General features: G+C 71.5%; 90 protein-coding genes and 2 tRNA genes. 55 read left to right on the forward strand and 37 right to left on the reverse strand.

Annotated elements, in window-relative coordinates; translation table 11 throughout:
* Positions 1-56: 56 nt before the first annotated feature.
* Entirely contained in the window at positions 57-716 is a 660-nt protein-coding gene (locus tag Raf01_RS09870; protein WP_203917473.1) for a potassium channel family protein, read from the reverse strand.
* A gap of 116 nt (positions 717-832) precedes the next feature.
* Here Raf01_RS09870 and Raf01_RS09875 point away from each other — a divergent pair, with 116 nt between their 5' ends.
* The 9 genes from Raf01_RS09875 (at position 833) to Raf01_RS09915 (ending at position 12,449) form a co-directional block, all read left to right on the forward strand.
* A complete protein-coding gene (locus Raf01_RS09875; protein ID WP_239133496.1) occupies positions 833-2,872 on the forward strand; it encodes an APC family permease in 2,040 nt (679 codons plus the stop codon).
* Complete coding sequence (locus tag Raf01_RS09880) at positions 2,869-4,143, forward strand: class I SAM-dependent RNA methyltransferase (protein ID WP_203917475.1); 1,275 nt, start codon at positions 2,869-2,871, stop codon at positions 4,141-4,143. Before Raf01_RS09875 ends, Raf01_RS09880 begins: the two co-directional genes overlap by 4 nt.
* Positions 4,144-4,380: 237 nt before the next feature.
* Positions 4,381-6,330 carry a 1-deoxy-D-xylulose-5-phosphate synthase gene (gene dxs, locus Raf01_RS09885; RefSeq protein ID WP_203917476.1) on the forward strand — a complete coding sequence of 650 codons (1,950 nt, stop codon included), beginning with the start codon at positions 4,381-4,383 and terminating at the stop codon, positions 6,328-6,330.
* Positions 6,331-6,472: 142 nt separating this feature from the next.
* Positions 6,473-7,801, forward strand: a complete 1,329-nt coding sequence (locus tag Raf01_RS09890; RefSeq protein ID WP_203917477.1) for an outer membrane protein assembly factor BamB family protein — start codon at positions 6,473-6,475, stop codon at positions 7,799-7,801.
* Complete coding sequence (locus Raf01_RS09895) at positions 7,798-9,300, forward strand: outer membrane protein assembly factor BamB family protein (RefSeq protein ID WP_203917478.1); 1,503 nt, start codon at positions 7,798-7,800, stop codon at positions 9,298-9,300. The genes Raf01_RS09890 and Raf01_RS09895 overlap by 4 nt, the downstream gene beginning before the upstream one ends.
* A gap of 154 nt (positions 9,301-9,454) precedes the next feature.
* Positions 9,455-10,132 carry a response regulator transcription factor gene (locus tag Raf01_RS09900; protein ID WP_203917479.1) on the forward strand — a complete coding sequence of 226 codons (678 nt, stop codon included), beginning with the start codon at positions 9,455-9,457 and terminating at the stop codon, positions 10,130-10,132.
* Positions 10,129-11,334 carry a sensor histidine kinase gene (locus Raf01_RS09905; protein ID WP_203917480.1) on the forward strand — a complete coding sequence of 402 codons (1,206 nt, stop codon included), beginning with the start codon at positions 10,129-10,131 and terminating at the stop codon, positions 11,332-11,334. Before Raf01_RS09900 ends, Raf01_RS09905 begins: the two co-directional genes overlap by 4 nt.
* Positions 11,335-11,361: 27 nt before the next feature.
* Positions 11,362-11,877: a gluconokinase gene (locus Raf01_RS09910; protein WP_239133497.1), complete on the forward strand. Its 516-nt coding sequence runs from the start codon at positions 11,362-11,364 to the stop codon at positions 11,875-11,877.
* A 98-nt stretch (positions 11,878-11,975) separates the two neighbouring features.
* Positions 11,976-12,449: a VOC family protein gene (locus Raf01_RS09915; RefSeq protein WP_203917481.1), complete on the forward strand. Its 474-nt coding sequence runs from the start codon at positions 11,976-11,978 to the stop codon at positions 12,447-12,449.
* An 89-nt stretch (positions 12,450-12,538) separates the two neighbouring features.
* Here the strand turns inward: Raf01_RS09915 and Raf01_RS09920 are convergent, their stop codons facing one another.
* The 3 genes from Raf01_RS09920 to Raf01_RS09930 all read right to left on the reverse strand — a co-directional run bounded on the left by Raf01_RS09920 (position 12,539) and on the right by Raf01_RS09930 (position 17,430).
* On the reverse strand, positions 12,539-14,602 hold the full coding sequence (locus tag Raf01_RS09920; RefSeq protein ID WP_203917482.1) for a 3-hydroxyacyl-CoA dehydrogenase NAD-binding domain-containing protein: 2,064 nt from the start codon (positions 14,600-14,602) through the stop codon (positions 12,539-12,541).
* Positions 14,599-15,846, reverse strand: coding sequence for a thiolase family protein (locus tag Raf01_RS09925; RefSeq protein ID WP_203917483.1), 1,248 nt, complete (start codon positions 15,844-15,846; stop codon positions 14,599-14,601). The genes Raf01_RS09920 and Raf01_RS09925 overlap by 4 nt, the downstream gene beginning before the upstream one ends.
* Positions 15,847-16,044: 198 nt before the next feature.
* A complete protein-coding gene (locus tag Raf01_RS09930; protein ID WP_239133498.1) occupies positions 16,045-17,430 on the reverse strand; it encodes an HRDC domain-containing protein in 1,386 nt (461 codons plus the stop codon).
* Between the two features lie 363 nt (positions 17,431-17,793).
* Here Raf01_RS09930 and Raf01_RS09935 point away from each other — a divergent pair, with 363 nt between their 5' ends.
* Together Raf01_RS09935 and Raf01_RS09940 are read left to right on the forward strand one after the other, a co-directional pair.
* The gene (locus Raf01_RS09935; RefSeq protein ID WP_203917484.1) at positions 17,794-18,966 is read left to right on the forward strand and encodes a S1C family serine protease; all 1,173 of its coding nucleotides are present in this window, start codon (positions 17,794-17,796) and stop codon (positions 18,964-18,966) included.
* A gap of 55 nt (positions 18,967-19,021) precedes the next feature.
* Positions 19,022-19,906, forward strand: a complete 885-nt coding sequence (locus tag Raf01_RS09940; protein WP_203917485.1) for a PilN family protein — start codon at positions 19,022-19,024, stop codon at positions 19,904-19,906.
* Positions 19,907-19,936: 30 nt separating this feature from the next.
* Here the strand turns inward: Raf01_RS09940 and Raf01_RS09945 are convergent, their stop codons facing one another.
* Positions 19,937-20,506, reverse strand: a complete 570-nt coding sequence (locus tag Raf01_RS09945; protein ID WP_203917486.1) for a DUF3000 domain-containing protein — start codon at positions 20,504-20,506, stop codon at positions 19,937-19,939.
* A gap of 84 nt (positions 20,507-20,590) precedes the next feature.
* Between Raf01_RS09945 and hemE the strand changes: the two genes are divergently transcribed.
* Entirely contained in the window at positions 20,591-21,631 is a 1,041-nt protein-coding gene (hemE, locus tag Raf01_RS09950; protein WP_203917487.1) for a uroporphyrinogen decarboxylase, read from the forward strand.
* Positions 21,632-21,800: 169 nt separating this feature from the next.
* Positions 21,801-24,011: a hypothetical protein gene (locus Raf01_RS09955; RefSeq protein ID WP_203917488.1), complete on the forward strand. Its 2,211-nt coding sequence runs from the start codon at positions 21,801-21,803 to the stop codon at positions 24,009-24,011.
* A gap of 85 nt (positions 24,012-24,096) precedes the next feature.
* Here Raf01_RS09955 and Raf01_RS09960 read toward each other — a convergent pair whose 3' ends face one another.
* Together Raf01_RS09960 and Raf01_RS09965 are read right to left on the reverse strand one after the other, a co-directional pair.
* Complete coding sequence (locus Raf01_RS09960) at positions 24,097-24,636, reverse strand: hypothetical protein (RefSeq protein ID WP_203917489.1); 540 nt, start codon at positions 24,634-24,636, stop codon at positions 24,097-24,099.
* A complete protein-coding gene (locus Raf01_RS09965; protein WP_203917490.1) occupies positions 24,633-25,667 on the reverse strand; it encodes a hypothetical protein in 1,035 nt (344 codons plus the stop codon). Before Raf01_RS09965 ends, Raf01_RS09960 begins: the two co-directional genes overlap by 4 nt.
* A gap of 1,371 nt (positions 25,668-27,038) precedes the next feature.
* Here Raf01_RS09965 and Raf01_RS09970 point away from each other — a divergent pair.
* The gene (locus tag Raf01_RS09970) at positions 27,039-27,218 is read left to right on the forward strand and encodes a hypothetical protein (RefSeq protein WP_203917491.1); all 180 of its coding nucleotides are present in this window, start codon (positions 27,039-27,041) and stop codon (positions 27,216-27,218) included.
* A 155-nt stretch (positions 27,219-27,373) separates the two neighbouring features.
* Here Raf01_RS09970 and Raf01_RS09975 read toward each other — a convergent pair whose 3' ends face one another.
* Positions 27,374-27,979: a hypothetical protein gene (locus Raf01_RS09975; protein WP_203917492.1), complete on the reverse strand. Its 606-nt coding sequence runs from the start codon at positions 27,977-27,979 to the stop codon at positions 27,374-27,376.
* 200 nt (positions 27,980-28,179) lie between these two features.
* Here Raf01_RS09975 and Raf01_RS09980 point away from each other — a divergent pair, with 200 nt between their 5' ends.
* Positions 28,180-28,518, forward strand: a complete 339-nt coding sequence (locus Raf01_RS09980) for a DUF3140 domain-containing protein (RefSeq protein WP_203917493.1) — start codon at positions 28,180-28,182, stop codon at positions 28,516-28,518.
* 30 nt (positions 28,519-28,548) lie between these two features.
* Here the strand turns inward: Raf01_RS09980 and Raf01_RS09985 are convergent, their stop codons facing one another.
* Positions 28,549-29,304: an SDR family NAD(P)-dependent oxidoreductase gene (locus Raf01_RS09985; protein ID WP_203917494.1), complete on the reverse strand. Its 756-nt coding sequence runs from the start codon at positions 29,302-29,304 to the stop codon at positions 28,549-28,551.
* On the opposite strand from Raf01_RS09985, the gene hemG reads away from it, so the two are divergent.
* Together hemG and hemQ are read left to right on the forward strand one after the other, a co-directional pair.
* A complete protein-coding gene (gene hemG, locus Raf01_RS09990; protein ID WP_203917495.1) occupies positions 29,303-30,949 on the forward strand; it encodes a protoporphyrinogen oxidase in 1,647 nt (548 codons plus the stop codon). The two genes, Raf01_RS09985 and hemG, sit on opposite strands and share 2 nt — an antisense overlap.
* Positions 30,946-31,647 carry a hydrogen peroxide-dependent heme synthase gene (hemQ, locus tag Raf01_RS09995; RefSeq protein ID WP_203917496.1) on the forward strand — a complete coding sequence of 234 codons (702 nt, stop codon included), beginning with the start codon at positions 30,946-30,948 and terminating at the stop codon, positions 31,645-31,647. The genes hemG and hemQ overlap by 4 nt, the downstream gene beginning before the upstream one ends.
* Positions 31,648-31,771: 124 nt before the next feature.
* Here the strand turns inward: hemQ and Raf01_RS10000 are convergent, their stop codons facing one another.
* The 3 genes from Raf01_RS10000 to Raf01_RS10010 are packed head-to-tail and all read right to left on the reverse strand — an operon-like array spanning position 31,772 to position 34,006.
* The gene (locus Raf01_RS10000; protein WP_373319515.1) at positions 31,772-32,272 is read right to left on the reverse strand and encodes a GNAT family N-acetyltransferase; all 501 of its coding nucleotides are present in this window, start codon (positions 32,270-32,272) and stop codon (positions 31,772-31,774) included.
* The gene (gene msrB / locus Raf01_RS10005; RefSeq protein WP_203917497.1) at positions 32,262-32,678 is read right to left on the reverse strand and encodes a peptide-methionine (R)-S-oxide reductase MsrB; all 417 of its coding nucleotides are present in this window, start codon (positions 32,676-32,678) and stop codon (positions 32,262-32,264) included. Before msrB ends, Raf01_RS10000 begins: the two co-directional genes overlap by 11 nt.
* A 32-nt stretch (positions 32,679-32,710) precedes the next feature.
* Positions 32,711-34,006, reverse strand: a complete 1,296-nt coding sequence (locus Raf01_RS10010) for an acyltransferase family protein (RefSeq protein ID WP_203917498.1) — start codon at positions 34,004-34,006, stop codon at positions 32,711-32,713.
* A gap of 237 nt (positions 34,007-34,243) precedes the next feature.
* On the opposite strand from Raf01_RS10010, the gene ligD reads away from it, so the two are divergent.
* Complete coding sequence (ligD, locus tag Raf01_RS10015; RefSeq protein ID WP_203917499.1) at positions 34,244-35,260, forward strand: non-homologous end-joining DNA ligase; 1,017 nt, start codon at positions 34,244-34,246, stop codon at positions 35,258-35,260.
* 404 nt (positions 35,261-35,664) lie between these two features.
* Here ligD and Raf01_RS10020 read toward each other — a convergent pair whose 3' ends face one another.
* The 3 genes from Raf01_RS10020 to Raf01_RS10030 form a co-directional block, all read right to left on the reverse strand.
* Positions 35,665-36,081, reverse strand: coding sequence for a DUF5655 domain-containing protein (locus Raf01_RS10020; protein WP_203917500.1), 417 nt, complete (start codon positions 36,079-36,081; stop codon positions 35,665-35,667).
* A 44-nt stretch (positions 36,082-36,125) separates the two neighbouring features.
* Positions 36,126-37,724, reverse strand: a complete 1,599-nt coding sequence (locus Raf01_RS10025; RefSeq protein WP_203917501.1) for an alpha/beta hydrolase — start codon at positions 37,722-37,724, stop codon at positions 36,126-36,128.
* Positions 37,725-38,026: 302 nt separating this feature from the next.
* Positions 38,027-39,034, reverse strand: a complete 1,008-nt coding sequence (locus Raf01_RS10030; protein ID WP_239133500.1) for a LacI family DNA-binding transcriptional regulator — start codon at positions 39,032-39,034, stop codon at positions 38,027-38,029.
* Positions 39,035-39,393: 359 nt separating this feature from the next.
* On the opposite strand from Raf01_RS10030, the gene Raf01_RS10035 reads away from it, so the two are divergent.
* The 5 genes from Raf01_RS10035 (at position 39,394) to Raf01_RS10055 (ending at position 44,309) form a co-directional block, all read left to right on the forward strand.
* Positions 39,394-40,152 carry an ATP-binding cassette domain-containing protein gene (locus tag Raf01_RS10035; RefSeq protein WP_203917502.1) on the forward strand — a complete coding sequence of 253 codons (759 nt, stop codon included), beginning with the start codon at positions 39,394-39,396 and terminating at the stop codon, positions 40,150-40,152.
* Positions 40,149-41,192, forward strand: coding sequence for an ABC transporter permease (locus Raf01_RS10040; protein WP_203917503.1), 1,044 nt, complete (start codon positions 40,149-40,151; stop codon positions 41,190-41,192). Before Raf01_RS10035 ends, Raf01_RS10040 begins: the two co-directional genes overlap by 4 nt.
* Positions 41,193-41,215: 23 nt before the next feature.
* Positions 41,216-42,214: an ABC transporter substrate-binding protein gene (locus tag Raf01_RS10045; protein WP_203917504.1), complete on the forward strand. Its 999-nt coding sequence runs from the start codon at positions 41,216-41,218 to the stop codon at positions 42,212-42,214.
* Between the two features lie 346 nt (positions 42,215-42,560).
* Entirely contained in the window at positions 42,561-43,538 is a 978-nt protein-coding gene (locus tag Raf01_RS10050; protein WP_203917505.1) for an ROK family protein, read from the forward strand.
* A 135-nt stretch (positions 43,539-43,673) separates the two neighbouring features.
* A complete protein-coding gene (locus Raf01_RS10055) occupies positions 43,674-44,309 on the forward strand; it encodes a hypothetical protein (RefSeq protein ID WP_203917506.1) in 636 nt (211 codons plus the stop codon).
* On the opposite strand, the gene Raf01_RS10060 is transcribed toward Raf01_RS10055, so the two are convergent.
* The 6 genes from Raf01_RS10060 to Raf01_RS10085 all read right to left on the reverse strand — a co-directional run bounded on the left by Raf01_RS10060 (position 44,206) and on the right by Raf01_RS10085 (position 52,399).
* On the reverse strand, positions 44,206-45,141 hold the full coding sequence (locus tag Raf01_RS10060) for a DNA-3-methyladenine glycosylase family protein (RefSeq protein ID WP_203917507.1): 936 nt from the start codon (positions 45,139-45,141) through the stop codon (positions 44,206-44,208). The two genes, Raf01_RS10055 and Raf01_RS10060, sit on opposite strands and share 104 nt — an antisense overlap.
* Positions 45,138-46,073, reverse strand: a complete 936-nt coding sequence (locus Raf01_RS10065) for a hypothetical protein (RefSeq protein WP_203917508.1) — start codon at positions 46,071-46,073, stop codon at positions 45,138-45,140. The genes Raf01_RS10060 and Raf01_RS10065 overlap by 4 nt, the downstream gene beginning before the upstream one ends.
* Complete coding sequence (locus Raf01_RS10070; protein ID WP_203917509.1) at positions 46,070-48,673, reverse strand: AAA family ATPase; 2,604 nt, start codon at positions 48,671-48,673, stop codon at positions 46,070-46,072. Before Raf01_RS10070 ends, Raf01_RS10065 begins: the two co-directional genes overlap by 4 nt.
* Positions 48,670-49,824: an exonuclease SbcCD subunit D gene (locus Raf01_RS10075; RefSeq protein WP_203917510.1), complete on the reverse strand. Its 1,155-nt coding sequence runs from the start codon at positions 49,822-49,824 to the stop codon at positions 48,670-48,672. The genes Raf01_RS10070 and Raf01_RS10075 overlap by 4 nt, the downstream gene beginning before the upstream one ends.
* A gap of 16 nt (positions 49,825-49,840) precedes the next feature.
* A complete protein-coding gene (locus tag Raf01_RS10080) occupies positions 49,841-51,592 on the reverse strand; it encodes an ATP-binding protein (RefSeq protein WP_373319516.1) in 1,752 nt (583 codons plus the stop codon).
* A gap of 75 nt (positions 51,593-51,667) precedes the next feature.
* Positions 51,668-52,399: a pyrimidine reductase family protein gene (locus Raf01_RS10085; RefSeq protein WP_203917512.1), complete on the reverse strand. Its 732-nt coding sequence runs from the start codon at positions 52,397-52,399 to the stop codon at positions 51,668-51,670.
* Between the two features lie 285 nt (positions 52,400-52,684).
* Here Raf01_RS10085 and Raf01_RS10090 point away from each other — a divergent pair, with 285 nt between their 5' ends.
* Positions 52,685-53,230, forward strand: a complete 546-nt coding sequence (locus Raf01_RS10090; RefSeq protein WP_203917513.1) for a plasmid pRiA4b ORF-3 family protein — start codon at positions 52,685-52,687, stop codon at positions 53,228-53,230.
* 59 nt (positions 53,231-53,289) lie between these two features.
* Complete coding sequence (locus Raf01_RS10095; RefSeq protein ID WP_203917514.1) at positions 53,290-54,495, forward strand: hypothetical protein; 1,206 nt, start codon at positions 53,290-53,292, stop codon at positions 54,493-54,495.
* 64 nt (positions 54,496-54,559) lie between these two features.
* On the opposite strand, the gene Raf01_RS10100 is transcribed toward Raf01_RS10095, so the two are convergent.
* Positions 54,560-55,240, reverse strand: coding sequence for a class I SAM-dependent methyltransferase (locus Raf01_RS10100; protein WP_203917515.1), 681 nt, complete (start codon positions 55,238-55,240; stop codon positions 54,560-54,562).
* A gap of 171 nt (positions 55,241-55,411) precedes the next feature.
* Entirely contained in the window at positions 55,412-56,062 is a 651-nt protein-coding gene (locus Raf01_RS10105; RefSeq protein ID WP_203917516.1) for a PadR family transcriptional regulator, read from the reverse strand.
* A 183-nt stretch (positions 56,063-56,245) separates the two neighbouring features.
* Here Raf01_RS10105 and Raf01_RS10110 point away from each other — a divergent pair, with 183 nt between their 5' ends.
* From Raf01_RS10110 to Raf01_RS10145, 8 genes are all read left to right on the forward strand, one after another.
* On the forward strand, positions 56,246-57,865 hold the full coding sequence (locus Raf01_RS10110; RefSeq protein ID WP_203917517.1) for an AMP-binding protein: 1,620 nt from the start codon (positions 56,246-56,248) through the stop codon (positions 57,863-57,865).
* A 372-nt stretch (positions 57,866-58,237) separates the two neighbouring features.
* Positions 58,238-59,554, forward strand: a complete 1,317-nt coding sequence (locus Raf01_RS10115; RefSeq protein WP_203917518.1) for an extracellular solute-binding protein — start codon at positions 58,238-58,240, stop codon at positions 59,552-59,554.
* A 199-nt stretch (positions 59,555-59,753) separates the two neighbouring features.
* Positions 59,754-60,743 (forward strand): carbohydrate ABC transporter permease, encoded by a 990-nt coding sequence (locus Raf01_RS10120; protein ID WP_203917519.1) that lies wholly within the window; start codon positions 59,754-59,756, stop codon positions 60,741-60,743.
* 10 nt (positions 60,744-60,753) lie between these two features.
* Positions 60,754-61,671: a carbohydrate ABC transporter permease gene (locus Raf01_RS10125; protein ID WP_203917520.1), complete on the forward strand. Its 918-nt coding sequence runs from the start codon at positions 60,754-60,756 to the stop codon at positions 61,669-61,671.
* Positions 61,668-63,098 (forward strand): GH1 family beta-glucosidase, encoded by a 1,431-nt coding sequence (locus Raf01_RS10130; RefSeq protein WP_203917521.1) that lies wholly within the window; start codon positions 61,668-61,670, stop codon positions 63,096-63,098. The genes Raf01_RS10125 and Raf01_RS10130 overlap by 4 nt, the downstream gene beginning before the upstream one ends.
* A 37-nt stretch (positions 63,099-63,135) precedes the next feature.
* The gene (locus Raf01_RS10135) at positions 63,136-64,182 is read left to right on the forward strand and encodes a LacI family DNA-binding transcriptional regulator (protein WP_203917522.1); all 1,047 of its coding nucleotides are present in this window, start codon (positions 63,136-63,138) and stop codon (positions 64,180-64,182) included.
* Positions 64,183-64,349: 167 nt separating this feature from the next.
* Positions 64,350-65,138, forward strand: coding sequence for an ACT domain-containing protein (locus Raf01_RS10140; RefSeq protein WP_239133501.1), 789 nt, complete (start codon positions 64,350-64,352; stop codon positions 65,136-65,138).
* Between the two features lie 23 nt (positions 65,139-65,161).
* On the forward strand, positions 65,162-66,277 hold the full coding sequence (locus Raf01_RS10145) for a GNAT family N-acetyltransferase (RefSeq protein ID WP_203917523.1): 1,116 nt from the start codon (positions 65,162-65,164) through the stop codon (positions 66,275-66,277).
* Here the strand turns inward: Raf01_RS10145 and Raf01_RS10150 are convergent.
* The 3 genes from Raf01_RS10150 to Raf01_RS10160 are packed head-to-tail and all read right to left on the reverse strand — an operon-like array spanning position 66,259 to position 70,395.
* On the reverse strand, positions 66,259-66,933 hold the full coding sequence (locus Raf01_RS10150) for a response regulator (RefSeq protein ID WP_203917524.1): 675 nt from the start codon (positions 66,931-66,933) through the stop codon (positions 66,259-66,261). The genes Raf01_RS10145 and Raf01_RS10150 overlap by 19 nt on opposite strands.
* Positions 66,930-68,354 carry an ATP-binding protein gene (locus tag Raf01_RS10155; protein WP_203917525.1) on the reverse strand — a complete coding sequence of 475 codons (1,425 nt, stop codon included), beginning with the start codon at positions 68,352-68,354 and terminating at the stop codon, positions 66,930-66,932. The genes Raf01_RS10150 and Raf01_RS10155 overlap by 4 nt, the downstream gene beginning before the upstream one ends.
* A 7-nt stretch (positions 68,355-68,361) precedes the next feature.
* Positions 68,362-70,395, reverse strand: a complete 2,034-nt coding sequence (locus tag Raf01_RS10160) for an APC family permease (protein ID WP_203917526.1) — start codon at positions 70,393-70,395, stop codon at positions 68,362-68,364.
* A 322-nt stretch (positions 70,396-70,717) separates the two neighbouring features.
* On the opposite strand from Raf01_RS10160, the gene cydD reads away from it, so the two are divergent.
* From cydD to Raf01_RS10175, 3 genes are read left to right on the forward strand one after another with little or no spacing between them, the layout of a single operon-like run.
* The gene (cydD, locus tag Raf01_RS10165; RefSeq protein ID WP_203917527.1) at positions 70,718-72,421 is read left to right on the forward strand and encodes a thiol reductant ABC exporter subunit CydD; all 1,704 of its coding nucleotides are present in this window, start codon (positions 70,718-70,720) and stop codon (positions 72,419-72,421) included.
* Positions 72,418-74,352 (forward strand): amino acid ABC transporter ATP-binding/permease protein, encoded by a 1,935-nt coding sequence (locus Raf01_RS49435; RefSeq protein WP_239133502.1) that lies wholly within the window; start codon positions 72,418-72,420, stop codon positions 74,350-74,352. The genes cydD and Raf01_RS49435 overlap by 4 nt, the downstream gene beginning before the upstream one ends.
* A 4-nt stretch (positions 74,353-74,356) precedes the next feature.
* Complete coding sequence (locus Raf01_RS10175; RefSeq protein WP_203917528.1) at positions 74,357-75,061, forward strand: permease prefix domain 1-containing protein; 705 nt, start codon at positions 74,357-74,359, stop codon at positions 75,059-75,061.
* Here the strand turns inward: Raf01_RS10175 and Raf01_RS10180 are convergent.
* Complete coding sequence (locus Raf01_RS10180; protein WP_203917529.1) at positions 75,036-75,368, reverse strand: PadR family transcriptional regulator; 333 nt, start codon at positions 75,366-75,368, stop codon at positions 75,036-75,038. The two genes, Raf01_RS10175 and Raf01_RS10180, sit on opposite strands and share 26 nt — an antisense overlap.
* Before the next feature lie 225 nt (positions 75,369-75,593).
* Between Raf01_RS10180 and Raf01_RS10185 the strand changes: the two genes are divergently transcribed.
* The 4 genes from Raf01_RS10185 to Raf01_RS10200 all read left to right on the forward strand — a co-directional run bounded on the left by Raf01_RS10185 (position 75,594) and on the right by Raf01_RS10200 (position 81,064).
* The gene (locus Raf01_RS10185; RefSeq protein ID WP_203917530.1) at positions 75,594-77,030 is read left to right on the forward strand and encodes a nitric oxide synthase oxygenase; all 1,437 of its coding nucleotides are present in this window, start codon (positions 75,594-75,596) and stop codon (positions 77,028-77,030) included.
* A 769-nt stretch (positions 77,031-77,799) separates the two neighbouring features.
* Positions 77,800-78,645: a glycosyltransferase family 2 protein gene (locus Raf01_RS10190; RefSeq protein WP_239133503.1), complete on the forward strand. Its 846-nt coding sequence runs from the start codon at positions 77,800-77,802 to the stop codon at positions 78,643-78,645.
* Between the two features lie 2 nt (positions 78,646-78,647).
* On the forward strand, positions 78,648-79,724 hold the full coding sequence (locus Raf01_RS10195; protein WP_203917532.1) for a glycosyltransferase: 1,077 nt from the start codon (positions 78,648-78,650) through the stop codon (positions 79,722-79,724).
* Positions 79,721-81,064: a glycosyltransferase family 2 protein gene (locus Raf01_RS10200; RefSeq protein ID WP_203917533.1), complete on the forward strand. Its 1,344-nt coding sequence runs from the start codon at positions 79,721-79,723 to the stop codon at positions 81,062-81,064. Before Raf01_RS10195 ends, Raf01_RS10200 begins: the two co-directional genes overlap by 4 nt.
* Before the next feature lie 373 nt (positions 81,065-81,437).
* Here the strand turns inward: Raf01_RS10200 and Raf01_RS10205 are convergent, their stop codons facing one another.
* Positions 81,438-82,238, reverse strand: coding sequence for a hypothetical protein (locus Raf01_RS10205; protein ID WP_203917534.1), 801 nt, complete (start codon positions 82,236-82,238; stop codon positions 81,438-81,440).
* Between Raf01_RS10205 and Raf01_RS10210 the strand changes: the two genes are divergently transcribed.
* The 5 genes from Raf01_RS10210 to Raf01_RS10230 all read left to right on the forward strand — a co-directional run bounded on the left by Raf01_RS10210 (position 82,222) and on the right by Raf01_RS10230 (position 89,645).
* Positions 82,222-84,276 (forward strand): putative glycosyltransferase family protein, encoded by a 2,055-nt coding sequence (locus Raf01_RS10210; RefSeq protein WP_203917535.1) that lies wholly within the window; start codon positions 82,222-82,224, stop codon positions 84,274-84,276. The genes Raf01_RS10205 and Raf01_RS10210 overlap by 17 nt on opposite strands.
* On the forward strand, positions 84,273-85,157 hold the full coding sequence (locus Raf01_RS10215; protein ID WP_203917536.1) for a DUF8471 domain-containing protein: 885 nt from the start codon (positions 84,273-84,275) through the stop codon (positions 85,155-85,157). The genes Raf01_RS10210 and Raf01_RS10215 overlap by 4 nt, the downstream gene beginning before the upstream one ends.
* Positions 85,154-87,184 carry a lipopolysaccharide biosynthesis protein gene (locus tag Raf01_RS10220; protein ID WP_203917537.1) on the forward strand — a complete coding sequence of 677 codons (2,031 nt, stop codon included), beginning with the start codon at positions 85,154-85,156 and terminating at the stop codon, positions 87,182-87,184. The genes Raf01_RS10215 and Raf01_RS10220 overlap by 4 nt, the downstream gene beginning before the upstream one ends.
* A gap of 42 nt (positions 87,185-87,226) precedes the next feature.
* On the forward strand, positions 87,227-88,177 hold the full coding sequence (locus tag Raf01_RS10225; protein WP_203917538.1) for a glycosyltransferase: 951 nt from the start codon (positions 87,227-87,229) through the stop codon (positions 88,175-88,177).
* Positions 88,178-88,295: 118 nt separating this feature from the next.
* The gene (locus Raf01_RS10230) at positions 88,296-89,645 is read left to right on the forward strand and encodes a hypothetical protein (RefSeq protein WP_203917539.1); all 1,350 of its coding nucleotides are present in this window, start codon (positions 88,296-88,298) and stop codon (positions 89,643-89,645) included.
* Here Raf01_RS10230 and Raf01_RS10235 read toward each other — a convergent pair.
* The 3 genes from Raf01_RS10235 to Raf01_RS10245 are packed head-to-tail and all read right to left on the reverse strand — an operon-like array spanning position 89,630 to position 92,425.
* Complete coding sequence (locus Raf01_RS10235; protein WP_203917540.1) at positions 89,630-90,562, reverse strand: glycosyltransferase family 2 protein; 933 nt, start codon at positions 90,560-90,562, stop codon at positions 89,630-89,632. The two genes, Raf01_RS10230 and Raf01_RS10235, sit on opposite strands and share 16 nt — an antisense overlap.
* Positions 90,563-90,577: 15 nt before the next feature.
* Positions 90,578-91,621 (reverse strand): glycoside hydrolase family 26 protein, encoded by a 1,044-nt coding sequence (locus Raf01_RS10240; protein ID WP_203917541.1) that lies wholly within the window; start codon positions 91,619-91,621, stop codon positions 90,578-90,580.
* A 42-nt stretch (positions 91,622-91,663) separates the two neighbouring features.
* Positions 91,664-92,425 carry a polysaccharide deacetylase family protein gene (locus tag Raf01_RS10245; RefSeq protein ID WP_203917542.1) on the reverse strand — a complete coding sequence of 254 codons (762 nt, stop codon included), beginning with the start codon at positions 92,423-92,425 and terminating at the stop codon, positions 91,664-91,666.
* A gap of 394 nt (positions 92,426-92,819) precedes the next feature.
* Here Raf01_RS10245 and dpgA point away from each other — a divergent pair, with 394 nt between their 5' ends.
* Both dpgA and dpgB read left to right on the forward strand, forming a co-directional pair.
* Positions 92,820-93,884 carry a 3,5-dihydroxyphenylacetyl-CoA synthase DpgA gene (gene dpgA, locus Raf01_RS10250; RefSeq protein WP_203917543.1) on the forward strand — a complete coding sequence of 355 codons (1,065 nt, stop codon included), beginning with the start codon at positions 92,820-92,822 and terminating at the stop codon, positions 93,882-93,884.
* Entirely contained in the window at positions 93,878-94,666 is a 789-nt protein-coding gene (gene dpgB / locus Raf01_RS10255; protein ID WP_203917544.1) for an enoyl-CoA-hydratase DpgB, read from the forward strand. Before dpgA ends, dpgB begins: the two co-directional genes overlap by 7 nt.
* A 17-nt stretch (positions 94,667-94,683) precedes the next feature.
* Here the strand turns inward: dpgB and Raf01_RS10260 are convergent, their stop codons facing one another.
* From Raf01_RS10260 to bioB, 6 genes are all read right to left on the reverse strand, one after another.
* On the reverse strand, positions 94,684-96,174 hold the full coding sequence (locus tag Raf01_RS10260) for a cellulase family glycosylhydrolase (protein ID WP_203917545.1): 1,491 nt from the start codon (positions 96,172-96,174) through the stop codon (positions 94,684-94,686).
* Positions 96,175-96,256: 82 nt separating this feature from the next.
* Positions 96,257-97,045 carry a hypothetical protein gene (locus tag Raf01_RS10265; RefSeq protein ID WP_203917546.1) on the reverse strand — a complete coding sequence of 263 codons (789 nt, stop codon included), beginning with the start codon at positions 97,043-97,045 and terminating at the stop codon, positions 96,257-96,259.
* 428 nt (positions 97,046-97,473) lie between these two features.
* The gene (locus Raf01_RS10270; protein ID WP_203917547.1) at positions 97,474-99,066 is read right to left on the reverse strand and encodes an aldehyde dehydrogenase family protein; all 1,593 of its coding nucleotides are present in this window, start codon (positions 99,064-99,066) and stop codon (positions 97,474-97,476) included.
* Positions 99,067-99,323: 257 nt separating this feature from the next.
* On the reverse strand, positions 99,324-99,887 hold the full coding sequence (locus Raf01_RS10275) for a DJ-1/PfpI family protein (RefSeq protein ID WP_203917548.1): 564 nt from the start codon (positions 99,885-99,887) through the stop codon (positions 99,324-99,326).
* Between the two features lie 84 nt (positions 99,888-99,971).
* The gene (gene bsaP, locus Raf01_RS10280; protein WP_308442645.1) at positions 99,972-100,208 is read right to left on the reverse strand and encodes a biotin synthase auxiliary protein BsaP; all 237 of its coding nucleotides are present in this window, start codon (positions 100,206-100,208) and stop codon (positions 99,972-99,974) included.
* A 23-nt stretch (positions 100,209-100,231) separates the two neighbouring features.
* Complete coding sequence (bioB, locus tag Raf01_RS10285) at positions 100,232-101,269, reverse strand: biotin synthase BioB (RefSeq protein WP_203917549.1); 1,038 nt, start codon at positions 101,267-101,269, stop codon at positions 100,232-100,234.
* Between the two features lie 88 nt (positions 101,270-101,357).
* On the opposite strand from bioB, the gene Raf01_RS10290 reads away from it, so the two are divergent.
* The 8 genes from Raf01_RS10290 to Raf01_RS10325 all read left to right on the forward strand — a co-directional run bounded on the left by Raf01_RS10290 (position 101,358) and on the right by Raf01_RS10325 (position 111,805).
* A complete protein-coding gene (locus tag Raf01_RS10290) occupies positions 101,358-102,614 on the forward strand; it encodes an 8-amino-7-oxononanoate synthase (RefSeq protein ID WP_203917550.1) in 1,257 nt (418 codons plus the stop codon).
* Entirely contained in the window at positions 102,602-103,363 is a 762-nt protein-coding gene (gene bioD, locus Raf01_RS10295; RefSeq protein ID WP_203917551.1) for a dethiobiotin synthase, read from the forward strand. The genes Raf01_RS10290 and bioD overlap by 13 nt, the downstream gene beginning before the upstream one ends.
* Before the next feature lie 473 nt (positions 103,364-103,836).
* Positions 103,837-106,464 (forward strand): sensor histidine kinase, encoded by a 2,628-nt coding sequence (locus Raf01_RS10300; protein WP_203917552.1) that lies wholly within the window; start codon positions 103,837-103,839, stop codon positions 106,462-106,464.
* A 128-nt stretch (positions 106,465-106,592) separates the two neighbouring features.
* The gene (locus tag Raf01_RS10305) at positions 106,593-107,018 is read left to right on the forward strand and encodes a roadblock/LC7 domain-containing protein (protein ID WP_203917553.1); all 426 of its coding nucleotides are present in this window, start codon (positions 106,593-106,595) and stop codon (positions 107,016-107,018) included.
* Positions 107,015-108,013: a TAXI family TRAP transporter solute-binding subunit gene (locus tag Raf01_RS10310; protein ID WP_203917554.1), complete on the forward strand. Its 999-nt coding sequence runs from the start codon at positions 107,015-107,017 to the stop codon at positions 108,011-108,013. The genes Raf01_RS10305 and Raf01_RS10310 overlap by 4 nt, the downstream gene beginning before the upstream one ends.
* A gap of 254 nt (positions 108,014-108,267) precedes the next feature.
* Positions 108,268-111,387, forward strand: coding sequence for an ExeM/NucH family extracellular endonuclease (locus Raf01_RS10315; protein ID WP_239133504.1), 3,120 nt, complete (start codon positions 108,268-108,270; stop codon positions 111,385-111,387).
* Positions 111,388-111,637: 250 nt separating this feature from the next.
* Positions 111,638-111,710, forward strand: a tRNA-Gly gene (locus Raf01_RS10320).
* Between the two features lie 24 nt (positions 111,711-111,734).
* A tRNA-Cys gene (locus Raf01_RS10325) sits at positions 111,735-111,805 on the forward strand.
* The last annotated feature ends 43 nt before the right edge of the window (positions 111,806-111,848 follow it).

Consider the following 111,848-nt stretch of genomic DNA (forward strand, 5'->3'; position numbering starts at 1 on the left):
GGCCCACAAACCGGGCCGGCCTGACGGCTCGACTCGAACAATCCGCTGCCCGCCGGTCAGGCCGCGGGCGCCGCGCCGGCGATCTTCGAAACCGGCTCGGTCAGATCGTCTGTGAGCAGCATGAACACCTGGTCGCCGTCCTGCAGGACGGTGGAGGCGGTCGGTAGGGCGCCGACACCGAAGCGCATGATGTAGGCCACCCGGGCGCCGGTCGCGTCCTCCAGGGCGCGGACCGGCCGGCTGATCCAGCCGGTGTGCACCGGTACCTCGACGATGGCCACGGTACTGGTCGGATCCCGCCAGACCTCGGTGTTGCCCCCGGGCAACACGTGGCGCAGCATCCGGTCCGCGGTCCACCGGACCGTGGCCACGGTCGGGATGCCGAGTCGCTCGTACACCTCGGCACGCTTCTGGTCGTAGATCCGGGCCACCACGCGCTGCACCCCGAACGTCTCCCGGGCCAGCCGCGCCGAGATGATGTTGGAGTTGTCCCCGCTCGACACGGCGGCAAACGCGTCCGCCCGCTCGATGCCGGCGGCGATCAGCACTTCCCGGTCAAAGCCGATGCCGGTGACGGTCAGCCCGGTGAAGTCCGGCCCGAGCCGGCGGAACGCGTCGGCATGGACGTCGATCACGGCAACCGAGTGGCCCTTGGCCTCGACGCTGTGTGCCAAGGTCGACCCGACCCGGCCACAGCCCATGATCACGATGTGCACTGGAAATGCCCTCCCGGCATCGGGGTGTTACGAAGCGGCACGGTACACGGTCGATGCACCCCCGCGTCGATCACCCACCCGACACGGCGAGCGCAACGGCCGTACCCTTGTCACTCGTGGCCACCCCCACTTCGCTGCTGAAGCGCCTGCTGATCGGACGGCCGTTCCGATCCGACCGGATGCAGCACACGCTGCTCCCGAAGCGCATCGCGCTGCCCGTTTTCGCCTCAGATGCCCTGTCGTCCGTGGCCTACGCGCCGGACGAGATCCTGCTGACGCTCTCGGTCGGCGGCGCCGCCTTCTACGCGTACTCGCCGTGGATCGCGCTGGGCGTGGTGGCGGTGATGTTGACCGTGGTGGCCAGTTACCGCCAGAACGTGCACGCGTACCCGTCGGGCGGCGGCGACTACGAGGTCGCCACGGTCAACCTGGGGCCCAAGTTCGGCCTGGTGGTGGCGAGCGCGCTCATGGTCGACTACGTGCTCACGGTGGCCGTGTCGGTCTCCTCCGGCGTGGAGAACCTGGGATCGGCCTGGCCGTTCGCCGCCGAGCACAAGGTCGAGTTCGCGGTCGGCGTGATCATCGTCCTGACCGCCATGAACCTGCGCGGTATCCGGGAGGCCGGTACCACTTTCGCCATCCCGACCTACGCCTTCATGTGCTCGATCCTGCTCATGGTCGGCGTCGGGCTGTTCCGGATCTTCATCCTCGGCAACCACCTGCAGGCGGAGAGCGCGCACATCGCCGTCCACCAGACGCACTCGATCGCCGGGTTGGCTCTCACCTTCCTGCTGGTACGCACGTTCGCCTCCGGCTGTACGGCGCTGACCGGAGTCGAGGCGATCTCCAACGGGGTACCGGCGTTCAAGAAGCCGAAGAGCAAGAACGCGGCCACCACCCTGCTGCTGCTGGGCAGCATCGCGATCACCATGCTCGTGGGCATCGTCGTGCTGGCCCGCCTGACCGGGCTGCGGATCGTGGACGTCACGGCGCAGAAGCTGCCCGCCGGGTACCAGCAGAAGACCGTGCCCGCCCAGTTGGCGCACGCCGTCTTCGGCGGCTTCACCCCGGCGTTCATCCTGGTCATCGCGACCACCACGCTGATCTTGGCGCTGGCCGCGAACACCGCCTTCAACGGCTTCCCGGTGCTCGGCTCGATCCTGGCCCAGGACCGGTACCTGCCCCGCCAGTTGCACACCCGCGGCGACCGGCTGGCGTTCAGCAACGGCATCCTGTTCCTGGCGACCTTCGCGATCATCCTGATCGTGGCGTTCGACGCCCAGTCCACCCGGTTGATCCAGCTCTACATCGTGGGCGTGTTCGTGTCGTTCACGCTGTCCCAGACCGGCATGTTGCGGCACTGGAACCGGTTGCTGCGCGTCGAGCGGGACCAGGCGATGCGGCGCCGGATGCTGCGCTCGCGCACGATCAACGGCATCGGCCTGGCCATGACCGGGTTCGTCCTGATCCTGGTCGTGGTCACGAAGTTCCTGGCCGGCGCGTGGATCTCGATCGCCATGATGTGCGTGATCTTCCTGGTCATGCTCGGTATCCGTAAGCACTACGACCACGTCGCGCAGGAGCTGGAACCGGCCGACGAGCGCCCGATGCTGCCCGCCCGCAACCAGGCGATCGTGCTGGTCAGCAAGGTGCACCTGCCCACCCTGCGGGCGCTGGCGTACGCGCAGGGCACCCGGCCGGACACGTTGACCGCGGTGACCGTGAACGTGGACGACGCGGACACCCGGGCGATCGAGGCGGACTGGGAGGCGCGCGGGATCCCGGTGCCGTTGACCGTGGTCGACTCGCCGTACCGGGAGATCACCGCGCCGATCATCGACTACGTCAAGTCGGTGCGCCGCGAGTCGCCGCGCGACGTGGTGACGGTGTTCATCCCGGAGTACGTGGTCGGCAAGTGGTGGGAGCACCTGCTGCACAACCAGAGCGCGTTGCGGCTCAAGGCGCGGCTGCTGTTCGAGCCCGGCGTGATGGTGGTGAGCGTCCCCTGGCAGCTGGAGTCCAGCCAGAACAAGAACCTCCGCCGGCTGGAGGGCGCGCACACCGCGCCGGTACGCGGCCCGCGGGCGGAGACCGGCCTGTCGGTACCCCCGCAGCCCACCACGCCGGCGTCCAGTGGCATGGTGCGGGCTGAATGACGCTCCCCGGCAAGCTCGACTCCCGTTCCGTCGACCCGGCCCGGCCGGTCGGCGACGAGGTGCTGGTCGGGGACCGGTTCGAGGTCGAGGTGGGCGCGGTCGCGCACGGCGGGCACTGCGTCGCCCGGGCGCCGGACGGCAGGGTCGTCTTCGTGCGGCACGCGCTGCCGGGTGAGCGGGTGACCGTGTCGGTCACCGAGGTGCTGCCCGGTTACCTGCGCGCGGACGCGGTGGAGATCCTGTCGGCCTCGCCGGACCGGGTGGAGCCGCCCTGCCCGTACGCCACGCCGGCCAAAGCGCCCCACGTGGGTCGCCACACTCCGGTCGCCCACTGCGGCGGGTGCGACTTCCAGCACGTGGCGCCGGCCGCCCAGCGCGAGCTGAAGGCCGCCGTCGTACGGGAGCAGTTGCTGCGGCTGGGCGGGCTGTCGCCGGCCGAGGTGGACGCGCTCGGGGTACGGGTCGAGGAGTTGCCCGGCGGGCCGCTCGGATGGCGTACCAGGGTGCGGTACACGGTCGACGCGAGCGGCCGGGCCGGCCTGCTCGCGCACCGGTCGAACGAGGTGGTCCCGGTGGACCGGTGCCTGATCGCGCACCCCGCCGTGCAGGACGCCCCGGTCACCGGGCAGCCGTGGCCGACCGACGACCGGGTCGAGGCGATCGCGGGAAGCGGCGGTGACGTCACGCTCGTCGGTTCGACCTCCGGCGTGGTGTCCGGTCCGGCCGAAGTGACCGAGCGGGCGGTGGGGCGGCGCTGGCGCCTCGGCGTGCAGGCGTTCTGGCAGGTGCACCCGGCCGCGCCGGACACGCTGGTGTCGGCCGTACTGGACCTGGTGCAGCCGGTCGCCGGCGAGCGCGCCTGGGACCTCTACGGCGGCGCCGGGCTGTTCGCCGCCGCGCTCGCGCCCCGGGTCGCCGAGGTGACGCTGGTGGAGTCCGACCGGGAGGCGATCACCGCGGCCCGGTCATCGCTCGCCGACCTGTCGAATGTCCACATTGTACGGTCCACAGTGGAGCGTTTTCGGCCGGCGGGCGACCCGGACGTGGTGGTGCTCGATCCGCCGCGCACCGGTGCCGGAGCGGCCGCGGTGCGCCTGGTGGCGGGCGCGTCACCGCGTGCGGTGGCGTACGTGGCGTGCGACCCGGCGGCGTTCGCCCGGGACGTGGCCACCTTCCGCGCCCGTGGGTTCCGGCTCGCGGCGCTGCGCGCGTTCGACGCCTTCCCGATGACCCACCACGTCGAGTGCGTCGGCCTGCTGCTCCCGGCCTGACCGTGCCGGCCCCGGGGCATGATTTCGGTGTCCGGATCGCGCTGTTCGTCGGGATGTTCAGTAAGCTGTTGGTGACCCGCGTCACCGGGCATTTCGCGCCGGATCGGAACGCGACCCGCGTGACCCGCCGCTCAGCTTGCCCGGCTCGCCCCGACCCGAGATCGCGATGTGTGGGGCTTGTGAATCTGAGCGCCGGTCTGGCAGCGGGGCGGCGATCTCCCGTTAGAGTGAGTGGTCATGAGCTCCTTTCCTGGTAACGATGCTGAGTTCCCGATGTTGGCCCGCATCACCGGACCGGGCGACCTGAAGGGGCTTACGCCGGCGGAGCTGGCGGTTCTGGCTGGTGAGGTGCGTGATTTCCTGGTCGCCAAGGTGTCGCGTACGGGCGGCCACCTGGGACCCAACCTGGGCGTGGTCGAGCTGACCCTGGCTCTGCACCGGGTGTTCGATTCGCCCACCGACCGCATCCTGTTCGACACCGGACATCAGGCTTATGTGCACAAGATGGTGACTGGTCGCCAGGAGGGCTTCGACCAGCTGCGCCGCCGCGGCGGGCTGTCCGGGTACCCGAGCCGCGCCGAGTCCGAGCACGACCAGATCGAGAATTCGCACGCCTCCACCGCCCTGTCCTACGCGGACGGGCTGGCGAAGGCGTTCGCGCTGCGTGGCGAGGGCCGGCACGTGGTCGCCGTGGTCGGCGACGGTGCGCTGACCGGCGGCATGTGCTGGGAGGCGCTGAACAACATCGCGGCCGCGCGTAACCCACTGGTGATCGTCGTCAACGACAACGGCCGCTCGTACGCGCCGACGATCGGCGGGCTGGCCGACCACCTGGCCGCGCTGCGCCTGAACCCCGGGTACGAGAAGGTGCTCGACCTGTTCAAGGACGCGCTCGGCCGGACGCCGCTGGTCGGCGCGCCGCTGTACGAGACGCTGCACGCGGTGAAGAAGGGGATCAAGGACGCGGTCGCGCCCCAGGCGATGTTCGAGGACCTGGGCATCAAGTACGTCGGCCCGGTCGACGGGCACGACATCGTGGCGGTGGAGTCCGCGCTGCGCCGGGCCAAGGGCTTCCGTGGCCCGGTGATCGTGCACGCGGTGACCCGCAAGGGCTACGGATACCAGCCGGCCGAGGACGACGAGGCGGACTGCCTGCACGGCCCGGGCGCCTTCGACGTCGAGACCGGCAAGCTGCTCGCCCCGCCCTCGCTCAAGTGGACCAGCGTGTTCGCCGACGAGCTGGTCGCGCTGGCCCATCGGCGGCCGGACATCGTCGGGATCACCGCGGCGATGGCCGAGCCGACCGGTATCGCGAAGCTGATGCGTACCTTCCCGGAGCGCGCCTTTGACGTCGGCATCGCCGAGCAGCACGCGGTGACCTCGGCGGCCGGCCTGGCCATGGGCGGGATGCACCCGATCGTCGCGGTGTACGCGACGTTCCTCAACCGGGCCTTCGACCAGGTGCTGCTGGACGTGGCCATGCACAAGCTGCCGGTCACGTTCGTGCTCGACCGGGCCGGCATCACCGGGCCGGACGGCCCCAGCCACTACGGCATCTGGGACATGGCCGCCTTCGGCGTCGTACCGGGGCTGCGCATCGCCGCGCCACGGGACGCCGCCACGCTCCGCGCCGAGCTGCGCGAGGCGGCCGAGGTGTCGGACGGCCCCACGATCGTTCGGTTCCCGACCGGCTCGGTGCCGGCGGACCTGCCCGCGATCGACCGGCGCGGACCGGTCGACATCCTGGCCCGGGGCCAGCGCCGGGACGTGCTGCTCGTCGCGGTCGGGGCGTTCGCGCACCTGGCCGTCGAGGCGGCCGGCCGGGTCGCCGGCCAGGGATACGACGTGACCGTGGCCGACCCGCGCTGGGTCCGCCCGATCCCCGCCGAGCTGGTCGAGCTGGCCGGGGAGCACCGGCTCGTGGTCAGCGTCGAGGACGGCGTGCGCACCGGCGGGGTCGGTGACGCGCTGGGACAGGCGATGCGCGATGCTCACGTCGCCGTACCGCTGTGCAACCTGGGCGTACCGGCAGACTGGCACCCGCACGGCACCCGGGCCGAGATCCTCACCGACCTGGGCCTGACCGCCCAGGACGTCGCCCGCACGGTGGTGGAGACCGTCTCCGGCTTGGAGCTGGCCGATACCACGCTGACGTCCACTCCGAACGGGGTGCGCGCCACGAACTGACACCTGGCCAGCCCGGGATTCAGCCGATCGGGGGCGGTTAGCCACCCGCCTCGGGGTACCTCCCATACGCGAAGGCTGCTCACATCGTTGGTGGTAAACGACGATGCCAGCCCTTCCGAGACGGGGTGGATCGGGGTGGCGGGTGGCAACGACGGTACTCATCGATCTCGGGGACGACTGGTCGGTCGGCGAGGAGACCGTCCGGCGCCGCTATCGGGGGCGCGGTTCCCGGTTCACGGTGGCCGGCGTGCTGGGCGTGCTCGTCCTGCTGCTGTCGGTGTCCGCCGCCGTACCCGGGCCGGTGTTCGTCCGGCTGGCCACGATCCCGGTGCACGGCCAGGTCACCATCGAGCCCGGGCCGGACGCCGCGTTCGTCGGCCAGCAGACGCTGGGCAGCCAGGAGGTAAGCCGGTACTCGATCTCCACCGGCCGCCGGCTGTGGCGCACCACGGTCTCTGACCCGCCGGAGAACCTGCGGTACGTGGCGGCCGCCGGGGTGCTCGCGGTCAGCACGTTCGAGCCGGTACCCAGCGGGTCCCGGCTCACCGTGCTGGACGGGGCCACCGGCCGGCCGCTGTGGAGCACTCCGGGGTACCCGCTGTGGTCCTGGCCGCCGGATCTTCCAGCGGAACGGGACCAGCTCGCGGTGATCCTGGTCGGCGACCCGGCCGGCGACCGGGACCTGAGGATGGTGCGCATCCGTACCGGCCAGGCGGTCTGGTCGCGGCCGTTGGCGGCCGGCTCTGAAGTGCAGCTCGCGGACTGGGCGCGGTCGGGCCGGCCGGACGTCCTGGTGATCGGGCCGGACGGGATGGCGACGGTACTGGCCCGCGGCAGCGGCGCGCTGCTCGGCACGAAACAGCTGGCCAGCCTGGCCCCCGACGGCCCGGCCGACCCGACCGGACAGACCAGCATGAACGTGGTCGGCGGATCGCTGATCGTGCAGCGGCGCGACGGCTCCAGCACGCTGCTGACCGACTATGCCCTGCCCGGCCTGGCCGAGCGGTGGCACCGCTCGGGGGAGTACTTCGGCTTTCCCGACGACTGCGGCCAGGTGCTCTGCATCGCCGAGCTGAACCGGCTCAGCGGGGTGGACCCGGGTACCGGACGGGTGCGGTGGACCGCGCCGGAGTGGCAGGGTGCCAGCCTCATCGGCGCGAACCAGCTGCTCGGGTACCGGGTCGGCGACATCCAACGCAGCGGGGTGCTGGACGCGGGTACCGGCCGGTTGCTGCGCGACCTGGGGGACTGGTCGCCGCTGGCCGCGTTCGGCACGTCTCGGCTGATGACCGAGCCGGACTCGTCGGACTACCGGTACACCTGGTTCGCGCGGTTGGATCCAGACAAGGCGGCTATCTATCCGGTCGCGCGGCTCGCCGAGGTCGGGCTCCAGGGCTGCCAGCCCGACAATGACCTGCTGTTCTGTACGACGTTGGAGAGCGATTTGGCGGTATGGCGGTATCCGGCATGATCGACCTTGGCGTACTGGGGCCGGGCAGCGAGCGTGCCCACCCGTTCCGCCGAAAGGCCGTCCGCCGTGGATCCCGGCTCGGCATCGTGTTGCTGATCGTCGCGCTCAGCCTCACGCTGTCCGGGGAACTGGGGCCGGCCTCGGCGAGGCTGCGGGTGCTCAGCTCGCTGCCGTTCGCGTCGGGCGCGCAGTATGTCATCGACGGCGACACGGCGTTCGTCGCCGCGGTGGGCCGGGGCGGCAACCGGGTGTCCGGGTACGACCTGGCCAGTGGGCGGCGGCTCTGGAGCACGACGGTCGCATCGCTGTCCACTCTGGTGAACCTTCAGGCGGCCGAGGGCGTCCTGGTGGCGACCATGTACGCGCCCGGGCTCGACGGGGACCACACGGTGGCGCTGGACGAGGCGAGTGGCCGGGTGCTGTGGCACGACCGGTACTCGATGGACATGCTGCTGCCGGCGGGTCGGGTGCTGCTGGCTCACTCGTACGCGGTGGACACCGGCCCGGTGGCCCGGCAGGGCGTGATGCTGTCCGAGCAGTTGGCGACCAGCGTCGAGGCGGTGGACCTGCGCAGCGGCCGGTCGGTGTGGACCTATGGCCTGGATGCCGGCTGCCAGCACGCGGCGACCGGCCAGCCGGCCTCGGGTACCCGGTTGGCTGTCCTGTGCCCGGGCGGCGACCTGCGGGTCGTCGACCTGATGACCGGACGTGTGCTGCGGTCGACCCGGGTACCGCCGCCGAAGTCCGGGACGAGCGGGGTCGAGTCGGCGGCGGCCGGCACGACCGGCTCCGGCGACGCCGGTTCGGCCGGTGCCGGTTCCGGCGATGCGGCGGACGAGACCGGCGGGGACGACAGCGGCGACAGCGGCGACGGGGACGATCGGGACACGCTGGGTATCGCTCCAGTGCTGTCCACGATCGGTGAGCGGCTGCTGGTGGGCTCCGACGGGAACGGCTCGATGCGAGTGATCGCGTACGACGCCGACACGCTCCGTACACTGTGGACGGTCACGGGTACGGGCACCACGTACGGCACGTACCCGTGCGCGCAACTGCTCTGCCTGTCCGACGATCGCGGGCTGACCGTACTCGACCCGGACAGCGGCAAGGAACGCTGGCACACGCCACAGCACGTGGCCGTGGAGGTGCCCGGTGCCGGGCCCGCCCCGCAGCTTCCCCCGGAACTGGCCGGCGACCTGCTGGTACAGCCGCTCGGCGCGGCCAGCGCGGGGATGGTCGCGGCCGGGGACGGCCGACCGCTGCTGTACCTCGACCGCTGGCAGTCGATCACCGGAGCGACCCGGCTGCCGCTGTTCGCCCGCTGGCCGGACGTGCCGGACGGGCGGGTCTGGTTCGGCATGCTGACCGGTGAGCCGCTGGCGCTGAGCACGATCGGCTTCGCCCCGGACGTCCTCAAGGGGCAGTGCCGGTCCTTCGGGGATTACCTGGTCTGCGAGACGCTCGTGGAGACGCTGAGGATCTGGCGTTATCAGCCCTGATGTTCGGATTCTGGTGCCCATCGACCCTTTCATGATCAACTTTACCCGAGCCCTGGGTGGTGGCGTTCTACGCTGTCCGGAGTGACGACTGGTCTGGGTCGTGGCGGGGCGCCCGACACGCCGAGCCAGACTGGTCGAAAGCCGGAGGTGGGGCGTGCGGGTACTGGTGATCGAGGACGAGCGGAACCTCGCGGATGCGATCGTGCGCGGGTTGCGGCGCGTGGGCATGGCCGTGGACGTCGCCTATGACGGGCGCTCCGGGCACGAGATGGCGTTCGTGACCCGGTACGACGTGATGGTCCTCGATCGGGACCTGCCTGGGATGCACGGCGACGAGATCTGCGCCGACCTGGTCAAGTCGGGGGCACTGACCAGGGTCCTGATGCTCACGGCCAGCGCCAGCGTGGCCGACCGGGTGGAGGGGCTCGGGCTGGGCGCGGACGACTACCTGTCCAAGCCGTTCGCTTTCGACGAGCTGGTGGCGCGGGTACGGGCGCTCGGCCGGCGGGCCACCCCACCGGCGCCGCCGGTACTGGCCGTGGGTGACCTGGTCCTCGACCAGGCCCGCCGGTCGGTCAACCGGGCCGGCCGCACACTGGAACTGACCCGCAAGGAATTCGGCATCCTGGAAGAGCTGATCAAGGCTCGGGGTGGCGTGGTGTCCAGCGAGGAACTGCTGGAACGGGTGTGGGACGCCAACGCCGACCCGTTCACCACGACGGTCCGGGTGACCGTGATGACGTTGCGCAAGAAGTTGGGCGACCCGCCGCTGATCGAGACGGTGGTCGGCGCGGGCTACCGGGTGACCGTGTCCGAACCGGAGTTGGCATGACGGTGTATGACGGCCGGCGCGAGCGCGGCCGGCTACGCCCCACGCTCCGGCTGCGGCTGACGCTGCTCAACGGGATCCTGCTGGTCGGCGCCGCGGCCCTGCTCGTACTGCTGGCCTGGCTGGTGGTGCACCAGGCGCTGCGCCCCTCCCACCTGCTCGCCGCCGGCAACCAGGTGGTGCTCGCCGACGGGCGGCGGCTGGACGCCCGGGTCTGGCAGCATGATCTGATCAACTCCGCTGAACGGGAGCTGCTGGTCAAGGGCCTGGTGGCGGTACTGGCGATCAGCGTGGTCGGGGTGGCCGGCGCGTACGTGGTGGCTGGCCGGGCGCTGCGCCCCTTGCACCGGGTCACCGCGACCGCGAGGCGGCTGTCCGGCGAGACACTGGACCAGCGCATCCGCTACGACGGCGCGGACGACGAGGTGGCCGAGCTGGCCGCGACCTTCGACGCGATGCTGGAGCGGCTGGCCGGGTCGTTCGAGAGCCAGAAACGGTTCGTCGCCAACGCGTCGCACGAGCTGCGTACGCCGCTGGCGGTGATGCGTACCGAGATCGACGTGACCATGTCCGACCCGGATGCCGATGTGGACGAGTACCGCCGGATGTCCACCGTGGTACGGGACGCGTCGGAGCGGGCCAACGCGCTGGTGGAGGCGCTACTGGTCCTGGCCCGTACCGAGGCTCAGGCGGGCCGGCGACTGGTCCGCAAGGTACCGGCCGACCTGTCCGCCGGAGTCTCGTCGGCGCTGTCGGCGGTGCAGGCGGAGACCGGTCGGCTCGGGCTGTCGGTCGAAACCGATCTGCGCCCGGCGCCGGTGGTCGGCGACCCCAGCCTGCTCGACCGGTTGGCCGGAAACCTGATCGAGAACGCGGTGCGCTACAACACGCTGCGCGGTCGGCTGTGGGTCCGCACGTACTCCGACGACGAGCACGCGACGCTGGTCGTCGGCAACACCGGCTTCGAGGTGGAGCAGGCCGACCTGCCGGGCCTGTTCGAGCCGTTCCGCCGCGGCGGCCGGGAGCGGACCGGGGTACGCGGCTCCGGGCTCGGGCTGTCCATCGTGCGGGCGGTGTGCGACGCGCACGGCGGTACGGTCACCGCCGTAGCGCTGGCCGGCGGCGGCCTGGAGGTGACCGTGACGCTGCCAGCGGCCGCGACGACTCCGGTGGTGGCGGCGTCGGCGAGCGTGCCGGCACGCTAGCGCCCCCGGGCGGGCTATCTTGATCGGGTGGCGAAACACTCGATCATCGTGGTGATGGGCGTGTCGGGCAGTGGCAAGTCCACCATCGGCGCCATGCTCGCCGGCGAACTCGGCTGGCAGTACGCCGAGGCCGACGACTTCCACCCGGTGGCCAACGTGGAGAAGATGGCCGCCGGCCACCCGCTCACCGACGAGGATCGCTGGCCCTGGCTGCACGCCATCGCCGGCTGGATCGACATCCAGATCACCGCGGCGGACCCGGCCGTGGTGAGCTGCTCGGCGCTCAAGCGGTCGTACCGTGACCTGCTGCGCCGTCCGCAGGTCAAATTCGTGTACCTGCAGGGCACCCGCGACCTGATCAAGGGCCGGCTGACCGCCCGGCACGGGCACTTCTTCCGGGCCGAACTGCTCGACAGCCAGTTCGCCGACCTGGAGGAGCCGGCCCCCGACGAGAACGTCCTCACGGTCACCATCGGCGGCACCCCCCGGCAGGTGGTGGACGAGATCACTGCCGGCCTGAACGACGACATCACCGGCGACTAGTCTGGGTCGTCGCGCGGCGCCAGACGCGCCGAGTCAGACCAGTCGAGTTGACCGCTAAACGCGTCGCACCCGCGCTCCGGGTGTGCGAGCGTGACGCAATGACCGCTTCCGTACGCAACATCACGTTCGACTGCGCGGATCCGTGGGCGCTGTCCGGGTTCTGGCAGGAGGTCACCGGGTACCCCCGGCATCCGGAGGACGCCCCGGGCGACGACGAGATCTCGCTCGTCGCGCCGGACGGGGCCGGGCCGGGGCTGCTGTTCATCCGGGTACCGGAGGGCAAGTCCGTGAAGAACCGGCTGCACCTCGATCTCCAGCCGGGTACCGGTCGCGACCAGGAGACGGACCGGCTCATCGCGCTCGGCGCGACGGTCTTCGAGGACCACCGGCTGCCGGACGGCCGGGGCTGGGTCACGCTGGCCGATCCGGAGGGCAACGAGTTCTGCGTCGAGCGCTCGGCAGCCGAGCGGGCCGCGACGGCCCCTCCCACTCCGCAGCGGGCTGCCGCCCCCGAGGCGGCACAGCAGTCGGTCGCGCTGGAGGAACCCGCGGCCGAGCCGCCGATGCCGTAGGTCCTGTCCTGCCGATCATTCGCCGGCCTGAGACGGCGACGGGCGCCTCGACCGTTCGGTCGGGGCGCCCGTGGCGCGGTCGTGCGTGATCAGGCCGGGAGGCTCGCCACCCCGGGTGGCAGGAACCGCGGCTGGGCGTACCCGGCGCGGTCCAGGTACGGCGTGACCCCACCGAGGTGGAACGGCCAACCGGCACCAAGGATCATGCACAGGTCGATGTCCTGCGCCTCGGCGACCACGCCCTCGTCGAGCATCAGCCGGACCTCCTGAGCCAGTGCGGTCAGGGCCCGGTCGCGTACCTGCTCGGCGGTCAGTGCCGTGTCGCCGATCTTCAGCAGCGCGGCGACCTCCGGATCGATGGCGCCGTCCCGGTCGGTCAGCGGCTTGCCGGCCTCGACGATGCGCCCCAGGTTCTCGCTGACTCCGAACCGGTCCGGGAACGCCTCGTGCAGCGTCTCGCCGACGTGCAGCGCGACCGCCGGGCCAACCATGGTCAGGAGGGCCAGCGGCCGCATCGGCAGGCCGAGCGGGTCGAGCGCCTGGTTGGCCACGTCCAGCGGGGTACCCGCGTCGATCGCCCCGAGGATCTCCCCGAGGAACCGGGTCAGCAGCCGGTTGACCACGAAGGACGGCGCGTCCTTGACCAGTACGCAGGACTTGCGCAGCTGCTTGCCGACCGCGAACGCGGTGGCGAGCGTGGCGTCGTCGGTCTTCGCCGCGCGGACGATCTCCAGCAGCGGCATCACCGACACCGGGTTGAAGAAGTGGAACCCGACGACCCGCTCCGGGTGCTCCAGGTGCTCCGCCATGGCGGTGACCGACAGCGAAGAGGTGTTGGTCGCGAGGACGCACTCCGGCGACACGATCTTCTCGACCTCGGCCCAGACCTGCTTCTTCACGTCCAGGTTCTCGAACACGGCCTCGATGACCAGATCCGCGTCGGCGAAGCCGGCCTTGTCCACGTCGCCGGTCACCAGCCCGCGCAGCTTGGCCGCCTTGCCGGGGTTGAGCCGGCCCTTGTTGGCCAGCTTCTCGATCTCCTGGTGGACGTAGGCCACGCCCTTGTCGACCCGGGCCTGGTCGAGGTCGGTCAGCACGACCGGTACTTCCATCCGGCGGGCGAACAACAGCGCGATCTGCCCGGCCATCAGGCCGGCGCCGACGATGCCCACCTTGGTGACCTCCCGGGCGAGCCCCGGGCTCGGCGCGCCGGCCGGCCGCTTCGCGCGCCGCTGCACCAGATCGAAGGCGTACAGCGAGGCACGCTGCTCATTGGTCATCAGGAGGTCGGCGAGCGCCTGGTCCTCTGCCGCCGTACCGTCGGCGAAGTCCTCGGTCTTGGCGAGCGCGAGCAGGTCCAGCGCCCGGTACGGCGCCGGTGGCCCGCCGTGCAGCCGCTCGTCGAGCTGCTGCCGGGCGAACCCGAGTACGGCGTCCCACATCTCGCTGCGGTCGACCTCGGGCCGCTCTACCGACGTCTGTCCACTCACCACAGACGCGGCCCACTCCAGCGAGCGCTCCAGGAAATCGGCCGGCTCGAACAGCTCGTCGAAGATGCCCAGCTCGCGCGCCTCGGCGGGACGCAGCATCTTGTTCATCTGCAACGGGTTCTGCACGATCACCTGCGCCGCCCCGATCACCCCGATCAGGTTCGGCAGCAGCTGGGTGCCGCCCCAGCCGGGGATCAGGCCCAGCGAGACCTCGGGCAGCGCGATCGCCGCCGCACCGCCGGAGACCGTGCGGTAGTGGCAGTGCAGCGCCAGCTCCAGGCCGCCGCCCATGGCCGCGCCGTTGACGAACGCGAACGTCGGTACCGTGGAGTCCTTCAGCCGGCGGAGGATGCGGTGCCCCTCCTGCCCGATGGCCACGGCCTGGTCCTTCGAGGTGATCAGGGCCATGCCGGTGACGTCGGCGCCGACCGAGAACACGTACGGCTTGCCGGTCACCGCGATGAACGCCGGGTCGGCGGCGAGCGCCTCGGTGATGGCGGCGTCCAGGCTGGCTAACCCGGCCGGCCCGAAGCTGTTTGGCTTCTTGTAGTCCAGGCCGTTGTCCAGTGTGATCAGCGCGGCCGGCTTGGCCAGGCCGGGCACGTTCACCTGGCGCAGCAGGGCCTTCGTGACGACCTCGGACGCGAAATCGGGCGTGCTCACTTCTGCCCCTCCCAGTGCGGGTTCTCCCAGATCACCGTGCCGCCCATGCCGATGCCGATGCACATCGCGGTGAGCCCGTAGCGCACCTCGGGATGCTCGGCGAACTCGCGGGCCAGTTGAGTCATCAGCCTGACCCCGGAGGAGGCCAGCGGGTGCCCGATCGCGATCGCGCCACCCCACGGGTTGACCCGCTCGTCGTCGTCCGCGATGCCGAAGTGGTCGAGGAACGCCAGCACCTGTACCGCGAACGCCTCGTTGAGCTCGAACAGCCCAATGTCCTCAATGGACAGTCCGGCCAGCCGCAGGGCCTTCTCGGTGGACGGGATCGGCCCGTACCCCATGACCTCGGGCTCGACGCCGACGAACCCGTAGCTGACCAGCCGCATGGACACCGGCAGCCCCAGCTCGGTGGCCACGTCCTCGGCGGCCAGCAGGCAGGCGGTCGCGCCGTCGTTGAGCCCGGCGGCGTTTCCGGCGGTGACCCGGCCGTGCGGGCGGAATGGAGTCTTCAGCGTGGCGAGCTTCTCCAGGCTGGTGTCGCGGGGGGCCTCGTCCACGGTCGCCAGCGACCAGCCGGTCTCCGGGTCGCGGGTCGCGATCGACACCAGGTCGGGCTGGAGCTTGCCGTTCGCGTACGCCTTGGCGGTCTTCTGCTGGCTGGCCAGCGAGAACCGGTCGACCCGCTCCTTGGTGATGGTCGGCTCGCGGTCGTGCAGGTTTTCCGCGGTCGAGCCCATCACGAGCGCGGACGGATCGACCAGCTTCTCCGCGAGGATCCGAGGATTGGGGTCGACGCCCTCGCCCATCGGGTGCCGACCCATGTGCTCGACGCCGCCGGCGATGGCGATGTCGTAGGCGCCGATCGCGATGGAGGAGGAGACCGTGGTGACCGCGGTCATGGCGCCGGCGCACATCCGGTCGATCGCGTAGCCCGGCACGGACTTGGGCAGTCCGGCCAGCAACGCGGCGGTGCGGCCGATGGTCAGGCCCTGGTCGCCGATCTGGGTGGTGGCGGCGATGGCCACCTCGTCGACCCGCTCGGGTGGCAGGCCGGGATTGCGGCGCAGCAGTTCCCGGATGCAGCGGATGACGAGGTCATCGGCGCGGGTGTCGGCGTACATGCCGCCGGCCTTGCCGAACGGTGTGCGTACGCCGTCAACGAAGACGACGTCGCGAACGGTCCTCGGTCGCGAATGCTGCCGTGGGGCTTCGCCGGGCGACCGGGAGTCAGTGGAGCCGGGCACGGGGGCCTCCTGGAAGAGACGGTGTCGGAACTGATGCTACTCGCGAGTAACTATGCGCCGGACACCGACCGGCTGTGCACCGGGTCACTCCGCACAGCGGGTCGGCGGCGTTACTCTCCGCGTCGCTCCAGCCGGCTCTTCCGCCTCAGCCGGTCCGTTGCCTCAGGCCGCTCTTGTGCCACGGCCGCTCTTTTGGCCTCAGCCGCCCTCCGCCTCGGCCGGTGGCAGCGGGCTCGGTGGGACCGGCAGGGCTCCGGTGAGCGCCGCCGCGGTCAGCTCGATCTGCCACTGACGCGCTCCGTGGCCGGCCAGTACTGCCCGTACCGCCGGCTCGTCGGCCGGATCCGGCGGGTCCCAGGCCAGCCTGCGGATCGTGTCCGGGGTGAGCAGGTTTTCCGGCGGGAGCGTGTGTGCCGTGGCCAGCTTGCTGACCGCCTCTCGGCAGCGGGCGAGCCGGGCCGCGGCGGCCGGGTCGCGCTCGGCCCACCGGTGCGGTGGCGGCGGGCCCTCGCTGGGTGGGGTCACCGGCAACTCGTCGCTGCGCAGGTTGCGTGCCTGGTCGAGGGCGTCCAGCCAGACCCGGGCCATCCGGCGGATGGAACGGCCGCCGTAGCCGGGCAGGGCCAGCAACTCCCGCTCGTCCTTCGGGTCCGCCTCGGCGGCCGCGATGATCGCGGCATCCGGCAGTACCCGGCCCGGGGCGCTGTCCCGCCGTGAGGCCACCCCGTCGCGGGCATACCAGAGCGCCCGTACCCGGGCCAGGGCGCGCGGCCCGCGTACCCGGTGGATGCCCGACGTGCGCCGCCACGGATCCGGCCGCGGGCGGTGCGGCTGCCCGCCGTGCGCGACCAGCGAGGCGAACTCCTCGGCGGCCCACTCGGCCTTGCCCTGCCGAGCGAGTTCGGCGGCGAGCAGGTCGCGGAGATCGACGAGCAGTTCGACGTCCAGCGCGGCATAGGTCAGCCAGGACTGCGGAAGCGGCCGGTTTGACCAGTCCGCCGCCGAGTGGTGCTTCTCCAGGGTGTACCCGAGTAGCTGTTCGGTCAGTGCCGCCAAGCCGACCCGCTCGTATCCGGCCAGCCGAGCCGCCAATTCGGTGTCGAACAACCGCTCCGGTACCAGGCCGATCTCCGCGAGGCAGGGCAGGTCCTGACTGGCGGCGTGCAGGATCCACTCCGCGTCCTCGATCGCCTTGCCGAGCACCGAGAGGTCGCCGAACGGGATCGGATCGACCAGCGCGGTACCGGCGCCGGCCCGGCGCAACTGCACCAGGTAGGCCCGGTGGGTGTACCGGTAGCCGGAGGCTCGCTCGGCGTCCACCGCCACCGGTCCGGTACCCGCCGCGAAACGTGCCACGACCTCGGCCAACTCTGCCTGGGTCGTCACCGGATCGGGGGTACCGTCACGTGGCTCGGTTAGCGGGACGGCCTCTTCGACCCCATCGCGTGCGCCCGAACCGAGGGCATCGTCCGCCGCTGTCGACGGTGGCCGGTCCGGAGCGCTTTCGCTAGGTACGGGATGATTTCCGCTGTGCCGGTCCCGACTCTTCATGTCCCGGGAACGCCCAGGTGTTTCGTCGGTCACCTATCCAACTTACGGTGCGCCCGGCACGGTCTGTTCACAGCCTGGTCCGGCGCGCCGATTCGCCGCGAAGCTGATACCGATCGACGGGCAGCAAGATCGTCGTTGAAACGGTAGTTTGCTGCGTGCTGTGTGCGGTCACGGGGTAGCAACGGGACGCTACCGTGGGCCGTACGTCTAAGGGGAGGGCGTGCGCTCATGACCGCTGGGGTTGACCCCACTGCTTCCACCCCGGAGCCGGATCCGTCGACGGAGAAGCTGTCGGCGCCGGCCGGATGGATGCCGCCGCAACGGGCGGAACCGTCGCGGCCCGGACCGAACCCGCCGACCATGTCGCCCCCGCCGCCTGTCCCCCCGGGGCCTTCGATGCCGCCGGCGGCGCCCAGCCGGGTCGTGCCGGGACAGCCGGCGAACCAGCCGGTGCCGAGTCAGGCGGTGCCGGGCCAGCCGGTGCCGAACCAGGCTGTGCTGAGCCAGGCTGTGCTGAGCCAGGGGGTGCCGAACCAGCCGCAGCCGACGCTGGGCCAGCGCCCGATCAACCAACCCGCGTCCGGCCAGCCCACTTATGGCCAGACCACTTTCGGCCAGCCTCCTCATGGCCAGGCTGCCCATGGTCAGCCCGCTTATGGTCAGACCGCCGCCCAGCCACCGAGCGACCGGCCCGCGTCCGCCGTCCCGTATTCGGGCGGTGCGCCGTACCAGCCGGTCTCCGCACCGGCGAACCCCGGGCCATATCCGGAGCCGTTCCGGCCCGCCCGCGCCTCACACCGCCACTCGGTGCTCGGCGTGCTCCTGGTCGTGCTGTTCCTGGTCGCCGGCGGCGAGGGCTTCTACGTGTACGACCTGAACAACCGGCTCGACACGGCGAACCGGCACATCGCCGCGGACGCTGCCAACGAGTCCAAGACCGACAACGAGCTACAGACCCGGATCAAGGCGCTGGAGAAGGCGACCGCCGGTTCGCTCGACTCGACGGCGGTGGCCACCGCTGTGCTCCCGAGCGTGTTCCGGGTCGACGCCGGTGACTTCACCGGTACCGCGTTCGCCGTGGGCAAGGCGCCCAGCGGCGGCGGTACCGATCTGCTGACCAATTACCACGTCGTCCGGTCGATCTACGAAAAGGGAACCAGGGACGCCGCGCTGGAGCGGGACGGGCAGCGGTTCCCCGTGAAGATCATCCAGGTGGATACCACGAACGACCTTGCCTTGCTGGAATCCACCGAGAACTTCCACCGGCTGAGCACGGCCGCCGCGCAGGTCGAGCCCGGATCGCCGATCGTCGTGGTCGGCGCGCCGCTCGGGCTGGCCCAATCGGTGACGACGGGTGTGGTCAGCGCGGTACGCAACGATTTCCCGGGCGAGGGCGGGAAGACCTTCATCCAGTTCGACGCGCCGATCAATCCGGGTAACTCGGGTGGCCCGGTCGTCAATGCCCAGAAGCAGGTCGTCGGGATCGCGGCCGAGAAGGCGCAGGACGCCGAGGGCATTGGTCTGGCCATCCCGATCTCCGTGGCCTGCCACTCCTTCACTGTCTGTTGATCGCGGAAGTACCACCCGCTGCCGGAGGTCCGGCGGTGGTCGACCTGGAGGAACAATGTCGTACCCCGGAAACGAACCGGATGGCAGCAGACCTGCCGACGGTACGTCCCCGCCCGCACAGGCACACCCGACCGAGCCGACCCACCCGAGTCCGGCTCCCTGGACGGCCGGCCCCTCACCGACCGGGCCGTCCGCGCCAGCCGAAGCGACCGCACCCACCGGTCTGACCGTGCCCGCCCCGGCCCAGCCTTCGGGCCCGGCCGACCCCACCGTGTCGATCTCGGCCGGCCCCACGGCACCGGCGGGGCCGCCGGTGCCCGGCCCACCCGTACCGACCCAGCAGATTCCGGCCCAACCCGGCCCCGGGTACGGCGACACGTTCGGGTACTCGCCGGGCGCCGCCCCGGTATCCGGGCCCGGCGCGATCCCCGGGTACCCGCCGACCTCTGCCGTACCGATGGCGAGCGCCCCGCCCAGCTCCGGAGCCGGGTACCCGTCCGCGTTCGGCCAGCCCGGGTACGGTCAGCCGCCGGCCCAGCGGGGCAAGGCGCTACCGGTGCTCGCCGGCCTGGTGGTCCTGTTCGTCATCGCGACCGGTGTGCTGGCCGGCCTGTTCGTGGCGAAGAATTCGGCGTACAACAAGCAGTCCGCGACCCTGCGGGCCCGCAACGCGACGATCGCCGCCCAGACCAAGCAGTTGGGCATCGACAGCTCGCAACTCAAGTCCCTCCAGGACCAGCTCGACGACGAGACCCAGAAGGCCAGCGGTTCGCAGAACCAGGTCGACGAACTGAATCACGAGAAGCAGGTCATCTCGCAGTGCCTGGACCTGTCCGGCCAGGCCGTCGACGCGGCGGAGCGGGGCGACAAGACCACGGCCAACAAGCTGTTGGCCCAGGCCGAGCCGATCTGCAACGAGGCCGACAACTACCTGAACTGATCGCGTTCGGCGCGTGGTGCGGCCGGCTGCTCAGGCGCCGGGGGCGGCCGGCCACGCCAGCGCGGTGACACCCGGGGGCGGCAGGCCGGCGGTCGAGGAGAGCAGCGTGAACCATGCCGCGCAGTGGCCGCCGAGGTCGGCCGAAAGCGGAGTCCAGGACGCGCGGATTTCCAGGTCGGCGCTGCTCGGTGGCCCGGCGAGATCCCCGAACCGGGTCGACGTGGTCTGGGTGACGGTGCCGCCGATGGCGGTGTAATCGGCACCGTGCGCCGCCAGTGCGTCGGTCAACCAGCTCCAGCCCACCGCCGGCAGCAGAGGATCGCTGGCCAGCTCCGGCTCCAGCTCAGCCGTGACGTAGGTGACCAGTCGCAGCGTGCCGTCCCACGCGTCCTGCCCGGCCGGGTCGTGGAGCAGCACCAGCCGGCCGGTCGCCACCTCGTCACCGGCGCGGCTGACCGTCCCGGAAAAGGCATGCGCGTAGGGCGCCAGCCTGGTGGGGGCGGTGAGATCCTCAAGGACGATCTCCGGTCGCGCCGCGACTGCCCGCAACGTCTCGACGGCGTGCGCGAACGTCTCTGGAAGTACGGACGAGGGCGCCATGTTCGCAGCCTATTGCGGGTACCGGTGTGGGGGCCGCCACGGCGCGCCGATCACTGTGCGGTACGCATGAGATGATGGCTCGCGATGAGCGATACGAGCCGTGAACCGTCCGTTTTTGTCCGCGCCTGTCATGGTGAATCCGTTCCGCATCTTCCCGTGTGGTTCATGCGCCAAGCTGGGCGTTCGCTCCCGGAATACCGGAGCATCCGGGCGGACATACCGATGCTGGAGGCGTTGCGGCGACCGGACCTCATCCGCGAAATCACGTTGCAACCGGTGCGGCGGCACGGCGTCGACGCGGCCATCCTGTTCAGCGACATCGTAGTGCCACTCGCCGCTGCCGGCATCGATCTTGACCTCAAGCCCGGTGTCGGGCCGGTGATCGCAGAGCCGATCCGGGACCCGGCCGCCGTCGCGGCAGTGCCGGTACTCGAGCCGGCCCAGGTGGACTTCGTCGCCGAGGCGGTCGGGCTGCTGGTCGAGGAGCTCTCCGGTACCCCGTTGATCGGTTTTGCCGGCGCACCGTTCACGCTGGCCAGCTACCTGATCGAGGGCGGGCCGTCGCGCACGTACGAGCGGACCAAGGCACTGATGCACGGTGCGCCCGACGTGTGGCACGCGCTGTGCTCCCGGCTCGCCGACATCACGCTGACGTTCGTGCGGGTACAGGTAGCGGCCGGGGTATCCGCCGTGCAGCTGTTCGACTCCTGGGCGGGCGCGCTGTCCGAGGCCGACTACCGACGGTACGTGATGCCGCACTCCGCGACGGTACTGTCCGGGCTCGCCGAGTCGGGCGTGCCCCGGATCCACTTCGGCGTGGGTACTGGGCACATGCTGCCGGCGATGGCGGAGGCCGGGGCGGACGTGGTGGGTGTGGACTGGCGTACCCCGCTGGACACGGCCGCCGCACTGCTCGGACCGAACTTCGCCGTGCAGGGCAACCTCGACCCGGCGGTGCTGTTCGCGCCGTGGCCGGTCGTCGAGGCGGAGGTGCGCCGGATCGTGGCTGAGGGCCGGGCGGCGCACGGGCACGTGTTCAATCTCGGTCACGGGGTGCTTCCGGACACTGACCCGGAGGTACTGACCCGGGTGGTGGCTCTGGTGCACGAGGTGTCTGCCGCCTGAGCGCAGCCGGAGCCGGTTTGTGGCGGAGGCGAGCACAGGCTCACGCTGCATTGCCTGAGCGGAGCCGGAGCCGGTTTGTGGCGGAGGCGAGAGCACGGGCCCGAGCGTTGCCGAATAACGGCTCACACCGGCGGCCGTGATGTCAGGCCCGGCCGGTAGCCTGTCCGGCGTGGACGGGGCTCGATGGTCGTCAGCGGGGGCGTATCGACGTCAGTGGTGGCTTCGCCGCACCGCGCTCGGCGAGGCCACCGCCGTGCTGCGGACTTCCGGCACGGTCCTGGTCCGGCACTGGCCGGCGCTGCTGACGCTGACCTTCGCCGGAATCGCCGCGCGCAGCTTCCTGACCTGGGTCGGGGTGGAGGCGAGCAAAGTCAACGCGACGCTCGGCTTCTTCCCCTTGGTGCTGTTGCCGATCGCGACGTTGACCCCCCTCGTACTGATGATGTGGGTCGTCCGCGACTCGCTGCCCTGGCTGTCCGCCGTCAAGCGGGCGCGTACCGACGCCGCACGCGCCGGCGGCCTGCCGCACCCGCCGCGGGCGTCGATGCTCGACTATCTGGGTAGCGTGCTCATCCCGTTCCTGCCCCTCTACGCCGAGCACGGCTACCTCAAGTCCGACGTGGCCAACTTCAGCTACGCGATACTCAGCGACGAAGTCTTCGCCAGCGGGAAGATCTTTGACGGCACGGCGAACGTGGGGGCCCGGTTGCCGCTCTCGTTCACCACGTCGATGGTCGTGGTGTTCGCTTGCGCGGTCGTGATCCGCTGGGCGCTGAGCAAGTGGCGGATCGCCAGGTGGTTGCGCTTCCCCGGTCTCCTCGGCGCGTACGTCGAGGTGATCTGGATCTTTATGCTTGCCATGCTGGCCGCCAGGAAGAAGAACGACGGAGTGACCTGGCTCGAGGATCGGCGCGTGGTGCACGGGCTGACCGCTGGATTCTCGGACGTCGTGGACCGGCTCGGGCCGCTCTCCGGCCTGATACACACCGTGCTCTCCGCCGCGAGTGAGCTGGTCGGCTCCGCCGATACGGTGATCGTGGTACCGGTGGCGTGGCTCACGGTCGGTGCCGTGGTCTACGGGTTCGAGTTCACGTCGCCCACCCGACTCGCGCTCAACCCCCTGGAAACCGAGGGCGGGCAGTCGTCGATCGTGCCGCGTCTGCTGCGGCGGATCGTCGCCGAGCTGAGCGAGAATTTCCGGGAGAGGTTCGGCCCCCTGGCGCGGGGACTGCGCCTGCTGGTCCGAACCGGTCTGCGCCCGATGTTGTTGTTCTGCGTGGCCTTCGTGATCGTCGACTCGACCTCGACCTGGTTGTGGGAGGTCGAGCGTCCGCTGATCGGCCCGCACAACATCATCCAGTTCTGGATGCCGCTGTCCGACGCGCTGTCCGCGCTCAACGACGGGGTGGCTCAGACGCTGACGGTGGTGTTGCTCGGAGCCGCCGTCGATCGCGTGCTACGGGCGCAGGAGGATGGGTCGCTCCTGGCAAGTCTGACGAGTGCCGTTCCGGTTGCGATGTACCCGGCGGTCGCCGGCAGCACCGGGGTACCGGTGCCGGGCGCGGCTTCGGTCACGGCTACCGCCTCGGTCGCCGCGGCAGCCCCTGTCACCGCGAACGCGCTCGCCGGTCCCGCCGCGCATGCGGTGGCCCGGGCCGCTGTGACGGCGGCCGGCGCGGATCCGGCCGTTCCCGGAGCGCCGGTCGCCTCCGCTGCATCGACCGCCTCGGGTGTGCCGGTTGCTGCGGGTGTGCCGCATGCCTCCGGGGTACCGATCGGTTTGAGCGCGCCGCCGGGTTCGGTCGCGCCGCTTGGTTCGGGCGCGACTGCGCTGCAGTCGGTTCCGCTCGGGGCGCCGCCGGTCGTGCCCGGGCCGCAGTCGGTCCCGTCCGGATCGCCGCCGGTCGTGTCCGCAGCGCAGGCCACGCAGTGGGCCCCCCAGTGGGCCCCGCCGGCTCAGGGCGTTTTCCCTCAGGGCGCCGCCCCGCCGGCTCAGGGCGCCGCCCCGCAGGCTCAGGGCGCCGGCCCGCCGGCTCAGGGCGCCGTCGCGTCGGCTCTGGGCGCTGCCCCTCAGGGCACCGCCGCGGCGCCGTGGTCGCCGCAGTCGCAGGCCGCTCCGGCCTCGCCGGCGGGAGCGGCCACGGTCGGGTCGCCCGTCGGCGGTACGGCCGGTCCCGTCGGGCCCGACGGGTCAGGCGACTCGCCGACCATGGAGCGGCCGTTCGTCGACCCCCCGTTCGTCGACCCCCCGTTCGTCGACCCCCCGTTCGTCGACCCCCCGTTCGTCGACCCCCCGTTCGTCGACCCCCCGTTCGTCGACCCCCCGTTCGTCGACCCCCCGACCGTCGAGCAGCCGCACGTGGCGCCGCCGCGACAATAGGGTCCTGTCCTGCCGATCTTGTTCCGGGTCGGCAAGCGCGCCGCGCGGCGGGGCTCGACACGGGCCGGCGAATGATCGGCAGAATCTACGGCGGGGTCAGCCGGGCGTAGTCGGGCAGCTTCGTCTTCGCGACGACCCGAAGCGCCACCGGATGAGCCTCGCGCGGCAGCAGGAAGTAGGCCACCGTCTGGTACTTGGCCGACTTGTCGTCCGGATCCTCGGGCGTGCAGTAATCGAACGGCGCATCGAGGTCCTTGAGATCATCGGGCCCCGGGGAGAAGGTCTTGCCATCGGCCGTCTCCAGCGAGACGGTGCAGAGTGAGAGTTTCACGCCGTGCGGGACGTCGAAGTCGACGGTCGCCTTCCATGCCTGGGTACCGGCCGGGATCGCGACCGGGTCTCCGAGGAAGTCCTGAGGGCCGGTGTCCGCCGCGAGCCGAGTCAGTCGCATCCGCGCACCGTCGTACGCCACCCAACTCCCTGGCGTGCCGGAGACCGGCTGGCGGGGTTCGGCTTTCCAGTACATGCGGTATCCGGTTTTGACCGGCGAGTACAGCGCCAGCGCCAGCGCGGGTACCAGCAGCAGAAGCCCCCACCGGTTGCGCCGCCACCATCCGGGATTCACTGGACCACCTCGGGAGGCGCGACCGTGGCCGCCGTGGTGGTCGCCTTCCACTGCTGTGCTGTCCCGGTGCTGATTCCCAGTGGTATGTCGGCCATGGCATCCATCCGGAAGTCGTCGAACAGCCCGGGCGAGGCGAGCCGGATCGACAACTGGGGCACGACGGCCACCGGTACCTCGAAGGCGACCTCGCCGGCCACGGGTACCCCCGGTTGCAGCATGCGCCCACCGTCGACGAACGGCTGGTGGAACCGCGTACTGGCAAGGTAGGTGCGGCCTTCGGCATCCTGTACCGCGGCGTAGGTGACCGCCACCGGCTCGTTCGCCGCGACCAGCCGGATCCGTACGAGTACCCAGACCCCGCTGGTGTCGTGCGTCGGGCTGGCGGCGATGTTTGGATCGGGGTCCTCGATGACGGCGGCCCCGCGGACGGACAGCACGCTCGCGTCGAAGGTGCGCACGTCGACGGGCTTGCCGATGCTCCCGGTGTGAATAAACGGCTTCTGTTGGGTGTCGGTGTCGGGGACGTGGTCGGTGATCACCTCGCCGACCGCGAGGGCGACGATGACCGCGGCCGCGGCCCCCAGCCGCCGGACGATCGGCCGGTGGACCTGACGCCTGCGGTGGCTGCGTATCGGCCGGTGCTCGTCGTCCTGCCGATCCGGAGGTGTGGCGGTGTCTACCGGTGGCGCCTGGCCGGGCGCCGGCCAGGGTGCCTGCTGATCGGGGTTCCCTGGGCCGGCAGGCCAGGCCGCCGTCCCGACTGTGACCGCAGCGGCCGTCGCGGGCATGGCCGGCGCAGGGATCTGTGTGGGCGTCGCGAAGACGGGCGCGGCGGCTTGCGCCGACGCGTGCGCGATGGCGGAACCCTGTGCGGTGGCGGGACCCTGTGCGGTGGCCGGACCGTGCGTGGTGGCCGGGCCTTGCCCGGTCGCGGGACCGTGCCCGATGGCTTGGGCGGGCGCCGTGGGTGTCGCGGGCGCCGTGGGTGCTGCGGGTGCTGCCGCCAGACCGGACGTTCGGGCCGGCGCCATCGAGGGGGTTGTGGCTTGCACCACTGGGGCTGTTGCGTGCACCACTGGGGCTGTTGCGTGCACCGGTGGGGCTGTGGCTTGCACCGGTTGGGCCGTGGCTTGCCCCAGTGGTACAGACGCCGTGGGTTGACCCGGCAGCATGGGCTGACTTGGCGCTGTCGGTTGCCCCGGCAACGTCGGTTGTCCCAGCGGTTGACCTGACTGCACCGGCTGACCCGGTGGCACCACCGGTTGCGGAAGCCCGGCGGGCGGCATGAGCGGTGACGACGGGGTGGGCGGCGGGGCGAACACGGGCGGCGCGGCGGCGGCCTGAGGCGGGGGAACCGAGACCGGCCGCGAGGCGATCGGCGGCGGCGCGGTTGACGGAGGCGCGATCGACGGCGGCGCGGTTGACGGCGATGCGATCGGCGGGGGCGCGGTCAACGGTGGCGGCGCGATTGGCGGCGGCGCGAGCGGTGCTTCCGGCCGGCCATACGACTGGGGTGCGGGGAATGACTGCGGTGCGGTGAACGACTGTTGCGCAGTGGATGGCTGTTGTGCGGGGAACTGTTGTGCGGGGAACGGCTGTTGCGGAGCGTACGCCTGCTGCGGTGGAAACGACTGTGGCTGAGTGCATGACTGCGGTGGGGCAGGTGACCGAGGTGGGGCGTACGACTGTGGCGCCGTGTACGCCTGCGGCGGTGGGTAGGACTGTGGTGTCGCGTAGGACTGCGGTGTCGCGTAGGGCTGTGGCGCTGGATAGGACTGTGGCGCGGTGGATGACTGCGGTGCTGTGGTGGGTCCCGGCGGGGGAGCATTCGGGGCCGGGGGCTGCGTCGCGGGGGGCGCGAACGAGGCGGGTGTGGGCGGCGGTCCGTACGAGGCCGGCGGTCCGTATGAGGGTGGCGGTCCGAACGAGGGTGGCGGGCCGAATGCGGGCGGTGCTGAGGCGGGTGTTGACGGTCCCGGTGTAAAGGCCGGTGGGGCCGACGCCGGTGCGGGCGACGGCGGGCCGAATGAGGGTGGGGCCGAGGCCGGCCCTAGCGGCGGTCCGACCGGCGGCGGTGCCGAGGTGGGCGCGGACGGGGGTGGTGCGAACCGGGGTGGCGCGAACGAGGGCGGCGCCGAGGATGGCATCGATGACGGCGGCCCGAACGGCGGGGCCGATGCTTGCGACGGCGGGGCCGATGCTTGCAATGGTGGGGCCCAGGCGGGCGCGGGTCCGGTTGATGGCGCTGGACCGGCTGACGGCGGTGACCAGGCGTTCGGCGATTGCCAGGGGACGGCTCGGCCTGCCGGGCCGGGCTGGCCGGGAGCCATCTGCGCCGCGGGGTACGCGGGTTGCGCCGGGGGCGCCGATTGAGCGTATGGCTCGGCCTGCGGTGGCGCGCCATGCGACGGCACGCCATGCGGTGGCGGTGGCACGCCATACGAGGGCACACCGTGCGGTGGCACAGCCTGCGGTGGTGGCGCGGCCTGCGCCGGCTGCCCCGGCGGCAGTTGCCCGCCGGGTGGCATGGCGTAACCGGGCGGCGCGGACTGGCCGTACGGCCCCGGCTGGCCCGGCGGTAGCGGCTGGCCCGGCGGTGGGTACTGGCCCGGCGGTACAGGCTGGACCGGCGGTACGGCCTGGCCCGGCGGTACGGGCTGGCCCGGTGGCAGAGGCTGGCTTGGTGGTGGTTCCGGCGCCGGCCAGGTACCGGGTGGAGGGCCCGCGGGCGGCTGACTCACGACCGCCGGTCCTCGATAGAGGCGTGCACCTCGGCGTGTACCGAGAGATCCAGCCACTCCTCGTTGCCGCTCAGCGCCGACTCCCGCAACGTCTCGCCGTACACCTGCACCAGCGTCTCCGACGGCATCGGGGCCGAGGGGGACTGCTCCCACGCGAAGCCCACCCGCTCGGTCATCCCCGGGTTCAGGTACTGGACCTCGCTGCCGTCCCGGACCAGCAGGATGTGATCAGGAGGCTTTCCGCGCGAACCGCCCGTGGCGGTCAGACCTTGGACCTGCGGTATCCGGATGATGGCTCCGATGCTGGTCTGGCTCTCGTCGGCGGTCACGTTGACGTAGGCGATCACGACGAACCAGCGGTCGCCGTCCTTCTGCGGCTTGTACGGCGACAGGTCGGTGACGACCCGGCAGGTGAGCACATTGACGTTCCAGGGCCCGTCCCTGCTCACCGTGTTCGGCTTGACCTGCGGAATCCCGGCCGAGGCCGAGGAATCCAGCCCGTGGAAGAGGCTGGAGGCGGCCAGGGCGAGCGCGCCGGCGCCTATGCCCAGCCAGCGCAGCGGAAGTGCGGTGAGTCGAGCCGCCATAGATCTGAATGCCATGGCCTACCCCCGTCCCGTCGAGCCCCGCGCGGGAGTATATGCGCCTCGTCGATATCTCAGGCGAGACGATTGTGCCGGCGTGGACCGGGGTACGGGTCTTGTCGAGGTGATCGCCGATGAATCGGAACGATTCCGAGTTCGTCGAGTCTCGGTAGGGGGTCTCTTCGGTGGTGAACAGGAACGATTCCGAGTTTGTTGAGGTGTGGGAGAACTTCCACGGCTTGGTCAACATGGCCTCCCCTGAGCTGCGTGACTGGCTGTTCAACACGCCCGACGGGGCGGACACCTATGCGCCCGAACCGGACATCGACATCCACGCGCTCGGTTTGCAGGTACTTCAGATCAAGGAAAAGCGGCGTACGGACATCACCAGTACCGATCTGGACACGATGCGTGAGGTGTCGGACCTGATTCGCGGCAGGCTACAGAACGCGCCGGAAACGGACATCAATGATGATCCGTGGCGGAGCACGCTCATGACACTCGGGCACGACCCGACCCGGGCCGATTCGCCGAGGGGCCCGGACGCCGAAGCCTGACCACGCCCGCGGGGGCTGGAGCGCCCAGACTCAGCGGGTACGGGTGCCGAGGCGCAGCGACTGCCAGGACCCGTCGCCGTACCACCCGCCGTCCACCGACAGCGCGGTGCCGTTGATGAAGCCGCTGCGGGCCGGGTCGGCGAGGAACAGCACCGCCTGAGCGATGTCCTCCGGGCTGGCGAACCGGCCGAGCGGGACGTGCGCGGTGATGTCCTCGTCGCCGTACGCGCCTTCCCCCTGGCTCGCGTCGTCCATCGGGGTCTTGACCCAGCCCGGGCACACCGCGTTCACCCGCACCCCGCGGCCACCCCACTCGGCGGCGAGCGTCCGGGTCAGCCCGATCAGCCCGTGCTTGCTGGCGTTGTACGCGGACCGGTCGGCCACACCCCGCAACCCGGCCACCGACGCGATGTTCACGATCGAACCGGCGCGCTGGCGCAGCATCATCCGCCCGAACGCCTGGCTGATCAGGAACGGGCCGGTCAGGTTGATGTCGAGTACCCGCCGCCAGGCGGCCGGGTCGAGGTCTTCGGCCGGACCGATCTCGGCGACACCGGCGTTGTTGACCACCACGTCGATCCGGCCGTAGCGCTCGGTGACCGCCGCCGCGCAGGCCGCCACGTCGGCCTCGCTGGTCACGTCGCCGGCCTGCACGAGTACGTCCGGGAAATCGTCGATCGCCTGCCGGTCGAAGACCACGACGTCGTACCCGTCGTCGCGCAGTACCTCCGCGCAACGCCGGCCGATCCCCTGTGCCGCACCAGTCACTATCGCTACCCCGGTCATGGTCGACACTTTAGGTGCTTACTCTGCGAGAGTGGACGGAACCCGACCTGCGGAGATCGCGGTCATCGGTGGCGGGATCGCCGGGCTGGCCGCGGCGTTGCGGCTGCGCGACCGGCTCGGGCGAAATGCCCGCATCACCGTGTTCGAGCAGAGCACCCGGCTGGGCGGCAAGCTGCGCACGGATGCCTTCGCGGGCGGCTATCTGGAGGCCGGTGCGGAGACATTTCTCATGCGGGATCCGGACGGTTCGCCGAGCGCGGCGGCGGAGTTGGCCCACCGGGTCGGCCTGACGGACGCGATCCGGCACCCGGCGACCAGCCAGGCGGCGTTGGCGGTGGACAACGCGCTGCGGCCGATCCCGCGCGGCACGGTGATGGGGGTACCGGCGGATCCATCCACATTGGACGGAGTGGCGCGGCTGGCGGTCGAGCGGGACCGGGACCTCGGCCGCCCGCTGCTGGCGCCGGACCAGGACGTCGCGGTCGGCGCACTGGTCCGGGAGAGGCTCGGCGACGAGGTCGTCGACCGGCTGGTCGACCCGTTGCTCGGCGGGGTATACGCCGGCCGGGCCGATGACCTGTCGCTGGCCACGACCGTGCCGGCCCTGGCCCGGACGGCGCGGATCGAACCGACCCTGCGCGCGGCGGTGCGGGCCGCGCTGCCGGGCGGGGCTGGCGGCTCGTCGAACGGCGGTCCGGGCGGCTCGATGACCAGCGACGAACCCGGCACCGCGGCCGGCGGCAGCACGGCGGGCGGGAGCGCGGCGGGCGGCAGCGCAGCGGACGGCAGCCCCGAGGTGAGTCACGCCGCGTCCGGCGGTGCGGCGTCGGGTGGCGCGGCGTCGGGTGGTGCGGCGTCCGGCGGCGCGGCGGGCCGGGCGGGGACCGGGCCGGCCGGCGGGCCGCCGTTCGGGACGATCGACGGCGGGCTGAGCCGGCTGGTGTCCGCGGTCGCCGAGGCCGCCAACGCGCGGCTGATGTTGGGGCTGCCGGTACGGGAGCTGTCGCGTACCGCCAGCGGCTGGCGGCTGCTGGTCGGCTCCACCCACGACCCGTCCACAGTGGAGGTGGACGCCGTGGTCCTCGCGGTACCGGCTCGCCCGGCTGCCCGGCTCCTGGCGGGGGTCGACCGGGCGGCGGCGGACGAGGTCGGCGTCCTCGACTACGCGAATGTGGCGCTGGTCCGGATGGCGGTACCCGAGGCGGAACTGCCGGCGCTGTCCGGGCTGCTGGTACCGGCCGTCGAGGGGTACGCGGTCAAGGCGCTGACCATCTTCAGTACCAAGTGGGATCACCTGCGGCGGGCGGACGGCATCGCGCTGCTGCGCGCCTCGATCGGCCGGTACGGCGACACGGCGGTCCTCCAGCGCACCGATTCCGAACTGATCACGCTCGCCCGCTCCGAGCTGGGGAAGCTGATGGGTACGCCGCTGCCGGAGCCGTTCGCCGCGGACGTCGTCCGGTGGGGTGGCGGGCTGCCGCAGTACCAGCCGGGGCACCTGGGGCGGGTGGCCGCGGCCCGGGCCGCACTGGCCGGGCACCCGACCCTGGCGCTGGCCGGCGCGGCGTACGACGGGGTGGGCATTCCGGCCTGCGTACGGTCCGGGGAGACGGCCGCGGAGCACCTCCTAGACTCGTTGTCATGACCGAGCAGACCAACGCGGCACGGATCAAGGAACTGAACGCGACCATCCGCTACACGATGTGGTCCGTCTTCCGGGTCAGCCAGTCGCTGCCCGCCAACCGTGACGACCTGATCGCCGAGGTCGAGGGGCTGTTCGAGCAGCTGGCCGGCAAGGACGTGGTGATCCGGGGCACGTACGACGTGGCCGGGCTGCGGGCCGACGCGGACCTGATGATCTGGTGGCACGCGACCACCTCCGACCAGCTTCAGGACGCCTACGGGCTGCTGCGCCGCACCGAGCTGGGCAGGCACCTGACCCCGGTGTGGTCGCAGGCGGCGCTGCACCGGCCGGCCGAGTTCAACAAGAGCCACCTGCCGGCGTTCCTGGCCGGTGAGGAAGCACACCCGTACGTGTGTGTGTACCCGTTCGTCCGGTCCTACGAGTGGTACCTGCTGCCCGACGAGGAGCGTCGCGAGCTGCTGGCCGAGCACGGCCGGATGGCCCGCGCGTACCCGGACGTGCGCGCCAACACGGTGGCGAGCTTCGCGCTGGGCGACTACGAGTGGATCCTCGCGTTCGAGGCCGACGAGCTGTACCGCATCGTCGACCTCATGCGTGACCTGCGCGCCTCGGAGACCCGCCGGCACGTCCGCGAGGAGGTGCCGTTCTTCACCGGCCGGCGTCGTTCCGTGCCGGAGCTGATCGCCGGCCTGCCGTAGTCGGCTGCCCGGGCGAGCTGATCGCCGGCCTGCCGTGAACCGGCTGCCCGGTGGGCCGGCCGGGCGTTCCCGCGCAGCCGGCTGCCTCACCCGCCGAGAGCTGCCTCACCCGCCGAGAGCTGCCTCACGCGCCGAGGCTGACGGCCTCCGCGGAGCGGGCGCCGGGCCGGCGCATCGGGACGTGTGGGATGCCGTCCTCGACGAACTCCGGCCCGTCCGGCTCGAAGCCGAGGCCGGCGTAGAAGCCGGCCAGGTGGGACTGGGCGTCCAGCACGCAGGTGCGGTCGCCGACCCGGTCCAGGGCGGCGGCCATCAGCCGGCGGGCGAGGCCCGTGCCCCGCTGCGGCGCGGCCACACAGACCCGGCCGATCCGGGCGCTGCCGTCCGGCTCTTCCATGATCCGCAGGTACCCGTTGGGGCCACCCTGCTCGTTGTGCCAGACGTGCCAGGTACCCGGCTCGGTGTCCCTGCCGTCCAGCTCCGGGTACGGGCAGGTCTGCTCGACCACGAACACGTCGACGCGCAGGCGCAGCAGCGCGTACAGCGTTCCGGCGTCGAGTTGGTCGAAGGCGGCGAACCGGATCCCGGCCGGCGAGGTCGCCGGCCCGGCCGGTTCAGTCTTCACGGGGCTCGAGCGTGAGGCTGATCGAGTTGATGCAGTACCGCTGGTCGGTCGGTGTGCCGTAGCCCTCGCCCTCGAACACGTGACCCAGGTGCGAGTCGCAGTTCGCGCAGCGCACCTCGACCCGGCGCATGCCCATCGAGTTGTCCTCGATGTAGCGCACCCGGTCTTCGGCCAGCGGCTGGAAGAAGCTCGGCCAGCCGCAGTGGCTGTCGAACTTCGTGTCGCTGGTGAACAGCTCCGCGCCGCAGGCCCGGCAGCGGTACACACCCTTGGTCTTGGTATCGGTGTATTCGCCGGTGAACGGCGCTTCGGTGTCGGCCTGTCGCAGTACCCGGAACTCAGCCGGGGTCAGCCGGACCCGCCACTCGTCCTCGGTCTGTGGAAGGTCGGTCTTGGAAAGATCCATGCCTCAACGGTACGGCGTGCGCGGCCGATCGTTCAGGACGAGCCGGTGCCGGTCCTGGACGGGGCTGGCCGGTCGCCCGCCGGTACCTTTCGGCGGTTGTGCTCGGGGCGCGGCCTGCGCGGGTTGGAGTCCAGGGTGACGCCGGAGTCGGCGTCCGCCCGGGCGGGCGCCGGGACTGCGACACGCGCGGCCGACCGGGGGTGCGCCGGGGCCTTCGGGTGCGCCGGGTGGGCGGCCGTCCGTCCGGCTGCCGCCGGTACCGGCTGGGCGGGAGCCGACGGTACGGCGGCCCGGCGCGGCCGGGTCAGCCGGCGCCCCAGCTCGATCATGGGCTGCTCCACCCACCGGTGCAGCACGTCCGCGATGACCAGGCTCACCAGCGCGGTCAGCGCCACCTGACCGATGCCGGGCCGGGTGTTCAGGGTCGCGATCACCACCAGGCCGGCCAGCCCCTGGACGAGGTAGACGGCGTACGAGCGCTCACCGAAAATGATCATCGGACGGCGGGACAGTACCCAGTTCAGCGGCCCCACGTGGAGCACCGACGGCAGCAGAAGCGCGACCAGCACCGAGTACCCGGCGATGACGATGGGCTCGCCGCCGAACCAGCTCACCGCGGGCTGGATGAACAGCTGCGCCACGACGAACCCGGCCGCGATCGCCACCCCGGCGACCGGGTGGGTCAGCGGGCGTACCCAGCGGAAGGTCCGCCGGTCGTGCATGAGCAGCGCGAGCAGGCAGCCGATCAGGATGGTCGCGTAATGCACCGCGGCGCCCTGGTTGAGCGAGGCCATGATCGCGAGTGACAGTGCCAGCAGGATGATGGTGAGCCCGGCCCGCCGAACCAGCGGGATCGCTCCGGCGGCGAACGCCAGCAGCGGCCAGAGAAGGTAGAACTTCTGCTCGATGCCGATGGTCCAGGACTGGATGAAGCCGCCGGGCGGGGCGAAGTCGGTGAGCACGGTCGATGCGTAGTACGGCAGCGCGGCCAGTGTTCCGGTGGAACGCAACTGGTCGCGGGCGTGGTAGACGCCGACGAGTACGGCGAGCACCACGAGGTACACGGGCAGGATCCGGAACACCCGCCGTACGTAGAAGGCACGGAGCGAGATGCGTCCGGCTCGGTCCTCCTCGCGCAGCGCGAGCGTGGTGATCAGGAAGCCGGAGAGAACGAAGAAGACCTGTACGCCGCTCCACCCGGACATCCGGGCCCAGTGCGGCCCGCCGAAGTGGAAGAACACCACCATCAGCGCCGCGATGGCCCGCAGGCCGTCGAGCGCCGGGAACCGGCGCGCCGCCCGATAGTCGTTGTAGTTGAGCATGCGCATCGGCTGTTCTCCAGGCGCGGTACGAGGTCCGCAGACAATTCACCCTTCGGGATGACTTAGTGACTATAGCCCGCGAAGATCCGAAAACGGGCAGCTTGGCAGAAATACCTCAGGAGGCCAATATCGGTGCAAGTAGACCGGGAGATCGGTTCTGGGTCGCCGCGGCGTCAGACGCGCCGAGCTGCACCGGTCGGACGCCTACCGGTCGAGTTAACGGGCATCCTCTAGGGTCGGGGCATGGCGGCAAAGGCCGAGGAGATCGAGGTCGCCGGGCGTAGCGTCCGGTTGACCAGCCGAGACAAGATCTATTTCCCGGAACGCGGATTTACCAAGGGCGACGTCTTCGAGTACTACCTGGCGGTCGGTGACGGCATCCTGCGGGCGTTGCGCGGGCGGCCGACCACGCTGCAGCGCTTCCCCGAGGGCATCGACGGCGAGATGTTCTTCCAGAAGCGGGTACCGACCCGGGGCGTGCCGCCGTGGGTGCAGACCACGACGATCGGGTTCCCGAGCGGGCGCAAGGCCGACGAGCTGTGCCCCGCCGATCTGGCGCACGTGGCCTGGGCGGCACAGCTCGGTACCGTGGTCTTCCACCCGTGGCCGGTACGTTCGTCCGATGTGGACAGTCCGGACGAGTTGCGCATCGACCTGGATCCCCAGCCGGGTACCGACTTCGGGGACGCGGTCACGGTCGCCGGCGAGGTACGCGCGTTGCTCGACGAGCTGGGTTGGGTCGGGTACCCGAAGACCTCGGGCGGTCGCGGGGTGCACGTGTACGTGCGCATCCGTCCACAGTGGAGTTTCGTGCAGGTGCGCCGCGCCGCGATCGCGCTGGCCCGTCGCATCGAGCGCCGCCGGCCCGATCTCGTGACCACCAACTGGTGGAAGGAGGAGCGGGGCAGCCGCGTGTTCGTGGACTTCAACCAGATGGCCCGGGACCGGACCATCGCGTGTGCCTACTCGCTGCGGGCCAACCAGCGGGCCACGGTGTCCACGCCGGTCAGCTGGGAGGAGCTGACCGAGGTCGAGCCGAACGATTTCGACCTGCGTACCGTGCCGCAGCGGCTGGCCGGCGGGGCCGACCCGCACGCGACGATCGACGACGTCGAGCACGATCTCACGCCGCTGCTGGAGTGGGCGCAGCACGACGAGCACGACGGCATCGGTGACATGCCCTACCCGCCGGACTATCCGAAGATGCCGGGCGAACCGCTGCGGGTGCAGCCGAGCCGGAAAGCCAAAGCCTCCCAGTAAAGCCCGGCGCTACCGTCGCCTCATCAAGACCTTGACCAACGCCACCGAGCCGGCGACCCCGGCCGTCACGAACAGTCAACACATGCTGAGCACCACCACGTGCCACGGCCTGAGACCACCCATGGGCGAAAGGGTAAGCGGGCCACGCAAATCGGGCTTCCCCGCTCGCCGGTGCCAGATGCCCGCGGCGGGTGCCGCGACGAAGCCACCCCATCGTGGCTCGAGACGGTGCCGGCGGCCCTACCGCCGCCGCCTGAGCCACGGCAGCATCAGCAACACCAGCAGGGCGGCCATGGCGGTCGCCGCGAGGAGGGTGCACAGCACCGTCACCACCAATTGCCAAGGATGGATAGCACCCATGGGCGCGGGGTAGGCCGGACGGGGAAGAACCCCCGGTTGTCGCGCTACGGCTTGGTCAGGTGTGCACCCGCGCCCACGGCGTAGGCTTCCCGGAGCCAACCGGCCAACTCGTCGTCCAACTGATCCAGCGACGACACCCGGATCTGGTGGACGAACAACCGCTTCGTATATGGCGACGAGCTGATGATGCGCGGATCCTCCACCACGCGCTGCAGGTCCATGTAGGCGGCGAGCCCGTGCATGGTGGGTCTCGCGCCCGCGAAGCCCCGCCGGCTGCCCTTGAACGTGATCGACGTCTTGGCGACCGCGTAGGTAAACGGTCCGCAGGCGGCAACCAACTGCACGAACCGCAGGTAGAGAGCCACCGGAACGGGAGGTTTGCCGCGCAGGTGATCCTCGACGGTCCACTCACCCGTGCGGACGGAATCCGATGCGTCGAGAGATGTCGTGGTCAGTTCCATGCGGGCAGGTTAGCGGCGGGGTACGACAGTCCGGCGTCAGCCGTTCACTGTGCCGGACAGGTCAGCCCGGCGGCCGGTACGGTCAGGTTGATCAGGTATCCGTCGACAGCCTGGCGGATGCACTCCGTCTGCGGGTACGCGGTGTGCCCCTCGCCCTGCCAGGTGAGCACCTGACCGACGCCGAGCATGGCGGCCAGCTTCCCGGTCTGCTCGTAGGGGGTTGCCGGGTCGTTCGTGGTGCCGATCACCACGATCGGGGGCGCGCCGGCTGCCTTCCCGGTCGGGTACGGGTCGCGCTTCGCCGGCCAGACGGCGCACGAGATCAGGCCGAGTGCCATCTGGGTGCCGAAGATGGGGTACTTGGTCCGCCACTGGCTCTGCAACGCCCGCGCCTGGTCGATGCTCTCGCCGCTGTTGTCGTCGTCGCACTCGACGGTGTTGAAGATGTCGAACATGTTCGTGTAGTGGCCGGCCGGATCGCGTTCGGCGTACGCGTCGGCGAGCTCGAAGATCTTCGTCGGGTTGCCGTTGGACAGGTCGCCCAGCGCCTGGCCCAGCAGCGGCCACTCCTCCTGCGAGTACAGCGACTCCGCGACCCCGGTGAGGATCCAGCCGCCGGTCGCCTTGCGCCCGTCGGGGCCCGGTGCCGGGTTGGTCTTGGCCGCGGTCAGCAGGGTGGTGAGGGTGGCGCGCGGATCCGCCCCGGCCGGGCAGGAGTGGTCGCGGCACCAGGAGGCGAACTCGTCGTACGCGTGCTCGAAGCCCTGCGCCTGGCTCTCCACGCTGGCGATCGTGTTTGCCGTCGGGTCGATCGCGCCGTCCAGGACCATCGCCCGGATGTTCTTCGGGAACAGCTGCGCGTAGGTGGCGCCGAGCAGGGTCCCGTACGAGTAGCCGAGGTAGGTGATCTTCGGATCGCCGACCGCCTGGCGGACCGCGTCCATGTCCCGGGCCGCCTGTTCGGTGGAGAACAGTCGCAGGGCGTCACCGTATTTCGCCTGGCAACCCTGCGCCATCTTCCGGTTCAGCGCGACCGTGGCGTCGAAATCGGCTTGGCTGACCGGATCCGGGTCGGCCCCGAACGTCGCGTCCTCGTCCGCGTCGGTGAAGCATTTGACCGGGTCGGACTTGCCGACGCCGCGCGGATCGAACCCGACGATGTCGAAGCGCGAGAGGACGTCGGCGGGCAGCTCGGTCGACAGGTACACGGCGAGGTCGACGCCGGAGGCACCGGGGCCGCCGGGGTTGACGACCAGGGAACCGACCCGATTGCTCTGCTTGTCGCTGCGCACCCGGGTCAACGCCAGGTCGAACGTCTTGCCGTTGCCCGGGTTGGCCCAGTCCTGCGGTACCTGGATGGTGCCGCACTCGTACGACATGTTGGCCGGAACCTTGGGCAGCAGCGCCTTGGCCTCCTGCTGGCATGCTGTCCAGCCGACCGTCGATCCGGGCGAGTCGGCCGCGGGCTTGCCGGCCGCGGGCGGAGACATCCAGCGCAGGCTCGGCGTGCAGCCGGCCACGGCCAGAGCCAGCAGGGCGGCGATCAGAGTCGCGGCACGGCGGCGCGTCAGGCGTGGGTGTGGCCAGCTCTCCGGACGGTGCCGCTTGATCTGTGCCGCGTGCTGGGAGCGGTCACCCTCCATCGCGTCGTACCCCACATCGGTCGGCGGTTCCCAGGACAGGGATTCGGTCGCTGAAGCCCATCCTCCCAGATCAGGGGATGCGTCTGTGCGCCGTTCTCACGTTCCATGCGATCTCGAAGGGCGGTTTGCCCGGTACGGCGGCCGGTTTGCCGACCAGTCTGGCTCGGCGCGTCTGGCGCCGCGCTGCGACCCAGACCAGTCGCGCGGCACGGCAGGGGTCGAGGCACACTCCGCCGCCGGGGCCGGTGACGCCGCCCACGAGTCGGGTCGAGGCACACTCCGCCGCGGCCGGTGGCGGGCCTTCAGGGCGGCGGGATCTCGCCCGAACCCCGGGCGATGAACCGGGTCATCAGAACCACCGAGCGGGGCGGTGCCTGGTACCCGTCGATGCGCGAGAACAGCAGTTGGGCCGCGGTACCCCCGATCGTGGCCGGGTCTTGGCTGACCACGGTGACCGGGCGGGGCAGCCTGTCGGCCAGCGGGAAGTCGTCGAAGCCGACCAGCGCGACCCGCGGCAGCGGAGCGCCCAGCCCGTCGATCGCGCCGACCGTTATCAGGTCGTTGCTGCTGAACAGCGCGGTCGGCGGAGCCTGCCGGCTCATCAGTTCGGCCACCGCCTGCGCCGCCTCGGCCCGGGAGCGCAGCCCGTGGCGGACTAGACCGGGATCCAACTCCACGCCGTGCGCGCGCAACGCCTCCTGGTAGCCGGCGAAGCGCTCGCGGAGGGTCCAGATGTCCCGCTGGTCGCCCAGGTAGGCGATCCGCCGGTGCCGGTGCGCGAGCAGGTGGGTGACCGCCTTCCGGGTCGCGTCCCGATTGTCGACGGTGACCGTGTCCGCGTCCAGTCCGCGCGCCGGGCGGTCCGCGCAGACCACCGGCATGCCCTGGGCCATCTGCGCCTTCAGGAGGCTGTGACTGCCCGCCGTGGGTACCACGATGAGGCCGTCCACCTGGCGCGCGGAGAAAGCCAGCACCACCTCGCGTTCCCGCCGCGGATCGTCGTTGGTGCTGCTGACCAGCACGAGGTATCCGCGCCGGTACGCCTCGTCCTCCACCGCGCGGGCGAGCGTGGCGTAGAACGGGTTGGCCAGGTCATCGACGACCAGCCCGATGGTCCGCGTGGTCTGTGCCTTGCGCCGCAGGTGGGAAGCGTTGTCATTGCGCTGGTAGCCGAGCCGGGACACCGCCTGTTCGACCCGGGCTGTGGTCTGCGGAGAGACCCCTCGATCGCCGTTGACCACCCGGGACACCGTCATCAGGCTGACTCCGGCCGCCAGGGCGACGTCCTTCATGGTCGGTCGAGCGGCCACTGAAGATCACCTAGTTCACGTCACACGAGTCGGGAGTGAATCAGGGAACGTTATCAACCGGCGTGGATGCTGCCACACGGCCGGACGGCCGGCAACCCCGGCGCCGTCGGCCGAGGTCGGGGTTATCACGATCCGACAACGATGACGCTGCTCGCAGGCGTGGACCCGGTCGGTGTTTCCGCAGGTGGCCTCGTCATCGATGGACGGTACCGGTGGCCATCGACGCTCTTGACATGCCGCATCGACGTGCACAGAATTCGCGGAATCGTGTGAACGTTATCAACGACTGATCTGGGTCGTGGCGCGGCGCCAGGCCAGTCGCAGACCACTCTCATCGCTCAAGCCCCCGGGGATCGCCGATGACCGAACCATTGCTGGAAGCCCGCGGCCTGACGAAGCGGTACGGGCAGGTCCAGGCACTGCAGGGCGCGGACTTCACCGCGTACCCGGGCGAGGTCGTCGCCCTGATCGGAGACAACGGCGCCGGCAAGAGCACCCTGGTGAAGGCGCTGTCCGGCGCGCTGCGGCCGGACGGCGGCGACATCCTGCTCGAGGGACGCGCCGTGCACCTGGACAGTCCGCTGGACGCGCAGCGCCTGGGCATCGAGACCGTCTACCAGGATCTCGCGCTCGCCCCCGACCTCGACGCGGCGGCCAACCTGCACCTGGGCCGCGAACTGTACTTCGGCGGCATCCTGCGCCCGCTGAGCATTCTCGACCGGGGCGCGATGCGCCGCGCCGCTCGCACCGCGTTCGCGGAGTTGGGCATCGACCTGCGCGACATCACCGTCCCGGTCGGCTCGCTGTCCGGCGGGCAGCGCCAGTCGGTCGCGGTCGCCCGCGCGGTGGCCTACGCCAACAAGGTGATTTTCATGGACGAGCCGACCGCTGCGCTCGGCGTGGTCCAGCGCGGCAGGGTGCTCGACACCATCCGGCGGGTCCGCGACCGTGGCGTGTCCGTCGTGCTCATCAGTCACAACATGCCGGAGGTACTGGCCGTGGCAGACCGGGTCGAGGTGCTGCGGCTGGGCCAGCGGGTCGCCCGGTTCACCGCGGCGGAGTCCACAGTGGAGGAGTTGGTCGGCGCGATGACCGGTGCTCTGGCGGCGCAGTCATGACCGCTACGGAAGTCGGAGTCGTTGAGGAAAACGGCGGCGCGGTCGAGCCGCCGAGTGCCTCGCTGAGCCAGCGCCTGCTCGGCGCGAACGCGCTGTGGACGTTCCTGATCCTGGTCGGGCTGGTGGTGTTCTTCACCATCGCGGCGCCGAGCACGTTCCTGACCCAGTACGACATCACGCAGATCGCCACGAACGCGGCCATCTATCTGGTACTCGGCGTGGGCATGACGTTCGTCATCATCACCGGCGGCATCGACCTGTCGGTCGGCTCGGTGCTCATCCTGTCCGGCGTGTTGGCCGCGGAGTACGTGGTGCACCACGGCGGGTACAACGCGCACTGGCCGAGCATCATCGTCGGCATCGTGATCAGCATGGCCACCGGCACCGCCTGGGGTGTGCTGCAGGGGTTCGTGTGCGCCAAGGCGAAGGTACCGCCGCTGATCGTCACTCTGGGCGGGCTGGGCATGGCGCTGGGCATCGCCCGGATCATCACGACCGGCAACGACGTGGCCGGCGGTGCACCCAACGCGTTGGTGGAGACCCTGGGACTGGGCAAGCTGTTCGGGGTCATCCCGTGGATCGTGATCGTGGCTGTGCTGTGCACCGTGGTGTTCGGTCTGGTGCTGGCGTACACACGGTTCGGCCGGTATACGTACGCCATCGGCTCCAACGCCGAGGCCGCTCGCCGGGTGGGCATCAAGGTGGAGCGCAAGCTCATCCAGGTGTACGCGCTGTCCGGACTGATGGCCGGCATCGCGGGCGTGATGTCGCTGGCCTTCTTCCACACCACCACGATCGCCGGCCACAGCACGGACAACCTCGCCGTCATCACCGCCGTGGTGATGGGCGGAACCAGCCTGTTCGGCGGCCGGGGAACGATCGTCGGCACCGTCATCGGCGTGTTCATCCCCGCCGTGCTCAACAGCGGCCTGGTCATCATCGGCGTCCAGCAGTACTGGCAGGACGTGGCGGTCGGCGCCGTACTGGTCTTCGCGGTGTACCTCGACCAGCTGCGCCGGCGCTCCCGGGAACGCAGCTGACAACACCCAACTGGAGGAGACACATGAGCACAAGAAGGTCGGCGTGCGTGGCGGTTGCCTCGCTCGCCATGCTGGCCGCGGCGGCCGGCTGTGGCAACTCGGGCTCGTCGAGCGGCGGATCCTCCGGCGGCGGCTCGCTGTCCAGCAAGACCGTCGAGCTGATCACCGGGGTCAAGAGCGACCCGTTCTACATCACCATGACCTGCGCGGCGCAGGAGGAGGCCCAGAAGCTCGGGGTCAAGTTCAAGTCGGACGGCTCGTCCCAGTGGGACGTGTCGTTGCAGCGCCCGATCATCGACTCGGTGGCCGCGACCAAGCCGGCCGGCCTGCTCATCTCGCCGGTGGACACGGACGCGCTGACGCCGGACATCAAGCAGCTGCAGAGCGCCGGTACCAAGGTGGTGCTCGTCGACACCGCGGTGACCGACACCTCGGTCGGCGTCTCCCGGATCTCCTCGGACAACGAGGCGGGCGGCAAGACCGCGGCGGACGCGCTGGCCAAGGAGATGGGTGACAAGGGCTCGGCCATCGTCATCAGCGTGAAGCCGGGCGTGTCCACGACCGACGCCCGCATCAAGGGCTTCACCGACCAGATGAAGGCGGCGCACTCGGGCATCACGTTGCTGCCGGTGCAGTACGACAACGACGACCCGGCCAAGGCGACGTCCATCGTGCAGTCGACGATCGCGGCGCACCCGGACCTGGGCGGCGTCTTCGCCGACAACGTGAACACTGCCGAGGGCGTGGCCGCCGGCGTGAACCAGGCCGGCAAGAAGGGCCAGATCAAGATCTCCGCCTTCGACGCCGGCCCTCAGCAGGTCCAGGACCTGCAGAATGGTACGGTCCAGGTCCTGATCGCACAGGACCCGGCGAACATCGGGAAGCAGGGCGTCGATCAGGCGGTGGCGGCCATTCAGGGCAAGTCCGTACAGGGGACGATCGGCACCGATCTGGTCGCTATCACCCCGGACAACATGAAGGACCCGAATGTGACGAAGTACTTCTACAAGGGTTCCTGCTAACTCACGACGAATCGCGGCGGGGCAGGCTGGGCAACGGGATTGCCCTGTCCTGCCCCGCCGGGGCGTGTCCGCCCGCCGTACCGGCCGCTCGGCCCGGGCGCGGGCGTTCGCGCCGGCACGGGAAGGAAAGAAATGAGCGAGCGTCAGCGAGTGAATCGGAGTTGCGGCGCCCTCGTGCCTCATGCCGGACCGCAGCGTAGCGAGGATCCGGCATGAGCGAGCGTCAGCGAGTGAATCGGAGTTGCGGCGCCCTCGTGCCTCATGCCGGACCGGCAGCGGAGCGACTGGTCTGGGTCGCCGCGCGGCGTCAGACGCGCCGAGCCAGACTGGTCGGAGAGGATCCGGCATGAGCGAGCCGGCATTCGACGCGGCCGGTCCGGTCGCCATCGCGGTCGACGTGGGCGGGACGAAGGCGGCGGTGGCCCTGGTCAACGCGGCCGGTGAGGTCTTCGACCACCAGGTGATCCCGACCCCGGGCGGGGAACTGATCGACCGGCTGCGCCGGCTGGTCGCCCGGGTCGCCGAGCCGGTCGGGCTGGACCGGGTGGTCGGCATCGGAATCTGCAGCGCCGGCCCGGTCGACCTGGCCGCCGGTACCGTGATCCCGGTCAACATCCCGGAGCTGCACGGGGCGCCGTTGCTGGCCCGCCTCGCCGACCTGGTACCGGGTCGCCCGGCCCGGCTGGTCGGCGACGGCCCGGCCACCGCGGCCGGAGAGCACTGGCTCGGTGCCGGTCGGGGCTGCGACGACCTGCTCGCGATCGTGGTGTCCACCGGGATCGGCGGTGGTCTGATACTCGGTGGCCGGCTACACGGCGGGGCATCCGGCAACGCCGGGCACGTCGGGCACGCTCCCGTTGTGGTCGACGGCGAACGGTGCCAGTGCGGCGGGCGGGGCTGCCCCGAGGCGTACGCCAGCGGACCCTCGATGGTGCGCTGGGCGCTCGCCAACGGATGGCGGCCTCGGGACACCGCGGACGCCGTGGAGCTGGCCGCCTCGGCGCGGGCTGGAGACGAGACGGCCGTGGCGGCGTTCGAGCGGTCCGGGCGGGTACTCGGCGCCATGATCGCGGCGGCCGCGGCCACCTGCGACCTCGCCCGGGTCATCATCGGCGGGGGCGTGTCGCAGGCCGGCGAGCTGCTGATGGCTCCGCTGCGCCGGTCGCTGGCCGACCACGCGGCGCTGCCGTTCATCCGGCGTATCGAGGTGGTCGGCGCGCGGCTGGGCCCGAGGGCGAGCCTGATGGGTGCGGCGGCACTCATCCACGACGCCGAGGCGTACACGGCCGACGGTCGGGTCACCGCCACACTGGTCGCCGCCTAGCAGACGTCGGTACCGGCGCTCCGGCCGAAAGGCGGCCGCGCTCCGGTCGTTCATCGGCTACAGTCGACGTTCTTCGGCGATGACCGGCCGAGCGGAGCGTCCTCGGGAAAGTGGCCGCTGTCTATTCTCGGCGGCATGGACGTCTCCAACTCCATCACTCTCGCGCTGTCGATCGTCGCGCTCATCGTGTCGGCGTTCCTCGCCGTACGGCAGAACAGCCTGCAGCGGCTGACGAACAACGCGCCGGCGTTGGTGGACTTGTTGAGCCAGTTCCGGTCGAGCGCCATCCACGAGGGCTTCGACTTCGTGTGCGGCGAACTCGGTTCGTACGACGAGAGCAAGGGCCTGACCGGCCTGCCGCCGGAGGTCCGGTACAAGGTCTACGACGTCTGCTACTTCCTGCAACAGTTCGCCTGCATGATGATCTTCGACCTCGTCGAGGAGCGGGCGTTCACCGCCCTGCTGCGTGCGCGGACCGTCGCGGTGTGGGCCGCGGTCGGGCCGTTCATCCGGGCCGAACGGGTCATCAACCCCTCGACCGGTCCTGAGTTCATGACGGCGCTGGAGGCGTTCGCGGCGAAGGCGGCATCGTTGTCGCCCGCCGAGGGGCGGAAGATCCTGGACGAGTGGATGGCCCGCGGGATACCGCCCTTCCCGAGGTGGCCGGTCAGAATCGGGCGAAAGAACGGATGGGCATCCGTGGACCGAAGCGGGGCGGCGCCGGACGCGTTGCCGTCAGCAACTGAACCACCCGCGCCCGCTGGCCGGTGAACGGCGCCAGCAACTCCAGCATCCGCAGGTCCGCCTCGCTGTACCGGCCCGGTGCCGACTCGCGGGAGCCCGCCCGTACCGCGCCGGTCAGCGCGTACACGACGTGGTGCGGGATGTTGTAGTCGCCGACCGTCACCGCGTCCGGGTCGCCGTACCCGAGCCGGACCACCTCGGCGGCGGTCCACTCGCCGATGCCGGGCATTGACACCAGCCGGGCGGTGGCCGCCGCCGCGTCCGGTGCCGCCTCCAGCCGGTCCGCTACGGCGGCCACCCGGCGCAGCGCGTCGGCGCGCTTCTGCTCCACCCCGAACGGGTGGAACACCCAGTACGGCGACCCCGCGATCCGGGCCGGGTCGGGCGGCAGGAGCAGCCCGGGCAGCGGACCGGGCGCCTGCTCGCCGAAGTGGCGCACGATCTTCGCGTAGCCCCGGAACGCCTCCTTGCCGGTCACCTTCTGTCCCAGGATGGTTGGCAGCAGGTGGACGAACAGCCGGCCGGTGCGGGTCAGCCGGAGCCCGGGCCGGTCGTGCCAGGCCCGGCGGACCACCGGATCCAGGGCGGCGAGCGCGGTGAACCCGCTCACGTCGTCGTCCAGCCCGGCGATGGCGGTCGCGCGGTCGATCACCCAGCCGGCCCCGGCGCCGTACCCGGTCGCTTCCGCCTCGTCGCCGTACCGGCGCAGGTGCAGGGTGGCCGGGCCGTCCGGGGTACGCACGGCCCACCACAGTTCGGTGGCGGTCAGCCGGGCGGCCGGGTCGGCCGGGAACACCCGCAGCGGACCGAGGGTACCGGCGAAGTCGTAGTGCGCCGGCAGACTGAGGACCGTCTTCATCGGACCGCCGCCCGCAGCGACCTCTGCAACAGTCGGGAGTCGCCCAGCAGGCCGCGCAGCCGGCGTTCCAGGCCAGCGATCGGGATCAGGTTCTGCGGGGCGCGCGGGTCCTTGTAGGCCCGCGAGGCGTAGCCGGGCAGCGTGACCGCCGACAGGTCGGCGAGGTGGATCGCGTCGGCGGCCTCGACCCGGTCACTGCACTCGACCCGGACGATCCCGCTCCACGGCGAGCCGGCCGGGCCGGGCAGCCGCAGGTACCAGGAGAACAGTCCGGCGAACGCGAACACCGGCGTACGGTGGCCGACCGGCATTGTGGTGACGACCCTGACCTGCGCCGGCTGCAGGTAGTTGCTGTGCTGGGTCTTGATGTACCCGACGGTGTTGCTCAGGTCGCGGCGCTCCCGCAGCCGGCCGTCCACCACCAGCAACTCGTCCTCCGAGGCGCCCGCACCGGCTTCCCGCGACGCCTTCAGCTCCAGCGCGACCAGCAGCTTGCTGAGGTCGCGGTCGAGGTGTTCGGCGACGTCCCGGCTGGCCCGGTGCGCCACGTAACGGGCTGGGCCGGTGCCGAGCGACGTGGCGTCCGGCAGGGCGCTCAGCAACGCGCGCTCGACCAGCGCCGAGGTCACCTCGGCCACACCCCGCCGCCGGTCGCACCGCACCACCCCGGCCGCGTACGAGGCGGCCAGCACGGGATGGGCGTCGCCGGCCTCGTCGGTCAGCCAGCCCCGAGCGTCGTTGTGCATCACACCGTCCACAAAGGACACAACGTCCGGCGGGGTGACGCTGTCCGGCGGCGCGATGGCCTCCCAGTCGCCGAGCTTCCGCTCGACCTGCTCGTCGACGTCGCCGCTGCGGTCGCTCGACGGGCCGTCCTCGATGTCGACGCTGGCGCCGTACCCGTCGCCCCACGAGTCCCAGGAGAGGTTCACCCTTGTACCCGTTCCACTCGGGCGGTGCGGGCATCCTTGCGTACCTCGAACCGGACCGGTACCCGCTCGGCCAGCGCGCTGACGTGGGTGACCACGCCGACCATGCGTTCACCGCGGGCGGCCAGATTCTCCAGCGTGGCCGCGACGGTGTCCAAAGTGGACGCGTCCAGGGTCCCGAAGCCCTCGTCGAGGAGGATCGACTCCAGGCTGGCCGCCCCGGTCGACATGCCGGTCAGCTGCTCGGACAGGGCCAGCGCGAGCGCCAGCGACGCCTGGAACGTCTCGCCGCCGGACAGTGTGCGCACGCCGCGGCGCAGGGCGGCGTCGTGCTGGTCGATGACGAAGAACTCGCCCTTGTCGTGGACCAGCTCGTACTGGCCGCCGGACAGCTCACGCAGGATCCGGGAGGCACCCTCCACCAGCCGGTCCAGTGCCTCCTCCAGCAACCAGCGTTCGAAGTTGTTCGCCCGCAGGTGGTTGGCCAGCGCGCGGGCGAGCTGGCTGTCCCGCTCGTGCTCGGCGCGCTGCTGGTTCAGCCGGTCGGCCTGCTCGCGCCGCTCGATCAGCCGGGCGTGCGCCGCCTCGGCGCGCTCGACCACGATCGCCGCGGCCTCGGCCGGCCCGACCCGCTCGACGCGTGTCGCGCCCGCCCCGGTCCGCCGGGAACCGCCCCGGTCGGCGCCCGCCGCGCCGCTGCCGTCGTCGGCGCCGGCACCGCCCTCGGCGCCGCCCTGCGCGACCGGTCCGGTCGGCTCCGGGAGCCCGGCGTCGGTGAACAGCTTCCCGATCCGGCCGCGCGCCTCGACCGCCGCCGCCTGGGCCGTCTCCAACGTGGCGGCCAGCTCCACGCGCCGGACACGCCGGCCGTCCCACTCGGTGCGCGCCCAAGCCGACAGCGTGCGCCACGCCGCGGCGAGGTCCTCCCGGTCGGCCGTCGGCGGCGCGAGCGGAGCGACCTGATCGCGTACCGCGTCGAACTCGCGCCACGCCGCGCTCAGGCGCTGCCGCGCCCGGGACGCCTGTGCCGACGCCTTGCGGTGCGCGTCCCGGGCGGCGCGCACCTTCCGGCCCGCGGTGTCCAGGTCTTGTTGCAGCCGGCCCACGGCATCCAGCCCGGCCCGCAGCGCGGCCGGTTCGACGCCGGCCAGCCGGGCGTCCAGCGTGACCAGCTGCCGGTTCAGCGCGTCACGCTCGGCGCGGACCCGGCTGAGCGCCTTGTCCAGGTCGCGCAGCGCGCGCTCACGGGTGACCTTGAGCGCGCCGGCCGATTCGCCCGCCCGCTGCGCTTTGACCAGCCGGGCCGAGGCCGCGGTGAGGGCGGGCGCGTCGGGCATGGCCGGCAACTCGCTGACCGGCTGCGTGCAGACCGGGCAGGCGTGGCCGACCCGCAGGTGCGGGCGGAGGCTCGCCGCCCGGTCCGCGGTGCGCGCCTGTTCGACCGCGCGTTCCGCCGCCGACACCTCGTCCGCGGCCATGGCCGCCGACTCGGTCGCGGCATCCAGCGCCCGTACCGCCTCTTCGTATTCCGCCTCGGCCTGCCCGACCGCGCCGGCGAAGTCGCCGCCCTGCACGGCGATCCGGTCCCGCTCGGCGAACTGGTCCAGCAGCCGGTGCATGGCGGTGGCGTCGCCGGCCTCGGCCAGTTCGGCGCGCAGCCGCTCCTCGTGCTCCTCGGCGGAGGTCACCGCGTCGGTGGTCTCGGCGACCGCCGCGTCCGCGGTGGATCCGGCCGCCGCGAGGTCGCTCGCCTCGGCCGGAGGGCGCACCCCGGACAACAGGTCCAGCTCGCCGTCGAGGTCGGCCAGCGCGGTGCGCGCCGCCTGCGCGTCCCGTTCCGCGACGAGCAGCAGCGGTACGGCGGCGGAAACCTCGGCCGCGAGCGCGCGCATCGCGTCCACCCGCCCGGCCGCCTCCGCCAGTGCCTCGTCGGTGGCGTCGGCGAGGTCGGCCAGCAGCCGGTCGGTGGCGGTGAGCCGGCCGTCGGCCTCGGTGGCCATCGCGGTCGCCCGGTTGCGGATCTCCTCATAGACCGACAGCCCGAGCAGGTTGACCAGGATCTGCTGGCGCTGCGCCGGCTTGGCATGCAGGAACTCTGCGAACGCGCCCTGTGGCAGCACCAGGCAACTGGTGAACTGCTCGTACGGCAGCCCGATCGCGTCCAGGACGGCCTGTTCCATCTCGGCCGGCGTGCCGGCCAGCGGCTCGCCCAGCTCCAGCGGATCGCCGGCCCCCGGATCCTTGTCCAGGATGGCCAGGTCGAAGCCCCGGGGCAGCAACTCCAGTCCTGCCTGGCTGGTGGTCACCCGGCCCTTGCCGTCCCGGCGCACCACCCGGGTCGCCGCATAGCGTGAGCCGGCCGACTCGAACACCAGCCGCACCCGTGCCTGGGCGCTGGACGGCGCCAGCGCGTTGGCCACGGCCCGGCGGTCGTTCCAGCGCGGTACGGTGCCGTAGAGCGCGAAGCAGATCGCGTCCAGGATCGTCGACTTCCCGGAGCCGGTCGGCCCGATCAGCGCGAAGAAGTCGGCATCGGTGAAGTCGACCGTGGTCAGGTCACGGAAGACCGTGAAGCCCTCCAGGTCCAGCCGCAGCGGCCTCATGACGCGCGCACCTCGCCGTAGAGCCGGTCGAACAGTTGACCGACCGCCGGGTCGGCGTGACCCCGGCTGCGCAGATAGTCGGAGAACAGCTCGCCCGGCGCGCGCCCGGCCCGTCGGGCCTGTGCCGACGAGTCCGCGGCGGCCATCTCGGCGACCAGTGAGGGATCGATGCGCACCTCCAGCGCGCGGGGCAGCAGGTCCTGGACCGCCTCGCGCAGCCCGGCCCGGGGACGCTCCCGCACGTACACCCGCAGCCAGCCGTCGCTCTCTTTGACCTTTGCCAGTTCGTCGAGGGTGCCACGCACGGTACGCAACGGTACCGCGGCGGTCACCGGTACCTGCCTGATCTTCGCCGCCTGCTGGGTGCCGACCTCGACGATGGTCACCGACGGGGTGTTCTCCTCCTCGCCGAAGTCCACCGCCAGCGGGCTGCCGCTGTAGTGCACCGGGCAGGGCGCCAGGATCGACTGGGCGCGGTGCAGGTGACCGAGTGCCACGTAGTGCGTACCGGGGGAGAACACCGTGGCGGGCACCGCGTACGCCTGGATGGTGTGGGCGTCCCGCTCACCGCCGCCCATCGTGCCGCCGATCACGGTCAGGTGCGCGGTCACCAGGTTCACTGTGTCCGGGCCGAAGCCCTCGCTCAGCGTGGCCAGCAGCCGGCCGACGTGATCGGCGTACGTCTGGGTGGCCTCGGCGGCGGACAGGTCGAACATCTCGGTGGCCCGGATCGCGTACCGCTGGGACAGGAACGGCAGCGCGACCATCCGCCACGCCTCGCCGCCGCGCGTCCGGCCCTCCACGATGTGGTCGGCCGCGCGGTCGCGCACCGAGCCCCTCAGGGTGATCCCGGCGGCCTCGGCCCAGGCGCGCAGCGCGTCCAGCGCCGCGCCGTTGTCGTGGTTGCCGGCGATGGCGACCACGTCGGCGCCGGTGTTGCGCAGCGCGGACAGTGCCCGGGTCACCAGCCGGGTTGCGTCCGGGGTGGGTGCCGCCGTGTCGTACAGGTCGCCGGCAACCACCACCAGGTCGGGCCGCTCCGCCTGGGCGACCTCCACCACCTGGCGCAGGACGGCGATGTGCTCCTCCACCCGGGACTGTCCTTTGAGGACCTTCCCGACGTGCCAGTCCGAGGTGTGCAGGATTCTCATTCCAGCGAAGCTCCCCTCAGAACGGAATGTCGTCGTCGGACAGCGCGGCGCCCGGCGGTCTGGCGCCCACCACCGCGAACGCGTCGGCGGCCTGGGTCAGCGAGCGCAGGGTGGCCCGGGGTGCCGGGCCGGCCTCCGCCGGCCGGGTGGCCCACGCCGGGAACGGGAACTCCACCACCAGCGGAACGGGCAACTCCGGCTGGCCGATGAACATGGTGCCGGGCTTGGCGATCAGGGCCCGGGCGCGCTGGGCGGGCGGAAGGAAACCATACTCCGGGCGGGACGCCTCGGCCGGATCGAGCCGGCCGACGATCCGGATCGCCGAGTTCGCGACGATGCGCCGCTCCACCTCGCTCGCGGTCTGCTGCGCGCCGATCAGCACGACGCCCAGCGAGCGCCCGCGCTCCGCGATGTCGAGCAGGATCTCCTTGATCGGGCTGGTGCCCTCCCGGGGCGCGTACTTGTTCAGCTCGTCGAGCACCACGAACAGCAGCGGCTTGGCGGTGCCGGCCTTCTCCTTGCGCTCGAATTCGGACTTCAGCGTCACACCGACCACGAACCGCTGTGCCCGGTCCGGCAGGTTGTGCAGGTCGACCACGGTCACCTGGGAACTCTCCGCCGTATTCACCGAGTGCGCCCGGTTGGTCGGCAGGTCGCCGCGGATGAGCCGGCCGAGGTCCTTCTTCGACCCGATGAGCCGCCGGGAGAACGCGTTGACCGTGCCCAACCCGACCGCCGAGCCGGCCCAGAACGACCGGGACGCCTCGTCGGCGAGCTGTGCGACGACGAAGTCGACGAGGTCGGCGTATGAACCGAGCCGTACGCCGTCGATGGCCACCCCACCGTCGGCCGGAACGGCCGTCTTCGCCAGGTGCGCGGCGACCGAGTGCACCACCATCGTGTACTGCTGGCGTTCGTCGTCCGCGTCGGCGAACACGTACGGCAGGAGGCTGTCGGCGCAGAACTCGGCCAGTGTCCAGTAGAAACTGTCCACTCCGGACAGTCGGCTGGACACGTCCGGGGTGCCCGAGGGGTCACCGGCACGCGGCGGGGCGTACACGGAGACATCCGGGAACGGCTGGGCGGTCAGCCCCAGCTTCGCGTATGTCGACGCGGTGGACTCGGTCAACCGGGAGTTGGGGTGGTCGAGGAACAACAGGTCCTCGCCCTTGACGTTGAAGATGAGCGCCTTGGTGTTGACCGCCTCGCCGCCGAGCACTCCGGAGCGGAAGACCGAATACAGCAGGAACGTGGCGAACGACGTCTTCGTGGCAACTCCGGAGATGCCGGAGATGGACACGTGGGCGCCGCGCTGCCCGTTGAGGAATTCGAAGTTGAGGAAGACCGGCATGCCGTCCCGGCCGGTACCCAACGGAACCTTCTGCTCCATCCGGTCGAAGTACAGCGCCCGGGACCGGTCGTCGCCGGCCGCCCGGTGGACCGGGGCACCCGGCGACGGTGGCACGTACAGCTCCGGGTCCACCCGGGTGGTGGTGATCTCGGCCGCCTCCTGCACCTGCGCCGGCAGCGTGCCGTCGGCGATGGCGAACACGTCGGACTCGAACTGCGCGCCCTCGTGCCTGGCCCGCACCGCGGTGACCACGCCGGCGATGGTTACCGGCTGTTGATCAGGCAGTTCACGTCTGGTGACCACGACGTCGTCGAGCTGCAGGTATTCGCCGGGCGCCACCGCGACCCAGAACTGCAACGGCGTCGCGTCGGCGGTGCCGAGCACCCGACCGACCGAAGTCTGCCCGGAAAGGTCCATGACGGGCATCGTGCCTCACGGGTGCGACGCTCATGGTCGGGGCACGCCCGGAAGCACAAGGTCGGCATGACAAAGTTACGCATTCCTCGCGTACCGCAGGAGCAGCGTGCCGTCGTCGTACAGTGCGTGAGCGAGCGAGAACTCCTGCATCGCCGTACCGGTGCCGGCGGTGATCCGGCCGGCGCCCGGGCCGGCCAGCATCGGCGTGACGGTCAGGCACACCTCGTCGACGAGGCCGGCCTCGGTCAGCGATCCGAACAGGTGCGGGCCGCCCTCGCACAGGAGCTGGTTGAACCCGCGGTCGCGAAGGTCGGCCAGTGCCGCCCGGAGGTCCACCCCACCTCGCCCGTACTCCAGCACGTCGGCCACGGAGCGCAGTGCGGTGCGCCGGTCCGGCGGAGCGTCGGTGCAGGTGACGATGATCGGCCGGATGGGCGCGTCGGCCAGCGCCGGGTGGGTCGGCGACAGGTCGAGGCGGCGGGAGACGATGATCACCCGGGGGTACGGGCTGAGCCCGTGCGCGGTCCGCCAGTCGCGCCGCTGCTCGGCCAGCCGGATGCCGCCGTACCCCTCCTGGCGCAGCGTCCCGGCGCCTACCATGAGGCCCTCGGCGAACATCCGCAGCAGCGGGAACACCTTCTGGTCGCCCGGGGTCTGCAGCCCCCGGGAGCGCCCCTCCACTTCGACCGCGCCGTCCACGCTGGTCACGAAGTTGACCCGGAGCACCGGGTCGGTGGGCTGGTAGAGCGCGGTGAGTTCGGCGTCGTCGACCGGCGTCGGGTCGGGGTTCGGCCAGATCCGGTGCACGGGCTGCTCCTTCGGGTCGTCGGGTTCGCGGTCGTCGGGTTCGCGGTCGTCGGGTCGTCACTTTCGTGGTCGTCGGGTCACTCGCCGGCCGGTCCGGTGGCCGGTGGCCGCGGCTCCGGCGGCCGGTGCTGGCAGTCGCACCAGTTGCCGCCCCGGCAGCGGTCATGCTGTCGGTCACGACACGCCTGACAGATCATCGCGCAACCTCCTTCGCTCGGCCCCTTGCGTCCAGAATGGTGCACTCGGCGAGAATGAGGCTGGCCGGGGGCGAGCCGAGAGGACACGATGGCGCGACAGATCTTTCAGCTCAGGATCACTCTGCTCGACGTGTCGCCCGCCATCTGGCGGCGGGTGGCGGTGCCGGGCGGGTACACGCTGGACCGGCTGCACCGAGTCATCCAGTACGCGATGGGTTGGCAGGACTACCACCTTCACTCGTTCGAGATCGAGAACGCCCAGTTCGGGATACCCGACCCGGAGGGTGAACTCGACCTGCGCGACGAGTTGGACGTGCGACTGGACGCGGTGGCCGGCAAGGACAGCCGGTTCAGCTACGTCTACGACTTCGGCGACTGGTGGGACCACGAGATCGCGGTCGAGGCGCTGTACCTCGCCGAGCCTGACGAGCGTTACCCGCTGTGCATGGAGGGGGAGCGGGCCTGCCCGCCGGAGGACGTCGGCGGGGCGCACGGCTACGCCGAGTTCCTCGACGCGCTGAAGGACCCCGGGCATCCGGAGCACGGCGCGATGCTGGAGTGGATCGGCCGGCACTTCGACTCCGAGTTCTTCGATCCGGACCGGGCGAGCGTCCTGCTCCGGCGCCTCGTCTGAACTCCGCTGTTTGGATTTCCCGCCTACGATCGGGGATCCATGACCGCGGAGGTGGTGCGGTGAACGAGCCTCAGCGCCCGGGCATAACGACCAGGGTGCGAGCCGCGCTCCGGGGCGAACGTGACGCCGGCGACCTCGAAGCGCTGCGTGCTGCCGGAAACTGGGTGTACGCGGAGCTGGGCAAGGCCGAGCAGACCCGCTCGCAGCTGCTGGCCGACGGGCGGAACCTGTGGACCGCGCCGCCCGCCACCGGCGGATACCTGGTCGCCTGCTGGAACGCGTTCTACCTGCACAGCCTGGGCGCCAGCCTGCTCGACGCCGACTACGCCACCGATCCGCGCACGGTCGGCTACGTCCCGCCGGTGACGTTCGAGCAGGCATGGTCCTGGTTCGCCGCCGCCGAGGGTTGGCTCAGCCACGCCCGGCAGGCCGAGAGCAACCCCGACTACAACCTGGCACACCTCGTGATGCTTCCGGCGGACCTGCCGGCCTGGGCCGGCCCCGACCCGTGCCCGCTCGCGCACCTGCGCGCCCTGATGACCGCCATCCCGCCGGTCCGCGCGCAGGTCGAGCTGGCCCTGTTCGACCTGGAGAAACACGCGCAATCGGAGTCACAGCGGCACACCGTCAACACCGTGCGCCAGCAGGCCGCCGAGGCGGCGGCCGCCGCCGACTACGCCCAGACGCTGTCGGCCAGCGCGACGACGCCGCGGTTGCGGAGCCTGACCCAGGCACACATCAGGCGTTCCGCCGGTATCTGGTTCAAGGTGGGGCAGTTCGCGGCCATGCCGTCGCTCGTCGGTGCCCGATCGGCGAAGACCATCGCGTCCCGGATCGACCCGCAGGTCCTGCCGGGCGGGTCGCGATTCGACCCGTGGTGCCTCACCGATCCGGACAGCCGTGCGCAGTGGCAGAGCGATCCGCAGGCCCGGGAGGCGATCGCGGCCATGTGGGAAGCCGATCCCGACCCTGCGCACACGCTCACGATCCACGCGCAGATCCAGGCGGCTCTGGCCTCGGGCGCGATCGTGCCGGTGACCGGCGACACGATGGCGAGCCATTTCTACTCCTGTCCCTGGTACCCGATGTACCAGGTACGCCGCCGAGTGAAGATCAACGGTGAACGGCTGTCGGTCCCGCAGCGGTTCACCCTCGACGTGGGGCTGCGCCCGCCGAACAGAGGTGGAAAGTTCGTACGCCGGATCGTGCGGGGCCCGTTCGCCTCGACCTACGAGGTCGACTACGGAGCGAACCGGCGTCGGTGAAGCGCGCCGCCCGGGTCGGGGGAGTGGCTCCCCCGACCCGGACGGCGACTCTCGCGGGTTCGGGTCAGGCGGTGGCCGCCCGGGTCAGGCGTACCTCGATGTTGACGCCGTCCACCCGGATCTCACCGGTCCGGAACGCGCTGGCGGCGACCAGCTCCTCGAACTGCGACCGGGAGAAGGCGCGCCTGCGCAGCCCCCGCAGCACCAGCCGGACCACGAGCGCGGACACTCCGGACGCCTGCATCTGGCGTACCTCCCGGTCGATGTCGGCGCCGGTCGCGTCGCCGGGCAGGTCCTGGATCAGCGCCGTGCCGCCGGCGCGCAGCACCCGGTGCATCTCGTCCAGCGCGAGTACCGGTCGCTCGAAGTTCTTGAACGCCGCCTGGCACACGATGCGGTCGAAAGACTCCGCCTCGAACGGCATCGCCGCCGCGTCGCCCTGCCTGACGTCGACGTCGACCGTCTCCTTCCGGGCGTACTCGCGGGCGATGTCCACCATCGTGTGGCTCACGTCCAGTGCAGTCACCCGGTACCCGAGCCGGGCCAGCTCGACCGCCTGGTATCCCGGCCCCGGCGCGACCTCCAGGATGTCGGCGCCCGCGGGCAGCCCTTCGGTGATGCGCGCGGCCTGCTCGCGTACCAGCGCGAGTTGACTGGCCGAACCGCGCTGCCGGGCGTACCAGCGCGCGGTCACGCCCTCCATCTCGGGAACCAGCTTGAACCGTTTGGTCTCGGTGCTTGCCATTTCTGATGTCTCCTCGCCTGTGTACGGGTCGTGACGGCGGCCCGTGGGCAGGAGAGCCCGGCTATTCTGGTGATCGCTACATCTCGTACGCCGGGTTCCGTTCCACGGGATCGGTGCGGGGCCCGACCCCGGTCGCGGTGTTGCCGCACCGCAACCGGGGTCGATCGGCGGTCAATCTCTCGGTGTCTCCTCCTCTGCCAGCAGTCGCGCCCACTCGGCCGGCTGCTCTCCGGTCTCGTGGTAGTCGCGCCACTCGGCGACGCCGGACAGCGTGCCCTCGGTGATTTCGGTCAGCAGCGAGCGGACCCAGGCCGTTTCGGCCTCCCGCATAGCCAGCGCGTATTCGGCCTCGATGAGGAACACCCGGGGCACCGGACCGCTCTGCTCGAGCACGGCGCGCCTGGCGGCGATGTCGCCGTCGAGCGCGCGCAGCCGTTCGGCCAGCAGCGTGGTCACCTCGTCGGGGCTGAGCACGCCCAGGACGGACAGCGCCGCGGACAGCTTCCGCTGCTCCGGTTCGGGCACGGCGACCAACTCGCGCAGCCAGTCGGTCAGTTCGGCCCGGCCGTCGGCGGTGATGGCGTAGCTGGTGCGCTCCGGACGCCGTCCTTCCCGGTCGCTGCCGGTGGCCTCGATGAACCCGTGCTTCTCCAGGTTGGCCACGACCGTGTAGAGCGAGCCCCACTTGATGTCGATGTCCTGCTCCTTGCCGGTGCGGCGGAGCAGGTTCGCCATCTGGTACGGGTGCATCGGGTTGCCCGGCGCGAGTAGCGCGAGCAGGGCGAGCGCGAGCAGATTGCCCACCTTGCGCCGCTTCGCCATCGGTAGCTCCTCGTCGCCGTATACTCGTCCGCGAGTATACGGCGACGAGTGCAGTGATCACAACGTCGATCGATCCGACCACTGTGGACAGTCGGCGAGGGCCGGCCGGTCCGCCTCTTCCGCCACCGGTCTGTCCATGAGCAGAATCAAGGCAACGCGGGGGTCCCGGCTCGGAGGTGCGCCATGTCCGCCCTGTCCTACGCCAACGGTCCGTCCGCGATTCCCCTGCTCGGCGACACGATCGGTGCCAACCTCGCGGCCGCCGTCGCCCGCTTCCCGGACCGGGAGGCGCTGGTCGACGTGCCCAGCGGCCGCCGGTGGACCTATCGCGAATTCGCCGCCGACGTGCGGCGGGTCGCGCTCGGCCTGCTCGCCCTCGGGGTGGACCGGGGTGAGCGGGTCGGCATCTGGGCGCCGAACGTTCCGGAGTGGGTGCTCGTCCAGTACGCCACGGCCCGGATCGGCGCGATCCTGGTGAACATCAACCCGGCGTACCGCAGTCACGAGCTGTCCTACGTGCTGCAACAGGCCGGCATCCGTACGCTCGTCGCGGCCGAGGCGTTCAAGACGTCGGACTACCGGGCGATGGTGAACGAGGTGCGCCCCGCCTGCCCGGCGCTGCGTGAGGTCGTCTACCTCGGTACCGCCGGCTGGTCAGACCTGCTCGACCGGGCCGCCGCCGTCGACCCTGCCGAGCTGGCCGCCCGGGAGGCCATGCTCACCTTCGACGACGCGATCAACATCCAGTACACCTCGGGTACCACCGGCTTCCCCAAGGGCGCCACGCTGTCCCACCACAACATCCTCAACAACGGGTTCTTCGTCGCCGAGGGCCAGGGCATCTCCGAGGCGGACCGGATCTGCGTACCCGTGCCGTTCTACCACTGCTTCGGCATGGTCATGGGCAACCTCGGCGCGACCAGCCACGGCGCCTGCGTCGTGATCCCGGGCCCGGCGTTCGAGCCTGCCGCCACCCTGCGTGCCGTCGCGGCCGAACGGTGCACCGTGCTGTACGGCGTACCCACCATGTTCATCGCCGAGCTGGCCGACCCGTCGCTGCCCGAGCACGACCTGTCCAGCCTGCGCACCGGCGTGATGGCCGGCTCGCCGTGCCCGGTCGAGGTGATGAAGCGGGTGATCAGCGAGCTGGGCATGGCCGAGGTGACCATCTGCTACGGGATGACCGAGACCTCTCCGGTGTCCTGCCAGACCGGGCGCGACGACGACCTGGAGCGCCGGGTGGCCACGGTGGGCGCGGCGCACCCGCACGTCGAGGTGAAAGTCGTCGACCCGGCCACCGGCGCGCCGGTACCCCGGGGGCAGGCCGGTGAGCTGTGCACCCGCGGGTACAGCGTGATGCTCGGGTACTGGAACATGCCCGACATGACCGCGGAGTCCATCGACACGGCGCGGTGGATGCACACCGGTGACCTGGCGGTGATGGACCCGGACGGGTACCTGTCGATCGTCGGGCGCATCAAGGACATGGTGATCCGGGGCGGCGAGAACATCTACCCGCGCGAGATCGAGGAGTTCCTCTACACCCACCCGGACATCGTCGACGCGCAGGTGATCGGCGTCCCCGACGCCAAGTACGGCGAGGAGCTGGTGGCCTGGGTGAAACTGCGCGAGGGGGTCGCCGAGTTCGGCGCCGAAGAGCTGCGCGCCTTCTGTGCCGGCAAGCTCGCGCACTACAAGATTCCGCGGTACGTGCGGGTGGTGGACAGCTTCCCGATGACCGTGACCGGAAAGGTGCGCAAGGTGGAGATGCGCGAGGTTTCCATCGCCGAACTGGGTGGCTGATTGCCTCCGGCCGGCTTTCGGCGCTCGCCGGATCCGATCGGATCTCGATAAAGCGTGATCGGGCGACGGCCGCACCGGATTTATCGGTGCGGCATGTTCGCGGCCCGCGAGTTTTTCCTTGCTGGAGCGTGATCGCGCGCTGACCCCAACCCGTAACGAAATGGGAACGCTCCCAAGGCGGTCTTGACAGTCTCGAAACTCGGCGGCAGTCTCATGGGAGCGCTCCCGAGCCCTGTGGCGCAAGCCACAGGCTCCACTCACGGTGTGGCGTCCCGGTACGGCCAGTGATGGCGTCCCGGGCACACCCCAACGAGAAGGCCGGCCCCGGCCGGCACCTTCGCCACACATCGCGACCTGAGAGGGGTCATAAGGATGGGCGTCATCTCGCGCCGCCGTGGTTTCGCGGCGGTCGCTGTGGTCGCCGCTGCGGCGCTCGTCGCGGCGGCAGGCTGCGGCAAGAGCGACGATTCTTCCTCTGGAGGGAAGATCACGCTGTCGGTCACCGTGTTCGGAGACTTCGGCTACGGCAAAGCGGGTCTGTACGACAAGTACATGCAGGAGCACCCGAATATCAAGATCAAGGAACTCGGCAACGGCCAGGGCCTCACGGACGAGAACACCAAGCTCGACCAGACGCTCGCCGCGGGTGCCGGTGCCGGTGACATCGTGGCGCTCGAAGAGGGCACCGTCACCAAATACAAGGGCCTCGCGCAGGACTTCGTCGACCTGAACCAATATGGCGGCGCCGCGCTCAAGGACAACTTCCTGCCGTGGAAGTTCCAGGAGGGCAGCACCGCCGACGGCAAGCTGCTCGGCCTGGGCACCGACGCCGGGTCGATGGCGATCTGCTACCGCACCGACATGTTCAAGGCGGCGAACCTGCCGACCGACCGCACCGCGGTGGGCAACCTGTGGCCGACCTGGGACGCCTACCTCGCTCAGGGGCAGAAGTTCGCGGCTTCGCCGGCCGGCAAGACGGCCAAGTGGGTGGACGCGGCGACCAACCTGTACAACAACATCCTGATGCAGGTCGCCGGCGCCAACACCGGCTACACCTACTACGACAAGTCCAACAAGCTCGTGCTGGACTCGAACCCGGACATCAAGGCGGCCTACGACCTGACCACGAAGGCGATCGGCGAGGGCCTGTCGGCCGGCGAGATCTCCTTCTCCGACGAGTGGACGGCCGGCTTCAAGAACTCCAAGTTCGCCACCATCGCCTGCCCCGCGTGGATGCTCACGAACATCAAGCAGAGCGCCGGTGACGGGCTGTCCGGCAAGTGGGATGTGGCCAAGGCACCCGGCGACGGCGGCAACTGGGGCGGCTCGTTCCTCGCCGTCACCAAGCAGAGCAAGCACCCGGCCGAGGCCGCGGATCTGGTGAAGTTCCTGACCAGCCCCGACAGTCAGCTGGCCGTGTTCCAGAAGGCGAACAACCTGCCGTCCTCGCCGAAGGTCTACGACAACCCCGACTTCCAGGCGTTGAAGGACCCGTACTTCAACAACGCGCCGGTCGGACAGATCTTCGGGGCGGGCGCGCTGTCGCTGAAGCCGGTCTACCTCGGGCCGAAGAACAACGACGTGCGTACCGCGGTGGAGGCCACCCTGCAGGCGGTCGAACAGGGCCAGAAGACGCCGGCCCAAGCCTGGCAACTCGCGCTCTCCACGGGCGCGGCGGCGGCCAAGTAGAGCGGGCCGCGGTCGACCGGCAACGGGATCGGTTCCGGGTGATGACGGCGGACGGGCCAGCAACCAGGGGCTCGGCCACCGCATCACCCGGCTGCCGGTTGCCCCTTGGCACCGCCGGCGGCCGCACGACCCAGGCCGGCCGAGGGCGGTGGCGCGGGAGTGCCCCGCCCGCCCGGCGGCCCTCGACCAGGAGAATCAGATGAGCCTGCACCTCGACGCGACGCCCGCGCACGGCCCCACCGGCGCGGCCAGACAGGCACCCCCACCCCGACCCCAACGATCCGTGCGGCACCGGCTGACCTGGCTGGACATCAAGGGTTCGCCGTATCTGTACGTCGCCCCGTTCTTCATCATCTTCGCCGCCTTCATGCTCTACCCGCTGATCTACACGGCCTACGTGTCCACCCGGAACTGGACGCTCGGCGCGCCGGACTCCACGCCGGCCGGCCTGGCGAACTTCCGCGAACTCTGGCACGACAGCCAGTTCTGGACCGCGGTCGGCAACACCTTCGGCATCTTCGTCATCTCCACGGTGCCCCAGCTGCTCCTGGCGCTGTTCCTGGCGAACCTGCTCAACCGGGCCATTCGCGGACGGGTGTTCTTCCGGATCGGCATGGTCGTCCCGATCGTCACCTCCACCGCCGTCATCGGCCTGGTGTTCAGCCAGCTGTTCAGCAAGGACTTCGGCTTCATCAACTACCTGCTGCAGGGCATCGGTGTGCACCACATCGACTGGAAGTCGACGAAGTGGAGTTCCTGGATCGCCGTCGCCACGATGGTGAACTGGCGGTGGACCGGGTACAACGCGCTGATCTACCTGGCCGCGATGCAGACGATCCCCAAGGACATCTACGAGTCGGCCGCGCTCGACGGTGCCCGGCCGTCCACCCAGTTCTGGCGGATCACGCTGCCGATGCTGCGTCCCACGATCATCTTCACGGTGATCATGTCGACCATCGGCGGCCTGCAGCTGTTCGGTGAACCGGCCCTGTTCGGCAGCGGCTCGCACTACCTGCAAGGCGGCTCGCTGCACCAGTTCCAGACCGTGACGATGTACCTGCTCCAGGAGATGTTCGAGCGCTCCCGGCTGGGCTACGCCGGCGCCATCGCGTGGGTGCTGTTCCTGATGATCCTCGTCACCTCACTGCTCAATTTCCTGGTCATCCGCCGGATCAACTCGGACAAGTGAAGGAGATGTGATGGCGACGACCTACCCACCCGCGCACGCCCGGCAGGACCGGCACGAGCAGCGCGAGCGCCGGCCCGCCCGGCTCCGATCGGCGTCCGGCCGGCTGTGGCGCACCAGCCCGCTGACGTACATCACGCTGGTCGCGGCCCTGCTCCTGTCGGTGTTCCCGCTGTACGTCATGATCGTCGGGGCGACGGAGTCCAACGACGCGATCTTCAAGATGCCGCCGTCGCTGGTTCCCGGCGGCCGGCTGACGCACAACCTGCAGGCGGTCTTCTCCAACGTCGACGCGAACGTGGCCAAGGGCCTGCTCAACTCGATCATCATCTCGAGCAGCGTGACCGTGTCGGTGGTGTTCTTCTCCTCGCTGGCCGGCTTCGCGTTCGCCAAGCTGCACTTCCGTGGCAAGAACGCGCTTCTCCTGGTGATCCTCGGCAGCATGATGATCCCGGTCCAGATCGGTCTGATCCCGCTGTTCCTGATGATGGTCAAGCTGGGCTGGGAGAACCACCTGGCGGCGGTGATCGTGCCGGCTCTGGTCAACGGCTTCGGCGTGTTCCTCATGCGGCAGTACGCCAGCCAGGCGGTCCCCGACGAGCTGATCGAGGCGGCACGCATCGACGGCAGCAACACCTGGGGGATCTACTGGCACGTCGTCCTGCCCGCGCTGCGTCCGGCCGCCGCGGTTCTGGGGATCTTCACGTTCATGCAGACCTGGAATGACTTTCTCTGGCCCCTGGTCGCCCTGCAGGACCCGGAGAACCCGACCGTTCTGCTCTCCCTGCGCAACCTGGGCAACGGGTATTACCAGGACTACGCGCAGGTCTTCGCCGGTACAGCGGTGGCGACCGTGCCGCTGCTGATCGTCTTCATTCTGCTCGGCCGTCAGATCATCGGCGGCATCATGGAAGGTGCTCTCAAAGCGTGACTACCTACAATCTCGCGCCCGAAGCGGTCCTGCTGGCCCGGGACGCCGCGACGTTCCCGGCAGACTTCCTCTGGGGAGGGGCCACCGCCGCGTACCAGATCGAAGGCGCGGCGGCCGAGGACGGCCGGACCGCCTCGATCTGGGACACCTTCAGTCACACGCCGGGTCGGGTGGCCGGGGGCGACAACGGCGACGTCGCCTGCGACCACTACCACCGGTACCGGGAGGACGTGGACCTGATCGAGCGCATGGGCCTACGCGCGTACCGGTTCTCGGTGTCCTGGTCGCGTGTCCAGCCCGGCGGGTCGGGCCCGCTGAACCAGCCCGGTGTGGACTTCTACAAGCGGCTGCTGGACGAGCTGAACCAGCGTGGCGTGGTGCCCTGGCTGACGCTGTACCACTGGGACCTGCCGCAGGAGTTGGAGGACGCCGGAGGCTGGCCCAACCGGGACACCGCGCACCGGTTCGCTGACTACGCCGGCCGCCTGCACGAGGCGCTGGGCGACCGGGTCACGCACTGGACGACGATGAACGAGCCGTGGTGCTCGGCGTTTCTCGGGTACGGCTCGGGGGACCACGCGCCCGGGCGGCGTGACCGGGAGCTGACCATCCCGGCGGCGCACCACCTCATGCTCGGCCACGGCCTCGCGGTCCAGGCCATGCGGCAGTCGGGCAGCCCGCTGGACGCGGGCATCACTCTCAACCTGTACGCGATGTCGCCGGCCAGCGAGTGCCCGGAGGATCTCGACGCGGCACGCCGGATCGACGGGCTGGCTCACCGGATCTTCCTCGACCCGCTGCTGCTCGGCCGCTACCCGGCGGACCTCATGGAGGACCTGCGCGAGCTGTCCGACTTCGGGCACGTCCGCGACGGCGACCTGGACGTGATCAGCACGCCGTTGGACCAGCTCGGGATCAACTACTACAGCCGGTACGTGGTGGCCGCCCCGGAGCCGGGTACGCCGGTGGGCGACCCCAAGGGTGGCACTTCGTGGCCGGGCGCGGAGAATGTCCGGTTCGTCAGCCGGGACGTGCCGTTGACGGCGATGAACTGGGAGATCGACGCGCCCGGGCTGACCGAGGTGCTGCGCCGGGTCCACCAGGAGTACCCGGAGCTGCCGCTGTACGTCACCGAAAACGGCGCCGCCTTCGACGACGTACCGGACGCCAATGGTTGGGTCGACGACGCCGACCGGGTGAAATTCTTCGACGAACACCTGCGCGCGTGCCACCAGGCGATCACCGAGGGGGTGCCGTTGCGCGGATACTTCGCCTGGTCGCTCATGGACAACTTCGAATGGGCGTGGGGGTACGAGAAGCGCTTTGGCATGATCTACGTCGACTACCCTTCGCAGCGCCGGGTCTTCAAGGCCAGCGGCGCTTGGTATGCGGAAGTGACCAGGCGCAATGGGCTGACTGCACAATAGGGAGGCGATCAACCGCGAACCGGCGAGGAGAACTGACATGACGACCCAGCGAACCCGGTCCGCCGGGCGACCCACGCTGGACGAGGTGGCCGCTCGGGCGGGTGTCGGACGTGGCACCGTGTCTCGGGTCGTCAACGGATCACCCCAGGTGAGCCCCGAAGCCAAGGCCGCTGTCCAGCGAGCGATCGAGGAGTTGGGCTATGTCCCGAACCGGGCGGCGCGAGCGCTGGTGACTCAACGCAACGACTCCGTGGCGCTCGTGGTGTCCGAATCCGAGGCCAGGGTGTTCGGGGAGCCGTTCTTCGCCGGAATCATCCGAGGCATCAGCAGCGTGCTTCTGGAGACTCCGCTCCAGCTGTGGCTGGCCATGGCCCAGTCACCGGAGGAGCGCGACCGGGTCAACCAGCACCTGACCCGCCAGCACGTGGACGGCGTGCTGCTGCTGTCCCTGCACGATGACGATCCGCTGCCCGGCCGGCTGCGCGAGCGGGGCCTGCCCGCGGTTCTCGGCGGCCGGCCGGCCGGCATGCTGGTACCCGACGACCAGCCGGTCAACTTCGTGGACGTGGACAACGCCGGCGGCGCCCGGCTGGCCGTGGCGCATCTCGCCGCGTCGGGTCGCAGGCAGATCGCGGTGATCGCCGGGCCGCAGGACATGGCCGTGGGTGTCCACCGGCTCGCTGGGTACCGGCAGGAGATCGTGGAGGCCGGGCTCAAGCTGGATGAGGCGCTGATCGGGTACGGCGACTTCAGCGAGGAGAGCGGCGCGCGGGCGATGCGTGAGCTGCTGTCCGCCCGGCCCGGCATCGACGGGCTGTTCGCCGCGTCGGACCTGATGGCGTTCGGTGCGATGCGGGTGCTCAAGGACCGCGGCCGGCGCATCCCGTCGGACGTCGCGGTGGTCGGGTTCGAGGACTCGGCACTGGCCCGCCAGACGGACCCGCCGCTGACCACCGTGTACCAGCCGGTGGAGGAGATGGGCCGGGAGATGGCCCGGCTGCTGCTGGACCGGATCCGCGGCGAAGCGGACGAGGGCCGCTCGGTGATGCTGGACACCCACCTGGTGCGCCGGGCCTCGGCCTGACCCGAGGGAGTCTCCCCTTCCCCCGACACCTGAGCGGACCAGCCGGTCAAACTCGCTGATCAGAGCGGGGATTGACCGGCTTTCTGCGGGGGACACAGTGCCGCAATAGTCCGGAAACGTTGAGGCGGCACGCTGACTGGGACAGACGGTCGGCGAGGGGGTCCTCCATGTTGTTGCGGCTGCGGGTACGGCTACCAGACCGGCCGGGCTCTCTCGGTCAGGTCGCCCGCACCCTCGGGGTGACCGGGGCCGACATCGTTCAGATGATCGTGCTGGAGCGCGTCGGCGGCAGGGCCGTCGACGACTTCACGGTGATCTGGCCAGCCGCCGCCCCGGTGGACCGGATCCTCGCCGGGCTCGGGGCCATCCCCGGGGTCGCCGTCGAGGGAATCTGGCGCTCGACCGGCGGGGCCCCGGCGATCGGTGGCGCCGACGCCGAGCTGGTCGGCCAGGTCGCGGCGAGCGCGGATGGCGGGATCGCCACCCTGGTCGATGCCGTACCGGGCCTGCTGTCCGCGGACTGGGCGGCGGCTCTGGTGGTACCGGCGGACTGGGCGAGCGCCGCGGAGAACGGCGGCACGACGCCGGGCCGGGCAGCGGTGGCGTACGCGAGCTGGCAGGCACCGGACCCGTTGACGATGCCGGATGTCGCCCCGCTGCGACCGCGCGCCTTCGGCGGAGCCGACGGGATGCTGTTCGCCGCCGCGCCGTTCGGCCGGGGCGGCGTGGTGCTGCTCGTCGCCCGGAGCGGCGGAGAGGCCGACTTGCCGGTACCCGCGTTCCACACGACCGAGGTCGATCGGCTGGCGCAGCTGGTCCGGGCCTGCGGGCTGGTGCTCGGCGACCGGTTGGACGGCCTGGTCGGGGCGTCGGCGGGCAGCGGCCGGGGACACCGGCCCATCGACTGGCCGGTCAACCCGTCCGGGTCGGGCCTCGCCTCGATGTTCGACCGCTGATCAAGAGTGAATAGGGAGTCGACATGGCGTTCTGGCGGGTACGGGCGACGGTGGACGACCGGCCGGGGTACCTGTCGGTGCTGACGGCCAGCCTCGCGCTGCGCTCGGTGAACATCCTGTCGGTGCAGGTGCACGCGACCGAAGCCGGCGCGGTGGACGATTTCCTGGTCGACGCGCCGGACAACCTGAGCGAGGCGGACCTGCTCGCCGCCATCGCGAAGGGCCGGGGCCGGGACGCGTGGGTCGGCCGCACCGACGTCCGCGGGCTGGTCGACACGCAGACGCAGCTGTTGGGTGTGGCGGCCCGCTTGGTACGGGACCCGGAGGAGCTGGGCCCGGCGCTGGCCGGGCTGATGAACGGCGGCACGGTGTCGTGGAGCCCCCGGGACTGCCCGGCCGGTCGGGACTTCGCGGAGGACGCCATGCGGCTGCCCGACCCGGCCGGCGGGACGCTGCTGGTCCGGCGCGACGAGCCGCCGTTCACGCCGGCCGAGTTCGCCCGGGCGCACGCGCTCGTGGATCTCGCCGCCGCCGTACTGGAGCAGGCCGGGCGCCGGTGGCACCTGCTGCTGCCGGACGGGGACGAGCTGACCGTCCGGCTCGCCGGGCCGGAGGACGCCGAGGCGGTGGCCGCGCTGTACGCCCGCCGGCGGGCGTGGGCCGGCGTGACCCGGCATCTGGGTCGTGGCGCGGCGCCAGACGCGCCGATCAATCTCACCCTGATCGCCGAGGCGGAACCGGCGGGGCAGGCCGGGAAGGCGGGGCAGGCAGAGCCGGCGGGGCAGGCGGTGGCGGCCGGTCAGGCGGTGGCTGTGGCCCGCATGCACCGCGACGGTACCGAGGCGCAGGTCGACCTGCTGGTCGTCGAGGCGTACCGGCGCCGGGGGGTGGGCAGTGCGCTACTGCGCCGGATGGCGCGGCTGGCGGCCGACGGCGGGGTGGAGGCGCTGCACGCCTACGCCTCGCAGCCGGACAGCCTGGCTCTGGTACGCATCATGGCCCGGCTGGGTCGCCCGGTGCGTCAGGTGGTCGACGGCTCGATGCTGACCCTGACCGCCGACCTGCGCCCGGACGCGACCGACCCGGTGCCCCCGACCACCCAGCCGGTGGTTCCCTCCACTCACGAAGTGAACCGGTAGCCCATGCCGGGCTCGGTGTGCAGGTACCGGGGGCGGGACGGGTCCGGCTCCAGCTTCGCGCGCAGCTGCGCCACGTACACCCGCAGGTAGTTGGTCTCCGACTCGTACCTTGGGCCCCAGACCTCCTGGAGCAGTTGCCGCTGGGAGACCAGCCGGCCGGAGTTGCGGACCAGTACCTCCAGCAGATGCCATTCGGTCGGGGTGAGCCGGACGTCGGCACCGTCCCGCACGACCCGGCGGGCGCCCAGGTCGATGGTGAACGTCTCGGTCTCCACCACCGGCTCCTGGACGGCTGGCGCTGCGCGGCGGAGCGCCGCCCGTACCCGGGCCAGCAACTCGTCCATCCCGAACGGCTTGGTGACGTAGTCGTCGGCTCCGGCGTCCAGCGCCCGTACCTTCGACTGCTCCAGGTGGCGGGCGGACAACACGATCACCGGCGCGGTCGACCAGCCCCGGATGCCCTGGACCACCTCGACGCCGTCCATGTCGGGCAGACCGAGGTCGACCACCACCAGGTCGGGCGGCTGCCGGCTCGCGGCGGCCAGCGCGGTCGCGCCGTCCGGCGCGAGTACGACGTCGTATCCCCGGGCGATGAGGTTGATGCGCAGCGCGCGCAGCAGCTGGCGGTCGTCGTCGACGACCAGGATCCGGCTCACTCGTCAGTCCACTGTGGACGCGAAGGCTCGTCCGCGCCGGACCGGCCCGCGGATTCCGGTGCCGCCCGGGGCAGCGTCACGGTCATGGTCAGTCCGCCGCCGGGAGTCTGGGTCGGATGCAGCGATCCGCCCATCGCCTCGGTGAACCCACGCGCGATGGCCAGCCCCAGGCCCAGCCCTCCGTCCGCCCGGCGATCGTCCAACCGCTGGAACGGTGCGAAGATGCGGTCCCGGTCGGCCGCGGGTACGCCCGGACCGTGGTCCACCACCGCGAAGTCCACAGTGGACGATGTGGTGGTCGCGCGCAGGGTGACCGCCGCCCCGGACGAGGCGGTGACCGAGTTGCTCACCAGGTTTGCCACCACTCTTTCCAGCAGCCCGGGATCGGCCGACACCAGGGGAAGGTCGTCGCCGATCGCCACATCCAGCGCGGCGCCGGGCGGCGTGTGCAGCAGCGCGCGGGCCACCACCTCGTCCAGCGCCACCGGCCGGGACTGCACCGACAGTACCCCGGCCTGGAGCCGGCTCATCGCCAGCAGGTTCTCCACCAGGTCGTCGAGCCGGTCGGCCGACTCCTCGACGGTCTCCAGCAACTCGTCGCGGTCCTGCGCGGAGAACGACACGTCGCCGGCGCGCAGGCTGGACGCGGCGGCCTTGATGCTGGCCAGCGGGGTACGCAGGTCGTGACCGACCGCCGCCAGGATCGCGGTGCGCAGCTTGTCCACCTCGGCCAGTTGGGCGGCGCGACCGGCCTGCTCGGCCAACCGCTGCGCCTCCAGGGTCCGGGCCGCGGCGGCGGCCAGCCGGCCGAGCAGCCGCCGGTCCTCGGCGAACAGGGTCGGGCCGACCGCGATCAGGTGCAGGCCGGGGGCTGCCTCGACCTCCAGCGCGGGTGTGGCGCTGCCGCCGACGGCTCCCACGCTGGCCACCACGGTGTCGCCCTCGACCAGCGCCACGCCCCGCATGTTGAAGGCGGTCTGCACGTGCCCGAGCAGTTGGCGCAGGGACTGGTCGACCACGGGAGCGGACGCGATCCGGGCGAGCAACTGGGCCTCGATCCCGCTGCGGGCGGCGGCGGCCCGCTGCCGGGCGGCCAGGTCGACCGCCAGGCTCACGGCCACCGCCACGAGGACGTAGACCAGCAGAGCGACCAGGTTGTCCCGCCGATCAACGGACAGAGTGTGGTACGGCGGCACGAAGTACCAGTTGAGCAGCAGATCGGACGCGATCGCCGTGGCCAGGCCCAGCCACACCCCGCCGACGGCGGCCACGAGCACCACCGGCACCAGGTAGAGCAGGGCGGTGTTGGTCAGGTTGCCGTGCGCCAGCGTGGCGGTGAGGCTGGCGAGCCCGGCCACGCCCAGCCCGAGGCCCAGCCAGGTGCGGGCCGGTGACCGGAGGGGGCGGGACTGCGCAATCACGCCTCAGTTATACGGCGACGCCGGCCTCCACCGGCTGGCGCGGCTCTGTGACCCCGCCCGGCTTCGGCGACTGATCTTGGTCGCGGCGCGGCGCGAGACGCGCCGAGCCGGATTGGTCGTGATCGTCCGATGATTCGGTGGAGCGCAGCTGCCAGGGCACGCTGGTGACCATCACCCCGGGCTGGAACAGCAGCCGGGCCTTGAGGCGCAGGGCGCTCTGGTTGTGCAGCAGGTGCTCCCACCAGTGGCCGACCACGTATTCGGGCAGATACACGACGACCAGGTCGCGGGGCCCCACGCCCCGGCGCGCGGCGATGAAATCCAGTACCGGGCCGGTGATGTCCCGGTACTTCGACTCCAGGACGGTCAGCGGTACGGGTACCCCCCGGTCGGCCCACTGCGTCTGAAGGTCGCGTACCTCCTCCTCGTTGGTGGCGACGGTCAGCGCGGTCAGCGAGTCCGGGTGGGTGGCCCGGGCGTAGGCCAGGGCGCGCAGCGCCGGCTTGTGCAGCCGGGAGACGAGGACGACGGCGTGGATCCGGGCCGGCAGCACCATTCCGGCCGGTTCGGGCGCCAGTTCGTCGGCGATCCGGGTGTAGTGCCGCTGGACGGCCTTCATCAGCAGGAACAGGGTCGGCATCGCGATCACCACCAGCCACGCCCCGTGCGTGATCTTGGTGATCAGAACGATCACCAGTACCAGCGCGGTGGTCAGCGCCCCGAGCAGGTTGATCGCCCGGGACCGGTGGACGCGGCGGCGGGCGGACCTGTCCCGCTCGGTCGACAGCCGCCGGTTCCAGTGCCGCACCATCCCGAGCTGGGACAGGGTGAACGAGACAAACACGCCGATGATGTACAGCTGGATGAGTCGCGTGGTGCTGGCGTCGAACGCCCAGATCAGTCCGGCCGCGAGCAGGGCCAGCAGGACGATGCCGTTGGAGAAGACCAGCCGGTCGCCGCGCCGGGCGAACTGCCGGGGCAGGTACCCGTCCTGGCCGAGGATCGAGGCGAGGATCGGGAACCCGTTGAACGCGGTGTTCGCGGCGAGCACCAGGATCGCCGCGGTGAACACCTGGAGCAGGTAGAACCCGATCGAGCTGGCCCCGAACACGGCGGCGCCGAGCTGGGCGATGACCGTCTTCTGTTCGCCGTTCGCGGGAAAGCCGACCAGCTCGGCGTTGTCGCTGGTGAGGTGTACGTGGGCGACGATGGCCAACGCGGTGATCCCGGCGAACATGATGATCGCCAGGGTGCCCATGATGGTCAGCGTGCCGGCCGCGTTCTTGCTCTTCGGCTTGCGGAAGTTCGGTACCCCGTTGCTCACCGCCTCCACGCCGGTCAGCGCGGTACAGCCGGAGGCGAACGCGCGCAGGCCGAGCATCAGCAGGATCAACCCGCCGGCGTGGGTCACGCTCGGGGTCACCTGGTAGCGCGCGCTGGACGCGACGAGGTGACCGCCGGTCAGCAGCTTGGCGGCGCCGACCGCGAGCATGCTCAGCACGATGATCACGAACCCGTAGGTGGGCACCGCGAACGCGGTACCGGACTCCTTGACCCCGCGCAGGTTGACCAGGGCGAGCAGGGCGATCAGCGCGACGTTGATGCCGACCTGGTACGGCGCCAGCGAGGGGAACGCGGAGACGATGTTGTCCACTCCGGCGGCCACGCTGACCGCCACGGTGAGCACATAGTCGACCAGCAGCGCGCTCGCGGCGACCAGGGCGGCGTTGGCGCCCAGGTTGGCCCGGGAGACGGCGTACGCCCCGCCGCCCGTCGGGTACGCGTAGCAGGTCTGCCGGTACGACGCGACGACCAGGACGAGCAGCACCACCACGGCGGCGGCGACCCACCAGGACAGCCACAGCAGCGCCAGACCGCCGAGGCTGAGGACGAGCAGGATCTCCTGAGTGGCGTACGCCACGCTGGACAGCGGGTCGGAGCAGAACACGGGCAGCGCCAACCGCTTGGGCAGCAGGGTCTCGCCGAGCCGGTCGCTGCCGAGCGGGCGGCCGACCAGGAACCGTTTGGCCACATCGAACACGCGAACAGCGAAACGGGCGGAAGCCGCCGGACCGGTCGGTCCTGACGGGTCTTTGACGCCGAGCCGGTCAATCTTGACGGTTTCTTGACGGTGCGGGCGTTCAGTTGCCGCGGCCGGCGAGGCGGGTGCGGATTCAGTTGTCGTGGCCGGCGAGGCGGCTGTGGGTGTTCAGTTGTCGTGGCCGGTGGGTGGAGATCCGAGTCCCGGAGCCGGATATGGACATCAGAATTCGACATGTAGGCTGGCAACATGTCGCGGGGGTATGCGTCGTCATACCGGGACGGGCGGTGATGCGGGAGTGGGACCGGTTGATCCACGGCTGATGCGGCTGCCGGGCCTGCGGACGTACTTCGTCGCGGTGACCGGCTCCGGTGTCCTCGCCGCGATCCTCGTCGTCGCGCAGGCCAGCGCGTTGTCACAGCTGATCGCGGCCGGCGTGAGCGGTCGGCTCGACCGGGGTGCGCTGGTCGCGACCGCCGTCGTGATCGCCCTCCGGGCGGCGCACCACGCGGCGCAGGGCGTGCTGGCCGCGCGCGCCGCGGCGAACGTCAAGGCCGGACTGCGCGAGCGGCTGCTGGCCGCGGTCAGCGACCGCGGGCCGGGCTGGCTGGCCGGGCAGCGGGCCGGCGAACTGGCCACGCTGGTCGGGCGCGGGGTCGACGCGCTGGACAACTACCTGATCGGGTACCTGCCGACGCTGGTGCTCGGGGTGACGGTACCGGTGGCGGTGCTGGCCCGGCTGGCGTTCGGCGACCGCACCTCGGCACTGGTGATCACGCTCACCCTGCCGCTGATCCCGATCTTCGCGATCCTGGTCGGCTGGCACACCCGTACCCGTACGGAGCGCCAGTGGCGGCTGCTGTCCCGGCTCGGTGGCCACTTCCTCGACATGCTGTCCGGCATGTCGACGCTGCGCGCGTTCGGCCGGGCCCGGGCACAGATCGACGTCGTGCGCGGGATGGCCGAGAAGTACCGCGGCGCGACCATGGCCACGCTGCGGGTGGCGTTCCTGTCCGCGCTGGTGCTGGAGTTGGTGGCCACGGTGTCGGTGGCGCTGGTCGCGGTGCCGGTCGGCCTGCGGCTGCTGGACGGCAGGGTGACGCTGCCGGTGGCGCTGCTGGTGCTGTTGCTCGCACCGGAGGCGTACGCGCCGCTGCGGGCGGCCGGCGCGCAGTTCCACGCCAGCCAGGAGGGGCTGGCCGCGGCGACGGACGCGTTCGCGTTACTGGAGTCGTCCGAGCCCGGCCGGCAAGCGCGGGTGGCCCGGGTAACCGCGCGGGTACCCGACCCGGGCGCGGTGGAGCTGGTGTTCGACCGGGTGACCGCCGGGTACGGCGACTCCCCGGTGCTGTGCGAGGCGTCCTTCACCGTTCCGGCCGGGGAGCGGGTCGCGCTGGTCGGCCCGAGCGGGGCCGGCAAGAGCACGGTGCTGGCCCTGCTGCTCGGCTTCATCGAGCCGGAGCACGGCCGGATCCTGGCCGGCGGTGTCGACCTGTCGACGGTGGACCTGGCGGCGTGGCGGGCGCGGCTGGCCTGGGTACCGCAGCGACCGCACCTGTTCGCCGCGTCGGTGCTGGACAACATCAGGCTCGGTGCGCCGGACGCGTCCGTCGAGGCGGTCGAGACCGCCGCCCGGGCCGCCCAGGCGCATGGATTCGTCGGCGCGCTCCCCGATGGGTACGCGACGGTGCTCGGCGAGCGCGGGTACGGGTTGTCCAGCGGGCAGCGCCAGCGCTTGGCGCTGGCCCGGGCGTACCTGCGCGGCGACGCGTCGCTGCTGCTGTTCGACGAGCCGACCGCCCGGCTCGACTCGGCCAGCGAGGCGGCGGTACTCGCGGCGGCGGCCACCCTGGCCCGGGACCGCACCGCGCTGCTGGTCGCCCACCGCCCGGCCCTGGTCGCGACGGCCGACCGGATCCTGTGGGTGGCCGGCGGCACGGTACGCGAGGAGACCGCCGGTGACGGTGGCGGCACGCTGGTGGCGGACCGGACCCTGATCAGGGTCGAGGGGAGTGGGGCGGCGTGAGCGCATCGTCCGGTACCGCGCCGTCCGGCACGCGGGCGGCCGGCCTGCGGATCGTCGGCGGGAGCGCAGTCCGCACGCTCGTCCTCGCGGCGCTGCTGTCCGCCGCCACCGACCTGTCCGGCCTGGGCCTGCTGGCCACGGCGACCTGGCTGATCAGCCGGGCTGCCCAGCGCCCGCCGATCGTCGCGCTGACCGTGGCCATCGTCGCGGTGCGCGCGCTGGCGATCGGCAAGGGAACGCTGCGCTACCTCGAACGGCTGGCCGGCCACGACGCGGCTCTGCGGGTACTGGCCCGGCTGCGTACCCGGGTCTACGCGAAGCTCAGCCGGGACGCCGGCCGGCTGCCGCGGGGGGACCTGCTGGCCCGCCTGGTGTCCGATGTGGACAGTGTGCAGGATCTGCTGCTGCGCTGCGCGATCCCGGCCGCCGTCGCTGGTGTCGTGACGGTTGTCACGGTCGGGTTCACCGCGGCCTTCTCCGGCCCGGCCGCGCTGCTGCTGGCGGCCGGCCTCTTGACAGCCGGGCTCGCCCTGCCCGCCCTGGCGTTCAGGCTGGCGGACCGGGCCGCGGCGCGGATCGCCGAGGTGCGCGGACGGTACCTGGCGGCCTCGGTCGACGTCCTGGCCGGCGCGGCCGACCTGGCCGTGTTCGGCGCCACCGGCTCGGCGCTGGCCGGAGCGGCCGGCCAGGCGACCGCACTGGCCCGGCTGGAACGCCGCGCGGGCGCGGTGGGCGCGGCGACCGGAGCGGTGGGCGCGCTGATCCCCGGGGCGACGGCGATCGGAGTGTTCGCGGTGACCGTGCGCGGCGGCCCGTCGGTCATGGTCGCGGTGCTGTCGCTGCTGGCGTTGGCGGCAGTGGAGGCGGTGCTGCCGCTGACCGGCGCGGCGGTGCGGTACGCGGAGCTGCGCGGGGCCTGGCGGCGGATCCGGCCGCTGCTGGCGGCGGACTCCCCGGCGCCCCCGGATCCGGCGCCGGCTCCGCTTCCGGCGCCGCTCGCCGGAGACGGCGCGGATCGGGACGGCGCGGCCCGGGATGGCGCGGCCCGGGGCGGCGCGGATCGGGGCGGCGCGGATGAGGGCGGCGCGGATCGCGGCGGCGCGGATCGGGACGGTGCGGACGTGGGCAGCCGGCGGGTGGCCGACGCGCCGGTTCCGGCCATCGCCGCCCGCCGGATCGAGGTGCGTTACCCGGGCGTCGCGGTACCCGCGCTGAGCGGCATCGACCTGGACCTGTCGCCCGGTCGCCGGGTGGCCGTGGTCGGGCCGAGCGGCGCCGGCAAGTCCACGCTGCTCGGTGTGCTGGTCGGACAGCTCCGACCGACGGCGGGCAGGCTGCTGGTGGACGGCGTGACGCTCACGTCCCCCCGCTCGGGCGTGGCCGACTCGCCGACGGAACCGGACGGATTGGGCTGGCCACGGTCCGGCGGCGTACTGGCCGACGGGTATGTGTTCCACGCCTCCGTACGCGAGAATCTCACGCTCGGCCGGACCGGGTTCGACGATCCGGCGCTGGGCCGGGCGCTGACCGACGCCGGGCTGCCGGACTGGGCCGGCCGGCTGGACGACCTGATCGGCGAGGACGGGGCCACGCTGTCCGGCGGCCAGCGCCAGCGGCTGCTGCTGGCCCGCGCGCTGCTCGATCCGCCGCCGGTACTGGTGCTGGACGAGCCGACCGAGGGCCTGGACCCGGCCGCCGCGGACGCGGTGCTCGCCGACGTGCTGCGCGTCACCGCCGGGCACACCGTGGTCATGGTCACTCACCGGCTGGTGGACCTGCGGGCGTTCGACGAGATCGTGGTGCTGGTCGACGGGCGGATCGCCCAGCGCGGCGGGCACGACGCCCTGCTCGCGAGGCCCGGATGGTACTCCACCTGGACCGGAATCAGGGAGGTCCCGGACTCCGCCATCGGCAGTGGTGTGGGACGCTGAAATGGTGTCCGATGTTGACATCGACGGCTACGCGGCCGGTCTGGCCGCGGCGCTGCGCGGTCCCCGTCGGGTCCGCGATGACCTGGTGGCCGAGGCACGCGACAGCCTGACCGACGCCGCCGAGGCATACCTGGACGCCGGGCTGAGCTCCGGGGACGCCCAGCGCCGGGCGATCGACGAGTTCGGCTCGTACCAGGAGGTCGTGCCCGACTATCAGGCGGAGCTGGCGGTGGCGCAGGGCCGGCGCACCGCCATGTTGATCGCGCTCGCGCTGCCCACGCTCTACCTGCTCGCCCCGCTCATGTGGCGACACAGCCCATGGCCGGGCACGCACCCCATGTCCAGCGAGTACCTGCGGCTCGCCTCCAGCTTCGACTACCTGTCCCTGGCCGGCGGGCTGGTGGCGGCGGTCGTGCTGCTCGGCTTCGGGTGGGGCAGCCGGTACGTCCGGGACGGGGTGCGCCTCACCCACGCGGTCGGGTACGGCGCCCTGACGTTCCTGGTCATTCACGGGCTGGCCGGCGGCGTGGTCTACGTGTGGAGCATCACTCAGTGGCCGAACGCCATGCGCTGGCCGCTGCTGGCCGGCGGGGTGGCGTTGTGGCTGGCCTTCGACTATGCCGCGTTCTGTGCCTGGCGGTGCCTGGCCACCAGCCGGGCCCAGCGGGCCGCGTTGCGCCTGGTCAGCCGGCGGCCGGTCGGGGCGTGAGCACGGCGCCGATCGTGCTGGCGAACTCCTGCCACGCGCTGCGCTCGGCGCTCAACGTGCGCCGGCCGGCGGTGGTCAGCTGGTAGGTGCGCCGCTCCCGGCCGCCGACGGTGCTCCACGCGCTTTCCACGAGTCCGGCGCGCTCGAGCCGGCGCAGGGCCGGGTAGACGGTGCCGGTGGGCAGGTTGAGCACGCCGCCGCTGCGTTCCTGGAGCGCCTCGATGATCGCGTACCCGTGCCGCGGCTCGTTGTCGAGCACGGCGAGGAGGAGTGCGTCGAGGTGCCCGCGGAGAGCGTCGGCCTTCATGTGTAGCGAGTCTACGGGTTGGCCAGGCCAGGCCGCCAGCGGGCACCCTGTCGCGATTGCCGTCCCAGATAGTAAGACGGCGGTGCCGGCCGATGCCGGGCCGGGCTGGTGAGGCACCGAGACGACGGACGGCCTGTGCGACTCGGCGGCCGGAGGGCTGGAACCCGATCACTACACCGTGCGACCTTTCGGTGACAACCTGCGTCGATGGAACGTGGAGGGGACATGGCCGGGATTCCTGGCTACCGCGATACCCCGAACCAGCCATGGGACGAGAACGCCCTGGTGAGCTGGGACGAAGCCGAGCAGTTCATCCGGCTGTTCCACCGGGAGAACCGGGATGCCGGTCCGGTGGAGCGAAGGCTGGAGGAGGTGCGGGCCGAGATCGCCGCCACCGGTACCTACGTCCACAGCGCCGCCGAGCTGACCTTCGGCGCGCAGACAGCGTGGCGCAACGCGAGCCGGTGCATCGGCCGGCTGTACTGGCGCAGCCTCGTGGTGCTGGACCGGCGGACATCCGGTACCGCGGAAGAGATCTTCGACGACCTGGTCGGCCACCTTCGCCTCGCCGGCGGCGGGCCGGCCTCGCGGAGGCGCGACGTCTGGTCTGGGTCGTCGCGCGGCGACAGACGCGCCGAGCCGGACTGGACGCCCCCGGCGGACGCACGTCGGGTCGGCCGGATCCGCCCGGTCATCTCGGTGTTCGCGCCCGCCCGGCCGGGCCGGCCCTATTCGCGAGTCTGGAATGACCAGCTGATCCGTTACGCCGGATACCGTCGGGCCGACGGCCAGTTGGTCGGCGACCCGCGGTACGTCGACTTCACCGAGGCGATGACCCGGCTGGGCTGGCGGGGCAAGGGTCGCGAGTTCGACGTGCTGCCGCTGGCGATCGAGACGCCCGGCGACGGGGTACGCCTCTTCGAGCTCCCCGAGGACGCGGTGCTGGAGGTGCCGCTGACGCACCCGGAGTACCGGTGGTTCGCCGAGTTGGGGCTGCGTTGGCACGCGGTACCGGCGATCTCGAACATGCGGTTGACGATCGGCGGCGTGCACTACCCGCTGGCGCCGTTCAACGGCTGGTACATGGGCACCGAGATCGGTGCGCGCAACCTGGCCGATCCGGACCGGTACAACCTGCTGCCGGTGATCGCGGCCCGGCTGGGCCTGGACACCACGACCGAGACGACACTCTGGCGCGACCGGGCACTGGTGGAGTTGAACCGTGCCGTGCTGTGGTCGTACCAGGCCGCCGGGGTACGCATCTCCGACCATCACACCGAGGCGCGGCGGTTCCTCGCTCACGTGGAGCGGGAACGGCGGGCCGGGCGCCGTACGCCCGCGGACTGGACGTGGATCGTGCCGCCGATGTCCGGGGCGGCGACGCCGGTGTTCCACCGCTACTACGACGAGGCCGACCAGCGGCCGAACTTCTATCTCGACCCTCCGGCCCGGGAGCTGGCCCAGCACGGGCGGACGACCCGGCCGGCGGTGGCGAACCCGGCCGGGACGGCACGGCTGATGTCGAGGTGCCCGTTCGCACCTGTCGTATCAACGACAGCGGCTCCGGTCGACTCCACCCCGCCGGTGCGGGAACCGGCGATGTCCGAGTGGTGGGTGCCTCGTCAGCCGGTGGGGCGGGAGGCTCTCAACTCCTTGCGCTGAACCCGGCCCACGCGCCCGCGTACCGTCGCGAACACCCGACGCCACCAGGGGGTCGGGCGGAACCGGGGGCAGAGGCCGGCCGGACACGTGACGCACTCCGTACCGGATCGGAAGTGCGAGTGCGCGTCACGCGGGTGACCACAGAGGCAGAGCAAGGCTTTCGGCCGTTCCAGGTGCATGTACAAACCGTCGACGTGATTTTACCATCCGTAGTTTTGCCTGGTAGTTGTGGCCGCCGAGGGGTCTTTCTCGGCGGCCGATTCATCGACGGTGGTCGCTGGTGTGTTCCGACACGCCCCGGCGGTCCGAGACCGGTCTCGGACGTCGCGCGGCCCGGACGAACCGAACCGGACCGGTCGGAGGCGGTGGGGTCGGTCGGACGGTTCGTCGCGTCGCCGACCCGGTCCATCGGTGGTTGTCCACCCGTCGCGGAACGTGGTCCAGTCGGAGGGCGTCTCACCTCTCGCCTATCGTGGGGCCGAGCCAAAGCCGTTATCCTGGCGCCGCGTCGCATGCTTGCCGGGGGGCGGTGCAGTCGTCGGCGCCCAAGCACTTGGAGATATAGGTTGATCGTTCCCTCAGCCAATCTGTCACGTCCGCCGACCGCCGAGCGCTATCCATCGTGTGGGTTCAGGAGCGGGCGCATCGGGGTCGCGGTTCCGGAGCGTCGTGGGCGGGCGCTCGGCGCGTGGAGCTGGAGGGTGCAGCGGTCGGATCGGAGTCGCAACGCATGAACACGGGGGATGAGGCTCAGGTGGGGAGGCCACAGGTGAAGCGCGGCGGGGAACCGAGTGAGACTTCCCACAGCGACCGCCTGCGGGTCAGCGTCATCGTTCCGGCGCTGAACGAAGAGCGCAATCTGCCGCACGTGCTGAGCCGGATCCCCGACGACATCGCCGAGGTGATCCTCGTCGACGGTGGGTCGGTGGACGGGACCGTCGCCAAGGCCCGCCAGATGCTGCCGTCGGTGATCGTGGTGCACCAGACGCGTACCGGCAAGGGAAACGCGTTGGCCTGTGGCTTCGCCGTCAGTACCGGCGACATCGTCGCCATGATCGATGCCGATGGCTCGACCGACCCCGCGGAGATTCCCCGCTTCGTCGACGCGCTGTTGCAGGGTGCCGACTACGCCAAGGGCTCACGGTTCCGGCCGGGCGGCGGCAGCCACGACATCACCCGCCTGCGCAAGCTGGGCAACTACTTCCTCAACGGTGCGGTAAACCTGCTGTTCGGCACCCGGTTCACCGACCTGTGCTACGGATACAACGCGTTCTGGCGCGAGGCGTTGAAGGTCATGGACCTGCCTGACATCGACCTGCCCCGCCCGCCGAACGGCGATCGGCTGTGGGGCGACGGGTTCGAGATCGAGACTCTGATCAACGTCCGGGTCGCGAGCCACGGCCTGCGCATCACCGAGGTCGCCAGCGTGGAAGCGGCCCGGATCCACGGGGTCAGCAACCTCAACGCGTTCGGGGACGGCTGGCGGGTGCTGCGCACCATCGTCGCCGAGTTCCGTCGCCACCGCGCGCTGCTCAAGCGGGAGAAGCGCGGCATCGCGGTCGAATCGGTGAAGCGTGCCCCGATTCAGCCGGGGCCCGCAGACGGAGAGTGGTGACGGTGGCCGATCCGCAGGTCAGCGTCGTCATCCCATGTCACACGCTGGAACGCACGCAACACCTGACGCGTGCGGTCGCCTCGGCGCTGGCACAGCACCCCGCACCGGCCGAGGTCGTGGTGAGTGTCGACCACAACGACGCGCTGGCCGACTTCGCCCGCTCGACGCTGACCGGGGTCACCGTGGTGACCAACGAGTACGCCCGGGGCGTGTCCGGCAACCGCAACACGGGTGTGGCGCACACCGGCACGCCGCTGGTCGCCCTGCTCGACGACGACGCGTACGCGCACCCCGGCTGGCTGGCCGGCCTGGTCGGCCCGTTCGAGGACCTGCGGGTCATCGGCTCGGGGGGCGCGATCGTACCGATCTGGGAGAGTCCGCGGCCGTCGTGGTTTCCGGACGAGTTCCTGTGGGCGGTGGGCGGCTCATACACGGGCATGCCCACGATGACGGCGCGGGTACGCAACGTCTGGTCGGCGAGCATGGCCGTACGCCGCACGGCTTTTGAGGCGGTCGGTGGCTTCCGGGTCGGTTTCGGCAAGGTCGGCGACCGCGCCCGGCCGGAGGACACCGACCTGTGCCTGCGGATGAGCAAGGCCACCGGCGGGACCTGGATGTACGTGCCGCAATCGCGGATCGATCATCCGGTACCGACGGCGCGCACCACGCTGCGGTTCTTCCTGGGCCGCTGCTTCAACGAGGGACGCGGCAAGGTCGAGATGGGCCGGCTCAACGACGGGCGGGAGAGCCTGGACTCCGAGCGGGACTACCTGCGCAAGACGCTGCCGAAGGCGGTCGGCCGCGGGGTGGCCGCGACGCTGCGCGGGCAGGGTGCGGCGAACGCGGGCCGGGCGGTGGCGGTACTCGCCGGGATGTGCGCCGCGGCGGCCGGCGGCGCGGTGGAGACGCTGCGCCCGCACCGGCCGGCGGATCCCTCGGTGGCGCCCGACCTGCCGGTGGCACCCGGTTTGCCGGCGGCATCCGATCTGTCGGCGGCACCCGACCTGCCGGCGGGATCCGATTTCCCGGCGGCACCCAGCTTGCCGGCGGAGAACGCGTCGGTCGGGGAGCGCGCATGAGTCTTGCCGGCACGGTCGAGTCGACCGGCACCCAGGCCCGGGTGCCGGCGGTGGTGCGCGACCTGGAGCTGACCGAGGCGTTGCCGGCCATCGCCGCCACGGACCCGGCCGGCCGCCGGGTCGAGCGGGCCTGGCTGCTCGTGCGGCTGTTCACCGAACCGCTGGGCTTCGCCGTCCTCGACGTACCCGATCGCGGGCTGGCGCCCGAGGAGGTCGCCGCGTCGGTCGCCGCCAAGTTCGGCGCACAGATCGCGCAGCGGCTCGCGGGTGCCGGCGTGCCGCCGCGGGAGGAGGTGCCGGTCGGTGGCATCCAGGTCCCGGGGCCGGTTCCGTTCCTGGCCCGCCGCGCGGAGGTGCTGCGCGACGCGCCGCCGATCACCGTGGTGGTGTGCACCCGCGAGCGTCCCGAACAGTTGACCGCGTGCCTGGACAGCCTGCTCGCCCAGGACTATCCCCGGCTGCGGGTGCTGGTCGTGGACAACGCACCGGTGAGCGACGCGACGGAGCGTGTGGTCCGCGCCGCTGCCGAGCGCGGGCCGGTGGATTACCTGGTCGAGCCGGTTCCCGGCCTGTCGCGGGCGCGCAACCGGGCGGTCGCCTCGGCACCGGGCGACATCCTGGCCTGGATCGACGACGATGAGCGGGCCGACCGGCACTGGCTGGCCGAGGTGGCTCGGGCGCTGGCCGACCACCCGCAGGCGTCGGTGGTCTCCGGGGTGATCGTGCCGGCGGAGTTGGAGACGCACGCGCAACTGCTGTTCGAGCAGTTCGGTGGGCACAGCAAGGGACGCGGTTTCACCCCCGACGTGTTCTCTCCGGCGACCGCGCGGCGGCAGAGCCCGCTGTACCCGCTGCCGCCGTTCGGGACCGGGGCGAACATGACGTTCCGGCCCGGCGTCATCGAGCGCATCGGCGGCTTCGACCGCGCGCTGGGCGCCGGTACCCCGGCCATGGGGTCGGAGGACACGCTCGCCTTCACGCAGGTGCTCCGCGGCGGCGGCACGATCGTCTACCAGCCGAGCGCGATCTGCCGCCACTATCACCGGCGCGACCTGGCCGGTCTGCGCGAACAGATGCGCGGGTACGGCACCGGGCTCACCGCCGCGTACACCAGCCTGGTGCTGCACAACCCGCTCGTGCTGCTCCCGCTGCTGCGGCTGATCCCGACCGCGCTGCGCGACCTGTCCAGCGACGACAGCCTGCGCAACGCGGGCATCGACGAGCATTTCCCGGCCGAGCTGATGTCGGCCAACCGGCGCGGCATGCTCGCCGGTCCGTTCGCGTACCTGCGGGGAACGCTCGGCCGCCGGCGTGCCGAACGGACACCGCCAGGCCGATGAGCGAACGAAATCCCGGCCCGAACGCCGCCGGCCCTTCACCGGAACGGGATGGGCCCGCGGCCGAGGGCGCGGCGCAGCGACGGCGCTCCGGGCGGGCGCCCGAAGCGGGAACCGGTGCCCAGCAGCGACGGCGATCCGGTGCGGCACCCGCGCCGGAGACGGGCCCGGCAGCGGCCGACCCGCGTGCGGGCGGGTGGGGGACTGCCGGTACGGCGCGCGGATCGGGCGGGCGGAGGCCGGCGGCGCCGGGCGGTCGGCAGCCCGGTCCCGAGGAGACGGCGGTGATTCCGCGGGTCGGGCCGCTGGGACCGGGGCAGAACCCGGCGGTACGGCGCGGCAGGCAGCCCGGCCCGGACGAGACGGCGGTCATCCCTCAGCCCTCGCCGGAGGGGCCGGAGCGGACGGCGCCGATTCCCCGCGACGCCCAGCCGAGGCTGGGGAACGCCGGGTCGATCCCTCGACCCCGGTCCATCGGTGAACGCGGGGAAACGGCCCCGCCGCGCGGCACCGCTTCGCGTGCGGTTCCGCCTGCGGCGGCAAGGCCGGTAGTTCCGCCCGCGGCGAGGCCGGTGGTGCCTCCCGCGGCTTCGCGTGCGGTTCCGCCCGCGGCGGCGAGGTCGGCGGTGCCTCCCGCGGCGGCGAGACCGGCGACGCCTCCGGCCGCGGACCAGCGGACGCCCCCGGCCGCGCAGGACGCGCCCGCGGCTCGGGCCAAGCCGGCGGCGCCGAAGTCCGCGCCGAAGTCGATGCCGCCGCCGTGGCCCACGGCGCCGCCGACGTCCTCGGCCCCGTCCACGCCGCCCGCGTCCACGGTGCCGCCCGCGTCCACAGTGCCGCCCGCGTCCACAGTGCCGCCCGCGTCCACGGTCGCCATGCCGCCACCGGCGGCCAGGTCGGTGGTGCCGCCGGCACAGCGCGCGCCGTCCGAGTCGACGAGACGAACCGTGCCGGCCAGACCGGCAGGTCCGGGGACGCAGGGCAAGTCGCCCGTTTCGAGAGGCGCGCCGCCGGTCACGCCGCCCGGGTCCAGAGGCGCGACGCCGCCCGCGCCGCCGGGGTCCAGGAGCGCGCCGCCGGGGTCCAGAGCCGGGATGCCGCCCGCGCCGCCGGTCCCGCCGTCCACCACCGTGCCGCTGCCCCGGACGGCACCCGGGCCGATGCCGGAGTCCACCACCGTCCCGCTTCCGTCGGCGCGGCCGGGGGATACCGGGGCGCGCCTGGTGGTACCGGCGCCGCGCAAGGTCGAGAGCGTGGCGCGGGTACCGGTCGGGGCTCCGGACGAGACCATGGTGCTGCCCCGGTTCACCGACTCGGCGCCCGACCAGACCGTCGTGATCCCGAGGGTGGCGGAGCCGGTCGCGGAGGCCGCCCGGGCGCCGGGCTGGCTGCCGTCGCTGGGCCGGGCACCGGAGGTGCTCGCGCTGTCCGCGTTCGGTGTCGTCCTGGTGGCCCTGGCCTATCAGGGCGGCCGGTCGGGAGCGGGCTGGGCCGGCGCGGCGTACTGGCTCGGGCAGCTGGTCGTCTCCGTACCCGTCGCGGTACGCATGTTCTTCCGCCGCCTCGCCGGTGTCGCCGAGTCGTTCGTGCTCGTGATGGGGTTGGCCGTCGACGAGTACCTGCAGAAGTGGCTCTACAGCCCGGACCAGTTCCGGTTCCCGGACGAGCTGCAGCACTGGGTCGGCACCAACATCCTGCTGCAGGACGGCCGGCTCTTCCAGCCCAACAACGCGCTCCCGGTGGCGGTGCACTTTCCCGGGCTGGAGGAGATGACGGCGTCGCTGTCGTCGATGACCGGGTTGTCCATCACCAACGCCGGCCTGCTGGTCGCCGGGGTGGCCCACCTTGCCTTCATCGGGTTGCTGTTCCTCGTGGTGCGCAGCACCGGTGGCTCGGCCGAGCTGGCCGGTGCGGTCTGCGTGATCTACTCCACCGCGCTGCACTACCTGTTCTTCGACTCGATGTTCATCTACCAGACCGCGGCGCTGCCGTTCCTGATGCTGGTGATCTGGGCCAGCCGGCGGTGGGAGCCGCGGCAGCGGCACACGGCGGTGTACGCGGTGCTGTGCGGCGTCGGGCTGCTGGGCGTGTCGATCTGTCACCACGTCACGGCTGCGGCGACGATCGCGACGCTCGGGCTCATCGGCGCCTGCGAGGCGGTCATGAACCGGCCGCGACGCTGGGCCACCCTGATCGTCGCCGGAGCCGGGGTGGTCCTGGTCACCGGGTGGTTCGCGCTCGTGGCCCGCGAGGTGTTCGGCTACCTCGGACCGCCGGTCGAGCAGATGGTCGGCGGGGTGGCCGGGATGCTGCGCGGCGGCGGGTCGTCCGGCGGCTCGTCGTCGCCGGGCAACCCGATGTGGCAGCTGGCCGTGGAGGCGTTCGGCCTGCTCGCGCTGCTCGGCCTGCTGGTACGGGCGGGCCTGGTGAGCTGGCGGTCGTCCGGGCGGTTCGACGCGTGGCGGGCGGCGGCGCTGATCGGGGCCCTGGTCTTCTTCGCCTCGACCGCGGTGCGGTTCGTCGGCTCGGAGGGACCGGAGCTGGCCGGCCGTGCCTCGACGTTCACCTACATCCCGATGTCGATGGTGGCGGCCGGCGTACTGGTCGGCTGGCGGCCGCGGCTGCGGGGGCCGAGCCGGCCGCTGGTGGTGAAACGGGCGGTGGACGGGGTATTGAGCCGGATGAGACCGATCTGGGTGCATCCGGTGGTCCTCGGCCCGGTGATCGTGACGCTGCTCATGGCGGGTTCCCGGGTCGGGGGGTGGCCGCCGTACTGGGAGCAGTTGCCCGGCCCGTACCTCGTGTCGGGGTATGAACGCTCGGTCGACCAGCAGGGCGTGGCCGGGGCGGTGTGGACGTACGACTGGCTCGGGCCGGATCACCGGGTGGCCGCGGACATCACCGGCGCTACCCTGGTCTCGACGTACGGGGAGCAGAATCCGGTCGGCGAGGCATCGAAGCTCTACTATGACGGCACATGGAACCTTGACGACGAGCTACTCCTGCAGTCACTGGGCGTCGACTACCTTTGGGTCGACACCCGGATCTCCCAGCAGCTACCGATTTCCGGGGCGTACTTCCCGGTGGATCCGCAGACCGGGCAGCACACCGCGCCCATCCCGCAAGGGAATCTGAGCAAGTTCGACGATGTCGCCGGGATCAACCGGGTGTACGACAGCGGTGACATCCACGTCTACGACATGAGGAACGCATGAGGTTGGCGGGTACCCGGTGGGCGGCGCTGGCCGTCCCGCTCTCCGCTGCCCTGGCGCTCCTGGCCTGGCTGGTCACGCTGCAGCACGCGGTTGGCCCGGCGCGGGTCGTGGCGGGACTGCTGCTGGTGTTCGTGCTCCCCGGCGTGGCGGCCACGGCGGCGCTGTTTCCCGAGCTGGCGGTGCCGGAGCCGGGGCGCGCCGCCAACGAGCGGCCCCGCCTGTCCCGGCTGGAACGCGTCGTGCTGGTTCCCACGCTGAGCCTGGCCGTACCGGTCATCGGCGGGGTGTTGCTGAACCTCGTCGGCCTGCGCCTGACGGCCGCCACCTGGGGCGGGCTCGGTGCCGTCGCGACGCTCCTGCTGGCCGGCGTCGCCTACCTGCGCCAGCGTGGCTCGCGGTCGCCGTCCGACCCGTTCGCTCCGGCCGGCGGCTCCGCACGACCGGCTGCCTTCCCACCCGGGGCCGCCGGCTCCGGCCGCCCCGGAAGGCCGGCGGTCGGGATGCTTCGGCGCCTCGCGCCGCTGGCCGTGGCCGTCGCCCTGCTCGGGATCGCGGGCTGGATCGGCATGCGCAGCGCGACGAACGGGGCACAGGAGTCGTTCACCGCCCTGTCGATGGTGCCCGACGACGACCCGAACCCGGCCGACCAGGTACGCCCGGTCACCCTCGCCGTCGACTGTCACGAGAGCGCGCCGACCCGATACACGGTCAAGGTGCGGGAGGATGCCGGCGACGGCCACCAGTACCAGCTGTCGTTGCAGCCCGGTGAGGTCTGGAAGCAGGATCTCGACGTGCCGACCACCGGCCGGGTCACGGCCGATCTGTTCAAGGGGGACGGGGACACCCCGTACCGCAGCGTCTTCGTGTCAGGGCTGCAATGACGTTCTACAACAGCGGCAACGCCCGCGAGACCCCGTACCCCGACTCGACCGACCGGCGCGAGGCGCTGCTCGAAGCGCTGCGGTGGATGACGGTCTACGAGAGCGCGAACGCCGCGACTCCGCGTAACCGCCTGCAGCGGGTGGTCAAGCGCAACGGCGACCTGCTGAGCAACTCCGGCGCCCTGATGGCCACCAGCGTGCTGACCTCGCTGCTCGGCTTCGTGTACTGGTGGGTCGCCGACCGGTCGTTCTCCGCCGAGGCGGTCGGTGCCGCGTCCGCCGCAATCTCGGCGATGACGCTGGTCGGCACGCTCGGCATGTTCGGGATGGGTACGCTGCTCATCTCCGAGCTGCCCAAGTCCAAGGACCGGCAGTGGAGCCTGATCTCCACCTGCGTCCTGGTGGCCGCGGGCGCCTCCACGCTCGGCGGGCTCGTCTACGTCGGGCTCGCCCTGTTCGCGATCCCCGGGCTGCGCGAGTCGCTGGGCTCTCCGCTGGGCATCGCGCTGCTGATCCTCGCGATGGCGCTCAACGGCGCGATGCTGGTCTTCGACGAGGGCCTGGTCGGACTGCTCCTGGGGCACCTGCAGCTGCTGCGCAACGCATACTTCGCGGTCGGCAAGCTCATCGTCGTCGGCATCGTCGCGCTGCTGCCGGTCGCGGTGACCGGCAGCGAGATCCTGGGTACCTGGGTGGCCGGCATCCTGGTGTCGCTGCCGCTGCTGTGGTTGTCGCTGCGCTCTCGCGGGGTGGGCTCGATCCGTCCGCGACTGTCCCGGCTGCGCGGCCTCGGCCGGCACGCGATCGACCACAACCTGCTCAACGTGGCGCTGTTCCTGCCCCGGACCTCGTTGCCGCTGGTGGTCACCTCGGTCGTGTCGACCCGGGCCAACGCCGCCTTCTACACGGCGTGGATGGTGATGGGCTTCCTGGCCATGATCCCGGGAAGCATCGCGACGACACTGTTCGCGGTCGCCAGCGGCGACATAGCCGGTCTGCGGGCGAGGGTCCGGATCGGGCTCGCGGTCGCGCTCGGCGTCGGCGTACCGGTGTCGACCGGCATCGCGGTACTCGCCCGACCGATCATGGGGGTGTTCGGCAGCGAGTACGCGTCCTCGGCGTCCGGCGCGCTGACCGTGCTGGCGCTGACCTATGTGGTCGGTGTGATCCGGCAGTTCTACGTCGCCATCTCGCGAGTACGGCAGCGAGCGCGGCGGGCGAGCGTCTACGCGGTACTGATCGGAGTCATGGAGCTTGGCGCGGCGTGGATCGGCGGCAGCCACGACGGGTTGTCCGGGCTGGTGGCCTGGCTTGCCGGCGCGTTCGTGGTGGAGGGTGTGCTCATGGCGCCGGCGGTGATCCAGGTCGCGCTGCGCCGGGTTCCGGCGGCGGCCGGCGCGGCCGGGGCCGAAGCCGAGTCTTCCGCGCAGGCGTCCGGGCCGGGCGAGGGTACGCCGGCGCCGTCCAACCCGGTGGTACCGGCGAGGCCGCGCAAGAAGCCGCCGGCGGTCTCGGCTCCGGCCGAGCAGACGGCGGTCATTCCCCGGCCGAGGGTGGACGAGACGATGGTCATCCTGACCGGCAAGCCGGACGAGACGATCGTCCTGCCGGGCACCAGGCCGGACGAGACGATGGTCATTCCCCGGCCGAGGGCCGACGAGACCATGGTGATACCCCGGCCGCGCGTCGACGAGACGGTCGCGATGTCCGGGACGAAGCCGGACGAGACGATGGTGCTGTCCCGGCTCTCGGATGACCAGGCAGCGGTGACCCGACCAGTGACCCTGAGGAACAGCCCGGTCAATCCGTGGTTCACGTCCGACGCGAACGATCTGTTCACACCGGTGGCGGCCGACGAGACCGCGGTGATCCCGCGGTTTGCCGCGGTACCGGGCCCGCGGCCAGCGAAGCCGCCCGGCGAGGAGACCACGGCGGTCGTCGTGCGGCCGGTGGCGGCCGACGAGACTGCGGTAATTTCCCGAGTACGCCCGGACGAATCGGCACAACATCCACCTCGCAGCATATGATCCCGCTATGTCTGCGCACCGTTCACCGACCGCGGAGACCCGATGAGGCTCCCCTCGGTGTCAGCGGTCGTCGTCACGTATAACCGTCGGGACCGGCTCGCAGAGTCGATCGCCGCGATCGCCGGCGATCCGCTTGCGTCGGAGATCGTGGTCGTGGTGGACGGGTGCCACGACGGCTCGTACGAGATGCTCGTCGAACTGGCGAAGTCGGACCCGCGCATCCGGCCGGTCTGGCAGGAGAACGCCGGAGACGCCGCCGCCCGCCAGACCGGCGTGGAGCAGGCGGGTGGCGAGGTCGTCCTGGTCCTGGACGACGACGTGCTGGCCGGACCCGGCCTCGCCGAAGGGCACGCCCGGGTGCACGCCGCCACGCCCGGGGCGCTGGTGCTGGGGTACATGCCGGTGCGCCGGCCGGCTGTCCGGCGGCCCGGCGACTTCGCGAGTCACCTGTACGCCGAGGAGTACGAGGCGCAGTGCCGCCGGTACGAGGCGGACCCGTCCACCATCCTGCGCGGCCTGTGGACGGGCAACCTGTCGATCCGGCGCGCGGACGCGCTACGGGTCGGCTTCCAGACCGAGGGCGCGCGCCTCGGCTACCACAGCGATCAGGCATTCGGGCTGCGCTGCCTGCGCGCCGGCCTGGTCGGAGTGTTCGACCGCGGCCTGTTCGCCGAGCACCTGCACGAGCGCGACGTGGACACGTTCGTGCGGCAGTCGCGGATGCGCGGGTCGGACCGCCGGCGCCTGGAGGAACTGTTCCCGGATCTGATCTCGCACCACGACCTGGACGACCGGCTGGCACCGGCGGTCCGTGCCGCCGTCGCGGTGGCGGCGGCGCCGGGCATGTGCCGCCTGTCGACCCCGGCCCTGCTGTGGCAGGCGAGGCGGGCGGGACAGGCCCGGCTGTGGCGGTTGGAGTCGGTGCTCGCCCGGTGCCTGCGGCAGGTCGAGCTGCGCCGGGGCTACCGGGAGTGTGCGACCCGAGCGACCTGAGGCCGCGGCCCCCGGCTGGTGTGCCCGCCCGAGGGTTGAGGCCGCGGCGCAGGCATCGATGCGAAACGGGTAGGGTCGGGTCCCGACTGCGGGTGCCCGACGGAAGGAGTGCCGGTCGGTGGCTGGTCGGCGAATGTCGTTGCGCGACGGCGAATGGTTGTCCTGCGAGCAGGTCCGGGTGGTGGGTCCGCTGACCGGCGTGACCGCGCCCATGATCCGCGAGACGTTGATCGCCCTGCACCGCCAGCACCCCAACCATCCCAGTGTCTGCCGTATGGACCGGGAGGCGCGGCGGTGGGTACCGGTGTCCACGGCCGAGTACGCGTACCTGATGGACTCCGACGTGTCCGTCCTCGTCTGGCCCGAGCCCGGTACGGCGGAGTCCGTGGCGGTGGCGGCGGCGCGGGCGGCGGTCGAACAGCGGACCGGGGAGCGCACCGGAATCGAGCCGCACGAGGTGGCCACCGCCGAGACGCTACGCGAAGCGCTGACCTCGCGGGGGCTCGGCGACCGGCCGCTCCGGGTACTCGTCTGCGGCGAGTTCGTCGGCATCCGGATGAGTCACGCGATCGGCGACGCCCGGGTGTTCAACACGCTGGTGGCCGAGATATTCGGCGCCGGTGCCGCCGGCCGGCCGCCTCGCCTGGCGTTCCCCCGGCCCACCCGGTTGCCGCTCGCCCGTGCGTCGCTGCGCTTCTTCGGCCGCGATCCGCGCCGGGTGGTGACTCTGCTGAAGACGCCTCGGCCGGTGCTCGAAGAGCCGCCCGCCGACGAGCCGCGCCGTGCCTGGCAGCCGGACGTGTCCGCGACGTACATCCGGTCGGAGCCCGGCACTCTCAGCGCGTTGCGCACCTGGCGTGACACCCACCAGCCCGGGGTCTCCGCGGCGGCCGTGCTGTTCGCCGCGGCCCGCGCCGCGTTCGAGGAGTGCGGGCTGCAGCCCGGCGACCCGGGCATGATGATCCTGGTCGACGCCCGGCGGTACCTGCCGAAGGGCGCGACCGTCGACGGCAACTTCGCGCCGGCGCAGTACGTCATCCCGTCCGACACCCTGGATCCCCGGGCGATCCACGAGGTGATGAGTGCCACGATCGCGGCCGGCCGGCCGCTGAGCAGCCTCGCGCTGCGCGACCTGTACGCGCTGCGGGCCCGGTTCTCTCCCACCTCGCCACCGGCGCAGGTGCGGGTCAAGCCCAGCCCGCAGCTGACGATCACCCATATCGGCCGGCTCGACGGCTACTACTCCGAACTGCCGTGGGCCTGCCCGCCGGAGTACCGGATGATGCTCAGCGCGCCGACTCCGGGCGGACCGGAGGCGGTGACGGTCACGTTCGCGGAGATGGACGGGGAGCTGCACCTCAACGTCACGTTCCACCGCTCCACGTTCGAGGAGAAGGCGATGCGCCGCATCGGCGAGCTGATCTGTGCCGACCCGGTGGCCCTGGTCGAGGCTCACCGGCCCCGGTAACCGCGCAGCAGTTCGATCTGGCGCAGGGTACGGGCGAGGTAGGTCTCGGCGCCGAACATCCGCAGCCGGCCGGTCGCCCGTACCCCGCCGCGCAGGGCCGCGTTGGCCAGCGGGTACATGCCGGGTGTGGCGGCCGCTCCGACACCGGCGCGGAGCACCCCGGGCAGTGTGCCGGTGGGGTCCGTGTCGGCGACCAGGTCCGGATAGGTGGCCGCCAGGTGCCGCCGGGCCAGACCGGACAGGCGTGCCTGGCGCAGGAAGCTGTCCACGTCACGGGAGTGGGAGTGCCGCGCGGCCAGCGACCGGTCGAAGACCGCGGTCAGTCCCGCCCGGGCGCAGCGCAGCCCGAATTCCTGGTCGTCGTGGTAGCCCAGGCGCCGTGGCCCGTTCAGGCCCACCCGTAGCGCGTCCTCGCGGCGCAGCGACATGTTGCCCGCCCAGAGCGCGGTGATGACCGAGCCGGGATCGTTTTCGTAGCGCTGGCACGCCTGCTCGTACTCCCTGGCGTACAGCACGGTCGGGAAGTCTCCCCGCCGCCGTACCGCCGGCGCTGTCGTGGGCATGTACCCGAGCACCACGGTGCCGGTCCGGTCCCGGTGCGCCCGGGCGTGCCCGGTCGCCAGCCCGGGGCCGGCGACCACGTCGTCGTCGAGCAGCAACACGATGTCGCCGGTGGCCGACTCGACGCCGGTCTGCCGGGCCGCGCCCTCGCCGCCGTTCTCCCGCCAGATCGGGCGTACCCGGGGGTTCTCGGCGGCCAGGTCGCGGACCACCTCGTACGAGCCGTCCGCGCAGCCGTCGACCACGACCAGGATCTCCGCCGGATGCGGGTCGGCGGCGATCGCGGCGATCGCCGCCGGCAGCGCGTCACGACGACGGTAGGTGGTGATCACCACGGACACCGAGGGCAGGCTCACCGGCGGCGACCTCCGTCAACCCGAGAAGTGCGGATCGGTGGCCAGCGCACGGTACGCGGACAGCGCGGACTGTGAGCTGTCGATCCGCCAGTTCTTGCCGTTGTTGTGGTCGTTGTCGGTGTCGAACCAGACCAGGGCGCCGACCGCGGGATGGTCCTCGATCCAGGACTGCAGCGCGCGGATCCAGTCGGCCTTCACTGTGCCGCCCCGCTCCAGTGCGCCGGTCTCGGCGATCATCACCGGCTTGTGGGCGCCGTACTTGCTGGTGATCCCGCTGAACAGCGACGCGGGCGTCTCCCGCCCGGTGAAGTATCCGGACACCGCGACCCAGTCGACGTAGTTGTCGCCCGGGTAGTAGTTGGCCATGTTGTTCCACGAACTCTGCGGCACCGAGCCCGCGTTCGGCCCCCAGACCCAGGAGACGTTGTCGGCCTTGTGGGCCACGAAGATGTCGTGGATGTGGCGCCAGGCGGCGATGAAGCCGCCCGGGTTCTTGCCGTTCTCCGCACCACCCCAGTCGTACCAGTTGCCGTTCATCTCCCACGCCCAGCGCAGGAACACCGGCGCCTTCAGGCTGGCCAGCGCGTCCGCCGCCTTGGCGATCAGCTGATCCTGGGAGCCGTTGGTGATCGGCGCGTAGAAGGTCCCGCTCCACGAGATCAGCAGGATGCTGCCGGCCGGCAGCCCGGCCAGCGAGGTCGGCATCGGCTGGTACCAGTCGTAGTACTCGTGGATGATCCGCTGCTGCCGGCCGAGCTGCTGCCGGCGCAGCGCGAGGCTGTCCTGCTCGCTCTTCTGGCCCTTGAGGTCGATGTACTCGCCGAGCATCACCTTGCCGGGTGTCGGCTCGGGCTTGGTCGAACCGGTCTTCGCGCCCGACGTGTCACCGGATCCGGCGGGGGCGGGTGCGCCCGAGGCCGCCGCGGACGCGCCGGGTCTGACCCACGCCGCCGAGGTCGTCGTCGCCGGCTCCTGTGCGCAGGCCACCAGGGACGCGATCGTCACGGCGAGTACGGCGCCGGTGGCGAGCCGCCGCAACGGCCGGTCAAGACGCTTCACGAAACTCTCCCCACGGGTGTACGGCCGGGCAACGGGCCGGGCTCACGTCAGTTTCGTCCGGAACACCCGGAGTGCAACACGCCGGGCCACCCGCCATCCCGGCTGCGCCACCCGTTTCAGTGCCGGTACCAGGCTCGAACCCTCGCCGCGCACCAGCCGCACCAGGTCGTCGCCGGAGTGGTCGGGGGTCGGCTGCAGCCGGGACACGGCGAGGCGGTCGCCGCCCTCGCGGTACAGCCGCCGGCCGACCTCGCACGCGTTGCCGTGCCCGTACTTCGCCACGACCGCCCGAACCGTCGCGCTGTTGTACCCGTGCGGGTACGCGAACGAACGGATCGGTCGCGCGAGCGCATCGGCGAGCCGGTCGCGGCTGTCGCGCACCTCCGCGTCGAGCTGACCGGCGGGCAGCACGTCCAGCGGGTGATGGATGAGGCTGTGGTTACCGATCTCGACGCCCGTCGCCGCCACGTCCGCCAGCTGCGACCAGTCCATGATCGGGCCGAGTGCGCCGGCGTGCGGGCCGAGCCAGTCGGCCGGGCCGCCCATGTGGCCGACCGACATGTAGAGCGTGGCGCCCGCCTTGGCTTCGGCCAGCACACCGACGGCGTGGTCGAGGAAGTCGACGTACCCGTCGTCGAACGTCAGCGCCACGAGCGGGTCGGTGCAGCCGCCGTCCAGCAGGTCCAGCGCCTCGGACAGGCCGGTCAGCCGGTATCCGGCGCCGGACAACGCGGCGAGCTGTTCGGCCAGCAGTTTGGGTGGCACTCCGAAGGTGCGCATCGGGCCCTCGGGAACGCTTGACACCGAGTGGTACATAAGCACCGCAAGAGCGCGCTCTCCCGGCGGTTGTGGTTGTGCCACCTCAGCCCGTCCTCGTTCCCGTCGTGTCGCGCCGTGCCGGCCGTAACCCGCGGGCGGTCGCGTCACGGGCCGATCCGCTTCACCCGTCTCCGCGCCACAGCGTCTGGGGAGCAAGTATGGACCAACCGTACGTCCACGCGCGAATGGACCGGGTGGCGCCGATTTGGCTGGTGCGGATCGAGCGATCTGCGGCCGACCACTCGGTGTCGTCGGCTATCGTATGAACGCCGTGAAGACTTCTTCACAACGGGGCCGGTCAGGGGCAGTGACCGAGGGCGTAACTAAAGACCAACCAGTGCAACACGGCTGCGTGTCTTGCTGATGGGGAGTGTGGGTAGTGCCGCAGGCGGTAGCGCAACGACCACGAATCAGTGGAATCGGCACCGCCAACCCGAAGTCCACCTATACCCAGGCTGAGCTGCTCGACCGCTATCGCATGACCGACCCGAGGATCGCCTCGATCTTCGAGAACAGTCACATCGATCAGCGCCATCTCCTCCTGCCCGACCTGGACGAGCACGGCCGGCCGGTCGACGAGAGCCAGGGGCAGTTGCTGGTCAAGCACCGGTCGCACGGCATCGAGATGGCGTCACAGGCGCTGCTGCGCTGCCTGGAAGACGCCGGCGCGGAGATCGACGACATCGACTACCTGTGCTGCGTGACCTCCACCGGGTTCCTGACCCCGGGGTTCAGCGCGTTGCTCATCAACGAGTTGGGCATCCCGCGCGACTGCCACCGCTCCGACGTGGTGGGCATGGGCTGCAACGCCGGGCTCAACGGCCTCAACACCGTGGCGTCCTGGGCCCAGTCCAACCCGGGCCGGCTCGCGATCATGATCTGCGTGGAGGTCTGCTCGGCCGCGTACGTCTTCGACGGCACAATGCGCACCGCCGTGGTCAACAGCCTGTTCGGCGACGGTGCCGCGGCCGTGGCGCTGAGGGCGGATCCGCGCGCCGGCCGCGGGCCGGCGGTGCTGAAGTTCGCCAGCCGCCTCATTCCCGAGGCGATGCAAGCCATGCGCTACGACTGGGACGACGACCACAACAAGTTCAGCTTCTACGTCGACCGCGACGTGCCGTACGTGGTGGGCGCCCACGCCGAGGAGGTCCTCGCGTCGCTGCTGGAGGGCACCGGGGTACGGCGCAGCGACGTGAGCCAGTGGATCGTGCACTCCGGCGGCAAGAAGGTCATCGATTCGGTACGCGTCAATCTCGGCCTGACGGCCCACGATCTGCGCCACACCGTCTCGGTCCTGCGCAACTACGGCAACCTGTCGAGCGGTTCGTTCCTGTTCTCTTACCGGCAGCTCGTCGAGGAGGGCAGGGTCTCACCCGGAGACCATGGCGTGTTCATGACGATGGGTCCCGGATCGACTATCGAGATGGCATTGCTGCGGTGGTAGTGGGCCGCACGGCCGGCCCACACAGCCGCGATGAGGAGTTCGGACGGATGCTCAAGGAGGCGCAGCCGGTGTCGAGTTATTCCGATCTGACCGACGTTCACCTGGAGGTCGACGGCGGCGTCGCGTTGACGAAGTCGCTGGTCGCCACGGTGAACGAGGCGTGCGCCCGGATCGAGGACGATGACCGCAAGGGCCTGACCCTGCTGGTCCACATCACCGGCGCCGGTGCCGGCGCGGCCGGCGAGCCCTGGCCGCACGAGACCGCGATCCACCTGGTCAACCAGTGGGAGCGGGCGTTGCGGCGGCTGGAGCGCCTGCCGGTGCTGGTCCTCGCCGTCGTCGACGGAGCCTGCCGTGGGCCGGCCCTCGACTTGTTGCTCGCGACCGACTACCGCGTGGTGACCGCCGACCTGCGCCTGGAACTCGTCAGCGTGGCGGGTAGCACCTGGCCGGGCATGGCGCTGTACCGGCTGGTCAACCAGATCGGCATCGGTGCGGCCCGGCGGATGATGGTGCTCGGGGCGCCGCTTCTCGCCGACCGGGCGGTCGCCTCCGGCCTGGTGGACGAGGTCGCTCAGGACGTGGACGCCCGGGTACGGGAGATCCTCCAGTCGGTCGGGGCGAACGGCAGGGAGTGGGCGATCCGCCGACAGTTGCTGTTCGAGGCCGCCACGACGAGCTTCGAGGACGCCCTCGGCACCCATCTGGCCGCGTGTGACCGGGCCCTGCGGCTGGCGCGAAGCGGGCTGGAGGCGGCCCCGGCCGCGGGCGGGCGCCTGTAGCGCTTGTCGCGCTCGCTCTAGCGGCTCTGCAGGTGGTCGCGGACTCCCTGCCCGTACGGGGTCGGCGTGCCGGACCAGTCGCTGATCAGCGCCGGGCCATCGGCGCAGCCCCAGGTGTTCCAGCTCCAGGCCAGGTACGACACGCCGTGCCCGTCCAGCCATCCCATCAGCGGAGTCACCAGGGCTGACGAACAGTCCATTTCGCCGATCTCGGTGGCCACCACCGGTACCCGCTCGGCCACCGGCCCGACCTGACGCTGCCAGCAGTCGGCGCCGTCGCAGGATCCGTCGTTGTACCAGTGCCACGCCGCGGCCAGGTTCCCGGTCGGGTCCTGTGGGCGGTGGGCCAGCCACCCGGTCAGGTCCCGGGAGTAGCTGTTCGCGCTCACCAGGATCAGGTTGCCGGCGCCGGTCGAGCGCACCGCGTCGACCAGCTGCTGCATGCCGGCCACCGGGTAGTCCAGCCCCTGGCAGGCGGAGCCGCCGCGCAGCCAGCAATTCCAGGACTCGGCCCGGGACATGGTCCCGGTGTCGCTCGGGTACGGCTCGTTGAACAGGTCGAAAACCACCGAGCCGTCCGGGCGGAAGGTCTCCGCGACCGACTTCCAGAACGTGACGGCGTTCCCGTCCGGCATCGGCTTCTGGCAGGTCGCCGTGGCGCTGGGGCACATGCTGTTGTCGCCGGTGAAGCGCCCGTCGCTCCAGTGCAGGTCCAGTACCGGATTGAGACCGTGCGCCTCCAGCGACGCCACCAGCGCCGCGACGGCGGAGCGGTACCGGGCGCCGGAGTACTGCGGGTCCACCCCGCCCAGGCTCAGCCAGCAGTCCTCGTTCAGCGGTACCCGCACCGCGGTGACGTTCCAGGATCCGATCGCGGCGAGAGCGTCGTCGCCGACCGGACCGTCCCAGATGCCGCTGCCGTGCACGCACATGTACTCGCCGCCGGAGCGGTTGACTCCGAGCAGCGGGCTGGGCCGGCCGGACTGGTCGACGATCTGGTTGCCGGCCACGTGCAGTGCGGGAGCGTGCCCGGTGGTGGTGGCGAGCGCGTGCGCGTCCGAGTCGACCCGCAGGGCGCACACCACGCCGTCGAGGGTGAACTGTGCCGGGGCCGTACCGACCGTGCCGGTACCGTCGAAGCCGGCGGTCGCCGAGGCGCCCGACGCCAGATCGGCGGCGGAGGAGGTGGCCGTGACGTGGGTGCCGGCCTGCGCCCAGGTGGCGTTCCAGCCGGAGAGCAGGCGCTGGTCGGCGCCCGGGAAGTCGAAGCCGACCGTCCAGCCGTGGAGCCGGCCGCCATGGTTGGTCACGCTCACGTCGGCGGTGAAGCCGGCCGGCTGGGCGCGTATCACGTACCGGACCTCGCAGGCGGCCGGCGCCGACACGACGGGGTCGGGCGAGGAGCCGGTACCGGTGCAGCCGGACAGGGCGGCCAGCGCCACCGCCGCCGCGGCCAGCGACCTCGACAGCCGTCGCCGCCGACCGGCCCGTTCCGTGCCCCACATCATGAGTCGAGTCTCGCCCAGCAACCTCAAGACGAGCTGGCGACCCGCCTTTTCGACGGGTCGCCAGCTGCCCGGGTGCGTGCGACTACGCGGCCGCGCTCTCCTTCGCCGACTGCGCCTTGCTGATCAGGTCGTGCAGCGGCTTGGTGCCGGTACCCACGACCAGGCCGGTGACCAGCGCGTCGATCCAGGTCGGGATGTGCGACACCCAGCCCGTGGCGGCAATCATGTGCAGCAGGTAGAAGCCGCCCAGGCCGGACACCAGCGCGGCCAGGCCGGTCGCCAGGCCCCACATGAGTACCGTGCGGTTGGACAGCGCACGGTCGAGCTTGGCCTTGGCGGCCGCGACGTCCTTCAGCGTGGTCGTCGGGTGCCCGTTGGCGAGCGCCGCCACGACGCTCTCGTACTGCGCCCTGGCCCCGTTGCCGGGCAGCATGTTGGAGAACGGCTCCAGCAGCCGCTCCACCGCACCGGCGAACACGACGACCGCCGCGTACGCCGAGATCTGGTTGCCGATCTCGAACGGCGTCGACTTGTGGACCCAGCGGTTCAACGCGTACGCGGCTCCGGTGCCGATCGCGACGATGAGGAACGCGCCGAGCACGCTGAGCACCGACGCGCCCTTGGACGCGACGGCGGCGGCCTCGGTGTTGGCGGCCCAGGCCGGCACCGCGCCGGCCGCGTTCGGTGCGGGTGACAGGTTGACGGTGGGCTCGGAGCCGCCGTTGGACGAGCCGCCGTTGGACTGAGTCGGCGCGGCGCCGCGTGCCGCCGCGCTTACCTGCTTGGTCAGCATGTCCGAGGCGTCGTTGACGCCCGCCGAGATCGCGTGGTCGAGTTGCCCGATGATGGAGGATCGACGTACCAGTGCCATGACTTTCCCCAGTCTCGATGGACACCGAAAACGTCGCAGACGATACGTGAGCTGTGTACGCCGATTGATCGAGGTCCCTTTGGCCGGGAAAAGGGAAGCGCTAGGTATCCGCCTCGATACCCGCCGCCCGCGGGATCTGACGGACGCGCTCGCGCGAGCACCCGCTGATCCGGATGATGTCGACGTGCGGTGTGCCGGCGCGAGCCTCGGCCGCGATTGCCTGGGCGAGTTTGTCTCGCGCCCGGGCCCGCGCCTCGCGAGCGGCGCTCACCCGCGCCTGCGCGGCCTCCTGCGCTCGCCTGAGTGCGTTCTCCGATGCGCGGTAGGATCGCCGAACTTCCGCTGGCCCTCGTTCCACAACTGCCGGCGGTGGTTGCCAAGCTGGCGCCCGACATACCCACCGCCGGCGGTTGAGAACCTTCGAACCGTCAGACCTCCGGCGGCATCGCCGTCCAGTCGGGGAAGTTGCCGTACAGCCGTTCATCCGGCTCGCCCACGGTCACCGCCTGTACCAGCAGGTCACCGCCCACGAACGCGCCCTTCCACGACGCGCCCCGGCCACCGAACGGCTCCTCCCGGTCGCCGCGCGAGCGCGGCTTGTTGATGCCCACCTTGAACGCCTGGAGGTCGCCGGCCAGCTTCTCCGCCAACTCCTGGTCGTCGCAGGCGAGGCTCGCGACCAGCGAGCCGTTGGACGCGTTCATCGCGGCCAGCAACTCCTCCTCGGTGTCCACCACGACGATGGTGTCCACCGGCCCGAACGGCTCCGCGTGCATCAGCCGGGAGCGCCCGGGCGGGGCGAGCAGCGCGGTCGGGGCGACGTACGCGCCGGTGTCCTGACCGTCGAGGAAGCCGGCCGAGTCGGCCAGGTCGCCCCGGTGCAGCGGGATCGCCCCGTGCTTGATCGCCTCGTCCACCTTCCGGTGCAGCTCGTCGGCCTTCGCGGCGCTGATCAGCGGACCGAAGTCCAGCACCGGGAGCGCCTGGTCTGGGTCGTCGAGCGGCATCAGACCCGCCGAGCCGGACGGATCGCCGTCGGCGGGCACGGCCAGGGGGTGGCCGAACTGGATCGACTTGACCACCGGCAGGTACACGTCGAGGAAACGGTCGACCAGGTCACGCTGGACGACGAATCGCGGGTACGCGGTGCACCGCTGCTTGCCGTACTCGAAGCCCTTCTTCAGGTGCCCGGCGAGCAGGTCCCACTGGGAGAACTTCCAGACGCCCCAGGCGTTCAGGCCCTCCTGCTCGATCATGTGGCGCTTGTCGGTGTCGAGCAGCGCGGCGGCGACCTTACCGCCGTTGGACCGGCCGCCGACGAACGCGACCGCGCCGATCTCCGGCGCCCGTACCAGCACCTCGGACAGCTCCTCGCCACCGCCGGACAGCAGGGTCACCGGCAGGCCGGCGCGGCGCATGAGCGCGTGCGCGACGGTGAGGCACACGGCGCCGCCCTGTGACGGGGTCTTCGCGATGACGGCGTTGCCGGCCAGCAGTTGTACCAGCTCGGCATGCACCAGCACGCTCATCGGGTAGTTCCAGCTGGCGATGTTGGACACCGGGCCGGACAGCGGGTCGCGCCCGGCGACCTGCCGCTCGATCTCGCCGGCGTACCAGCGGACGCCGTCCAGCGCCCGGTCCACGTCGGCGCAGGCCAGCCGCCACGGTTTGCCGATCTCCCAGACCAGCAGCAGGGCGAGCAGGTCCCGGTGCTCGCTCAAGGCGTCCAGCGCGGCGAGGACGCGTTCCCGCCGTTCGGCGATCGGGGTGGTCGCCCAGTCGCGGTGTTCGGCGAAGGAGGCCCGGACCGCGCGGGTGGCGGCCTCGGCGTCGAGCCGGGACAGCTGTGCGAGGGGGCTGCCGTCGACCGGGGTACGCAGTGTGGACGGCGTACCGGAGTCCTGCCAGCTGCCCTCGAACAGGTTGTGCAGCCGGTCCTCGTTGAATGCTTCCGGGGTTGCCGCGGCGGCCCGCCGCAACGTGTCCGCCCAGGCGGTGCCTGGAGCCAGTCGCATGGTCATCGTCGTGTCCTTTGGGGGTCCGGCGAAGGGGCGGCAGCGTCGATGGCACCGCGGGCTCTCGCTCGCCAATCTGCCTTTTCATGGCCCGTTACCACAACGTGACCTACGTTACGGGGCGGCCGGCGCGACTCCGGCGCATCGACGAAATCGGCGGTGACCCGTGCCGGGTTACCGCCCTGATTGCCGATTTCCGCCTGGTGAGCCGGGTGGTGGGGCGGGGTCGCCGGCGCCGGCGACCCCACCTCAAGTGTGAAAGATCAGCTGGCCGGCGCCTTCTCGCGGAGTACCCGCACGAACTCGCGCATCCACGCCGGGTGGTCGGGCCACGCCCGGCCGGAGACGACCACGCCGTCGACGACCGCCTCGCTGTCCCGGAAGGTCGCCCCGGCCGCGATCACGTCCGGCTCCAGCGCCGGGTACGCGGCGGTGGTCCGGCCGTCGAGCACCCCGGCCGCGGCCAGCACCAGCGGGCCGTGGCACAGGTCGGCGACCGGCTTGTCGAGTTCGAAGAAGTGCCGCACGATGCGCCGCACGTCGGTGTCGTTGCGGATGTACTCCGGCGCCCGCCCGCCGGGGATGACCAGCGCCACGTAGTCGTCGGGGTCGACCTCCGAGAAGGCGAGATCGGCCGGCCAGGTGTAGCCGAGCTTCTCGGTGTACGTGTCGAATCCGTCCACGAAGTCGTGCACCACGAACTGGAGCTTGCGCTTGCTGGGGGCGGCGATGTGCACCTCGTACCCCTCTTCGCGCAGGCGCTGGTAGGGGTACATGACTTCGAGGGATTCGGCGGCGTCTCCGGTGAGGATGAGGATCTTTGCCATGGCGTGCCTCCTGGGATCGGCAGGCGAGTATCGCCCCACGATGCCTCGGGCGCCGCGACCCCGGCAACCGTCCGCCCGTCCCGGTCAGCCGTGGAGTTCGCCGTGCTCCACGCACTGCGCACGCCACCCGGACGGCAGCACCTGTACCTTCATCCGGCGCCTGCAGACCGGGCAGAACCGGGGCGGCTCCAGCGCACGGGCCGCCCGGCACGCGGCGTGCGCACCGGCGACCAGGTCGCCGCCGCAGCGGTCGCAGAAGGCCGGCGGGGCGGCCGGGCCGGCGGCGGTCAGTGCCACGGGGACGGCGCTCGCCTCCGCCACACCCCGGCTCCGGCTGCGCTCCGTCACAGCGTCGCCGAGAGCGCCTTGACCGGCATCTTCAGCTCGTCGAGCAGCTGCAGATCGGTGCCCGGCGCCCGGCCGAGGGTGGTCAGGTAGTTGCCCACGATCATCGCGTTGATGCCGCCCAACAGTCCGTCGCGGGTGCCCAGGTCGCCGAGCGTGATCTCGCGGCCACCCGCGTACCGGAGGATCGTCTTCGGCAGGGCGAGCCGGAACGCGGCGATGGCGCGCAACGCGTCCTTGGCGTTGACCGGATCGGCGTCGCCGAGCGGGGTGCCGGGGCGCGGGTTGAGGAAGTTCAGCGGTACCTCGTCCGGCTGGAGCGAGGCGAGCTGCGCGGCGAACTCGGCGCGCTGCGTGACGGTCTCGCCCAGCCCGAGGATGCCGCCGCAGCAGACCTCCATGCCCGACTCGCGGACCATCCGCAGGGTGTCGAACCGCTCTTCCCAGGAGTGGGTGGTGACCACGTTGGGGAAGAACGAGCGGGCCGTCTCCAGGTTGTGGTTGTACCGGTGTACGCCCATCTCGACCAGTTCGTTCACCTGGTCCTGGCTGAGCATGCCCAGCGACGCGGCGATCTGGATGTCCACCGCGGCGCGGATGGCCTTGACGCCCTCGCGCATCTGATCCATCAGCCGCCGGTCCGGCCCCCGGACCGCGGCCACGATGCAGAACTCGGTCGCTCCGGTCGCGGCGGTCTGCCGGGCCGCCTCGACCAGCGCCGGGATGTCCAGCCACACGGCGCGTACCGGCGAGGTGAACAGGCCGGACTGCGAACAGAAGTGGCAGTCCTCGGGGCAGCCGCCGGTCTTGACCGAGACGATGCCCTCGACCTCGACCTCCGGGCCGCACCAGCGCACCCGGACCCGGTGGGCCGCCTCCAGCGCCGCCGGCAACTCGTCGTCCGGCAACCGCAGCACGGCGAGGATGTCGGGCTCGGCGAGGCCGACCCCGGTGTCGAGGACGGACGCGACGGCGTCGGCGAGCGCCGGGTCACTCAGCGTGGCGGTGGGCCCGGCGTCCGGGGTGGTGATGGACATGGTCGTACTCTACAAGCGCCTTTCACCTGCCTGACGAGGTGGTTTCGTCAGGTCAGGGTCTGTTTTTCAGCTGTGGGGGAGCCGGGTTATGGGGGAGCGGAGCCGGGGTGCCGGGGTGGGCAACCCCGACGTGCCCGCGGCGGGCGGGCCGGCCGGCTGGCTGAGCGGGCTCGACGACGAGGCGGCGCGCCGGCGCGATGCCGGGCTGCGGCGTGAGCTGCGTCCCAGGGCGGCCGGCGACGGAGCCGTGGATCTTGCCGGCAACGACTACCTCGGACTCTCCCAGCACCCCGAGGTGCTGGCCGCGGCGGCCGACGCCCTGGCCCGGTACGGGCTGGGAGCCACCGGCTCGCGACTGGTGCGCGGATCGACCGAGGCACACGCGGCGCTCGAAGCCGGGGTCGCCGACCTGCTCGGTGCCGAGGCCGCCCTGGTGTACTCCTCCGGGTACCTGGCGAACATGGGCGCGGTACGGGCGCTGGCCGGGCCGGGGACCCTGCTGGTGTCCGACGCGTACAACCACGCGTCCATTGTGGACGGTTGCCGGAACTCCCGGGCCGAGGTCGTGGTGGCACCGCACGCCGACGTGGCCGCGGTCGACCGGATTCTCTCCGGCCGTCAGGCCCGCCCGAATTCTGGGCGAGCCGGTCAAGCGGCCGGATTCTCCGGGCCCCCAGCCGGCCGTCAGGCCCGCCCGGCGGTGGTGGTGACGGAGTCGGTGTTCTCCGTGGACGGCGACCTGGCGCCGCTTGCCGAACTGCACGCGACCTGCCGGCGCCACGGCGCACTGCTGCTGGTCGACGACGCGCACGCGGTCGGTCTGCTCGGCGCCCGCGGCGCCGGTGCGGTCGCCGACGCGGGGCTGTCCGGTCAGCCCGACGTGGTGGTGACCGTGACGCTGTCGAAGTCGTTCGGCGCGGCGGGGGGCGTGGTCGCCGGGCCGCGGGCGCTGGTCGCGAAGCTGGTGGACACCGGCCGTACCTTCATCTACGACACGGCCCTGCCCCCGGCGGTGGCAGCCGGCGCGCTGGCCTCGCTGGAGCTGATCCGGGACGGCGACGCGCTGCGCGCGGAGTCGGCGGAGCGCGCCGCGCTGGTCGGCAAGCGCCTGGTCGGTCACGACGTGTCGGAGCCGGCGGCCGGCGTGGTGTCGGTGAGCGCGCCCGGTCCGGCCGAGGCGGTCGCCTGGGCGCAGGCGTGCCGGGACCGAGGGGTCGCGGTCGGCTGCTTCCGGCCACCGTCCACACCGGACGGTCGGTCCCGGCTGCGGCTGACCATCAACGTCGGGGTGCCGCGCGCGGCGTTCGAGAAGGCGCTGGACATCATCGCGGAGTGTGCGCCGTGACCGACGTGTGGATCATCAGCGGTACCGACACCGGGGTCGGCAAGACGGTGGTCACCTCGGCGATCGCGGCCGCCGCGGCGGTGGCCGGCCAGCGGGTGGCGGTGATCAAGCCGGGGCAGACCGGCATCGCTCCCGGTTCGGCCGAGGAGTCCGACCTGGACGTGGTGCGCAGGCTCGCCGCGCCGGCCACCGGACTGAACCTGGTCACCTACCCGGACGCGCTGGCGCCACTGGCCGCCGCGGAGCAGGTCGGCGCGGAGCCGCTCGCGCTCGGCGACGTCATCGAGGCGGTCGCGCGCACGGCGGCGCACCACGACGTCGTGCTGATCGAAGGCGCGGGTGGGCTACTGGTACCGATGGGTGAGGGCCGCTGGACGGTCGCCGACCTGGCGCTCGCGCTGCGGTGCCCGACCGTGGTCGTGGCGCGGTCCGGCCTCGGTACCCTCAACCACACTGCGCTCACCCTGGAGGCGCTGGCCCGGCGCGCGCTGACCGGGTATGTGGTGATCGGATCGTGGCCCGCCACGCCCGAGCTGGTGCACTGGCGCAACCTCGTCGACCTGGCCGGCGAGCTGGTCGGGGTGCTGCCCGACGGGGCGGGGGCGATGGAGCCGGCGGACTTCCGGGCATCGGCGCGGTCCTGGCTCAGCCCGCTGCTCTACGGGCGGGCCGACCCGCTGCGGTTGCGTACCGACGGGGTGGCCGGCCGTTCGCCGGAGTGGCCGGAGCCGGTCGAGCCGCCCCGGTAGTCCGCCCCTCGGGGGAGCCTCGCGACAGCCCGCCCTCAGGACGGCCGCCCTCAGCGACGGCCGCTCCTCGGGGCGGCCTCCGCGATAGACCGTCCGCTATCGACTGTCGCGAAACCGACACGGTCGTCCGGGCCGCCGCCGTGATTGGCGCCGGATCCGGCGGTTGGGCGCCGACGGCCATCGATCGGTCGTGGCCGGCCTGTCATGAGTGGTATCCAGTGCGGTCCTGACCGCCTCCTTACCCATGTCACACAGGCAATTCATCAAGCGATACCACTCCGTACCGGTCGGTCAGTGAGGACGTCACGCGCGATTTCATGCCGCCAAGGCGGGTACCAACGGCTTAGCCCCGTATGGTCCATCCGGGTCGGCATCACCCGACTGGGAGGGGTTGCGGACCGGTGTAGCGAGAAGCAACCTTGCATGGGGTCAGCGACAAGGTGTCCGGCGATTACGCAGAGACACCAACGGGTTTGGGGGGAGAGGTCGCCACGGAGGAGAACCTCGGCACTGGGGAGGCGGCGCCGCGCGCCGGCCGTGGCCACCAGGTGGCGGTGCACACCCGCACGGGTGGCCTGCACTCGATCCGGCTGCGCCTGATGCTCCCCATCGTGCTGGCCGCGATCGGTCTGGTCGGGCTCGGAGCCGCACAGACCGACACCGCCGTTCACTCGGCGCTGGCCGCCAAGCGGGGCGAGGCGGTGGCGAACACCGCGATCGTCGCGCTTCAGGTGGAAAACGAACTGGAGCAGGAGATCGCCGAGGCCGACCGGCTGCGGGCCCGGGGCGGAGCCGGCGCCGCGCTGCTGACCGCGGCGCAGGGCCAGACCGACCTCGCCGTGACCAAGTTTCGCCAGGTCAGCGCGCAGGCCCGGGAGATCGCCCCGAACCTCGCCGGGGTGCTGAACTCCGCGGCCGGGCAACTGGGCACGCTCGAAGCCGTCCGGGCCGAGGTGCAGAAGCTCGGTGAGGACGCGCTGTCGGGCAACCTGTACGACGACATCCGGCACGCAGTGCTCGCGGTCGCCGACGCGCTGCCGACCGCGCTCGCCGATGCCGACCTCGCGGCCACCGCCCGAGCGGTCGCCGCCATCGCCCGGGCCGAATATTACGGCGCCCAGCAGCGCGACCTGCTTCACCAGGTCTTCCTGCGGGGCAGGTTCCTGCCCGGCGAGCAGGCGCAGCTCGCCGAGCTCGTGGGCGCGCAGGACGAGCGGTTGGCCGAGTTCAGCCGCAACGCGACGCGGCAGCAACAGGCCCTGTACAACCGGGAATTCAGCGGGCCGGATGTCACCTCGGCCTCGGCCATGCGCTCCGCGGTGCTGGCTCCGTCACCGACGCCGGCGGCGTTGAAGGCCGACCCGGACGGCTGGTACATCACGCAGAGCAACCTCATGCGCGAGATGCACAACGTACAGCTGAGCCTGTCGCACACGCTGGACCAGACATCGCGCGAGCGGCAGGCGGCGGCGGCCAACCAGGCGATGATCACCGGCGCGGCGACCACGGCGCTGATCGGCATCGCGTTCGGCGCGGCGCTGTTCTTCGCGGTACGCACCAGCCGGCGGCTGCGCCGGTTGCGGCGGGCGGCGCTGACCGTGGCCGGCGTCGAGCTGCCCGGCACCATCACGTCGCTGACCACCGCGCCGGACACCAGCGCGGTGCGCGGCGTGCTCAACACGTCGGCGGCGCGGGCCGACTCCCTGTCCGTGGCCGGCAGCGACGAGATCGGTGAGGTGGGCGCGGCACTGTCCACAGTGCACCGTCAGGCGCTGCGGCTCGCCGCCGACCAGGCGCTGATGAGGCTCGACATCGCCGGACTGTTCGTCGCGCTGTCCCGGCGCGGCCAGACGCTGGTCAACCGGCAGCTCGAGCTGATCGCCGACTTCGAGCGCATGGAGACCGATCCGGACGCGCTGGGCCGGCTCTTCCAGCTCGACCACCTGGCCGCGCGGATGCGGCGTAACGACGAAAACCTGCTGGTACTGGCCGGAGGCGAGCCGGGCGGCCGGGTGATGACGGCGGTGCCCCTGATCGACGTGATCCGCGCGGCGTCGGCGGAGATCGAGGATTATCACCGGATCGAACCGGTCGCCGTCGCCGAGGTGGCGGTCGCCGCACCCGTCGTCCGCGACCTGATCCACCTGCTCGCCGAGCTGCTGGAAAACGCCACCCAGTATTCTCCGCCGAGCACCAGGGTGGGGGTCTCCGCCCGCCGTACCGTCGACACGGTCACCGTCACGGTCTTCGACGAGGGCATCGGCATACCCGCGGCCCAGGTCACCGAGCTGAACGGCAGGCTGAGCCGGACCACCATGCTGACCGCCGAGCTGGCCGGGACGATGGGCCTGCTCGTGGTGTCCCGGCTGGCGGCACGGCACCAGATTGCGGTGGAGCTGCGCAGCGCCGGCGGCGGGGGCACGGCCGCGCTGGTGGCGCTGCCGATCGCCATCCTGGCGCCGGTACCGCCGCCGCTGGCCCGGGGAGAGCAGCCCGCCGGAGCGCATCCGGCGCCGTACGCGGTGCGGGCGGCGCAGAACAGCGCCGGCCGGGCGGTCACCCGGGCGGTCGGCGGCTTCGCGCCGATCGTCGCGGACCCGATCCCGCCGTTGACCCGCGGTCCGGCCGCGGTGGCTCCGGCCAGCTACGCCGCGACCGGCGCGACGCCGGTCAGCCCGATCCAGTACGGCGCGTACCCGCCGGAGGTCCCGCCGCCAAACGGGACCGGTCGCGCGAACAACGGCGCCACCGGTGGCCCGGTCAACGGCACGCCGAACGGGGCCGGCGGATATCCGTCGGCTGGCGGTTTCTCATCGGCTGGCGGTTATCCCGGGGCGGGCGGTTATCCGGCTGCTGGCGCGGCTGGCGGCTATCCGGCCGCTGGCGCGGCCGGCGGGGTCGACGAGAGCATGGGCCTGCCCCGACGGCGGCCCGGTCGCCTGCTGGTGCCCGGTCAGCTGACCGACCGCACTCCGCCGGCACCCGCCGACGACCCCAGCCGCCCACCCGACCCCGACGCCATCCGCGCGCGTCTCAGTGGGCTGGCCAGCGGGCTGGCCGCCGCTGCCCGACACACCGACAACCCCCGTCCGCCTGCGTGACCACCGCCTCCCGCCCGACCAGGCGTCGCACCCGCGCCGCAGCGCTCGCGAGGCGCCACAGCGTGAGCCCCGCTCCGAAAGCTCGACCTGGGTCCGCCCGGGCTTGACCGACCAGCGAAGGACGCATGATGAGCATCCCGACCGACCACTCGACCGAGTCCGTCGAAGGCAACCTCAACTGGTTGCTCACGACGTTTGCCCGACGGGTACCGGACATCGCGCACGCGCTCGCGGTGTCCGTCGACGGGCTGACCCTCGCCGCCTCCGAGGGGCTGCCCGTCGACCGGGCCGACCAGCTGTCCGCGATCACCAGCGGTCTGGCCAGCCTCACCGTTGGCGCCGCCAAGTGCCTGGCCACCGGCCGGGTACGGCAGACCGTGGTGGACATGGACGACGGCGTGCTGCTGGTCATGGCGGTCGGCGACCGGGCGCACCTGGCCGTACTCGGCAGCTCCGGCTGCGACCTGGGCCAGGTCGGGTACGAGACCGCACTGCTGGCGCACCGGGTGTCCAGCGCGCTGGAACCGGGTGCCCGGGTCGCGGGCCAGTTATGAGCGGTACGCCATCCGCCGGGCACCGGGCGGCGGTCAGCCGCCGTGCGTTGCTCGGGTTGCCGCTGCTCGCCCTGGCCGGCTGCGCCGTCGCGAAGGACCCGGCGAGCAGCCGCTGGCACCAGGGCGAGCTGGCCGTGGGTACGGGTAACCCGACGGGCGTGTTCTACGAGGTCGGCGCCGCGTACGCCGCGGTGATCAACCGGCACCTGTCCGGGTACGACGCGGTGGCCGCCCCGACGAACGGTTCGGTGGACAACCTGAAGCGGCTGGGGACCGGGAACGTCGACATCGGCCTGGTGTTCGCCGACAACGCCGCGGACGCGCTGCACGGCACCGGGCCGTTCGCCGGGCAGGCCCAGCAGTTGCGCGCACTGGCCCGGATCTACAACAACTACGCCCACGTCATCGTGCGCACCGACCGGGACATCGCCTCGGTCGCCGACATGCGCGGGAAGCGGATCTCGACGAGTACCCACAACTCGGGTACCGAGGTGATGGCCAACCGGATGCTCAGCGCCGTGGGCCTGAACCCGGACAGGGACGTCGTCAAGCTGCCCATGTCACTGGGCCAGACGACGGACGCGCTGGCCGCCGGCACGATCGACGGCATGTTCTGGTCCGGCGGCCTGCCCACCCCCGGCGTCGGTGACCTGTTCCGCGAGGCCAGCGGGCACGTCCAGTTCCTGCCCGTCGACGGGTTGATCCCGGCGTTGACGAAGCTGTACGGCGCGGGCATCTACACCGGTGCGGTGCTGCCCAAGGCCACCTACGGGCTGACCGCCGACGTGCGGACGGTCGCCGAGCCCAACATGATGGTCGTTGACCAGACGATGCCGGAGGGGCTCGCGTACCAGTTGACCGGGCTGCTGTTCCAATACCAGTCGGAGCTGGCCAAGGTGCACCCGGTGGCCAACGACATCAAGCGCGACACGGCACCGGAGACCGATCCGGTCCCGCTGCACCCCGGGGCGGCCCGGTTCTACCAGCGCGGTTGACTGTCAGGTGGTCCGATCGGCCGGGTACCGGCCATGTCCGGCCGGCGTTGCCTGCCCGCTCGTGCCGACCCGGGTACCCGAACGGGCGGCTCAACCCGATCCACCCGGAACGGTCCGCTCAAGTTGCTGAGCCCGTCATACGCCGTTCAGGTATCGTCCGCACGAGATCGACGACTGACGCCTAGCGTCCACATGCCGGCCCGTGAATAGTCCGGGCTGTGATACACCACCGACCCCCTTGGAGGTGCGGGTCTTTGTCTGCGCCGTTTGCCCGGCGAGTAACCATCGCCGCCCTATCAATCACCACCGCAGGCATCGCCTGCACATCGCTCGCCGTGCCGGCGTCGGCCAACCCCGCCGGCACCGGGCTGGTCATCAGCGAGGCGTACGTCAACGGCGGCTCGTCCGGCGCGAGCTACCTCAACAAGTTCATCGAGCTCTACAACCCGGCGGCGGATGCGGTCTCCCTCACCGGTGACACGCTCCAGTACCGCGCGCCCACGAGCACCGTGGTGCCCAGCGGTTCGCAGGTGTTCGCGCTCTCCGGGACGGTGGCCGGGCACGGTCACTTCCTCATCCAGTTGCCGAGCAACAACGCGAGCACCGACCCCGGAGCACCGCTGCCCGCACCGGATTTGAGCACCGGCGGCAGCGTCAACCCGGGCGCCGGCGGCGGCACGCTGTTCATCGCGGCCAGCACGGCGGGCGTGCTGCCCACCGACCCGGCCGTGATCGACAAGATCGGCTGGGGGACCAGCAACTCTCCGGAGGGGAGCGCCCCGAGCGGCAACTCCCTGACACTGAGCTACCAGCGCGACGCGGCCGGCACGGACACGGACAACAACGCCACCGACTTCCACGTCGTCGCCCCGACCCCGCAGAACGCCGCCTCCGACTCCGGCCCGGGCACCGGTACGGTCACCGTCACCAACCCCGGTACCCAGAACGCCACGGCCGGTACGGCGATCACCGCACTGTCGCTCGCCGCCTCCGGCGGCACCGCGCCGTACACCTGGACGGCGACCGGGCTGCCCGCCGGGCTGAGCATCTCCCCGGACGGCACCATCTCGGGCACCCCCACCGACGCCGGCACGTCGTCGGTGACGGTCACCGCCACCGACTCGACCGGCGCCAAGGGCTCCGCGACCTTCAGCTTCCAGGTCACCGGGGCCGCCCCGACCGTCGTGCCGATCGCGTCGATCCAGGGCACCAACACCGACACCTCGCCGTACGCCGGGAAGACCGTGACCACCGAGGGCGTCGTCACCGCGGCCTACGCGACCGGCGGCTTCAACGGCTTCTTCCTGGAGACCGGCGGTGCCGGCGGCGCCTCGGCCGACGACCACACCCCCGGCGCCTCCGACGCGGTCTTCGTGTTCGGGTCCACGTCGGCGAAACAGGTCACCATCGGCGAGAGCGTCCAGGTGACCGGCCAGGTCAGCGAGTTCCAGGGGGAGACCGAGATCGGGTCCCCGACCGTGACCCAGCTCGACACCGCGCTGCCGGCCGTCGTCCCCGACCAGATCCCGTGGTCGGACCTGACGACCGACGTCGCGAAGGAGGCGCACGAGGGCGAGCTGATCGCTCCCCAGGGCGACTTCACCGTGTCGGACAACTACGACGCCAACTGGTACGGCTCCTTCACCCTGGCCGCCGGTGACACCCCGCTGCGCCAGCCGACCGACGCCGGCACCGCGGGCAGCGCCGGCGCGCAGGCAGCGGTGGCCGACAACGCGGCCCGGATGGTGACGCTCGACGACGGTTCGAGCGTGAACTACAGCACCAGCGCCAACCAGAACACCCCGCTGCCCTGGCTGACCCCGACCAACCCGGTCTCGGTCGGCTCGAAGGTGACCTTCCACCAGCCGGTGATCCTCGAATACCGGTTCTCGCTGTGGAACTTCCAGCCGACCCACCAGGTCACCGACAACGGAGCCGCTGTCGCCACGTTCAGTGACACCCGTACCGGCAACCAGCAGCCGGCCAACGTCGGCGGCGGCGCACGCCTGGCCACCTTCAACGTCGAGAACTACTTCCCGATGACCGGCGAGGACTACGTCGCCAAGGGGCTGGGCACCTGCACGTACTACACCGACCGGCAGGGCAACCGGATCGGCGTCAACACCTGCACCGGCACCGACGGCAGCGCCGGTCCGCGTGGCGCGGCCGACGACACCAACTTCGCCCGCCAGCAGTCGAAGATCGTGACCGGGATCAACCGGCTCGGCGCCAGCATCGTGTCGCTGGAGGAGATCGAGAACTCGGCCAAGTTCGGCGAACCGCGGGACACCGCGCTGGCCGGGCTCGTCGACGCGCTCAACACGGCCGCCGGCTCGAACGTCTGGGCCTACGTGCCGTCGCCGTCCGCCGACAAGCTCCCTCCGCTTGCCGACCAGGACGTCATCCGTACCGCGTTCATCTACAAGCCGGCCGACGTCGCCCTGGTCGGGGCGTCGACGGTGCTGACCGGCGACTCCGGCCCCGGCCAGCCGTTCTCGATCGCCCGTGAGCCGTTGGCACAGGGCTTCAAGAAGGCCGGTGCCACCGACAAGGACGCCTTCCTGGTGGTGGCCAACCACCTGAAGTCGAAGGGCGCCGACGGCAGCCCGCTGTACCCGGGCGACGCCGAGGACACCTCGTCCCCGGCCGTGGACCAGGGTGCGTTCAACGAGACCCGGGTGCACCAGGCGCAGGACATGGCCGCGTTCGCCTCGCAGACGGCGTCCAGCCTCGGTACCGACCGGGTGTTCCTGCTCGGTGACTTCAACGCGTACACGCACGAGGACCCGATGCAGACCCTGTACGGGGACGGGTACACCGACCTGGGCAGCGCGCTCGACCCGACGGAGTGGACGTACTCGTTCAACGGCCTGGAGGGCTCGCTCGACCACGTGCTGGCCAGCCCGACCGCGCGAGCGATGGTCACCGGCGCGGACGTGTGGCAGATCAACGCACAGGAGGCGGTGGCCTACGCCTACAGCCGCTACAACTACAACGCGGCCCAGCTGTTCGACGGCACCGACCCGTTCGCGGCCTCCGACCACGACCCGGTGGTCGTCGGGCTGAACCTGCCGGTCACGCCGACGGCACCGGCCTGGAACGCCTCGACGGTCTACAACAACGGCGACACGGTGACCTACCAGGGCTCCACCTGGCAGGCGATGTGGTGGACGCAGAACCAGAAGCCGGGCGACCCCTACGGCCCGTGGGAGCAGATGTCGACCGCGGCGGACGGTACCGCGATCTGGACGCCGTCCCGGGTGTTCAACACCGGCGACGTCGTGGTGTACCAGGGCAAGAAGTACGTCGCCCAGTGGTGGACCCGGAACCAGGCTCCAGGCCAGCCCTACGGCCCCTGGAAGCCCGCCGCCTGATCGGCCGTACAGCGACGGGGCCGCCTCCGACCACGGGTCGGAGGCGGCCCTTTGTCTTGCGCCCGCCGGACAGGCCATCTGACGAGCCGGGCCTTTTAGTGACCGTCTTGATCTTCGGGCTCCTAGTGATCTTGAGGGCGTGACGCTGGCTGGGTGGGGCGACGCGCCAAAACCGGGATCCGGTTTGTCAGACGGTGGGACGCTGGGCTAGAGTTCTCATCCGTCGCCGGGAAACAGTCGGGGACAGAGTGCGGACGTAGCGCAGTTGGTAGCGCATCACCTTGCCAAGGTGAGGGTCGCGGGTTCGAGTCCCGTCGTCCGCTCGGGGCCGCCAGAGGCACCACCTCGGTGGAGTGGCCGAGAGGCGAGGCAACGGCCTGCAAAGCCGTGTACACGGGTTCAAATCCCGTCTCCACCTCAGCAGGATCAAGGGCGATTAGCTCAGCGGGAGAGCGCTTCCC

The organism is Rugosimonospora africana (assembly GCF_016862975.1).
GTDB classification, from domain to species: Bacteria; Actinomycetota; Actinomycetes; order Mycobacteriales; family Micromonosporaceae; genus Rugosimonospora; species Rugosimonospora africana.

Excerpts from the sequence above, each read along its gene's own strand:
- Raf01_RS09880 (WP_203917475.1), top strand. The coding sequence starts at position 2,869 with ATGACGCTCCCCGGCAAGCTCGACTCCCGTTCCGTCGACCCGGCCCGG.
- dxs (WP_203917476.1), top strand. The coding sequence starts at position 4,381 with ATGAGCTCCTTTCCTGGTAACGATGCTGAGTTCCCGATGTTGGCCCGC.
- Raf01_RS09895 (WP_203917478.1), top strand. The coding sequence starts at position 7,798 with ATGATCGACCTTGGCGTACTGGGGCCGGGCAGCGAGCGTGCCCACCCG.
- Raf01_RS09905 (WP_203917480.1), top strand. The coding sequence starts at position 10,129 with ATGACGGTGTATGACGGCCGGCGCGAGCGCGGCCGGCTACGCCCCACG.
- Raf01_RS09915 (WP_203917481.1), top strand. The coding sequence starts at position 11,976 with ATGACCGCTTCCGTACGCAACATCACGTTCGACTGCGCGGATCCGTGG.
- Raf01_RS09935 (WP_203917484.1), top strand. The coding sequence starts at position 17,794 with ATGCCGCCGGCGGCGCCCAGCCGGGTCGTGCCGGGACAGCCGGCGAAC.
- Raf01_RS09940 (WP_203917485.1), top strand. The coding sequence starts at position 19,022 with ATGTCGTACCCCGGAAACGAACCGGATGGCAGCAGACCTGCCGACGGT.
- Raf01_RS09945 (WP_203917486.1), bottom strand. The coding sequence starts at position 20,506 with ATGGCGCCCTCGTCCGTACTTCCAGAGACGTTCGCGCACGCCGTCGAG.
- hemE (WP_203917487.1), top strand. The coding sequence starts at position 20,591 with ATGAGCGATACGAGCCGTGAACCGTCCGTTTTTGTCCGCGCCTGTCAT.
- Raf01_RS09965 (WP_203917490.1), bottom strand. The coding sequence starts at position 25,667 with ATGGCGCCGGCCCGAACGTCCGGTCTGGCGGCAGCACCCGCAGCACCC.
- Raf01_RS09970 (WP_203917491.1), top strand. The coding sequence starts at position 27,039 with ATGCGACGGCACGCCATGCGGTGGCGGTGGCACGCCATACGAGGGCAC.
- Raf01_RS09975 (WP_203917492.1), bottom strand. The coding sequence starts at position 27,979 with ATGGCATTCAGATCTATGGCGGCTCGACTCACCGCACTTCCGCTGCGC.
- hemG (WP_203917495.1), top strand. The coding sequence starts at position 29,303 with ATGGTCGACACTTTAGGTGCTTACTCTGCGAGAGTGGACGGAACCCGA.
- Raf01_RS09985 (WP_203917494.1), bottom strand. The coding sequence starts at position 29,304 with ATGACCGGGGTAGCGATAGTGACTGGTGCGGCACAGGGGATCGGCCGG.
- hemQ (WP_203917496.1), top strand. The coding sequence starts at position 30,946 with ATGACCGAGCAGACCAACGCGGCACGGATCAAGGAACTGAACGCGACC.
- msrB (WP_203917497.1), bottom strand. The coding sequence starts at position 32,678 with ATGGATCTTTCCAAGACCGACCTTCCACAGACCGAGGACGAGTGGCGG.
- Raf01_RS10010 (WP_203917498.1), bottom strand. The coding sequence starts at position 34,006 with ATGCGCATGCTCAACTACAACGACTATCGGGCGGCGCGCCGGTTCCCG.
- ligD (WP_203917499.1), top strand. The coding sequence starts at position 34,244 with ATGGCGGCAAAGGCCGAGGAGATCGAGGTCGCCGGGCGTAGCGTCCGG.
- Raf01_RS10020 (WP_203917500.1), bottom strand. The coding sequence starts at position 36,081 with ATGGAACTGACCACGACATCTCTCGACGCATCGGATTCCGTCCGCACG.
- Raf01_RS10025 (WP_203917501.1), bottom strand. The coding sequence starts at position 37,724 with ATGGAGGGTGACCGCTCCCAGCACGCGGCACAGATCAAGCGGCACCGT.
- Raf01_RS10035 (WP_203917502.1), top strand. The coding sequence starts at position 39,394 with ATGACCGAACCATTGCTGGAAGCCCGCGGCCTGACGAAGCGGTACGGG.
- Raf01_RS10040 (WP_203917503.1), top strand. The coding sequence starts at position 40,149 with ATGACCGCTACGGAAGTCGGAGTCGTTGAGGAAAACGGCGGCGCGGTC.
- Raf01_RS10045 (WP_203917504.1), top strand. The coding sequence starts at position 41,216 with ATGAGCACAAGAAGGTCGGCGTGCGTGGCGGTTGCCTCGCTCGCCATG.
- Raf01_RS10050 (WP_203917505.1), top strand. The coding sequence starts at position 42,561 with ATGAGCGAGCCGGCATTCGACGCGGCCGGTCCGGTCGCCATCGCGGTC.
- Raf01_RS10055 (WP_203917506.1), top strand. The coding sequence starts at position 43,674 with ATGGACGTCTCCAACTCCATCACTCTCGCGCTGTCGATCGTCGCGCTC.
- Raf01_RS10060 (WP_203917507.1), bottom strand. The coding sequence starts at position 45,141 with ATGAAGACGGTCCTCAGTCTGCCGGCGCACTACGACTTCGCCGGTACC.
- Raf01_RS10070 (WP_203917509.1), bottom strand. The coding sequence starts at position 48,673 with ATGAGGCCGCTGCGGCTGGACCTGGAGGGCTTCACGGTCTTCCGTGAC.
- Raf01_RS10075 (WP_203917510.1), bottom strand. The coding sequence starts at position 49,824 with ATGAGAATCCTGCACACCTCGGACTGGCACGTCGGGAAGGTCCTCAAA.
- Raf01_RS10080 (WP_373319516.1), bottom strand. The coding sequence starts at position 51,592 with ATGGACCTTTCCGGGCAGACTTCGGTCGGTCGGGTGCTCGGCACCGCC.
- Raf01_RS10090 (WP_203917513.1), top strand. The coding sequence starts at position 52,685 with ATGGCGCGACAGATCTTTCAGCTCAGGATCACTCTGCTCGACGTGTCG.
- Raf01_RS10100 (WP_203917515.1), bottom strand. The coding sequence starts at position 55,240 with ATGGCAAGCACCGAGACCAAACGGTTCAAGCTGGTTCCCGAGATGGAG.
- Raf01_RS10105 (WP_203917516.1), bottom strand. The coding sequence starts at position 56,062 with ATGGCGAAGCGGCGCAAGGTGGGCAATCTGCTCGCGCTCGCCCTGCTC.
- Raf01_RS10110 (WP_203917517.1), top strand. The coding sequence starts at position 56,246 with ATGTCCGCCCTGTCCTACGCCAACGGTCCGTCCGCGATTCCCCTGCTC.
- Raf01_RS10115 (WP_203917518.1), top strand. The coding sequence starts at position 58,238 with ATGGGCGTCATCTCGCGCCGCCGTGGTTTCGCGGCGGTCGCTGTGGTC.
- Raf01_RS10120 (WP_203917519.1), top strand. The coding sequence starts at position 59,754 with ATGAGCCTGCACCTCGACGCGACGCCCGCGCACGGCCCCACCGGCGCG.
- Raf01_RS10125 (WP_203917520.1), top strand. The coding sequence starts at position 60,754 with ATGGCGACGACCTACCCACCCGCGCACGCCCGGCAGGACCGGCACGAG.
- Raf01_RS10135 (WP_203917522.1), top strand. The coding sequence starts at position 63,136 with ATGACGACCCAGCGAACCCGGTCCGCCGGGCGACCCACGCTGGACGAG.
- Raf01_RS10140 (WP_239133501.1), top strand. The coding sequence starts at position 64,350 with ATGTTGTTGCGGCTGCGGGTACGGCTACCAGACCGGCCGGGCTCTCTC.
- Raf01_RS10145 (WP_203917523.1), top strand. The coding sequence starts at position 65,162 with ATGGCGTTCTGGCGGGTACGGGCGACGGTGGACGACCGGCCGGGGTAC.
- cydD (WP_203917527.1), top strand. The coding sequence starts at position 70,718 with ATGCGGCTGCCGGGCCTGCGGACGTACTTCGTCGCGGTGACCGGCTCC.
- Raf01_RS10180 (WP_203917529.1), bottom strand. The coding sequence starts at position 75,368 with ATGAAGGCCGACGCTCTCCGCGGGCACCTCGACGCACTCCTCCTCGCC.
- Raf01_RS10185 (WP_203917530.1), top strand. The coding sequence starts at position 75,594 with ATGGCCGGGATTCCTGGCTACCGCGATACCCCGAACCAGCCATGGGAC.
- Raf01_RS10200 (WP_203917533.1), top strand. The coding sequence starts at position 79,721 with ATGAGTCTTGCCGGCACGGTCGAGTCGACCGGCACCCAGGCCCGGGTG.
- Raf01_RS10210 (WP_203917535.1), top strand. The coding sequence starts at position 82,222 with ATGCCGGAGTCCACCACCGTCCCGCTTCCGTCGGCGCGGCCGGGGGAT.
- Raf01_RS10215 (WP_203917536.1), top strand. The coding sequence starts at position 84,273 with ATGAGGTTGGCGGGTACCCGGTGGGCGGCGCTGGCCGTCCCGCTCTCC.
- Raf01_RS10220 (WP_203917537.1), top strand. The coding sequence starts at position 85,154 with ATGACGTTCTACAACAGCGGCAACGCCCGCGAGACCCCGTACCCCGAC.
- Raf01_RS10225 (WP_203917538.1), top strand. The coding sequence starts at position 87,227 with ATGAGGCTCCCCTCGGTGTCAGCGGTCGTCGTCACGTATAACCGTCGG.
- Raf01_RS10260 (WP_203917545.1), bottom strand. The coding sequence starts at position 96,174 with ATGATGTGGGGCACGGAACGGGCCGGTCGGCGGCGACGGCTGTCGAGG.
- Raf01_RS10265 (WP_203917546.1), bottom strand. The coding sequence starts at position 97,045 with ATGGCACTGGTACGTCGATCCTCCATCATCGGGCAACTCGACCACGCG.
- Raf01_RS10270 (WP_203917547.1), bottom strand. The coding sequence starts at position 99,066 with ATGACCATGCGACTGGCTCCAGGCACCGCCTGGGCGGACACGTTGCGG.
- Raf01_RS10275 (WP_203917548.1), bottom strand. The coding sequence starts at position 99,887 with ATGGCAAAGATCCTCATCCTCACCGGAGACGCCGCCGAATCCCTCGAA.
- bioB (WP_203917549.1), bottom strand. The coding sequence starts at position 101,269 with ATGTCCATCACCACCCCGGACGCCGGGCCCACCGCCACGCTGAGTGAC.
- Raf01_RS10290 (WP_203917550.1), top strand. The coding sequence starts at position 101,358 with ATGGGGGAGCGGAGCCGGGGTGCCGGGGTGGGCAACCCCGACGTGCCC.
- Raf01_RS10305 (WP_203917553.1), top strand. The coding sequence starts at position 106,593 with ATGAGCATCCCGACCGACCACTCGACCGAGTCCGTCGAAGGCAACCTC.
- Raf01_RS10310 (WP_203917554.1), top strand. The coding sequence starts at position 107,015 with ATGAGCGGTACGCCATCCGCCGGGCACCGGGCGGCGGTCAGCCGCCGT.